Annotated in this window: 102 protein-coding genes (1 of these 102 running past the window's edge); 61 read left to right on the top strand and 41 right to left on the bottom strand. The window is 67.1% G+C overall.

Going from position 1 to position 113,204, the window contains the following annotated elements:
• The 4 genes from L0976_RS13560 to L0976_RS13545 form a co-directional block, all read left to right on the top strand.
• Window positions 1–365, top strand: partial view of an ABC transporter permease gene (locus L0976_RS13560; RefSeq protein ID WP_203315834.1) — the 3' portion only. 451 nt of this gene lie to the left of the window's left edge; the window shows 365 of its 816 coding nt (coding positions 452–816); the start codon falls outside the window, past its left edge; it ends in the stop codon at window positions 363–365.
• 2 nt (window positions 366–367) lie between these two features.
• Window positions 368–1,408, top strand: a complete 1,041-nt coding sequence (locus L0976_RS13555; RefSeq protein ID WP_370643659.1) for an extracellular solute-binding protein — start codon at window positions 368–370, stop codon at window positions 1,406–1,408.
• A gap of 77 nt (window positions 1,409–1,485) precedes the next feature.
• Window positions 1,486–2,667 carry a serine hydrolase gene (locus L0976_RS13550; RefSeq protein WP_234187877.1) on the top strand — a complete coding sequence of 394 codons (1,182 nt, stop codon included), beginning with the start codon at window positions 1,486–1,488 and terminating at the stop codon, window positions 2,665–2,667.
• Between the two features lie 16 nt (window positions 2,668–2,683).
• Entirely contained in the window at window positions 2,684–4,354 is a 1,671-nt protein-coding gene (locus tag L0976_RS13545; protein WP_234187875.1) for an amidohydrolase, read from the top strand.
• A gap of 35 nt (window positions 4,355–4,389) precedes the next feature.
• Here the strand turns inward: L0976_RS13545 and L0976_RS13540 are convergent, their stop codons facing one another.
• The 5 genes from L0976_RS13540 to L0976_RS13520 form a co-directional block, all read right to left on the bottom strand.
• Window positions 4,390–5,172 (bottom strand): carbon-nitrogen hydrolase family protein, encoded by a 783-nt coding sequence (locus L0976_RS13540; protein ID WP_234187873.1) that lies wholly within the window; start codon window positions 5,170–5,172, stop codon window positions 4,390–4,392.
• Between the two features lie 44 nt (window positions 5,173–5,216).
• Window positions 5,217–6,014, bottom strand: coding sequence for an ABC transporter permease (locus L0976_RS13535; RefSeq protein ID WP_234187871.1), 798 nt, complete (start codon window positions 6,012–6,014; stop codon window positions 5,217–5,219).
• A complete protein-coding gene (locus tag L0976_RS13530) occupies window positions 6,011–6,865 on the bottom strand; it encodes an ABC transporter permease (RefSeq protein ID WP_234187870.1) in 855 nt (284 codons plus the stop codon). The genes L0976_RS13535 and L0976_RS13530 overlap by 4 nt, the downstream gene beginning before the upstream one ends.
• Window positions 6,862–7,896 (bottom strand): ABC transporter ATP-binding protein, encoded by a 1,035-nt coding sequence (locus L0976_RS13525; RefSeq protein ID WP_203315827.1) that lies wholly within the window; start codon window positions 7,894–7,896, stop codon window positions 6,862–6,864. The genes L0976_RS13530 and L0976_RS13525 overlap by 4 nt, the downstream gene beginning before the upstream one ends.
• 88 nt (window positions 7,897–7,984) lie before the next feature.
• Complete coding sequence (locus L0976_RS13520; RefSeq protein WP_255695950.1) at window positions 7,985–9,073, bottom strand: PotD/PotF family extracellular solute-binding protein; 1,089 nt, start codon at window positions 9,071–9,073, stop codon at window positions 7,985–7,987.
• Window positions 9,074–9,379: 306 nt separating this feature from the next.
• Between L0976_RS13520 and L0976_RS13515 the strand changes: the two genes are divergently transcribed.
• From L0976_RS13515 to cueR, 5 genes are all read left to right on the top strand, one after another.
• A complete protein-coding gene (locus L0976_RS13515; RefSeq protein WP_234187867.1) occupies window positions 9,380–10,396 on the top strand; it encodes a LysR substrate-binding domain-containing protein in 1,017 nt (338 codons plus the stop codon).
• Window positions 10,397–10,411: 15 nt separating this feature from the next.
• Window positions 10,412–11,578, top strand: a complete 1,167-nt coding sequence (locus L0976_RS13510; RefSeq protein WP_234187865.1) for an aminotransferase — start codon at window positions 10,412–10,414, stop codon at window positions 11,576–11,578.
• A gap of 76 nt (window positions 11,579–11,654) precedes the next feature.
• On the top strand, window positions 11,655–11,867 hold the full coding sequence (locus L0976_RS13505; protein WP_234187863.1) for a heavy-metal-associated domain-containing protein: 213 nt from the start codon (window positions 11,655–11,657) through the stop codon (window positions 11,865–11,867).
• Between the two features lie 75 nt (window positions 11,868–11,942).
• Window positions 11,943–14,411, top strand: a complete 2,469-nt coding sequence (locus L0976_RS13500) for a heavy metal translocating P-type ATPase (protein WP_234187861.1) — start codon at window positions 11,943–11,945, stop codon at window positions 14,409–14,411.
• Entirely contained in the window at window positions 14,411–14,821 is a 411-nt protein-coding gene (cueR, locus tag L0976_RS13495) for a Cu(I)-responsive transcriptional regulator (protein WP_234188020.1), read from the top strand. Before L0976_RS13500 ends, cueR begins: the two co-directional genes overlap by 1 nt.
• Before the next feature lies 1 nt (window position 14,822).
• Here cueR and L0976_RS13490 read toward each other — a convergent pair whose 3' ends face one another.
• Together L0976_RS13490 and L0976_RS13485 are read right to left on the bottom strand one after the other, a co-directional pair.
• Entirely contained in the window at window positions 14,823–15,215 is a 393-nt protein-coding gene (locus L0976_RS13490; protein WP_234187859.1) for a nuclear transport factor 2 family protein, read from the bottom strand.
• Window positions 15,216–15,228: 13 nt separating this feature from the next.
• The gene (locus tag L0976_RS13485) at window positions 15,229–15,855 is read right to left on the bottom strand and encodes a TetR/AcrR family transcriptional regulator (RefSeq protein ID WP_234187857.1); all 627 of its coding nucleotides are present in this window, start codon (window positions 15,853–15,855) and stop codon (window positions 15,229–15,231) included.
• A gap of 128 nt (window positions 15,856–15,983) precedes the next feature.
• Between L0976_RS13485 and L0976_RS13480 the strand changes: the two genes are divergently transcribed.
• The 7 genes from L0976_RS13480 (at window position 15,984) to L0976_RS13445 (ending at window position 23,421) form a co-directional block, all read left to right on the top strand.
• Complete coding sequence (locus L0976_RS13480) at window positions 15,984–17,060, top strand: spermidine/putrescine ABC transporter substrate-binding protein (RefSeq protein WP_234187854.1); 1,077 nt, start codon at window positions 15,984–15,986, stop codon at window positions 17,058–17,060.
• A 293-nt stretch (window positions 17,061–17,353) separates the two neighbouring features.
• On the top strand, window positions 17,354–18,217 hold the full coding sequence (locus tag L0976_RS13475; protein ID WP_234187852.1) for an ABC transporter permease: 864 nt from the start codon (window positions 17,354–17,356) through the stop codon (window positions 18,215–18,217).
• Window positions 18,214–19,008 (top strand): ABC transporter permease, encoded by a 795-nt coding sequence (locus tag L0976_RS13470; protein WP_234187850.1) that lies wholly within the window; start codon window positions 18,214–18,216, stop codon window positions 19,006–19,008. Before L0976_RS13475 ends, L0976_RS13470 begins: the two co-directional genes overlap by 4 nt.
• Window positions 19,005–20,090 carry an ABC transporter ATP-binding protein gene (locus tag L0976_RS28785; RefSeq protein ID WP_370643658.1) on the top strand — a complete coding sequence of 362 codons (1,086 nt, stop codon included), beginning with the start codon at window positions 19,005–19,007 and terminating at the stop codon, window positions 20,088–20,090. Before L0976_RS13470 ends, L0976_RS28785 begins: the two co-directional genes overlap by 4 nt.
• Window positions 20,091–20,095: 5 nt before the next feature.
• On the top strand, window positions 20,096–20,824 hold the full coding sequence (locus tag L0976_RS13455; RefSeq protein WP_234187848.1) for an MBL fold metallo-hydrolase: 729 nt from the start codon (window positions 20,096–20,098) through the stop codon (window positions 20,822–20,824).
• A 12-nt stretch (window positions 20,825–20,836) separates the two neighbouring features.
• Window positions 20,837–22,270 (top strand): aldehyde dehydrogenase family protein, encoded by a 1,434-nt coding sequence (locus tag L0976_RS13450; RefSeq protein WP_234187847.1) that lies wholly within the window; start codon window positions 20,837–20,839, stop codon window positions 22,268–22,270.
• Between the two features lie 272 nt (window positions 22,271–22,542).
• A complete protein-coding gene (locus L0976_RS13445) occupies window positions 22,543–23,421 on the top strand; it encodes a DMT family transporter (RefSeq protein ID WP_234187845.1) in 879 nt (292 codons plus the stop codon).
• 6 nt (window positions 23,422–23,427) lie between these two features.
• Here the strand turns inward: L0976_RS13445 and L0976_RS13440 are convergent, their stop codons facing one another.
• Entirely contained in the window at window positions 23,428–25,200 is a 1,773-nt protein-coding gene (locus L0976_RS13440) for an IlvD/Edd family dehydratase (RefSeq protein ID WP_370643657.1), read from the bottom strand.
• Between the two features lie 177 nt (window positions 25,201–25,377).
• Here L0976_RS13440 and L0976_RS13435 point away from each other — a divergent pair, with 177 nt between their 5' ends.
• Window positions 25,378–26,286, top strand: a complete 909-nt coding sequence (locus tag L0976_RS13435) for a DMT family transporter (protein ID WP_234187841.1) — start codon at window positions 25,378–25,380, stop codon at window positions 26,284–26,286.
• Window positions 26,287–26,376: 90 nt separating this feature from the next.
• On the opposite strand, the gene L0976_RS13430 is transcribed toward L0976_RS13435, so the two are convergent.
• Entirely contained in the window at window positions 26,377–27,204 is an 828-nt protein-coding gene (locus L0976_RS13430; RefSeq protein ID WP_234187839.1) for a MerR family transcriptional regulator, read from the bottom strand.
• Window positions 27,205–27,406: 202 nt separating this feature from the next.
• Here L0976_RS13430 and L0976_RS13425 point away from each other — a divergent pair, with 202 nt between their 5' ends.
• Entirely contained in the window at window positions 27,407–28,684 is a 1,278-nt protein-coding gene (locus tag L0976_RS13425; RefSeq protein ID WP_203315810.1) for a 4-aminobutyrate--2-oxoglutarate transaminase, read from the top strand.
• 95 nt (window positions 28,685–28,779) lie between these two features.
• Window positions 28,780–30,261, top strand: coding sequence for an NAD-dependent succinate-semialdehyde dehydrogenase (locus L0976_RS13420; RefSeq protein WP_234187837.1), 1,482 nt, complete (start codon window positions 28,780–28,782; stop codon window positions 30,259–30,261).
• Between the two features lie 33 nt (window positions 30,262–30,294).
• Here L0976_RS13420 and L0976_RS13415 read toward each other — a convergent pair whose 3' ends face one another.
• From L0976_RS13415 to L0976_RS13400, 4 genes are read right to left on the bottom strand one after another with little or no spacing between them, the layout of a single operon-like run.
• Window positions 30,295–30,690: a type II toxin-antitoxin system VapC family toxin gene (locus L0976_RS13415; protein WP_234187836.1), complete on the bottom strand. Its 396-nt coding sequence runs from the start codon at window positions 30,688–30,690 to the stop codon at window positions 30,295–30,297.
• 3 nt (window positions 30,691–30,693) lie between these two features.
• On the bottom strand, window positions 30,694–30,933 hold the full coding sequence (locus L0976_RS13410; protein WP_234187834.1) for a type II toxin-antitoxin system VapB family antitoxin: 240 nt from the start codon (window positions 30,931–30,933) through the stop codon (window positions 30,694–30,696).
• 57 nt (window positions 30,934–30,990) lie between these two features.
• Window positions 30,991–31,635: a maleylacetoacetate isomerase gene (maiA, locus tag L0976_RS13405; protein ID WP_234187832.1), complete on the bottom strand. Its 645-nt coding sequence runs from the start codon at window positions 31,633–31,635 to the stop codon at window positions 30,991–30,993.
• Between the two features lie 4 nt (window positions 31,636–31,639).
• Entirely contained in the window at window positions 31,640–32,656 is a 1,017-nt protein-coding gene (locus tag L0976_RS13400; protein WP_234187830.1) for a fumarylacetoacetate hydrolase family protein, read from the bottom strand.
• A gap of 113 nt (window positions 32,657–32,769) precedes the next feature.
• Here L0976_RS13400 and L0976_RS13395 point away from each other — a divergent pair, with 113 nt between their 5' ends.
• On the top strand, window positions 32,770–33,330 hold the full coding sequence (locus L0976_RS13395; protein ID WP_234187829.1) for a DUF2585 domain-containing protein: 561 nt from the start codon (window positions 32,770–32,772) through the stop codon (window positions 33,328–33,330).
• A 2-nt stretch (window positions 33,331–33,332) separates the two neighbouring features.
• On the opposite strand, the gene hmgA is transcribed toward L0976_RS13395, so the two are convergent.
• Window positions 33,333–34,661, bottom strand: a complete 1,329-nt coding sequence (hmgA, locus tag L0976_RS13390; RefSeq protein ID WP_234187827.1) for a homogentisate 1,2-dioxygenase — start codon at window positions 34,659–34,661, stop codon at window positions 33,333–33,335.
• An 81-nt stretch (window positions 34,662–34,742) separates the two neighbouring features.
• On the opposite strand from hmgA, the gene L0976_RS13385 reads away from it, so the two are divergent.
• Window positions 34,743–35,201, top strand: coding sequence for a MarR family winged helix-turn-helix transcriptional regulator (locus tag L0976_RS13385; protein ID WP_234187825.1), 459 nt, complete (start codon window positions 34,743–34,745; stop codon window positions 35,199–35,201).
• Between the two features lie 241 nt (window positions 35,202–35,442).
• Here L0976_RS13385 and L0976_RS13380 read toward each other — a convergent pair whose 3' ends face one another.
• Both L0976_RS13380 and L0976_RS13375 read right to left on the bottom strand, forming a co-directional pair.
• Window positions 35,443–35,976 carry a DUF488 family protein gene (locus tag L0976_RS13380; protein WP_234187824.1) on the bottom strand — a complete coding sequence of 178 codons (534 nt, stop codon included), beginning with the start codon at window positions 35,974–35,976 and terminating at the stop codon, window positions 35,443–35,445.
• Window positions 35,973–36,437 (bottom strand): DUF1810 domain-containing protein, encoded by a 465-nt coding sequence (locus L0976_RS13375; protein ID WP_234187822.1) that lies wholly within the window; start codon window positions 36,435–36,437, stop codon window positions 35,973–35,975. Before L0976_RS13375 ends, L0976_RS13380 begins: the two co-directional genes overlap by 4 nt.
• Window positions 36,438–36,895: 458 nt before the next feature.
• On the opposite strand from L0976_RS13375, the gene L0976_RS13370 reads away from it, so the two are divergent.
• Entirely contained in the window at window positions 36,896–37,198 is a 303-nt protein-coding gene (locus L0976_RS13370; RefSeq protein WP_234187820.1) for a hypothetical protein, read from the top strand.
• 101 nt (window positions 37,199–37,299) lie between these two features.
• Here the strand turns inward: L0976_RS13370 and L0976_RS13365 are convergent, their stop codons facing one another.
• Together L0976_RS13365 and L0976_RS13360 are read right to left on the bottom strand one after the other, a co-directional pair.
• Window positions 37,300–37,491 (bottom strand): DUF3008 family protein, encoded by a 192-nt coding sequence (locus tag L0976_RS13365; protein WP_234187818.1) that lies wholly within the window; start codon window positions 37,489–37,491, stop codon window positions 37,300–37,302.
• 235 nt (window positions 37,492–37,726) lie between these two features.
• The gene (locus L0976_RS13360) at window positions 37,727–38,197 is read right to left on the bottom strand and encodes an Lrp/AsnC family transcriptional regulator (RefSeq protein WP_233290584.1); all 471 of its coding nucleotides are present in this window, start codon (window positions 38,195–38,197) and stop codon (window positions 37,727–37,729) included.
• A gap of 176 nt (window positions 38,198–38,373) precedes the next feature.
• Here L0976_RS13360 and L0976_RS13355 point away from each other — a divergent pair, with 176 nt between their 5' ends.
• From L0976_RS13355 to L0976_RS13325, 7 genes are all read left to right on the top strand, one after another.
• Window positions 38,374–38,583, top strand: a complete 210-nt coding sequence (locus L0976_RS13355; protein ID WP_234187816.1) for a hypothetical protein — start codon at window positions 38,374–38,376, stop codon at window positions 38,581–38,583.
• A 35-nt stretch (window positions 38,584–38,618) separates the two neighbouring features.
• Complete coding sequence (putA, locus tag L0976_RS13350; RefSeq protein ID WP_234187815.1) at window positions 38,619–42,281, top strand: trifunctional transcriptional regulator/proline dehydrogenase/L-glutamate gamma-semialdehyde dehydrogenase; 3,663 nt, start codon at window positions 38,619–38,621, stop codon at window positions 42,279–42,281.
• Between the two features lie 564 nt (window positions 42,282–42,845).
• Window positions 42,846–43,589, top strand: a complete 744-nt coding sequence (gene minC / locus L0976_RS13345; RefSeq protein ID WP_203315795.1) for a septum site-determining protein MinC — start codon at window positions 42,846–42,848, stop codon at window positions 43,587–43,589.
• Between the two features lie 25 nt (window positions 43,590–43,614).
• Window positions 43,615–44,430, top strand: coding sequence for a septum site-determining protein MinD (gene minD, locus L0976_RS13340; RefSeq protein WP_203315794.1), 816 nt, complete (start codon window positions 43,615–43,617; stop codon window positions 44,428–44,430).
• A complete protein-coding gene (gene minE / locus L0976_RS13335) occupies window positions 44,427–44,690 on the top strand; it encodes a cell division topological specificity factor MinE (RefSeq protein ID WP_203315793.1) in 264 nt (87 codons plus the stop codon). Before minD ends, minE begins: the two co-directional genes overlap by 4 nt.
• A 130-nt stretch (window positions 44,691–44,820) precedes the next feature.
• A complete protein-coding gene (locus L0976_RS13330; protein ID WP_234187813.1) occupies window positions 44,821–45,042 on the top strand; it encodes a hypothetical protein in 222 nt (73 codons plus the stop codon).
• A 258-nt stretch (window positions 45,043–45,300) separates the two neighbouring features.
• Window positions 45,301–47,469: a right-handed parallel beta-helix repeat-containing protein gene (locus L0976_RS13325; RefSeq protein WP_234187812.1), complete on the top strand. Its 2,169-nt coding sequence runs from the start codon at window positions 45,301–45,303 to the stop codon at window positions 47,467–47,469.
• A 44-nt stretch (window positions 47,470–47,513) separates the two neighbouring features.
• Here the strand turns inward: L0976_RS13325 and L0976_RS13320 are convergent, their stop codons facing one another.
• Complete coding sequence (locus tag L0976_RS13320; protein ID WP_234187810.1) at window positions 47,514–48,377, bottom strand: DMT family transporter; 864 nt, start codon at window positions 48,375–48,377, stop codon at window positions 47,514–47,516.
• 101 nt (window positions 48,378–48,478) lie between these two features.
• Between L0976_RS13320 and L0976_RS13315 the strand changes: the two genes are divergently transcribed.
• The 3 genes from L0976_RS13315 to ligD all read left to right on the top strand — a co-directional run bounded on the left by L0976_RS13315 (window position 48,479) and on the right by ligD (window position 53,358).
• Window positions 48,479–49,876: a PLP-dependent aminotransferase family protein gene (locus L0976_RS13315; RefSeq protein ID WP_233290583.1), complete on the top strand. Its 1,398-nt coding sequence runs from the start codon at window positions 48,479–48,481 to the stop codon at window positions 49,874–49,876.
• An 81-nt stretch (window positions 49,877–49,957) separates the two neighbouring features.
• A complete protein-coding gene (locus L0976_RS13310; RefSeq protein WP_234187808.1) occupies window positions 49,958–50,812 on the top strand; it encodes a Ku protein in 855 nt (284 codons plus the stop codon).
• A gap of 2 nt (window positions 50,813–50,814) precedes the next feature.
• Window positions 50,815–53,358: a DNA ligase D gene (ligD, locus tag L0976_RS13305; RefSeq protein ID WP_234187807.1), complete on the top strand. Its 2,544-nt coding sequence runs from the start codon at window positions 50,815–50,817 to the stop codon at window positions 53,356–53,358.
• Here ligD and L0976_RS13300 read toward each other — a convergent pair whose 3' ends face one another.
• Together L0976_RS13300 and L0976_RS13295 are read right to left on the bottom strand one after the other, a co-directional pair.
• Entirely contained in the window at window positions 53,359–54,156 is a 798-nt protein-coding gene (locus tag L0976_RS13300; RefSeq protein ID WP_234187806.1) for a Ku protein, read from the bottom strand.
• Window positions 54,156–54,377 (bottom strand): hypothetical protein, encoded by a 222-nt coding sequence (locus tag L0976_RS13295; protein WP_233290582.1) that lies wholly within the window; start codon window positions 54,375–54,377, stop codon window positions 54,156–54,158. The genes L0976_RS13300 and L0976_RS13295 overlap by 1 nt, the downstream gene beginning before the upstream one ends.
• A 117-nt stretch (window positions 54,378–54,494) precedes the next feature.
• Between L0976_RS13295 and L0976_RS13290 the strand changes: the two genes are divergently transcribed.
• From L0976_RS13290 to L0976_RS13280, 3 genes are read left to right on the top strand one after another with little or no spacing between them, the layout of a single operon-like run.
• Window positions 54,495–55,112 carry a flavodoxin family protein gene (locus L0976_RS13290; protein ID WP_234187804.1) on the top strand — a complete coding sequence of 206 codons (618 nt, stop codon included), beginning with the start codon at window positions 54,495–54,497 and terminating at the stop codon, window positions 55,110–55,112.
• A 2-nt stretch (window positions 55,113–55,114) separates the two neighbouring features.
• The gene (locus tag L0976_RS13285) at window positions 55,115–55,411 is read left to right on the top strand and encodes a DUF3175 domain-containing protein (protein ID WP_234187802.1); all 297 of its coding nucleotides are present in this window, start codon (window positions 55,115–55,117) and stop codon (window positions 55,409–55,411) included.
• 7 nt (window positions 55,412–55,418) lie between these two features.
• Entirely contained in the window at window positions 55,419–55,934 is a 516-nt protein-coding gene (locus tag L0976_RS13280) for a cupin (RefSeq protein WP_203315785.1), read from the top strand.
• A gap of 23 nt (window positions 55,935–55,957) precedes the next feature.
• Here the strand turns inward: L0976_RS13280 and L0976_RS13275 are convergent, their stop codons facing one another.
• The 3 genes from L0976_RS13275 to L0976_RS13265 form a co-directional block, all read right to left on the bottom strand.
• Window positions 55,958–57,076: an FUSC family protein gene (locus L0976_RS13275; RefSeq protein ID WP_234187801.1), complete on the bottom strand. Its 1,119-nt coding sequence runs from the start codon at window positions 57,074–57,076 to the stop codon at window positions 55,958–55,960.
• Complete coding sequence (locus tag L0976_RS13270) at window positions 57,073–57,546, bottom strand: MarR family winged helix-turn-helix transcriptional regulator (RefSeq protein ID WP_203315783.1); 474 nt, start codon at window positions 57,544–57,546, stop codon at window positions 57,073–57,075. Before L0976_RS13270 ends, L0976_RS13275 begins: the two co-directional genes overlap by 4 nt.
• A gap of 112 nt (window positions 57,547–57,658) precedes the next feature.
• Window positions 57,659–58,666 carry an iron ABC transporter substrate-binding protein gene (locus L0976_RS13265; protein WP_234188018.1) on the bottom strand — a complete coding sequence of 336 codons (1,008 nt, stop codon included), beginning with the start codon at window positions 58,664–58,666 and terminating at the stop codon, window positions 57,659–57,661.
• 374 nt (window positions 58,667–59,040) lie between these two features.
• Between L0976_RS13265 and L0976_RS13260 the strand changes: the two genes are divergently transcribed.
• On the top strand, window positions 59,041–60,522 hold the full coding sequence (locus tag L0976_RS13260; RefSeq protein WP_233290591.1) for an iron ABC transporter permease: 1,482 nt from the start codon (window positions 59,041–59,043) through the stop codon (window positions 60,520–60,522).
• A complete protein-coding gene (locus L0976_RS13255) occupies window positions 60,519–61,553 on the top strand; it encodes an ABC transporter ATP-binding protein (protein ID WP_203315780.1) in 1,035 nt (344 codons plus the stop codon). Before L0976_RS13260 ends, L0976_RS13255 begins: the two co-directional genes overlap by 4 nt.
• A gap of 132 nt (window positions 61,554–61,685) precedes the next feature.
• Here the strand turns inward: L0976_RS13255 and L0976_RS13250 are convergent, their stop codons facing one another.
• The 5 genes from L0976_RS13250 to L0976_RS13230 form a co-directional block, all read right to left on the bottom strand.
• Window positions 61,686–62,435, bottom strand: coding sequence for an SDR family NAD(P)-dependent oxidoreductase (locus L0976_RS13250; protein WP_234187800.1), 750 nt, complete (start codon window positions 62,433–62,435; stop codon window positions 61,686–61,688).
• A gap of 10 nt (window positions 62,436–62,445) precedes the next feature.
• Window positions 62,446–63,219: an SDR family NAD(P)-dependent oxidoreductase gene (locus L0976_RS13245; protein WP_234187797.1), complete on the bottom strand. Its 774-nt coding sequence runs from the start codon at window positions 63,217–63,219 to the stop codon at window positions 62,446–62,448.
• A 104-nt stretch (window positions 63,220–63,323) separates the two neighbouring features.
• The gene (locus L0976_RS13240; protein WP_234187795.1) at window positions 63,324–64,082 is read right to left on the bottom strand and encodes an ABC transporter ATP-binding protein; all 759 of its coding nucleotides are present in this window, start codon (window positions 64,080–64,082) and stop codon (window positions 63,324–63,326) included.
• Window positions 64,079–65,020, bottom strand: a complete 942-nt coding sequence (locus L0976_RS13235; RefSeq protein ID WP_203315776.1) for an iron chelate uptake ABC transporter family permease subunit — start codon at window positions 65,018–65,020, stop codon at window positions 64,079–64,081. The genes L0976_RS13240 and L0976_RS13235 overlap by 4 nt, the downstream gene beginning before the upstream one ends.
• Window positions 65,013–65,957 carry an ABC transporter permease gene (locus tag L0976_RS13230; RefSeq protein WP_233290581.1) on the bottom strand — a complete coding sequence of 315 codons (945 nt, stop codon included), beginning with the start codon at window positions 65,955–65,957 and terminating at the stop codon, window positions 65,013–65,015. The genes L0976_RS13235 and L0976_RS13230 overlap by 8 nt, the downstream gene beginning before the upstream one ends.
• Window positions 65,958–66,307: 350 nt before the next feature.
• Here L0976_RS13230 and kdpF point away from each other — a divergent pair, with 350 nt between their 5' ends.
• The 6 genes from kdpF to L0976_RS13200 are packed head-to-tail and all read left to right on the top strand — an operon-like array spanning window position 66,308 to window position 74,164.
• The gene (kdpF, locus tag L0976_RS13225) at window positions 66,308–66,427 is read left to right on the top strand and encodes a K(+)-transporting ATPase subunit F (protein ID WP_233290590.1); all 120 of its coding nucleotides are present in this window, start codon (window positions 66,308–66,310) and stop codon (window positions 66,425–66,427) included.
• 17 nt (window positions 66,428–66,444) lie between these two features.
• Entirely contained in the window at window positions 66,445–68,154 is a 1,710-nt protein-coding gene (gene kdpA, locus L0976_RS13220; protein WP_234187793.1) for a potassium-transporting ATPase subunit KdpA, read from the top strand.
• A 10-nt stretch (window positions 68,155–68,164) separates the two neighbouring features.
• The gene (gene kdpB / locus L0976_RS13215) at window positions 68,165–70,201 is read left to right on the top strand and encodes a potassium-transporting ATPase subunit KdpB (protein WP_234187792.1); all 2,037 of its coding nucleotides are present in this window, start codon (window positions 68,165–68,167) and stop codon (window positions 70,199–70,201) included.
• 2 nt (window positions 70,202–70,203) lie between these two features.
• Window positions 70,204–70,773, top strand: a complete 570-nt coding sequence (kdpC, locus tag L0976_RS13210) for a potassium-transporting ATPase subunit KdpC (protein WP_234187790.1) — start codon at window positions 70,204–70,206, stop codon at window positions 70,771–70,773.
• A gap of 8 nt (window positions 70,774–70,781) precedes the next feature.
• Window positions 70,782–73,472, top strand: a complete 2,691-nt coding sequence (locus L0976_RS13205) for a sensor histidine kinase KdpD (protein WP_234187788.1) — start codon at window positions 70,782–70,784, stop codon at window positions 73,470–73,472.
• Entirely contained in the window at window positions 73,469–74,164 is a 696-nt protein-coding gene (locus L0976_RS13200) for a response regulator (RefSeq protein ID WP_203315769.1), read from the top strand. Before L0976_RS13205 ends, L0976_RS13200 begins: the two co-directional genes overlap by 4 nt.
• 201 nt (window positions 74,165–74,365) lie before the next feature.
• Here the strand turns inward: L0976_RS13200 and L0976_RS13195 are convergent, their stop codons facing one another.
• The 5 genes from L0976_RS13195 to cyoA form a co-directional block, all read right to left on the bottom strand.
• Window positions 74,366–75,085, bottom strand: a complete 720-nt coding sequence (locus L0976_RS13195) for an SURF1 family protein (RefSeq protein ID WP_234187786.1) — start codon at window positions 75,083–75,085, stop codon at window positions 74,366–74,368.
• A 253-nt stretch (window positions 75,086–75,338) separates the two neighbouring features.
• Window positions 75,339–75,737, bottom strand: coding sequence for a cytochrome o ubiquinol oxidase subunit IV (cyoD, locus tag L0976_RS13190; protein WP_203315767.1), 399 nt, complete (start codon window positions 75,735–75,737; stop codon window positions 75,339–75,341).
• Window positions 75,734–76,357, bottom strand: a complete 624-nt coding sequence (gene cyoC / locus L0976_RS13185) for a cytochrome o ubiquinol oxidase subunit III (RefSeq protein ID WP_234187785.1) — start codon at window positions 76,355–76,357, stop codon at window positions 75,734–75,736. The genes cyoD and cyoC overlap by 4 nt, the downstream gene beginning before the upstream one ends.
• Before the next feature lie 4 nt (window positions 76,358–76,361).
• Window positions 76,362–78,365: a cytochrome o ubiquinol oxidase subunit I gene (cyoB, locus tag L0976_RS13180; RefSeq protein ID WP_234187783.1), complete on the bottom strand. Its 2,004-nt coding sequence runs from the start codon at window positions 78,363–78,365 to the stop codon at window positions 76,362–76,364.
• 83 nt (window positions 78,366–78,448) lie between these two features.
• The gene (cyoA, locus tag L0976_RS13175; RefSeq protein ID WP_370643656.1) at window positions 78,449–79,507 is read right to left on the bottom strand and encodes a ubiquinol oxidase subunit II; all 1,059 of its coding nucleotides are present in this window, start codon (window positions 79,505–79,507) and stop codon (window positions 78,449–78,451) included.
• A 312-nt stretch (window positions 79,508–79,819) separates the two neighbouring features.
• Here cyoA and L0976_RS13170 point away from each other — a divergent pair, with 312 nt between their 5' ends.
• The 16 genes from L0976_RS13170 (at window position 79,820) to L0976_RS13095 (ending at window position 103,799) form a co-directional block, all read left to right on the top strand.
• A complete protein-coding gene (locus L0976_RS13170; protein ID WP_234187779.1) occupies window positions 79,820–81,145 on the top strand; it encodes an MFS transporter in 1,326 nt (441 codons plus the stop codon).
• 124 nt (window positions 81,146–81,269) lie between these two features.
• Window positions 81,270–82,268, top strand: a complete 999-nt coding sequence (locus L0976_RS13165; RefSeq protein WP_234187777.1) for a LacI family DNA-binding transcriptional regulator — start codon at window positions 81,270–81,272, stop codon at window positions 82,266–82,268.
• A gap of 52 nt (window positions 82,269–82,320) precedes the next feature.
• Window positions 82,321–83,613 carry a sugar ABC transporter substrate-binding protein gene (locus L0976_RS13160; RefSeq protein ID WP_370643674.1) on the top strand — a complete coding sequence of 431 codons (1,293 nt, stop codon included), beginning with the start codon at window positions 82,321–82,323 and terminating at the stop codon, window positions 83,611–83,613.
• 68 nt (window positions 83,614–83,681) lie between these two features.
• On the top strand, window positions 83,682–84,608 hold the full coding sequence (locus L0976_RS13155; RefSeq protein ID WP_203315760.1) for a carbohydrate ABC transporter permease: 927 nt from the start codon (window positions 83,682–83,684) through the stop codon (window positions 84,606–84,608).
• The gene (locus tag L0976_RS13150) at window positions 84,601–85,494 is read left to right on the top strand and encodes a carbohydrate ABC transporter permease (protein ID WP_203315759.1); all 894 of its coding nucleotides are present in this window, start codon (window positions 84,601–84,603) and stop codon (window positions 85,492–85,494) included. The genes L0976_RS13155 and L0976_RS13150 overlap by 8 nt, the downstream gene beginning before the upstream one ends.
• 2 nt (window positions 85,495–85,496) lie before the next feature.
• Window positions 85,497–87,212 (top strand): glycoside hydrolase family 32 protein, encoded by a 1,716-nt coding sequence (locus L0976_RS13145; RefSeq protein ID WP_234187773.1) that lies wholly within the window; start codon window positions 85,497–85,499, stop codon window positions 87,210–87,212.
• 12 nt (window positions 87,213–87,224) lie between these two features.
• Window positions 87,225–88,271, top strand: a complete 1,047-nt coding sequence (locus L0976_RS13140) for an ABC transporter ATP-binding protein (protein ID WP_234187771.1) — start codon at window positions 87,225–87,227, stop codon at window positions 88,269–88,271.
• A gap of 142 nt (window positions 88,272–88,413) precedes the next feature.
• Window positions 88,414–89,031, top strand: a complete 618-nt coding sequence (locus L0976_RS13135; protein WP_233290580.1) for a helix-turn-helix domain-containing protein — start codon at window positions 88,414–88,416, stop codon at window positions 89,029–89,031.
• Between the two features lie 45 nt (window positions 89,032–89,076).
• Window positions 89,077–90,147, top strand: coding sequence for an extracellular solute-binding protein (locus L0976_RS13130; protein ID WP_203315755.1), 1,071 nt, complete (start codon window positions 89,077–89,079; stop codon window positions 90,145–90,147).
• 61 nt (window positions 90,148–90,208) lie between these two features.
• Complete coding sequence (locus tag L0976_RS13125; protein WP_370643654.1) at window positions 90,209–91,111, top strand: ABC transporter permease; 903 nt, start codon at window positions 90,209–90,211, stop codon at window positions 91,109–91,111.
• Window positions 91,112–91,114: 3 nt separating this feature from the next.
• Complete coding sequence (locus L0976_RS13120) at window positions 91,115–91,900, top strand: ABC transporter permease (RefSeq protein ID WP_234187770.1); 786 nt, start codon at window positions 91,115–91,117, stop codon at window positions 91,898–91,900.
• Window positions 91,901–91,902: 2 nt separating this feature from the next.
• Complete coding sequence (locus L0976_RS13115) at window positions 91,903–93,018, top strand: ABC transporter ATP-binding protein (RefSeq protein WP_203315752.1); 1,116 nt, start codon at window positions 91,903–91,905, stop codon at window positions 93,016–93,018.
• Window positions 93,019–93,033: 15 nt separating this feature from the next.
• The gene (locus L0976_RS13110; RefSeq protein WP_234187768.1) at window positions 93,034–94,419 is read left to right on the top strand and encodes an FAD-binding oxidoreductase; all 1,386 of its coding nucleotides are present in this window, start codon (window positions 93,034–93,036) and stop codon (window positions 94,417–94,419) included.
• A 20-nt stretch (window positions 94,420–94,439) separates the two neighbouring features.
• On the top strand, window positions 94,440–94,799 hold the full coding sequence (locus L0976_RS13105) for a cupin domain-containing protein (RefSeq protein WP_234187766.1): 360 nt from the start codon (window positions 94,440–94,442) through the stop codon (window positions 94,797–94,799).
• Window positions 94,800–94,819: 20 nt separating this feature from the next.
• The gene (locus tag L0976_RS13100) at window positions 94,820–96,775 is read left to right on the top strand and encodes an FAD-dependent oxidoreductase (protein ID WP_234187765.1); all 1,956 of its coding nucleotides are present in this window, start codon (window positions 94,820–94,822) and stop codon (window positions 96,773–96,775) included.
• 229 nt (window positions 96,776–97,004) lie between these two features.
• Window positions 97,005–103,799: an S-layer family protein gene (locus L0976_RS13095; protein WP_234187763.1), complete on the top strand. Its 6,795-nt coding sequence runs from the start codon at window positions 97,005–97,007 to the stop codon at window positions 103,797–103,799.
• Window positions 103,800–103,802: 3 nt separating this feature from the next.
• Here L0976_RS13095 and aguB read toward each other — a convergent pair whose 3' ends face one another.
• The gene (gene aguB / locus L0976_RS13090; RefSeq protein WP_234187761.1) at window positions 103,803–104,681 is read right to left on the bottom strand and encodes an N-carbamoylputrescine amidase; all 879 of its coding nucleotides are present in this window, start codon (window positions 104,679–104,681) and stop codon (window positions 103,803–103,805) included.
• A gap of 74 nt (window positions 104,682–104,755) precedes the next feature.
• Between aguB and L0976_RS13085 the strand changes: the two genes are divergently transcribed.
• Entirely contained in the window at window positions 104,756–105,517 is a 762-nt protein-coding gene (locus L0976_RS13085; RefSeq protein WP_234187759.1) for a response regulator transcription factor, read from the top strand.
• Window positions 105,518–105,730: 213 nt separating this feature from the next.
• Here L0976_RS13085 and L0976_RS28780 read toward each other — a convergent pair whose 3' ends face one another.
• From L0976_RS28780 to L0976_RS13060, 6 genes are read right to left on the bottom strand one after another with little or no spacing between them, the layout of a single operon-like run.
• Window positions 105,731–105,871, bottom strand: coding sequence for a hypothetical protein (locus L0976_RS28780; RefSeq protein WP_370643653.1), 141 nt, complete (start codon window positions 105,869–105,871; stop codon window positions 105,731–105,733).
• Entirely contained in the window at window positions 105,871–106,821 is a 951-nt protein-coding gene (locus L0976_RS13080; protein ID WP_370643652.1) for an extracellular solute-binding protein, read from the bottom strand. Before L0976_RS13080 ends, L0976_RS28780 begins: the two co-directional genes overlap by 1 nt.
• Window positions 106,822–106,833: 12 nt before the next feature.
• A complete protein-coding gene (gene aguA / locus L0976_RS13075; protein ID WP_234187757.1) occupies window positions 106,834–107,946 on the bottom strand; it encodes an agmatine deiminase in 1,113 nt (370 codons plus the stop codon).
• 54 nt (window positions 107,947–108,000) lie between these two features.
• A complete protein-coding gene (locus tag L0976_RS13070) occupies window positions 108,001–109,746 on the bottom strand; it encodes a biotin carboxylase N-terminal domain-containing protein (protein ID WP_234187755.1) in 1,746 nt (581 codons plus the stop codon).
• 9 nt (window positions 109,747–109,755) lie between these two features.
• On the bottom strand, window positions 109,756–111,345 hold the full coding sequence (locus L0976_RS13065) for a 5-oxoprolinase/urea amidolyase family protein (protein ID WP_234187753.1): 1,590 nt from the start codon (window positions 111,343–111,345) through the stop codon (window positions 109,756–109,758).
• A 7-nt stretch (window positions 111,346–111,352) separates the two neighbouring features.
• On the bottom strand, window positions 111,353–112,120 hold the full coding sequence (locus L0976_RS13060) for a LamB/YcsF family protein (RefSeq protein ID WP_234187751.1): 768 nt from the start codon (window positions 112,118–112,120) through the stop codon (window positions 111,353–111,355).
• A gap of 237 nt (window positions 112,121–112,357) precedes the next feature.
• Here L0976_RS13060 and L0976_RS13055 point away from each other — a divergent pair, with 237 nt between their 5' ends.
• Window positions 112,358–113,020 carry a GntR family transcriptional regulator gene (locus L0976_RS13055; RefSeq protein WP_234187749.1) on the top strand — a complete coding sequence of 221 codons (663 nt, stop codon included), beginning with the start codon at window positions 112,358–112,360 and terminating at the stop codon, window positions 113,018–113,020.
• Window positions 113,021–113,204 lie beyond the last annotated feature (184 nt).

The raw sequence follows: 113,204 nt of genomic DNA, 5'->3' as shown, positions 1-113,204 counted from the left end.
TCCCCTTCGCGTATCTGCCGATCCGCGCCCGCCTCGAAAGCATGGACCTGACGCTGGAGCGGGCGGCCGCCGACCTCTACGCCACGCCCTGGATGACGTTCCGCCATGTGACGCTGCCGCTGCTGCGCCCGGCTGTCATCGCCGGCTTCATGCTCGCCTTCGTCATTTCGCTCGATGACGTCGTCATCACGGAATTCGTGAAGTCCGGCGGGCAGGACACCCTGCCGACCTACATGCTCGGGCAGCTCCGGCGCGAGACCTCGCCCGAGATCAACGCCATCGCCACGGTCTTCCTTGCGCTTTCGACCGCGCTCGTCGTGATCTTCTTCTTCATCAACAGAAAACAGGCCACAGAGAGGAACTGAGAATGAAAACGAAATGGATGATAACGACGGCCACGACGGCGATCGCCGCGCTGGCATTCGCGAACGCCGCATCGGCCGCCGGCGAGCTCAACATCTTCAACTGGGGTGACTATACCAACCCCGAGCTCGTCAAGAAGTTCGAACAGAAGTTCGACGTCAAGGTGACCGTCACCGACTACGATTCCAACGACACCGCCCTCGCCAAGGTCCGCGCCGGCGGCCACGGCTTCGACATCGTCGTGCCCTCTGCCAACTACGTCCAGATCTGGGTCAAGGAAGGCCTCCTGCAGGAAGCCCGCCCCGACCAGATGGAGAATTTCAAGAATGTCGACGAGCGCTGGGTCGACGTTCCCTGGGATCCGGGCCGCCACTATACCGTTCCGTGGCAGTGGGGCCTGACGGGCATCGGCGTCAACAGCTCGGTCTACAAGGGCGACATCAACACCTCCGCCATCTTCCTCGATCCGCCGGAAGAACTCGTCGGCAAGATCAACGTCGCGCCGGAAATGAACGACGTCCTCTTCGCCACGATCAAGTATTTCGGCGGCGAATGGTGCACCATGGACAAGGAGGTGCTGCGCAAGGTCCGCGACAAGCTGGTCGAGGCGAAGTCGAAGTGGCTCGCCATGGACTACAGCGTGACGGAGAAGCTGCCGGCCGGCGACTATGCCGGGGTCTATTACTGGAACGGCGCCATCATGCGCTCGCGCCTGAAGAACCCCGACATCAAGTTCGGCTATCCGAAGGAAGGCTTCCCCTACTTCATGGACAGCGTCGCGATCCTGAAGGACGCCAAGAACACCGAGAATGCCAAGCTGTTCATGAACTTCATCATGGACCCGGAAAACGCCGCGCTGATCTCGGCCTTCGCCAAATATGCCAACGGCATCAAGGGCTCGGAAAAGTTCCTGCCGGCCGAAATGCAGTCGGCGCCCGAGCTGGTCGTTCCGGCGGAATTCCAGTCGGCGGGCGAATTCCTCGCGAGCTGCGAGCCGGAGGTGCAGCAGCTCTACACCAAGATCTGGACCGAACTGCAGAAGTAAGCGGCATGGCCGCGTAATACGAGGACAGCCCGACGCGGGAAGGCCATGCGCCTTCCCGCGCTTCGGCTGGATTTTTCATGATCAGGACCTTCAAGGACAGGCACGGCTTTGCCCGCGCCGACGTCACCCTCGCCAACTGGCGCACCGCCCCCTACAGCCGCTGGACCTTCCAGAACGTGCGCGACCTCGTGCCGACGGCGGTGATCGCCGCAGAAGCCCCGGCGGCGGAGGCGCCGCTTGCCAGCGACGCCTTCCTCGACGCGGCGATGGAGACCGGCCTTGCCGGCGCGCCGAACGCCCGCGCCTTCCTCGAATTCGCCCACACCGACGCCTTCGTGCTGATGCGGCGGGGCGAGATCGCGGCGGAATACTATGCCCCGCATGCCGATCCGAACGCGCCGCATCTCGTCTTCTCCATCTCCAAGTCGCTGACCGCTGTCATCTCCGGCATCCTGGAGGCGGAAGGCCTGGTCGATCCCGACCGGCCCGTTACCGGCTACCTCCCTGAGGCGAAGGGCAGCGTCTATGGCGACTGCACCTACCGCGACGTGCTGGACATGCGCGTCAGCCTCGATTTCGAGGAAGCCTATCTCGACCCCCACGGTGCTTTCGCGCGCTATCGCCGCGCCATGCTGTGGAACCCGCCGATGAAGGACGCCGAGCCCGAGACGCTCGCCTCCTTCCTCCTGACCCTGAAGAAGGCCGAGCGGCCGCATGGCGGGCCGTTCTATTACGCCTCGCCGAACGCCGACCTCATCGGCGTCGTCATCGAGCGCGTGACGGGTGCCCGCCTCGCGGACCTTGCCTCCGACCTCCTCTGGAAGCCGATGGGTGCCAGGAGCAATGCCGACATCACGGTGGACGCCATCGGCACGCCGCGCACCGCCGGCGGCGTTTCCGTGACCGCCCGCGACCTTGCCCGCCTTGGCGAGCTCCTGCGCAACCACGGTGTGCGCAATGGCCGGCAGATCGTTCCGGAAGGCTGGATCCGCGACATGCAGGAGAACGGCGACCGGGAGGCCTGGCAGCTGGGCCGCAATGTCGACCTGCCGAACGGGCGCTATCGCAGCCAGTGGTACCAGTCGGGCGAAGCCGACGGCGCGTTCTGCGCCATCGGCATCCACGGCCAGTGGCTCTATGTGGACCCAAGCACCGAGACCGTCATCGCCAAGCTCTCCTCCCAGCCCGAGCCGCTGGGCGACGAGGAGAACCAGGACATGTTCACCTTCTTCCGCGCGCTCTGCCGCCGGGCGATCTGAAAGCGGGGAAACGCACATGCAGACCGAAGCGAGCTTCATCATCCGCAACGCGCGGGTGCTGACGATGGACGAGGCGAACCCGCGCGCCAGCGCGGTCGCCATCGCCGGCAACCGCATCCTGGCGGTCGGTTCCGAGGCACAGATCGACGCCTATTCAGGCCCTGACACCCATGTCATCGACGCGAGGGGCGGCACTGTCCTGCCCGGCTTCAACGAGGCGCACATGCACATCTTCGGCGGCTCGGCCGAACTGCGCGAGCTCTCGCTGATGGGTCTCAAGGGCTTCAGTGCGCTGGAAACGGCCTTGCAGGACTATGCGGCGCAATATCCCGAACGCCGGCTGCTGATCGCCCAGCACGCCGACTACACGATCCTCTCCGACGACGAGCGTGTGACGCGCCATCACCTCGACCGCATCCTGCCGGATCGCGCAGTGCTGATCTTCGCGCCCGACCATCACACCGCCTGGGCCAACACGCTTGCGCTTGAGATGGGCGGCATCCTGGAAGGCCGCGATGTCGGCGTCGGCAACGAGATCGTCATGGGCGAGGACGGCCTTGCCACCGGGGAACTGCGCGAGAGCAACGCCATCCGCCCCGTCTCCGCGCTCGGCGAGACGGGCGGGCGCGAGATGCTCGGCGTCGGCACCGGCGGCGATCCGGACCATGTGACGGCGGAGGAGCGCGCCGGCGACATCGATATCCTCAAGGAGGGTCTCGCCTATGTCGCCTCGCTCGGCATCACCTCGCTGCAGAACATGGACGGCAGCCTCTACCAGCTCGAAATGCTGGACGAGATCGAGAAGACGACAGGCCTTCCCGTGCGCGTGCGCATGCCCTTCCACATGAAGAACTTCATGCCGCTCTCGGACCTTCAGACCAAGGCTGCCGCCTGGCGCGAACGCTTCGACACCGACCGCCTGCGCTCGGATTTCGTCAAGCTCTTCATGGACGGCGTGACGGAATCGGGCACCGCCGTCTTCGTCGACGACTACAGCCACCAGCCCGGCTGGAAGGGCGAGCCGCTGTTCTCGCAGGCCCATTTCGACGAGATCGCCATCGCCGCCGACCGTCTCGGCCTGCCGGTCGCCGTGCACGCCATCGGCGACGGCGCGGTGCGCATGGTGCTGAACGGCTACGAGGCGGCCATCAGGGCCAACGGCACGCGCGACAGCCGCAACCGCGTCGAGCATATCGAGGTCGTGCATCCCGACGACATCCCGCGCTTCAAGGCGCTCGGCACCATCGCCTCCATGCAGCCGACCCATCCGCCCGGCAGCGCCGGCCTGCCGCTGGAGCCCTACCTCTCCTATATCGGCGAAAGCCGCTGGCCCTACGCATTCGCCTGGCGCACGCTGGTGGATGCCGGCGCACCGATCGTCTTCGCCACCGACTGGCCGGTCTCCCCGCTCGATCCGATGCATTGCATCCAGTGCGCCATGACGCGCACCGTCTGGAAGGACGGCATGAAGGACGAACGGCTGTCGCTGCACGAAACGCTGGCCGCCTATACGCGGACCAGCGCCTGGGTCGAGTTCATGGAGGGCCGCAAGGGCGTGCTGAAACCCGGCTACCTCGCCGACATCGTCGTGCTGTCGGCGGATGTGGAAGCGGCCGACGTCGCGAACCTTGCGCAGATCCGCCCCGTGACCACGATCTGCGACGGCCGGATCACCTACCAGGCATGACGCCACCCGCCGCCGCGACGCGCGGCGGGGGGTGGTCAGGCCGGGCGGCCGAGATCGGCGAGATAGGTGTTTTCCGTCCGCGATTTCGCGTAGTCCTCCGGCCGGATTTCCGCGAAGAGCAGGGTCTCGCCCTCCGCGGGCGCCTCGGCGAGCAGCATGCCGTCGGGCGCCGCGATGCGCGAGAAGCCGGCATAGGTGAAACGGTCGTCGGCGCCGCAATGGTCGACATAGGCGACGAAGACCTGGTTCTCGAAGGCGCGGACCTGGATCATGTGGCTGGCGATGAAGGTGCCGGAAGACCCCTTCGGCAGCGCGGTCGGAACAACGACGAGATCGGCGCCGGCCAGTGCGAGGCGCCGGACGTTTTCCGGGAACTCGACATCGTAGCAGATCAGCATGCCGAGCCGGATGCCGCCCAGTTCCACCAGGACGGAGGCGGGAACGCCGGGCCGGAAGACATTCCGCTCGTAGTCGCCATAAAGATGGGACTTGCGATAGACCGCGTTCGTGCCGATGCCGTCGGTGAAGAGCGCGCTGTTGTATATCAGCGTGCCTTCCTGCTCGGCGAACCCCGCGACGACGGCGAGCTTGTTGTCCTTGGCGATGGCGCTGAGGCGCGCCGGCACGTCGCCGGTCGCGGGCGAGGCGAGCCTCGTCAGGGCATCCTCGCCGGCGCCGTAACCGGTGACGGCCAGTTCCGGAACGATCAGCAGCTTTGCGCCAGCCGATGCCGCATCGACGGCCGCGGCGGCGATGCGCTGGAGATTGGCCTCGCCGTCGCCGGCGATTGCATGCATCTGAAGGGCAGCGATCCGCATGTCTCTTCCTGTTCTCCCTTGCGGCTCCGCAGACCGGAGCGCTCTCAATCCCGCGACGACATGGCGCCGAGCAGCTTCGGCAGGTCGCCGAAGCGCGCGACGAGGCCGAAGATGACGGCGGCGATCGCCACGAAGAGGATCGTGACCGAGGCCATCGTCGGCGTATAGCCGTAACGCAGCGCGTTGAAGATCTTGATTGGCAGCGTCTCCATCGTGAAGCCGATCGTCATGTAGGCCACGATATATTCGTTGAGCGACAGGACGAAGGCGAAGGCATAGCCGGAGACGAGATAGGGCAGGATCAGCGGCAGGACCACCGTGCGGAAGATCGTGCGGTCGTCCGCCCCCATCGTCGCGGCCGCCTCCACCAGCGAGCGGTCGATGGAGGAGAAGCCGAGCGAGAGCGTCACCAGCGGCAGCGTCACGAAGAAGATGGCATGGCTGATCACGGCCGTCGCCGGCTGGCCGTAGAAGCCCGTCGTCGCCCAGAAGGTGAGGAGGCCAAGCGCGGTGATGACCGGCGGCAGCGTGAAGGGCGCGATGCCGAGCAGCTGGAAGATGTTCGCCCAGGGCGCATCGCGCCGCCAGAGGAACCAGGCGAGCGGCAGCGCGATCATCAGCGCCACGGCGGCGGAAAGCGCGGCGAGCGTGATGGAGGCGAAAAGGGCGTTGCGCCATTCGACATTGGCGAAGATCTCGCCGTACCAGCCGAGCGAAAAGCCCTGCGGCGGGAAGGCGAGCGTCTGCTTCTCGTTCACCGAGACGCCGGCGACGACGATGATCGGCAGCGCCAGAAACAGGCCGATCAGGCCGAAATAGAGCCGTTGCAGCAGCGTGTTCATGCGGCTTCCCCCTTGCGGCCGGCATAGACGGTTAGCGCGACGAGGCCGAGCGTGACGAGCACGAGGAAGACGGCCATGGCGGCGGCGAAGGGCATGTTCGACTGGTAGATCGCCTGGTCGGTGATGAGCACCGAGAGCGTCCAGTGCTGCGGCCGGCCGAGGATTTGCGGCAGCAGGTAGGAGCCGAGCGCGAAGATGAAGACCATGATCAAGGTCGCGACGATGGTGTTGCGCAGCGCCGGCACGACGACGGTGAAGAACGCCTTGACGGGCGAGGCGCCGAGCGTACGCGCGGCCTCCGTCAGCGTCGGGTCGAGCCGCACGAGGGCGGGATAGAGCACCAGCACCGTATAGGGCAGCGCCTGGTAGACCATGGCGGTCAGCACCGCGCCGAAGCTCGGGTTCAGCGCCACCGCCTCCTTCAGGATGCCGAGCGCGACGAGGATGTTGGTGATGCCGGCGGTGCGCGAGAAGAGCGTCGACCAGGCAAAGCCGATGATGACCTCCGACAGCGACAGCACCGAGAGCAGCGCCACCAGCCAGAGCACCTGCGCGCGCCGCCCGGCGCGCGAGAGGAGATAGGTGAAAGGTACGGCGAGAACGACGCAGCAGATGGCGACGGCGATCGCCAGGAACAGCGAGAAGCCGAGCACCTTGCCGAAGAACAGGCTGAGGAAGCGGGCGTAATTGTCGAAGACGAAATCGGCCGAATAGAAGCCGGCCGGATCGCGCTTGAAGAAGGAGACGGCGATCATCGTCGCGAAGGGCACGACGAAGAAGACGATCAGCATGCCCGCCGGAAAGACCAGCGGGCCGTAATCGGAAAGCTTCTGCGGGGCTTCGCGCCTCATGACTTCAGCACCACGCAGTCTGCGGGGTTCAGCTTGAGGCCGACCTCCTGCCCGACGGAAACGTCCGGCCGCGCATTCGGCATGGAAACGGCGACGATCTGCCTGCCGCCGGCCTCCACGAAGGTCTCGATCGTGCCGCCGAGATCGCGAATGAACGTGACCTTTCCGGTGATCGCGCCGTTTCCGGGCGCCGCGAGGTGTACGTCCTCCGGGCGCACCGAGAGGACGCCGGCCTTGAGGCCGGGCGGAATGGCAAGGCCGGTGACGGGGCTGCCGAGAACCGAGGCACCGGAGGCGTCCGCGGAAAAATCGATGAGGTTCGTCATCCCGATGAAGTCGGCGACGAAGGTATCGGCCGGGCGGCGGTAGATCTCGACCGGCGGGGCGGCCTGGCGGATCTCGCCGCCGTTCATCACGACCACGGTGTCGGCCATGGTCATCGCCTCGCGCTGGTCGTGGGTGACGACGATGGTGGTGATGCCGAGGCGCTGCTGGAGCTGGCGCAATTCCACCTGCATGGCCTCGCGCAGCTTGGCGTCGAGCGCCGAAAGCGGCTCGTCGAGCAGGAAGAGCTTCGGCGAGATGGCGAGCGCACGGGCAATGGCGACGCGCTGGCGCTGGCCGCCGGAGAGCTTCGCGACGGGGCGGTCGGCGTAGCCCATGAGATGGATCATCGAGAGCAGTTCGTCGACGCGCTTCTTCTGCTCCTCCTTGCCGATGCCACGGATGCGCAGCGAATAGGCGATGTTCTCGCCGACCGTCAGATGCGGGAAGAGCGCCAGCGACTGGAAGACCATGCCGAGGTCGCGCTTGTGCGTCGGGACATGGGTGATGTCCTTGTCGTCGAGCCGGATCTCGCCGCTCGTCGGCAGGTCGAGGCCGGCGACCATGCGCATCAGCGTGGTCTTGCCGCAGCCGGAGGGGCCGAGCAGGCAGACGAAGGTGCCGTGCGGCACCGTGAGCTGCACGTTCCTGACAGCCGTAAACGTGCCGAATTGCTTGGTGACGTTCTGGAGGGTCAGTCCGGACATTGGTTCTCCGCTCGGCGCGTTTCTGGCGCTCGGCCGCTGGCATATCCCATACCGGCGGCCGAGCGGGATTTCTATCGGAAGGCTCTTATCAGCCCGCGATCATTTCCGTCCACTTCTGGTTCAGCCAGTCGGCCTTCGAGGTGTAGAGATCGTAGCGCGGGATGATCGGCTCGATGTCGGAGGAGACGGCGGCGAACTCCTCGGCCGTCAGGTCGAGCAGGTCGCGCTTGACGGTCGGCGCGGTGCCGACCTTGCGCGACAGCAGCGCCTGGATCGACGGCTGGCTCATGTAGTTGATGAAGGTGTGCGCCTCCTCCACCTTGCTCGAAGCGCGCGACAGCGCCCAGCAGCCCGAATCCATGATGCCGCCTTCCTTCGGGAAGGTGGAGCGGACCGGCTGGCCGTCCTTGGCGGCAAGACCCGTCACGTCGTGGTAGTACTGGCCCATCGGGATTTCGCCGGACTTCAGCGACTGCTCGAACTGCGCCTCGTCGCGATACCAGAGGCGGACGTTCGGCTTCACCTCGGCGAGCTTCTCGAAGGCCTTGAGGAGACCTTCCTCGGTATCGAGCGCGTTCGTGCCGCCGAAATGGGTCTTGGCCGTCACTTCCAGCAGGAAGGAGTTGGAGACGAGCGCCAGCAGGCCGAGCTTGTCGGCGTTCGCCGGATCCCAGAGCGCGGCCCAGGATGTCGGCGGCTCGGGATAGACATTGGTGTTGGTGACGAGCGTGATGTACCAGGCGACGGCCCCGATGCCGGCGACGCGGCCGTCCGGATACTTGTTGACGAAATGGTCGATGAGGTTCGACGCGTTCGGGATCTTCGACACGTCGAGCGGCGCCCAGAGCTCCGTCGACTGGCCCTTGAGCATGGCGACCTGCGACATCATCGAGACGTCGGCCGGGGCCTGGCCGGCGCGGGCGGCCTGTTCGAGCTGGACGAGCCAGGCCTCGCCGGTCGGCTCGGCGACCGATTCCACGGCGATGCCCGTTTCCTTGGTGAAGTCCGCGAAGATGTTCTTGTCGAAGGAATCCTTGAAGTAGCCGCCGTAGACGCCGACCTTCAGCGACTTGTCCTGCGCGCGCATGACTGCCGGCATGGCGAGCAGCGAGGCGCCGGCAACGCCCGCACCCAGCACGGCGCGGCGGCTGACATTGGTCTTGAGGATGTCACGCATGGTCGTCTTTCTCCTTTGAGGCCGGCCGGTGGATCCGGCCGGGAGTGTTCCCGTTGTCGTCATTCTATGTCAGGCCGTCGGCGCCACGGAAGGGCCGAAAGCCGTCGGGGTCGGATTTTCGCGAAGAAACCTGCAGCGGGCCCGCGCGGTGCATCGCAGCGCATTGCTGACGGGCCGGAGCCTCCCGATCGTTCCCCAGGGCTTCGCCCTCGTTTTTCACAGTATCGTTATAAAACGCTTGGAAAAGCAATTGTCATTGTTATAGCGTTTGCCGTGAGAAAAACTCACGCCCCAGGTTTCCGTTTCATGGCTTCGCGCCTGCCCCCGCTCAATCCCCTTCGCGCCTTCGAGGCCACCGTCCGCCGGGGCTCCGTCTCCGCCGCGGCGCGTGAGTTGAACGTCACGCACGGGGCGATCAGCCACCAGATCCGTGCCCTGGAGCAGGCGCTCGGCACCGCGCTGTTCGAGCGCGGCGGCAAGCGGTTGAAGCTGACGCCGCAGGGCGCGCTGCTGCTGCCGGCCGTCACCAATGCCTTCGGCGAGATCGCGGCGGCGACCGCGCTGATGAAGCAGCCGGAAACCCGCGGCGAAATCACCGTCACCTGCGTTCCGGCGCTTCTGTCGCTCTGGCTGATCCCGCGCCTTGGCAGCTTCACCGAGCATTATCCCGGCGTGCGCGTCACGCTGATCGCCTCCAACGACCCGGAGAACCTGCGCTCGCTCGATACGGACGTCTGCGTCCTCTACGGCGACGGCAACTGGCCGGACTGCTGGACGAGGCTCTGGTCGCACCTCTCGCTCTTCCCGGTCGCCAGCCCCACGCTGCTCAACAGCCGGCCGCTGCGCTCGCTGCGCGACCTTGCGGACCACACGCTATTCCACGGCGACGACGGCAGCGAGTGGAACACCTGGCTTTCCGCCGCCGACGCGATCGGCATGGCGCCCGGCCGCCAGCATTTCATGAGCGATGCGCGCCTTTCCACCGAGGCCGCGCTACACGGACAGGGCATCGCTCTTGGCGACACGATCACCGCCAGCAACCTGATCGCACGCGGCGAACTGGTCGTGCCCTTCGACCTGACGGTGCCGGCCAACCACGCCTTCCACGTCGCCTGCCGGCACGCCGCGCGCCAGACACCCATCGTCAAGGTCTTCATCGACTGGCTCTTCGCCTCGCTAGAGGAGACCCTACCAGAACCGCAGGCTTCCGCCCGCATGCTGCTGCGCGGGCGCGGCGGCCGGGCGGCCGATGCCCACCGCCCCCTTTCGGCCCCGGCCTCGCGCCGGCCCGCTTCAAGCCAACCGCGCAAGACCCGCGCCTGACCGCCAGAGAAGACCATGCCCCGTTTCAACCCGCTCGTCGCAAACCTTTCCGCCCCGCCGATCCCCTCGGTCTTCGCCTGGGCCTCCGCCTATGATGGCCGCAGCGGACCGATGATCGACCTGTCGCAGGCCGTGCCCGGCTATCCGCCGCATCCCGAGATGCTGCGCCTGCTCGGCGAGAACGCCGCCTCGCGCACCTATACCGGCTACGGCCCCATCGAGGGCGAGGACAGCCTGCGCAAGGCCTATGCCGCGCATCTGTCCGAGACCTACGGCACGCCTCTTGCCGCCGGCAATGTCCATGTCACCGCCGGCTGCAACCAGGCCTTCATCTGCGCCGCCATGGCGGTTGCCGGGGCGGGCGACGCCGTGCTGATGACCGATCCCTACTACTTCAACCAGGAGACCACACTCGCCATGCTCGGCGTGAGGACGCGTTTTGCGCCCTGCGACCCGGCGAACGGCTTCCTGCCCGACGTCGAGACGCTTGCCGCCGCCATCACGCCGGATGTCAGGGCCATCGCACTCGTCTCGCCGAACAACCCGACGGGCGCGGTCTATCCGCCGGAGCTGATCGCGGCGATCTACGACCTCTGCGTGGCGCGCGGGATCTGGCTGGTCCTCGACGAGACCTATCGCGATTTCCTGCCCGTCGGCGCCGGCCGGGCGCACGACCTCTTCTCCCGCGAGGGCTGGGAGGAGACGCTGATCGGCCTCTACAGCTTCTCGAAATCCTTCTGCATTCCCGGCCATCGCCTCGGCGCGATCACCGCCGGCCCCACCGTGGTGGAGCAGGTCGCGAAGATCATGGACAATCTCCAGATCTGCCCGCCCCGCTCCGCCCAGGCCGCCGTCGCCACGGCCCTGCCGCTGCTGGCCGACTGGCGCGAGGAGAACCGCCGCGAGATCGCCCGGCGCGTCGAGGCGCTGCGGGCGACCATGGCGGGCGTTCCGGCCTGGCGCGTCGGCGCCGTCGGGGCGTATTTCGCCTTCATCGGCCATCCGTTCGAGGGCACGCCCTCCGCGCGCGTCGCGGAAAGGCTCGCCAAGGAGGCCGGCATCCTCTGCCTGCCGGGCAGCTATTTCGGCGAGCGGCAGGAGGGCTACCTGCGCTTCGCCTTCGCCAATGCGGATGTCGAGACCATTTCGCGAATAGAGGAGCGCCTCGCGAGTTTTCGTTGAGGCGGTTCGGTGAAATCGGCCTTGACCTTCCCACGGGGGAAGGGTTCAGCATGGCGCAAACATCAGGAGATTGCCCATGAGCGACGACAAGACCCTCGCCTTCACCGTTGAAGACATGACCTGCGGGCATTGCGCCAGGACGATCACCGGCGCGGTGCTGGCCGCCTACCCTGCCGCCAGGGTCGACGTCGATCTTGCTGCAAAGCGCGTCTCCGTCGAGAATGCCGGCGACCGCGCGGCCGTCGCTTCCGTCATCGCGGCCGAGGGCTATTCGCCGGTCGATGCCTGATGCGTCAAAAAGGCGCTTGACCTTGACATGATGGGAAGGTGCACGATCTATCCGACTTAGGATGAAAGGTGCACCATGCTCACCGAGACCGACCGGCAGACCATCAAGCTTTCCATTTCCGACATGACCTGCGCGTCCTGCGTGCGGCGGGTGGAGAAGGCCATCGAAAAGGTGCCGGGCGTTGCCGGCGCCGCCGTCAACCTCGCGACGGAAAAGGCGGATGTGACCTTCGCCGGCACGCCCGATGCCGCCGCCGTCGCCGAGGCCGTGCGCAAGGCCGGCTACGGCGTTGCGGAGGAGGTGCTGGAATTCCCCGTCGAGGGCATGACCTGCGCCTCCTGCATCGGCCGCGTCGAGAAGGCGCTGAAGGCCGTTCCCGGCGTGCTGGACGCCACCGCAAACCTTGCGCAGGAACGCGCCCGCGTGCGTTTCCTCAAGGGTGCGACCTCCTTCGAGCAGCTCGCCGCCGCCGTGGAAAAGACCGGCTACAAGGCCATCCGCGAGACGACCGCCGCGCCCGAAGAAGACCGGCGCGCGGCCGAGGCGAAGACCCTGCGGCGCGATCTCATCATCGCCGCCGTGCTCACCGCGCCGCTCTTCGTCATGGGGATGGGCGCGCACGCCTTTCCCTCATTCGGCCATTATATCCATGAAACGCTCGGCATGCAGACGAGCCGGGTGATCCAGTTCGTATTAGCGACGGTGGTGCTTGCCGGGCCGGGCCTGCGCTTCCTGCGCAAGGGCATTCCGAGCCTCCTGCGGCTGGCGCCGGACATGAATTCGCTCGTCGTGATCGGCACGCTCGCCGCCTGGAGCTTTTCCACCGTCGCAACCTTCGCGCCCGGCCTCCTGCCCGGCGGCACGGCCAATGTCTATTTCGAGGCGGCCGCCGTCATCGTGACGCTCATCCTTGCCGGGCGCTATCTGGAGGCGCGCGCCAAGGGGCGCACCGGCGAGGCGATCCGCCATCTCGCCGGCCTGCGCGCAAAATCCGCCCGCGTGCTGCGCGACGGCAAGGCCGAGGACGTGCCGCTGGAGAGCGTCGTGCCCGGCGACATCGTGCTGGTGCGGCCGGGCGAGAAGGTGCCGGTCGACGGCGAGGTGACGGACGGCAGCTCCTATGTCGACGAATCCATGATCACCGGCGAGCCGATGCCGGTCGCGCGCAAGGCTGGCGACATGGTGACGGGCGGCACGGTCAACACGACCGGCTCCCTCACCTTCCGCGCCACCCGCGTCGGCGCCGATACCGTGCTTTCGCAGATCATCCGCATGGTCGAGGACGCGCAGGCGGCGAAACTGCCGATCCAGGCGCTGGTCGACCGCGTGACGCAATGGTTCGTGCCAGCCGTCATCGCCGTCGCGCTCGTGACGTTCGGCCTCTGGCTGGCGCTCGGGCCGAGCCCGGTCCTCGCCCATGCGCTGGTCAACGCCGTCGCCGTGCTGATCATCGCCTGCCCCTGCGCCATGGGCCTTGCGACGCCCACCTCCATCATAACCGGCACCGGCCGGGCGGCCGAGCTCGGCGTGCTCTTCCGCCAGGGCACCGCGCTTCAGACGCTTGAGGGCACCGATATCGTCGCCGTCGACAAGACCGGCACCCTGACGCTCGGCCACCCGACGCTGACGGAGATCGTGCCGGCGGAAGGCTTTGCCCGCGCCGACGTCCTCGGACTGGTCGCCGCCGCCGAGGTGCATTCGGAACACCCGATCGCCAGTGCCATCCAGGAGGCGGCGGTGGCGGAAGGCATCGACCTTCCGGCCGCCGCCGGCTTCCTCACCACATCGGGACAGGGCATTTCCGCCGAGGTCTCCGGCCGAAGGGTGGAGGCCGGCTCGGTCGGCTTCATGCAGGCGCGCGGCCTCGACGTCGCGCCCTTCGCGGGCGATGCCGAACGGCTGGCCGCCGAGGGCGCCTCGCCGCTCTATGCCGCCATCGACGGGAAGCTCGCCGCCCTCTTCGCCGTTACCGACCCGGTGAAGCCGACGACGAAGGAGGCGGTCGCCAGCCTCAAGGCCCTCGGCATCGAAGTCGCCATGATCACCGGCGACAACCGCCGCACCGCCGAGGCCGTTGCGGCAAAGCTCGGCATCGACAGGGTGATGGCGGAGGTGCTGCCCGACGGCAAGGTGGCCGCGGTGCACGCGCTCTCGTCCGACGGCGCGAGGAAGGTCGCCTTCGTCGGCGACGGCATCAACGATGCGCCGGCGCTCGCCGCCGCCGATACCGGCATCGCCATCGGCACCGGCACGGACGTCGCCATCGAGAGCGCCGACGTCGTGCTGATGGCCGGCGACATGCGTGGGGTCGCGACCGGCATCGCCCTGTCGCGGGCAACCATGCGCAACATCCGCCAGAACCTCTTCTGGGCCTTCGGCTACAATGTCGCGCTCATTCCGCTCGCGGCCGGCCTCTTCTACCCGGCCTTCGGCATCCAGCTTTCCCCCGCGCTGGCAGCGGGCGCCATGGCGCTCTCCAGCGTCTTCGTGGTCACCAATGCGCTGCGCCTGAAGCGCTTCCGCCCCAAGGGACAAACGGCATGATGAATATCGGCGAAGCGGCGGAGGCGACGGGCGTCACCGCCAAGATGATCCGGCACTACGAGCAGATCGGCCTTATCCCCGAGGCCGGCCGCACCGGCTCCGGCTACCGCATCTACGGCCCGAAGGACCTCTCGACGCTCTCCTTCATCCGAAGAGCCCGCGACCTCGGCTTCTCCATCGCCCAGATCCGCGACCTCCTCACCCTGTGGCAGGACCGCGCCCGCGCCTCCGCCGACGTCAAGCGCATCGCCAACGAACATATCGACGAGATGAAGGCCAAGATGGCGCTGCTTCAGGAGATGGTGCACACGCTGGAACACCTCTCCGCCCATTGCCATGGCGACGACCGGCCGGACTGTCCGATCCTCGAACAGCTTGCCAGCGGGTCCGGCAAAGAGGGCTGCTGCTAGGTCAGGCCACGGCGGAAAGATGCTCGTGCACGGCAAGCCAGCGGCCGGCGGCATCGCGGGAAAAGACGATGGTCTCGCGCTCGTTGTTCGTCAGCCGCTCGCCGCCCATCGAAAGCTCGGTCTCGACGGCGTGGGTGAAGACAGCGACGTCGCCGAGGAGCTGGACGCGGCGGTCGGTCGAACGGCAGGCATGGATGCGGAAGCCGTCGCGTTCCTCCCACAGCGCCCATTCGGCCTCGTAGGCGGCGCGGCCGTTCAGCGGGCGGTCGAGATTGTAGAAGAGGAAGGTCGCCTGCGGGGCGAAGGCGGAAAAATAGGCGTCGCGGTCGTGCCGGGCGAAGGCGGCGACGAGGGCATCGGCGGCGGAGAGGACGGCGGCTTGCGTATCGGTCATGCTTTTCCCGGGGTCAGACGATCTTGACGGTGCTGATGAGCCTCGCGATGGGCGCATGCTGCGCCTCGACGCGCGCCTTCAGCTCTCCGAGCGGCATGGCGTCCACCTTGCAGAACTCGATGAACATCATGTTGAGATTGTTGAAGAAGACCTCGCCGATGGCCCTAGCATCGACGCCCGCATGCACGACGCCGCGCGCCTGCAACGTCTCGACGAGCCGCACCACCTGGGCGGAAAGCTGGCCGTCGAGATCGGTATAGCGGCGGGAGAGCGGGGTTTCGGGCTGCTGGATGGAGATCGCCATCGCCGCGCGCCACATCTCCTTGGAGAGATAGACGAGCGAATGGTCGTAGTATTGCGCGATCAGCGTGCGCAGCGCCTCGGCGACGTCAAGCGGCGGGTTGGCGACGATGCGCGCCCCGCCCTCCAGCACCTCGGTCACCTCCATCGCGACGGTGGCGACGAGGATGTCGCCCTTGTTCTGGTAGTAGTTGTAGAGCGTGCCGACGGAGACCTCGGCCATCTCGGCGATGGCCTCGATGCGGGCGCTGTCATAGCCCTCGCGGCGGAACAGCGTGGCGGCGGCATCGAGGATGCGGCGCGTCTTGTCCGCCTTCTGTTTCGCCCGCAATCCGGCCATCGGCCCCTCCACTGAATCTCTTCAAAAATGAGATTGACTTAAAAAATGAACTCGTTCAATCTTTTTCTCAAGGCGCCATGACGAGTGCCATCCGAAAGGCCACGCGCCTTCAGCCAGAGGGAAAGACGATGACGAAAACCGTTCCCGGCGGCCTTGCCCGCCGCATGCTTCTTGCCACCGCAGCCACCATTGCCTTTTCGCCCGCCGAGGCGATGGCGCAGGACGAACTGAACGCCCTCGTCTGGTGCGACCACACCGACCCGGCGCTGGTCGAGCCCTTCGAAAAAGCCAACAACGTCAAGGTGAACCTCAAGGAATACGAGGGCACGGGCGCGGCGATCTCGATCATCGAGCAGTCCCGTCCCGGCGACTGGGACGTGCTGGTTATCGACGCCGTCGACGTGCCGCGCGCCATCGACATGGATATCCTCGGCGAGATGCCGGCCGACAAGCTGCCGCTCGGCGACCTCTTCCCTGAAGTGCGCATGGACGAGACGACGACCCGCGACGGCAAGGTCTACGCCGTCACGGAAAAATTCGGCTACAACACGATCTCCTATGACAAGACCAAGGTCGACCCGGCCGACATGGAAGACCTCACGGTCATGTGGTCGGACAAGTACAAGGGCCATATCGCGCTCTATGACTATTACCTCCCGATGGTCGGCCTGACGGGCGTCGCCATCGGCAAGAAGACCGCCGACCTCACGCAGGACGACCTGCCGGCGATCAAGGAGAAGCTCTTCGAGATGAAGAAGGTCTCCCGCCAGGTGAGCGACGTCGTCGCCTCGCAGACGGCGCTGGCGACCGGCGAAGTGGACATCGTCGTCGGTGGCGGCGAGTGGCTGACGGCCGGGCTTTCGGCGGAAAAACCCAATCTCGACTGGACGATCCCCAAGCAGGGCGCGTTGCGCTGGGCGCAGTCGATCGGCGTCTTCAAGAATTCGGAGAAGCAGGATCTGGCGCTGAAATTCGTGCAGTATATCGTCAGCCCCGAGGGGCAGGCGCGGCTTGCGACGTCCTCCTGCTACTGGGCGATGCCGGCGAACGCCAAGGCCGGCGAGCACCTGACCGACCCGCAGAAGACGGCGCTGCGCTGGGACAGGCAGCCGGAATACCTGAAGAATTCGCAGCTCTACCCAGTGGCGGATGCCGACATGGATGCGGCGATGCAGGATATCTGGACGGAGATGCTGCAGCAGTAAGGTTTGTGGGGAAGCGTGGGTCCTCGGGTCAAGCCCGAGGATGACGGTGGGGAGGAGGAGGCTTCCACCCCATCGACGGCGTGTCGTGAGTTGCCGGTCGGCGGCGAATGCTGCCCCTCGCATCGTATGAAGCGTCTTGCGGCACCGAACAGTGGGAAGGATGCATTTCCGCCCCATCGAAAGGCGCGGCATGTGCCGCCGCTGCTTCAGTCCCCGCTCCTCCCCTCTTTCGTCATCCTCGGGCTCGACCCGAGAATCCACGCCCTGAGCGCCACCAACGAGGCCCCAAGACGATGACCGCCACAGCCCTCGAACGCGCGGAGCGCCGCAAGGCATGGGCCTTTGCCCTGCCGGGGCTACTCTGGACCGCCCTCTTCTTCCTCGTGCCCTTCGCCTATATGGCGGCGATCAGCTTCTGGACGCGGCAGGGGCGCGAGATCGTCGCGACCTGGACGCTGGACAACTATGTCGCCTTCTTCACCAAGGCGCATTTCTTCAAGGGGCTGGTGGTCTCGCTGGAGATCACGGCGACCGTCACCGTCATCTCCGTATTGCTCGCCTATCCCCTCGCCTGGATCATCGCCGAGCGGGTGCCGAAGAAATGGCAGCGCTTCGCCCTCGTCATGGCGATCCTGCCCTTCTGGACCTCCTATGTGGTGCGCTCCTATTCCTGGCTGCTGGTGCTGTCCAAGGGCGGCGTCGTCAACCAGGCGCTGCTCTCAATCGGCGTCATCTCCGAGCCGCTGGCGCTCTCTGCCAACCGCACCGGCACCGTCATCGGCTTCGTGCATTTCTTCGTCATGCTGCTGACGCTGACGATCTATGCCAACCTCATCCAGCTCTCGCCGAACTACCGGCGCGCGGCGGCAGATCTCGGGGCGAACGCCTTCCAGACCTTCTGGCATGTCGTGCTGCCGCTGACGCTGCCGGGCATCATGGTCGGCGCGTTCCTGACCTTCGTCCTGTGCATCGGCGACTACATCACCCCGCAGATCCTCGGCGGCAACAACGAGCTGGTGCTGCCGCAGGTCATCATGCTGCAACTCGGCCGGCGGGCGGACTTCCCGATGGCGGCGGCGCTCTCGCTGGTGCTGATGGCGGTGGTGACGCTCGCCTATATCGCCTGCGCGCGCTGGCTGAAGATGGAGAGGACATGACCATGCGGCAGCTTTCCACCGTCCTTGCCGCGCTCTATGCCGGCCTCATCTATCTCTTCATCTTCCTGCCCGTCGTCGTGCTGGTGCTGTTCTCCTTCCAGGACGGCACGCTGCCGGTGCCGCCGCTGAACGGGCTGACGCTGCGCTGGTACGAGGCGGTCTTTTCCGACGGCAAGCTGATGGCAGCGCTCGGCAATTCGCTGCTGGTGGCGGTCGTCTCCTCGGCCGTCGCGTGCCTCCTCGGCTTCCTCGCCGCCTATGCCTTCGCCCGCTACACACTGCCGGCCTCCGCCCTCCTGCGCGGCCTCATCGTCGCGCCGATGACGGTCAGCACGCTGATCATCGGCCTCGGCCTCCTTTCCATGCTGAACGTGACCGGCATGCGGCTTTCGCTCGTGACGGTCGGCATCGGCCATGTGGTGATCAACCTGCCGCTCTGCTTCGCCATCATCTATGCCTCGATGGGCGGGCATCAGGTGAACATCGAACGGGCGGCGCGCGATCTGGGGGCGAAGGACTGGCAGGTCATGCTGCTTGTCACCGCCCCCATGCTGCTGCCCTCGATCCTCGCCGCCTTCTTCCTCTCCGTCACTTTCAGCTGGGACGAGTTCATCGTCGCCTTCCTGCTGTCGCGCTTCGACGTGACGCTGCCGGTCGAGATCTGGAGCATGCTGCGCTCCGGCCTTGACCCCAGGACCAACGCCATCGGCAGCGTCGTCTTCCTCATCTCCGTCGTGTTCCTCATCCTCATGGAACTCACGGTCTTCAGAAAAACCGGGAAATCCTCATGACCGCCGACGTTTCCATCAAGAACGCCACCAAGGACTTCGGCGCGTTCCGGGCGCTGGACGACGTCTCGCTCGATATCGCCGCTGGCGAATTCATCGTGCTGCTCGGTCCATCGGGCTGCGGCAAGACGACCCTCCTCTCCATCCTCGGCGGTTTCATCGAGCCGACCTCGGGCACCATCGCCATCGGCGGGCGCGACATGACGCACGTCTCGCCGGCAAAACGGCCGACCACCACCATGTTCCAGGACTATGCGCTCTTTCCGCATATGTGCCTGCGTGACAATGTCGGCTTCGGCCTGCGCATGCGCGGCATGGTCAAGAAGGAGCGCTACGAGAAGGCCTTCTCCTATCTCGATCTCGTCGGCCTCAGGGCCTCCTCCGCCAAGAAGCCACATGAACTTTCGGGCGGCCAGCGCCAGCGCGTGGCCCTCGCCCGGGCGCTCGCGGTCGACCCCGACGTGCTGCTGCTCGACGAGCCGCTCGGCGCGCTGGACCTGAAGCTGCGCCGGCAAATGCAGGACGAATTGAAAGCGATCCAGAAGCGCGTCGGCACGACCTTCGTCCATGTCACCCACGACCAGGAGGAGGCGATGGCGATCGCCGACCGCATCGTCGTGATGAACAAGGGCCGGATCGAGGATATCGGCACGCCGGCCTCGATCTACATGCGGCCGCGCTCGCTGTTTTCGGCAGGCTTCATGGGCGAGGCCAATTTCCTGCCTGCGACGGTGCAACGCGTCGCCCCCGACGAGGCGGAGGTGGAGACCACGCTCGGCCGCGCCGTCCTTCCCGCCGCCGCCTTCGTCTCCGGTTCGCCGGTCGCCGGAGGCGCCGTCACGCTCTGCATCCGCCCGGAGCATTTCCGCTCCGCCAGCGCCGATTTGCCCACCGTCTCGCTCGGCCGGGGACGCATCACCGGCAGCGCCTTCTTCGGCACCCATCACCGTTGCCATATCGAGGCGAACGGAACGGTGCTCACCGCCCATCTGCCGCAGACCGAGACGCCGGACGTCGGCGCCGAGCTTGACCTTCGGCTGAAGGCGGATAGCATCGTGGTGCTTCAGGACGGAGCGGGAGTTTAGGGTCAATGCAGCGCATCCGCCCGGAGGATTGGTACAGCGTTCGTCGCCTCGACGACGACGTGACCGCTATTTCCGAGCCCTATATCCAGGAATTTTACCGCTGCAATATCTGGCACATCCGCGGGCGCGACCGAGACATGCTGGTCGATAGCGGCATGGGCGTCGTCTCGCTGCGTGAATGGGTGCCGCTCGTCACGGAGCGCGACTTGATCGCGGTGGCGAGCCACACGCATTTCGACCATATCGGCTGCCACCACGAATTCGAGTGCCGTGCGGTGCATTCCGCCGAGGCCGATCTTCTCTCCAACCCGACGCGGCAGAACACGCTGGCCGATCCTTACGTCACCGACGAGATATTCGACGCGCTGCCGCCCGAGCCCTATTGCTCGAAATGCTACGCGGTGAAGAAGGCCCCGGCGACGCGCATCCTCGAAGACAGCGACGTCATCGACCTCGGCGACCGGCAGTTCGAGGTCGTCCACACGCCGGGCCACTCCCCGGGGGGTATTGCGCTCTACGAGAAGGCGACCGAAATTCTCTTCTCGGGCGACATCGTCTACGATGGCCCGCTGATCGAGGACACCTATCATTCCGACCTGACACATTATATTGCCTCGATGGAACGGCTCCTGACCCTGCCCGTGCGGCTGGTGCATGGCGGCCATTTTCCAAGCTTCGGCGGGGAACGCTATCGCCAGCTCATCAGGGGCTGGCTCGACGAAAAACAGAAGTGACGGGAGAAAAGCATGCTCGACAAGCGCAAGTTCTACATCGACGGCCAGTGGGTCGATCCGTTGAAGGCCAACGACCTCCAGGTGATCAATCCGGCCACGGAAAAGCCGATCGCGGTCATCTCCATGGGCACCGCCGCCGATATCGACCGCGCCGTCGCCGCCGCCAGGAAGGCGTTTGCGACCTATAGCCAGACCAGCGTGGAGGAGCGCCTCGCCCTCCTCGAAAAGCTGCTGGCGATCTACAAGCGCCGCTATGACGAGATGGCCCGCACCATCACGCAGGAACTCGGCGCGCCGATCTCCATGAGCACCGAGCAGCAGGCGGATGTCGGCGTCGGCCACCTGCAGGGCTTCATCGACGCGCTGAAGCGCCTCAAGAGCCGCGAAGTGCTGCCGAACGGCGACGTCGTGCGCCGCGAGCCCATCGGCGTCTGCGGCCTCATCACGCCTTGGAACTGGCCGATCAACCAGATCGCGCTGAAAGTCGTGCCGGCGCTGGCGACGGGCTCGACCTGCGTGCTCAAGCCCTCCGAATTCACCCCGCTCAACGCCATGCTCTATGCCGAGATGGTGGACGAGGCCGGCTTCCCGGCGGGCACCTTCAACCTCGTCAACGGCGACGGCATCGAATGCGGCGCGGCGCTCTCCCGGCACAAGGACGTCGACATGATGTCGTTTACCGGCTCCACCCGCGCCGGCATCGCCGTCAGCAAGGATGCGGCCGACACGGTCAAGCGCGTGACGCTGGAGCTCGGCGGCAAGTCGCCGAACATCGTCTTCGCCGATGCGGACCTGGAAGACCGCGTCGCCGGCAGCGTCGCCGAATGCTTCAACAATTCCGGCCAGTCCTGCGACGCGCCGACCCGCATGCTGGTCGAGCGCTCCGTCTACGACAAGGTGGTCGAGATCGCCGAGCGCACCGGCAAGGAAGCCAAGGTCGGCAACCCGGAGGAGGAAGGCGGCCATATCGGCCCGCTCGTCTCGCACATCCAGTTCGGCCGCGTGCAGGCGCTGATCGAGGCGGGCGTTGCCGAAGGCGCACGGCTTCTCGTCGGCGGCCCGGGCAAGCCCGATGGTTTCGAGACCGGCTATTTCGTCAAGCCGACGATCTTCGCCGACGTCAACAACGACATGCGCATCGCCCGCGAGGAAGTGTTCGGCCCGGTCCTCTCGATCATCCCCTTCGACACCGAGGAGGAAGCGATCGCGATCGCCAACGACACCGCCTACGGCCTTGCCGCCTATGTGCAGACCGGCAATCCCGACCGCGCCGAGCGCGTCGCCGCCCGCCTTCGCGCCGGCATGGTGCATATCAACGGCGGCCCGCACCGCTACGGCAGCCCCTTCGGCGGCTTCAAGCAGTCCGGCAACGGCCGCGAGGGCGGCCTTTTCGGCCTTGAGGATTTCCTCGAAGTGAAGACCGTGCACCGGCCCGACGCGGCCTGAGCTGGGGTTGACGGTGGCGCTCGAAAGGGCGCTGTGGCCATCCGATGCCTTCTCTTTCGTCATGCTCGGGCCTGTCCCGAGCATCTGCGGCGTCTCGGTTCACGATGCGTCGGCAGATCCTCGGCTCAAGGCCGAGGATGACGGAGAGTGCGGGGACCGTCTTCAGCAAATCCCGCCCGATGGAAAGATTCCGCCTAAATCGGCGTCCTCCATCTGGTTCAAACCGGCAGGGTCTGATAGCTCGCTGGCACGCCCCCATTCGGACTGATGCCGTGTCCCCAATTGCCGCCTCCCGTCATGCCCGCCTTGCCCTCATCGCCCTTCTGGCGGGAGGCGTCGCCATCGGCGGATCGCCGATCTTCGTGCGTCTTTCCGAGGTGGGCCCGATGGCCACGGCCTTCTGGCGCGTCTCGCTCGCGCTGCTGCCCTTCTTCCTGATGTCGCGGATGGCACGGCAGGGCGACGAGACGCCGGCCGGCCTGCGCGACCATCTCCTGCTGCTGCTGCCGGGCGTGTTCCTGGCGCTCGACCTTGCCGCCTGGCACCTGTCGCTGCACATGACCTCCGTCGCCAATGCGACGCTGCTCGCCAACCTCGCGCCCGTCTTCGTCACACTCGGCTCCTGGCTGGTCTTCCGCACGCGCATCACCCCGATCTTCCTCAGCGGGCTCGCGCTGGCGCTTGCCGGCGTCATCGTCCTGAAGGGCGGGCCGACGGCCATAAGCGGCGGGCAGCTCGCGGGCGACGCCACGGCGATCGTCGCAGCCTTCTTCTATGCCTGCTACATGCTCTCGCTCGGGCATGTGCGCGCACGCTTCTCCACGCTGCGCATCATGGTCTGGACGACCCTCTCGGCTGCCGTCTGCATGCTGCCCGCCGCCTTCTTCCTGGAAGGCAGCATGCTGCCGGCAACGCTTTTCGGCTGGTCCATGCTCTTCGGCCTCGCCTTCATCAGCCATGTCGGCGGACAGGGCCTCGTGACCTATGCGCTCGCCTACCTGCCGACGGCCTTCTCCTCGCTGACGCTGCTGCTCCAGCCGGTCGTCGCCGCCATCCTCGCTTGGGTCCTGCTCGCCGAGCCGGTCGGCATGACCCAGGCTGTCGGCGGTGCGATCGTCCTGCTCGGCATCCTCGTCGCCCGCAGGGGATAACGCCCCTCAATGGTTGTGGCGGGGCGGCGTTCGCGCGATCCCGCGGAAATCGGCGGCCCCCTCGATGACCGCGCCGTCCGAAAGCTGGGTGACGGTCCGGCGGTAGATCCGCTGCCACGGCGTCGCATCCGCGGGCACCGGCGGAATGCCGTCCGCCTTGCGCCGCTCGATCTCCGCGTCCTCCACCAGCATGTCGCAGCGGCCCCCTTCGAGGTCGATGCGGATCACGTCGCCGGTCCGGAGCCAGGCGAGACCGCCTCCGGCGGCGCTTTCCGGCGAGGCGTTGAGGATCGAGGGGCTGTCGGCCGTGCCGGACTGCCGCCCGTCGCCGATGGTCGGCAGGCTGGTGATGCCGCGCTTGAGAAGGTGGTCCGGCGGCTGCATGTTGACGACCTCCGCCGAGCCCGGCCAGCCGAGCGGCCCCGCGCCACGGATGACGAGGATGGTGCGCTCGTTGATGCCGAGCGCGGGATCGTTGATGCGCCGGTGATAATCCTCCGAACCGTCGAAGACGACCGCCCTCCCCTCGAACACGCCTTCGTGGCCGGGCGTTCCGAGATAGCGCCGGCGGAACTCTTCCGAGATCACCGAGGTCTTCATGATCGCGAAGTCGAAGAGGTTGCCCCTGAGCACGAGGAAGCCCGCCCGCTCCTTCAGCGGTGCGTCATAGGGGCGGATGACCTCGCGGTCGACCGCCCCGCGGCCATCGAGGTTCTCCGCGACGGTGCGGCCCGTGACGGTGGGACAGGACCCGTCGAGCTTTCCGGCATCGAGCAGCTCGCGCATGATCGCCGGCACGCCGCCGGCCCTGTGGAAGCGCTCGCCGAGGAAGCGGCCGGCGGGCTGCACGTCGGCGAGCAACGGAATGTCGTAGCCGTGCACCTGCCAGTCCTCGGGCTTCAGCTCCACGCCGGCATGCCGCGCCATCGCCATCAGGTGCGGCTGCGCATTGGTGGACCCGCCGATGGCCGAGTTGACGCGGACGGCATTGAGGAAGGCCTCCCGCGTCAGGATATGCGAGGGGCGGACATCCTGCAGGACGAGCTCCACCGCGCGCCGGCCGGTGCGGTAGGCCATCTGGCCGCGCTCGCGATAGGCCGCCGGAATGGCGGCGCAACCCGTCAGCGACATGCCGAGCGCCTCGGCCAGGGCATTCATGGTCGAGGCCGTGCCCATCGTGTTGCAATGGCCGATGGAGGGCGCGGAATCCATCGCGGCCTCAAGGAACTCCTCCTCGTCGATGGCGCCCGCCGCCAGCTTGCGGCGCGAGCGCCAGATGACCGTGCCGGAGCCGGCCAGCTCGCCTTCGTGCCAGCCGTCGAGCATCGGCCCGCCGGACAGCACGATGGCGGGAATGTCGACCGTCGAGGCGGCCATCAGTGCGGACGGCGTGGTCTTGTCGCAGCCCGTCGTGAGCACGACGCCGTCGAGCGGATAGCCGTAGAGGATCTCGACGAGGCCGAGATAGGCAAGGTTCCGGTCGAGCGCGGCGGTCGGCCGCTTGCAGTTCTCGAAGATCGGATGGGTGGGGAATTCGATGGGAATGCCGCCCGCATCGCGGATGCCGTCACGCACGCGCCTTGCCAGGTCGATGTGATGGCGATTGCAGGGGGTGAGGTCGCTGCCGCTCTGCGCGATGCCGATCACCGGCTTTCCCGAGCGCAATTCCTCCGGCGTGATGCCGTAGTTCATGAAGCGCTCGAGATAGATCGCCGCCATGTCGACATGGTCGCGGTTGTCGAACCAGTCCTGCGAGCGCAGCCGGCGTTTGCCTGTCATGTCTTCCGTCATCGAATGAGCCTCGTGCAGATGTCCGGCGCAGTCTTCCACCGCAGCTCGGCCGGATCAACCGCGGGATTGCCCGGCGCGCCGCTTATGCAGCCATCAAAAATGCTGACTGGATCGGCTCGCCGGAATGTGTCACAGCCCTCCGGTCCAAAGACCCGGGTTTTCGCCATGACCGACATCGCCGCCTCCTCGCCTGCCGCGGGCTCCGCCCGTCTCGGCGTGCTCCTGATGCTGCTCGGCATGGTGATGTTCTCGCTGAACGACGTGCTCGGCAAATGGCTGGTGGCGACCTACTCCGTCGGCCAGCTCATGCTGATCCGCAGCCTAGCCGCGCTCGTCGTGCTCTCCCCCTTCTTCTGGCGGGTCGGCTGGCGGCGGCTGGTCGACGTCGACCGGCCGAGGCTGCATCTGCTTCGTGCGGCGCTGTTTGCCGTGGAGGCCTGCGGTTTCTACTTCGCCGTCGCCTACATGCCGCTTGCCGATGCCATGACCTACTGGCTCGCCGCCCCCATCTACGTTGCCGCGCTCTCGCCGCTGATGCTCGGCGAGAAAGTCGGCTGGCGACGCTGGACGGCCATCGTCATCGGCTTCGTCGGCGTCATCATCGCGCTCTCGCCCTCGAAGGACACGTTCACGCTGCCGGCGCTGATCGCGCTTGCCGGCAGCCTGGCCTTCGGCCTTGCCATGGTGCTCGGCCGGTCGCTGCGCGCGGCGCCCGACACGACGCTCGTCTTCTGGCAGATCGCCGGCGCGGCCGTCGTCGCCGGCATCTGGTGTCTTGCAGACCCCGCCGGCTGGGCGCCGCTCCGCCCCCTCGACTTCGGCCTGCTCAGCCTTCTCGGCATCGTCGCCATGGGCGCGCACATGCTGGTGAACCGCTCGCTGAAGCTGGCGGATGCGGCGACCGTCGTGCCGCTGCAATATACGATGCTGCTCTGGGCGGTGGTGTTCGGCTGGTTCTTCTTCGGCGACGTGCCGCGCTCGGCCATGCTGGTCGGCGCCGGCTTCATCGTCGCCTCCGGCCTCTTCATCTTCTTCCGCGAGCAGCAGTTGAAGCGGCGCGTACCGCCTGTCTGAAACGGCCGTGCCGCTGCAGGCCCTCGATCTTTAGCCATCGGGATCGGTGGTCGACACGGCGAAATGCCCGTAGAGGGCGGCGCGTCAAGATCAGAACGTCGGGGGCGTGTTGATCCAGATCAGGATCGTCTCCCCGTCGTGGCGGTTGCGCCAGGCATGGCGGCGGCAGCTTTCGAAATAGAGGCTGTCGCCGGGACCGAGATCATGGAACTCGTGGCCGTCGAGCACGATTTCCACCTGGCCGGAAAGCACATGCACGAATTCCTCGCCGTCATGCATGTAGGCGCCGTCGCTGGAGGCGCCGGGAGCGAGCACGAAACGGTGGCAGTCCATCATGTTGCGCCCGTCCGCCAGCACCTGCACGGTGACGCCGGGCGATGTCTCGGGCCAGAATTTCCATTCCCCCGCCCGGACGACGGCGCGGTTGTCCTCTTCCTCCTCGCCGGAAAGCTTGGAGACGGTCGTGCCGTAATAGTCGGCGAGATCGTGCAGCACGCGGAAGGTCACGCCCTGCGAGGTGCGCTCGAAGGTGGAGAGCACCGAGGTCGCGATGCCGATGTCGCCGGCGACCTGCTCCAGCGTCCTGCCTGCGGCGTGGCGCAGGCTGCGCAGCTTGCGGCCGATGCCCTGCGGCGCATCGCCCTCGGATGCATTACCGTCGGCGGGAGGCTCTTCGGCTTCCAGCGCCTCGCGGATAGCGGCCGGGTTGAGGCCCCGCTCCGTGCGATACCAGGCGATGCGCTTCAATCGCGCCACGTCGTCGGCGCTGTACTGGCGATGCCCCGTCTCCGAGCGGCCGGGCACGACGAGACCCTGCGCCTCCCAGAGCCTCAGCGTGGAGGCCGAAACGCCGGCAAGCCGCGCGGCCTCCGCCACCTTGTAATGCACCGGGTAATGCACCGGCTCGCCCGAACCCATCGCGCCAAATCCCTGATTCTGTATTATCCTTCGTATAGCATTTCCGGACGCGCCGGCCGGGTGGAAAATCCGTCGCATTGCACGCGTAAAATGCCGTTGCATTCTTGCAGAAAAAATGTAGGAATTCCACACAAGTCTTGCAGAAAAAATGTAAGTTAATGCAAGCCGACGAAACGAAGCCTCCAGATCCAGGAACAGCGCCATGACCGCCACGCCTCTGACAGACCGCAAGAACGCCGCCATTTCCCGCGGCGTCGGCATGACCACGCAGATCTACGCCGACCGTGCGGAGAATGCGGAAATCTGGGACAAGGAAGGCAACCGCTACATCGATTTTGCCGCCGGCATCGCCGTGGTCAACACCGGCCACCGCCATCCGCGTGTCATCGAGGCCGTCAAGAAGCAGCTCGACCGCTTCACGCATACCTGCCATCAGGTCGTTCCTTACGAGAACTATGTCGAGCTTGCCGAGCGCCTCAACGCCATCACCCCCGGCAACTTCGCCAAGAAGACGATCTTCGTCACGACCGGCGCGGAAGCCGTCGAGAACGCGGTGAAGATCGCCCGCGCCGCCACCGGCCGCCAGGCCGTCATCGCCTTTTCGGGCGGCTTCCACGGCCGTACCTTCATGGGCATGGCGCTGACCGGCAAGGTGGTGCCCTACAAGGTCGGCTTCGGCGCCATGCCGGGCGACGTCTTCCACGCGCCCTTCCCGATCGAGGCCCATGGCACGACGGTCGAGCAGTCGCTGAACGTGCTCAAGAAGCTCTTCGCCGCCGATGTCGACCCGAACCGCGTCGCCGCGATCATCGTCGAGCCGGTGCAGGGCGAAGGCGGCTTCTACCCGGTCCCGGTCGCCTTCATGAAGGCGCTGCGCGAGATCTGCGACCAGCACGGCATCCTTCTCATCGCCGACGAGGTGCAGACCGGCTTTGCCCGCACCGGCAAGATGTTCGCCATGGAGCACTACGGCATCGCGGCCGACCTGATGACCATGGCCAAGGGTCTCGGCGGTGGCTTCCCGATCGCGGCCGTCACCGGCCGCGCCGAGATCATGGACGCGCCCGGCCCCGGCGGCCTCGGCGGCACCTATGCCGGCAGCCCGATCGGCGTTGCGGCGGCCCATGCCGTACTCGACGTCATCAAGGACGAGGACCTGTGCAACCGCGCCGAGAACCTCGGTGCGCGCCTCAAGCAGCGCCTCGCCTCGCTGCAGGACAAGGTTCCCGAGATCGTCGACATCCGCGGCCCGGGCTTCATGAACGCCGTCGAGTTCAACGACGTCGCCACGAAGCAGCCGAGCGCCGACTTCGCCAACAAGGTGCGCCTGAAAGCTCTCGACAAGGGCCTGATCCTGCTCACCTGCGGCGTGCACGGCAACGTCATCCGCTTCCTCGCGCCGATCACCATCCAGGACGAGGTCTTCGCCGAAGCGCTCGACATCCTCGAAGCCTCCATGGTCGAGGCCCGCAGCGCCTGATCGGCGCCGCAAGCGAACGAACCACATCCTCCCAAGGCGACACCCGGGGCATGGCTCCGGGTGAACGGCCTTTCCTGTCCGAAAGGAATGCAATCATGGCCTTCCACGATGCTCTCACGAAGCACCTGAAGTCGACCGATTTCCTGCGCGATGCAGGCTATGTCAACGGCAACTGGATCGGCGGCAACGGCGCCGCGACCTTCGACGTCTTCAATCCCGCGACCGGCGAAAAGCTGGCGACGCTGCCCGAGATGGGCGCGAGCGAGACCGCCGCCGCCATCGACGCCGCCCACAAGGCGCAAGGCGCATGGGCCGCCCGCCCCGCCAAGGACCGCAGCATCCTGCTGCGCAAGTGGAACGACCTGATCGTCGCCAATGCCGACGAGCTGGCCGCCATCCTCACCGCCGAAATGGGTAAGCCCCTGCCGGAAGCGCGCGGCGAAATCCTCTACGCCGCCTCCTATGTCGAATGGTACGCGGAAGAGGCCAAGCGCATCAACGGCGAGACGATCCCCGCCCCTTCGGTGGACAAGCGCATGCTCGTCATCAGGCAGCCGGTCGGCGTCGTCGGCACGATCACGCCGTGGAATTTCCCGGCCGCGATGATCGCCCGCAAGGTCGCCCCGGCGCTCGCCGTCGGCTGCACGGTCGTCTCCAAGCCGGCCGAGCAGACGCCGCTCTCGGCCATCGCCCTTGCCGTGCTGGCGGAAAAGGCCGGCATTCCCGCCGGCGTCTTCAACGTCATCCTCGGGACCGACGGCCCGGCCATCGGCAAGGAGCTGTGCTTCAATCCGAAGGTGCGGAAGATCTCCTTCACCGGCTCGACGGAAGTCGGCCGCATCCTGATGCGCCAGTGCTCCGACCAGATCAAGAAGGTCAGCCTGGAGCTCGGCGGCAACGCGCCCTTCATCGTCTTCGACGACGCCAATCTCGACGCCGCCGTCGAGGGTGCCATGGCCTCGAAATACCGCAATGCCGGCCAGACCTGCGTGTGCGCCAATCGTCTCTACGTGCAGTCGGGGGTCTATGACGCCTTCGCCGAGAAGCTTGCGAAGAAGGTCGCCGAGCTCTCCGTCGGCAACGGCTTCGACAAGGGCACGACCATCGGCCCGCTGATCGAGGAGGCCGCCATCGCCAAGGTCGAGGCCCATATCGCCGACGCCGTCTCCAAGGGCGCGACGGTCCTTGCCGGCGGCAAGCGCATCGAGGGCAACGGCACCTTCTTCCAGCCGACGGTGCTGAAGGGCGTCGCGCGCGGCATGACAGTGGCGAGGGAAGAGACCTTCGGCCCCGTCGCCCCGCTCTTCCGCTTCGACACGGTCGAGGACGTGATCGAACAAGCCAACGACACCGAATTCGGCCTCGCAGCCTATTTCTTCGCCGGCGACCTCAAGAAGGTCTGGAAGGTGGCCGAAGCGCTCGAATACGGCATGGTCGGCGTCAATACCGGCCTCATCTCCTCCGAAGCCGCCCCCTTCGGCGGCATCAAGCAGTCCGGCCTCGGCCGCGAAGGCTCCGCCCACGGCGCGGACGACTATCTGGAGCTGAAATATATCTGCATGGGCGATGTGGCCTGACGACACGACCGCCCCGCTTCGGCGGGGCGGTTCCTATGCGGCTTCGATATCCGTCCTGGAGAAATCGTCGCCCTTGTAGAGCAGCGGCATGTTGAGGTGCCGGGCACAGGCATAGGCGAAGCAGTCGCCGAAGTTCAGGCCCGCCGGATGCCGGCCCTTGCCGAAACGCTGATAGGCGATGACGGCCAATTCGCCCGTACCGGGATCGACCGGCTCGACCTTGACCGAAAGCAGCTTCAGGAAATCCGTGACGAGGGCAAAGGCATCCGTCGGCGCGATCTGCCTCTGGCGCCCCACCGCAAGCGAGGTCTCCCAGATGGCCATCGGCGACGTAAAGCGCATTTCAGCCCGCTGGAGCCTCCCGAGGAGCGCGTCAGCCCCCTCTTCGGACGCCAGGATTGCTACGAACGCCGAGGCGTCGACGAACATCGATCAGTCCTCGTAAAGACTATCGATGAAAGCCTTGTCGGCGGGCGGGCCGACCTTGGGGTATTTCGCATCGAGATCGCGGACGAAGGCCTTGGCCCGGTCCGCCAATGTCGGCTCGCTTTCCGCCCGCTCCAGCTCACGCGCCAGCGCCTGCCGCACCGCCTCGGTCTTGCTGACCTTGCGGAGCGCGGACAGCCGCTCGGCAAGCCGGTCGACTTCCTGATCCTTGACATAGAGCGGCATGGTATATCCTTTCGTAGTCCGGGGTATATATAACATGCGGCACGCGGCTTTCAAAGCTCAAGCCGCCTTCACCGTCTCTGGATGCGCCGCCTTGAAGGCCGGAAGCACACGGCAGGCCTCGGCGATCCGCCGCACCTGCGTCAGGCCGGACAGGTCGGCGCCCCAGCGTTCGGCGTTGTAGACCTGCGGGACGAGGCAGAAGTCGGCCATGGTAGGGGTTTCGCCGTGGCAGAAGGCGCCGGTGGCGGGGTTGTCGAGTAGAGCCTCGACGGCGGCAAGGCCTTCGCCGATGAACTTCTTCATCCAGTCGGCCCGGACACCCTCTCCGCCGCCGGTGATCTCCATGACATGGCCCACGACGCCCGTATTGCAGACGGCGTGGATCTCCATGGCGATGGCGTAGGAGAGCGTGCGCACGCGCTGCCGGCCGAGCGGGTCGGCGGGGAGGAAACGCGCCTGTCGGCGCGTTTCGCAGAGATATTCGATGATGGCGAGGGACTGCGTCAGCGTCTCGCCGTCGATGACGAGCGCCGGCACGAGGCCCTGCGGGTTGCGGGCGCGGTGTTCCGGCGCGCGCTGCTCGCCGGTGAGGAGATCGACGGAAACCCGGCGATAGGCGAGGCCGAGGCTTTCGAGCGCGATGCGCACGCGGTAGCTGGCGGAGGAGCGCCAGTAATCGTAGAGGACGATCTCCTCGCTCATCGGGTCACTCCTTCTCGTAGCGCGTCACGGTCTGCTCGATGGCGCCGAAGATCGAATGGCCCGCCTTGTCCTTCATCTCGATGCGCACGGTGTCGCCGAACTTCATGAAGGGCGTCTTCGGCGCACCGGTGGCGATCGTCTCGATGGTGCGGACCTCGGCGATACAGGAGTAACCCGCGCCGCCCTCGGAGACCGGCTTGCCGGGGCCGCCGTCGAGCTTGTTGGAGACGGTGCCCGAGCCGATGATCGAGCCGGCGACGAGCGGGCGGGTCTTTGCCGCATGGGCGACGAGCTGGCCGAAATCGAAGGTCATGTCGACGCCGGCATCGGCCTTGCCGAAGGGCGTGCCGTTGAGCGAGACGAGGAGCGGCAGGTGCAGCTTGCCGCCCTCCCAGGCATCGCCCAGTTCGTCCGGCGTGACGGCAACGGGAGAGAAGGCGGAGGAGGGTTTCGACTGGAAGAAGCCGAACCCCTTGGCGAGTTCGCCTGGGATGAGGCCGCGCAGCGAGACGTCGTTGACGAGCATGACAAGGCGGATCGCATCGCGCGCCTCCTCCACGCTCGCACCCATCGGCACGTCGTCGACGACGACGGCGATCTCGCCCTCCATGTCGATGCCCCAGGCCTCGTCGGACGCGAGGATCGGGTCGCGCGGACCAAGGAAGCTGTCGGAGCCGCCCTGGTATATAAGCGGATCGGTCCAGAAGCTCTCCGGCATCTCGGCATTGCGGGCCTTGCGGACGAGTTCGACATGGTTGACATAGGCAGAACCGTCCGCCCATTGGTAGGCGCGCGGCAGCGGGGAGGCCGCGTCGTGCTCGTGGAAGCGGGTGGTCGGCTGCGAGCCGGTCTCCAGCCCTTCGGCGACCCGCTCCAGCCGCGGCGCGACATGCGCCCAGTCATCGAGTGCCGCCTGCAGGCTGCGGGCGATATGGCCCACTTCCGAGCAGCGCGTCAGGTCGCGCGAGACGACGACCAGTCGGCCGTCGCGGGTGGAATCCTTCAGTGTCGCAAGTTTCATGCGTGTCGCTCCCGATCTTGTTTCCGGCCGGCGGATCGTGTCATCTTCCGGCCGCCTGTCTCCACCCGCATGCGCCGCGTCCGCGCCGCATCGCCTCTCCAAGGAAATCCCGCTTGAACCGCACGGTCCGAAATTCCCTGCTGATCACCGCCGGCTTTATCGCCGTGACGGCCGCCATCCTTTATACGATGGGTCAGCCGCTCATCTGCAAGTGCGGATATGTGAAACTGTGGCATGGCGTGGTGGTTTCCTCCGAAAACTCCCAGCACCTCACCGACTGGTACACGCCGAGCCACATCATCCACGGCATCCTGTTCTTCGGCTTCTTCACGCTGATCCTGAAGAAGACGAGCATCAATGTGCGGCTTGCCCTGTCGCTCATCGTGGAATGCGCGTGGGAAATCCTCGAAAACACCGACATGGTCATCAACCGTTACCGCGAATCGACCATCTCGCTCGACTATTTCGGCGACAGCGTGGTCAATTCGAGCGCGGACATTCTCGCGATGGTCGTCGGCTTCTTCCTCGCCTCGCGCCTGCCCGTCTGGGCAAGCATCGCGATCATCGTCCTCTTCGAGGCGACGACGACCTACCTCATCCATGACGGACTGACGCTCAATATCCTGATGCTCGTCTGGCCGATGGAGGCGGTGAAGGCCTGGCAGGGCGGCTGAATTCACTTGATTCCCGGCGTGCCGTCGAACCGGCGCTCCAGCCCGTCCCAGCAGTCGAGATAGTTGTCCTGCAGCGTCTCCAGCTCGGCCGCGAATTTCGTGAGCTGCTGCGGAAACCGTGTCTCGAACATGAAAGCCATGGTGTGGTCGAGCTTGACGGGCTTCAGCTCGCCGTTGGAGGCCTTGTCGAAGCCGGTGGCATCGGGGCCGTGCGGCAGCATCATGTTGTGCAGGCTCATGCCGCCGGGCACGAAGCCCTCTTCCTTGGCATCGTACTGGCCGTGGATGAGGCCCATGAACTCGCTCATGATGTTGCGGTGATACCAGGGGGGGCGGAAGGTATGCTCGGCGACCAGCCAGCGCGGCGGGAAGATGACGAAGTCGATATTCGCCGTGCCGGCCTCCTCGGTCGGGGCCGTCAGCACCGTGAAAATCGACGGGTCGGGATGGTCGAAGAGGATCGCGCCGACCGGCGAATAGGTGCGAAGGTCGTATTTGAACGGCGCGTAATTGCCGTGCCAGGCAACGACGTCGAGCGGCGAATGGCCGATCTCGGTGACGTAGAACTTGCCGCACCATTTGACATGGACACGGCAGGGCGTCTCCTTGTCCTCGTAGGCGGCAACGGGGGTCTTGAAGTCGCGCGGATTGGCGAGGCAGTTCGCGCCGATCGGGCCGCGATCCGGCAGGGTGAATTTCGCGCCGTAGTTCTCGCAGACATAGCCGCGCCAGACGTCGCCCTCGCCGATGCGCGAGACCTTGAACATCATGCCGCGCGGGATAAGTGCGATTTCCAGCGGCTCGACATCCATGATGCCCATTTCAGTGAAGATGCGGATCGCGCCCAGCTGCGGCACGACCAGCAGCTCGCCGTCGGCATCGAAGAAATAGTCGTCCACCATGTCCGCGTTGAACGTATAGGCATGCGCGGCCATGCCGACCTGGGTCAGGACGTCACCCGCCGTCGTCATGGTGCGGATGCCTTCGAGGAAGTTCAACGCCTCCTTCGGCGCGGGCAGCGGGTTCCAGCGAAGCTGGCCGAGCGGCAGGGAATGGTCGTCCAGGCAGGGCGCGGTCTTCCAGTGCGGGTAGCTCGCATGGGAAAAGCGGCGGGTGTGGCGCACGCTCGGGCGGATGCGGTAGAGCCAGGAGCGCTCGTTGGTGCCGCGCGGGGCGGTGAAGGGCGAGCCCGAGAGCTGCTCGGCATAGAGCCCGTAATTGCACTTCTGCGGGCTGTTCTGGCCCTGCGGCAGGGCGCCGGGCAGGGACTCCGTCTCGAAATCGTTGCCGAAGCCCGGCATGTATTTCAGGCTGTTGGTGCTGCCAGCCATGGCTTGCCCTCCTCCGCAAGGCTCTTTATCAGATAGTTACAGATGTAACCGTCCATTATGTAACCATCAAGGCGGCCGGCCATGGACTTCAAGCTCGAAACCTTCCTGCCCTACCGGCTGAACCAGGCGGCCGAGCGGGTAAGCCAGCGCTTTGCCGCGCAGTATCGGACGCGCTACCGCATGACACGCCCGGAATGGCGGACGCTCGCAGCCCTCGGCGCCTACGGCCGCATGACGGCGACGGAGATCGGCGCCAATTCCAGCATGCACAAGACGAAGGTTTCCCGCGCCGTCCGGGCACTGGAGGAAAAGCGCTGGCTGAAGCGCAACGAGGACGCCGACGACCGCCGCTTCGAGCATCTGGACCTGACGCCGGCCGGCCGGCGCATCTTCACCGAGATGATCGAACTCGCGCACGCCTACGAGCGGGAAATGGCGCAACTCCTCGGCGCCGGCGCCCTTGAGCAACTGGAGGCCGGCCTTGCGGCGATCGAGGCGAAACTGCCGGGCGCGATGCCCTTGCGATCGTCCCGTGAGTGACGGGACCGGAACATCCGTCCACCGTAATAGCGCACCGCCAGAGACCCTGCCGGTGGCCCATCCGATCTGGACTCGCGATATGCAACGCGACGGCCGGCTCCCGCGAGCGATCTCCATGGTCCGGCATTCTTGCAGGAAAAGCACATTCCCCGGACTTCGCGGAAAGGGGTTCCTGCCCAACTCACACCGCGGGAACGGCAGGTCTCATCGAGCACGACATTATCCATCAGGCAGACGCGGCTCACCGGGGGGGATAGACCACCGTTCCGTCCGCTTGCGGCTCGGCGCCGGGAGTCAGGTGCGCCTCCTCGATCCGGCCTTCGCCCATGATGTGGAAGACGGTTTCGCCCTGCGCGATGAGGTAATCGGAAACGATGCGGCGGTGACAGCGCCACCAGACTGCCTCGGCGCACATCATCGCGCAACGCCACCGATGCCCCTCCGTGCGAAGATGTTCCAGGCCCGCATGGAAGGCATCGGACAGCGCATAGTCGGCGTAGTTATGGAAGCTCCTGTTTTGCCAAAGGCCATTGACCTGCGGCGGCAAGGCCGGCACGCGGCCTCGGAGCCCGCCAAGTGCCGCGACATGTTCATAGGCTATCTGCACCTCGGCCAGCGCGGTGGACAACGCGTCGTGGTTGAACTGCGGATTGGCGCGTGACATCGGCATCTTTCGAATATCGACGACCCGTTCGATGCGCGCGGAACGCAGAAGGGCGACAAACTCCGCGAGACTGCGGTTGGAATGGCCGATGGTGAAAAACGGCTGCGTCATCGCCGTCCCGCAGGATCGACGGCGCTGCCATCATGGATGAACTCCAGCGTATGCCGGTCGGGCTCGCCGGCAAAGAACCGCTCCAGCGCAAGCCGGAAGCGTCTCTCCCTGCCCTCTGCCGCCACTTCGAACAGGGTCATCGAGGAGCGGAATTTCAGGTCGTCGGGCGAGCCGAAGATGTCATGGACGGAACCGCCCTGCACGGCGAGCACCGCATCGACCGCCTCGGCCAGCCTTCCGGCAAGCACGGGATGTTCGAGATAGGCCCTGGCCTCGTCGAGCGAACCGATGCCATAGAATTTCGCGGTAGGAGATCGCCCCAGCGCGCGCAATTGCGGGAAAACGAACCACATCCAATGGCTTTCCTTGCGGCCCGCCCGCAGTTCCGCCAGGACCGTGGCGAAGACAGGGTCCTGTGCCGCAACGAAGCGGGAAAGCTCGAACCGGTCGTCCCCTGTCATCGCTTCGCCTCCTGATACCCGGCTACATCCTACCACAGTGAAGGTGGATCACAGGCAGGTGGCGTATCCGCCCAACGACCGAACGCATCGTGTTGTTTCGCCGCGCCGGTCGTTTGCCGCGGTTCTTCGGTAGCGGCGACATCGGCGCTCTTGAATTCCTGTCGTCCCCTCCCCATCTCTCGCTCACTGCCCGTTCTCGACGACTGCCTGCAGCGATGGTCCCCTGTCGCGCGTTCGTAGTTGTCCGGGCTCGAAGGGCGCTCCCCGAAAGGGTCGAGCGCCCTTCGTCATTTCAGGCCTTCGGCTTGGCGCTGGGCAAGGATCTGCTGCTGTTTTCCAGCCGTGAGCCTTCGTGAAAGGCCATGCCACTCGAAAGAGGAGAGGCTTGGCAAAGTTTGGGTTGACCCGTTTTGCCGGCGAGGTGACACTTCGCTCCACACTTGACGGGAGGAGAGACGATGGACGAACCTGAACGCTGGCGCCAGATGGCAAGCGCGCCGAAGGACGGTAGCCGAATCCTCGTCACGGTCCGCTCCTCCGAGCAGGGACCGGCGGAAGTCGACGTCGTCTACTGGTCGCATGGCGATCGGTTCGGCGGGGAAGGCTGGCGCGCCTCCGATTCCGCGCCCGGCTGCGTCATCGAATATGCCGAGCCGGAGCTGAAATGCTGGATGCCGATGCCTTCGGCCAATTTCGGCCGCGCCGCGCCCGCACCATGGCAGGGCGACGATGCCCAGCAACTCGACGGGTCGGGAATTTAGCCGTTTCCGTGTCGCAGGAGGGAAGCAATCTTCGCGACGGACAATGGCGGCCGGTCAAGCCGCCTTCGCGGGATTGAAGCACGCACCTGCGGGAAGGAGCGTCAGTCGGTTTTCGACTTGTGCTCCGGCTTGCCCTTGCGCCTGGTGGAAGCCATTTCCTCCAGCTCCTTTTCCGACATGGATTTCTCCATGCCCTTCGAGGCGCCCTTGAGCTCGCTCTTCTTCATGTCGCCGCGCTTGGCGGCAAGGGCCGCACCGGCGGCCTTCTGCTGCGCTTTCGATTTTGCCGGCATGACAGCCTCCTTTGTCGAATGGAGCGCAAACGCGGGCCGCCGTGCGATGTTCCCGGGGAGGCGCATGCGGAGGCTCGCCCCACGTCCGGCCTGCCGGCCTCCTTCTCCTTGGCTGCGGGGAGAACGGGATATGCCGCGCCGGCTTCCCCAACCAACAACCGCGCGTGGGGCAGGCCCCCTCTCCCTGCTTGCGGAGCGAGGGATAGGGTTGAGGGCAGGGCCACAGGCGATATGTTCACCCCCGCTCCTTCACCGTTTCCATCGCCACATTGGTCGAGGTATTGGCGACATAGGGCAGGTTCGAGATGCGCTCGCCGAGCACAAGCCGGTACTTCTTGATGTCGCGGGTGCGGATCTTCAGGAGATAATCGAAGCGGCCGGCGATCATGTGGCACTCCTCGACTTCCTTGATCTTCTTGACCGCCGCGTTGAAGCTGTTCAGCGCCTCTTCGTGGGTGTTGGTCAGCTTCACCTCCGCGAAGGCGATGTGGTCGAGGTTCATCTTCGAAGGGTTGAGGATCGCCTTGAAGCCCTGGATGAAGCCTTCGGCGATCAGCCGCTTGAAGCGGTTCTGGCAGGGCGTCTTGGACAGGCCCACCTTCTCGGCCAGCTCCGCGACGGGGATGCGGCCGTTTTCCGTGAGTTCCTCGAGGATTTTCCGGTCGAAAGCATCCAGCGACCCATCAGCGTGGGAAATATCGGGCAAATCACCCTCCAATCTGCGAAAAATAGATACAATCAGCCTAATCGAAGGCGATTTGAAGTCCATTTGTTTTTTAGCATCATGATATTGTCCGCACCAGTTTCCCGGATCGCCCAAGCGACATCCGGCCGCCCTCGACGCGGCCGGCGCAAGCGGCGAACCTTTACCGCGAACAGGGGATGATGGTGCACGACAAGAGCTTCGATGATAGCATGCGGCCGGACCTTCTCGGCCACTACAAGCCGCTCGGCATAAGGGCGCTGGTCGCGGCCTGCAGCATCAGGGCGGAGCGGTCCGCGCGCGGTGCGCCGGCCATCCGGCTCCATCGCGCCCCGGAGTTCCATGACGTCCCCGACCGGGACGAGCCTGCCGTCACCTTCATCCGCTGATTTCCTACAGAACCTCGCGTCCCACAGGTCCCGCCATGCAGAAACCCTTTGCCAATTTCGCGCCGCCGATCCGCCCGCAGAGCGAGCTTCGCCAGGCGATCACCGCCGCCTATCGCCGCCCCGAGACCGAGTGCCTGCCGCCGCTCGTCGCGGCCGCGCGCGTCACCGACACGCAGCGCTATGACATCCGCAGCACCGCCCGCACGCTGATCGAGGCGCTGCGCGCCAAGCACAAGGGTACCGGCGTCGAGGGCCTGGTGCAGGAATATTCGCTGTCGAGCCAGGAAGGCGTGGCGCTGATGTGCCTTGCCGAGGCGCTGCTGCGCATTCCCGACACCGACACGCGCGACGCGCTGATCCGCGACAAGATTGCCGAAGGCGACTGGACCTCCCATATCGGCGGCGGCAAGTCGATGTTCGTCAATGCCGCGACCTGGGGCCTCGTCGTCACCGGCAAGCTCACCTCCACCGTCAACGACCGCGGCCTTTCCGCCGCGCTCACGCGCCTCATCGCGCGGGCCGGCGAGCCGGTCATCCGCCGCGGCGTCGACATGGCGATGCGCATGATGGGCGAGCAGTTCGTCACCGGCGAGACCATCGAGGAGGCGCTGAAGCGCTCCAAGCCGCTGGAAGCGCGCGGCTTCCGCTATTCCTACGACATGCTGGGCGAGGCCGCCACGACCGCCGCCGACGCCGAGCGCTACTACCGCGACTACGAGGCCGCCATCCATGCCATCGGCAAGGCCTCGGCCGGCCGCGGCATCTACGAAGGCCCCGGCATCTCCATCAAGCTCTCGGCGCTGCATCCGCGCTATGTCCGCGCGCAGGCCGCCCGCGTCATGGGCGAACTGCTGCCGAAGGTGAAGGCGCTCGCCGCCATCGCCAAGAGCTACGATATCGGCCTCAATATCGACGCCGAGGAAGCCGACCGGCTGGAACTCTCGCTCGACCTCCTCGAAAGCCTCTGCTTCGACGAGGACCTCAAGGGCTGGAACGGCCTCGGCTTCGTGGTGCAGGCCTACGGCAAGCGCTGCCCCTTCGTGCTCGACTTCATCATCGACCTCGCCCGCCGCTCCGGCCGGCGCGTCATGGTGCGCCTCGTCAAGGGCGCCTACTGGGATGCCGAGATCAAGCGCGCGCAGCTCGACGGCCTCGAAGGCTTCCCGGTCTATACGCGCAAGATCTATACCGACGTCGCCTATGTCGCCTGCGCCCGCAAGCTGCTCGCCGCGCCGGATGCCGTCTTCCCGCAGTTCGCCACGCACAACGCGCAGAGTCTCGCGACGATCTACCAGCTCGCAGGCCCGGATTTCGCCGTCGGCAAATACGAGTTCCAGTGCCTGCACGGCATGGGCGAGCCGCTTTACGACGAGGTGGTCGGCAAGGACAAGCTGGACCGGCCGTGCCGCATCTACGCCCCCGTCGGCACGCATGAGACGCTGCTCGCCTATCTCGTCCGCCGCCTCCTCGAAAACGGCGCGAACTCCTCCTTCGTCAACCGCATCTCCGATCCCAAGGTCTCGGTGGAATCGCTGATCGCCGATCCGGTCGACATCGTCGCCGCCATGCCCGTCGTCGGCGCGCAACACGACCAGATCGCCCTGCCCGTCGACCTCTTCGGCAAGAGCCGCGCGAACTCCAGGGGCCTCGACCTTTCCAATGAGACGACGCTTGCCGAACTCGCCGGTGAGCTTGCCGGCAGCGCCGCCGGAGAATGGCACGCCGCCCCGCTTCTGGCGGACGGCTCCACGGCCGGCGAGACCAGCGACGTCCTCAACCCCGCCGATCACCGCGACGTCGTCGGCCGCGTCACCGAGATCAGGGCAGAAGACGCCGAGCGCATCGTCGGCATGGCGGCGGACAGCGTCGCCGTCTGGACCGCGACCGCCCCCACCGAGCGCGCCTCCTGCCTCGACCGCGCGGCGGACCTCATGGAAGCGCGCATCGAGCCGCTGATGGGCATCATCATGCGCGAGGCCGGTAAGTCAGCGGCCAATGCCATCGGCGAGGTGCGCGAGGCCGTCGATTTCCTGCGCTACTATGCCGAACAGGCGCGCCGCACGCTCGGGCCCTCGCACCTGCCGCTCGGCCCGATCGTCTGCATCAGCCCGTGGAACTTCCCGCTCGCCATCTTCACCGGCCAGGTCGCGGCCGCGCTCGTCGCCGGCAATGCCGTGCTGGCGAAGCCCGCCGAGGAGACGCCGATCATCGCGCATGAGAGCGTGAAGATCCTGCACGAAGCCGGCGTTCCGGCCGGCGCGCTGCAATTCGTGCCCGGCGCGGGCCGCGTCGGCGCGGCGCTTGTCGGCGCCTCCAAGACGGCCGGCGTCATGTTCACCGGCTCGACGGAAGTCGCCCGCCTCATCCAGGCCCAGCTTGCCGAGCGCCTTTCGGAAAGCGGCAAGCCGATCCCGCTGATCGCCGAGACCGGCGGCCAGAACGGCATGATCGTCGATTCCTCGGCGCTTGCCGAGCAGGTCGTCGGCGACGTCATCGCCTCGGCCTTCGACAGCGCCGGCCAGCGCTGCTCGGCGCTGCGCGTCCTGTGCCTGCAGGACGACGTCGCCGACCGGACCCTGACCATGCTGAAGGGCGCGCTGAAGGAACTGACGCTCGGCCGCACGGACAGCCTCAATGTCGATATCGGCCCGGTCATCACCGCGGAAGCCCGCGACGGCATCGTCAAGCATATCGAGCGCATGCGTGAGCTCGGCAACAAGGTCGAGCAGCTCCCGCTGCCGGCCGGCACGGAGAACGGCACCTTCGTGCCGCCGACGATCATCGAGCTGAAGACGCTTTCCGACCTCAAGCGCGAGGTCTTCGGCCCCGTGCTGCATGTCATCCGCTTCCGCCGCGCCGATCTCGACCGGCTGATCGACGACATCAACGCCTCTGGCTACGGCCTCACCTTCGGCCTGCACACGCGCCTCGACGAGACGATCGCCCATGTCGTCAGCCGCATCAAGGTCGGCAACATCTACGTCAACCGCAACATCATCGGCGCGGTCGTCGGCGTGCAGCCCTTCGGCGGACGCGGACTTTCCGGCACCGGCCCCAAGGCGGGCGGCCCGCTCTATATCGGCCGCCTCGTGCAGAAGGCCCCGATCCCGCCGCAGCAGGATTCGGTGCATACCGATCCGGCATTGCGCGACTTCATCACCTGGCTCGACCGCAAGGGCAAGGCCGCCGAAGGCGAGACGGCGCGCAGCTTCGCCAACCGCTCCGCGCTCGGCCTGGAGCGGGAGCTGTCCGGCCCGGTCGGCGAACGTAACCTCTACGCGCTGCATCCGCGCGGCCGCATCCTCCTCGTGCCGAAGACGGAAGCCGGCCTCCTGCGCCAGGTCGCGGCGGCGCTCGCGACGGGCAACCAGATCGCCATCGACAGCGTCGAACCCGTTAAGCCGGCTCTGACTGACCTCCCCGCCTCCGTCGCCGCCCGCCTGACGTGGACGGCCGACTGGGCGAAGGACGGCCCCTTCGCCGGCGCGCTCGTCGAGGGCGAGGCGGAGGACGTCGAAAGCGTCAACCGCAAGATCGCCGGCCTTCCCGGCCCGCTGGTGCTGGTTCAGGCGGCGACCAGCGCGGAACTTACGAGCGACCCGGAAGCCTATTGCCTCAACTGGCTGCTGGAGGAGGTCTCCACCTCCATCAACACGGCCGCCGCCGGCGGCAATGCCAGCCTGATGGCCATCGGCTGACAGGCAGTCGCGGCGGATTGCGCCGCGACTATCCTTCCCGCGGGCATGAGGCCCCTCATCCGGCCTGCCGGCCACCTTCTCCCCGCAGGCGGGGCGAAGGGGCTATGCCACGCTGGTTTCCTTCCCCATGCGCCTAAGCGATGCGTCCCTTCCGCCTTGCCGCAGGGCAATCGCATATGAATTCGACGCTGCCGCCCGCCCCTTCTCCCCTCGGGAGAAGCTGGCCCGAAGGGTGGATGGGGGCCGGGTGCCCTCCTTTGGCTTCCTCCTGCCTTCAACATCTCCCTCACCGGCCTGCGGGGAGAGAGCCAAGGTGAGGGGCAATCCCACATGCGACACCCTCACCTTTCCACCACCGAATCACCCCACATCACCCTCGCAAAATCCGCCTCCGCCACCCGCCCCGGGCGCGGCAAATAAGGCGCGTCTACCTCAGCGTTTCCTCCCGCAGCCGGATCGCCGCCATCCGCATCGACAAGGCATGCCTCGCGCCAGCCTCACCTGCAAATTAACCATTTGTTAACCATTTCACCGCTACACCGGAGCTACCGAAAATTAACCAAGATGACTGACGTGTTAACTCAACCCCGGCCGATCCGCCTCAAGGGGCGGTCCTTCCTTGCGCTTGCGCTGACCCCTGAGCTGCCCTTTGCGGACTGGCTGCGGCGGCTCGACGATCTCGCCGCCCGCTCGGCCGGCTTCTTCCTTCGCCGGCCGGTGGTGCTGGACGTCGAGGGGCTGGACATCGACCGCGCGGAGCTTCGCGAGCTCGTCGACCAGCTCAATGCGCGCAACGTGCGGGTCATGGGAATCGAGGGCGCCCGCTCCTCCCTGCTCGGTCCCGACATGCCGCCGGCCATGACCGACGGACGCCCGGCGGCCGACATCGAGGCGCCGGCGGACGAGCCGGCGGAGCCGATGGAAACGGCAAGGCCGGTGAAGGCTGCGGCGCCCGTCGCCGTCGCACAGGTCCCGTCGACCCCGTCGCTGGTCGTCTCGCGGCCCGTACGCTCGGGCCAGTCGATCTTCTTCCCGGAGGGGGACGTCACCATCATCGGCTCGGTCGCCTCGGGCGCCGAGATCGTCGCGGGCGGTTCCATCCACGTCTACGGCCCCCTGCGCGGCCGGGCGCTGGCGGGTTCGGCGGGCAATGCCGGAGCGCGCATCTTCTGCCGCAAGCTCGAGGCGGAGCTGATCGCGATCGACGGCTTCTACAAGACGGCTGACGACATGGATCCGGACCTGCGCGGCAAGCCCGCGCAGATCTGGCTCGAAGGCGAAACAATCAAGGCCGCGACACTCGGCTGACGAATCCAACGCACTGGAGACACATATGGGCAAGGTAATCGTTGTCACATCGGGCAAGGGCGGCGTCGGCAAGACGACGTCGTCGGCCGCATTGGGCGCCGCGCTGGCGCAGAACGGCGAGAAGGTCGTGGTCGTGGACTTCGACGTCGGCCTGCGCAATCTCGACCTCGTGATGGGCGCCGAGCGCCGCGTCGTCTACGACCTCGTCAACGTCATCCAGGGCGAGGCCAAGCTCACGCAGGCGCTGATCCGCGACAAGCGCGTCGAGACGCTCTACCTGCTGCCGGCCTCCCAGACCCGCGACAAGGACAACCTGACGCCCGAGGGCGTGGAGAAGGTCATCGCGGCCCTGAAGAACGCCTTCGACTGGGTGATCTGCGACAGCCCCGCCGGCATCGAGCGCGGCGCGACGCTGGCCATGCGCCATGCGGACATCGCCATCGTCGTCACGAACCCGGAAGTCTCCTCGGTCCGCGATTCGGACCGCATCATCGGCCTTCTCGATTCCAAGACGCTGAAGGCCGAGAACGGCGAGCGCATCGAAAAGCACCTGCTGCTCACCCGCTACGACGCCATGCGCGCCGAACGCGGCGACATGCTGAAGGTCGACGACGTTCTGGAGATTCTCTCGATCCCGTTGCTCGGCATCATCCCGGAAAGCATGGACGTGCTGCGCGCCTCGAATGTCGGCGCCCCCGTGACGCTGGCCGACGGCCGCAGCGCCCCGGCGCTCGCCTATTTCGAGGCGACACGCCGCCTCAAGGGCGAGACTCTGCCGGTCACCATTCCCGGGGACAAGCGCAGCTTCCTCGGCAAGATCTTCGGAAGGAAAGCGGCATGAACCCGTTCCGTTTCTTCTCCCGCGGCCAGTCGGCCCCCGCAGCGCGCGAGCGCCTGCAGGTGCTGCTCGCCCACGAACGCGCCGCCACCGGCGACTCGGACCTCGTCAACAAGCTGCGCGACGAAATCCTGAAGGCGATTTCCAAGCACATGCAGGTCGACGACGAGAAGGTCTCCATCAAGATGGAGCGCGGCGCGCAGGTCTCGACGCTCGCCGTCGACATCGAGATCCCGTTCGACCCGACGAAGAAGGCGGCCTGACGGCCGCCTTCCCCTCGCCGCGCGCCAGGCGGATGCCCGGCACCGATCCCGCACGTTTGAAGGACAAGCGCACCGCCACCGGCCCCTTGCGGCCGATACCCAGTTCAACTTCTGTCCCAAGGAGGATGCCATGACCCGATTAGCACTTCTGGAGAGGCTCAAAGCAGCCCAGCGGATGCCCAAGTACCAGGGGCGTGACATCACCACCATCAGCGCCATCCTTTCCAACCAGGCACTGGCGCGACATGTCGAAGTTTGCGAACAGGCCGCAGGGATCGCGGCGCCCCCCGACGAACCGCCCGGAAAGTCACGCCCGGACGACACGGGCCGGATTGCCCGCCCGATGTCCTGACTGCGCCATTTTGTCGCTATCAGAATGCCCCCCCGCCGAAGCCCCGGCGGGCGGTCGTCCGCTTGCGTTGTGGTTAACGGCTGCTTTCGCAGGCTTTTGCAGGCCCGGCAAAACCCACTTGAGAATCGTTAAAAAAACGCCCCTGCTTGCCGCCACGCCGGGCCCTGCCTGCCATTGAATCCTTAAAGTTGACTCTTACAGTCATGTATAATATCGCCAATCACATCCGCCCTGCGGATTGTTGAAGTGGAGATATTTATGAACATTGTTAAGGGGTTAGCCGGGCCGCTAGCAGCGGTGGCCGTGGGGGTCGCGCATGCCAACGCCACGGAGATCCGGGGCTTTACCGAATTTGAAGGTCGATGGCTGGGAGGAGAGGCGGCGGGCCAGCTCGGCGTCATGCTGCCGTTCCGCCTCGATGACAGCCAGTCGTTCTTTCTCGACCTCAGCGGGGCATTCGTCGAAGGCGGCATCCGGCAGGGATCGCTCGGCGCCGGCTATCGCTTCGGCGCGCAGAACCCTTGGACATTCGGCGTCTACGGCTATTACGATTATCTGAAGTCCGGTTACGGCAACGACTTCCATCAGCTTTCGCTCGGCGCGGAGGCCATCGGTCCTCTCTTCGAGACGCGGGCCAACATCTACCTGCCGCAGCACGGCAGCAGGGCGGCGGACGGCGCGGGCCGTGGCGTGGTCAGCGGCGGAACCCTCAAGTTCCGCGAGGGGCGCGAGGAGGCCCGCACGGGCGCCGATGCGGAAATCGGCGTCAAGGTCCCCGGCATCTCGGAAGACGGCAACGCGCAGCTCAAGCTCTATGCCGGAAGCTACTGGTACGAAGGCCGCAATGTCAGCGACATGTTCGGCGGCAGGCTCCGCGCGGAACTCACGGTCGCCAATGTCGCCGGCCTTCCCTCCGGGTCCACGCTCTCCTTCGGCGCAAGCGCCGCCTACGACAACGAGGACAAGATCACCGGCGGCATCATCGCGCGGCTTCGCATCCCGTTCGGCGTTCCCGCCGGCGGAACGGTCGATCCGTTTGATGCCGCCACGCAGTCCGTCCGCCGCAATGCGGCTATCCGGACCGAGGTCGCGGCGAGCGGCGCGCTGGAGGATGCCATCTTCGCCTTCAACGGGCGGGCCGCCGGCACGGTGCTGAACGTATCGGCCGCAAGCGGCGATGCGGCCGCCATCAACACCCTGCTCGCCGGCGCCGGAAACGGCGCGCTCGTGCTGGCAGACGGCGCTCTCGGCCTTGACGGCTCGCTCATGCTGGGCGAAGGCCAGGCGCTGCTCGGTGGTGGCGGGACGCTCGCCCTGCGCGGCGCCACCAGCGGCGGCCGCGGCACGTTCACGAACGCCGGGGCGGCGACGACGCTGACCGGCTACGATCCGGCGCAGGACGTCGTGACGATGGCCTCGAACAGCATGCTCTCTTCGCTCGCCATCACAGGCGGCCTTGCCGGCATCGGCAGCACGGATACGTCGGGCCTCACCATCGACCGTGTCGATGTTTCGGGAACCGCGCATGACGGCATCCGCCTGACGCGCGTCGACGGCGCCGTCGTCGAAAACAGCGCGATCCACGATCTCTACATCTGCACGAACAACACGACCTGCGAATTCTCCGTCATCGGTGATCCCAACCGGGCGCCCTACGCCGCCATCAGCGCGCATGGCACGAAGAACCTCACCGTCCGCGACACCGCGATCGACAACGTCACCTACGGCATCTTCGCCGGAAGCGCGATCGACGACAGCGACTGGCCGCCTGTCATCACCGACCTTGCCAGCAACATCGTCATCGACAACGTGACGATTTCCCGCTCGCGCCGCGAGGGCATCCTCCTCGTTGCCGCCGACGACGTGACGATGAACAGGGTGACGATCGACAACACGAAGCAGGATCGCGACATGGACCTCGTCGTGCTGCAGGGCACGTCGAATGTCCGGATCACCGACATGTCGCTGAAGGGCGGCATCAACGGCCTGATGCTCGTCACCGCCTCCACGCTGCCGGACGAATCGCAGACGACGAATGTCAGCGTGGACGGCCTGAAGATCGACGGCACGACCAATGCCGGCATCTTCTTCAACCCGGTCTCCGGCATCGACCTGAAGAACGTGACGATCACCAATGCCGGCACATACGGCATGTTCTTCTACGGCTCGAGCTGGTCTGGTCCCGTCAGCGACATCTCCTTCGAGAACGTTGCGATCGACAATGCCGGAACGGCGGGCCTCTATTTCATGGGGCCGTCGGAAGACCTTTCCGGCAGCGTCACGGTCAGGAACACGCCGCGCGATTGCAAGTCCGATCCGTCATGGAACGGCGGCCTCAGCGGTTCGATCGCCCAGCCCGGCGGCTCGGTCTTCATCGTGAACGGCAAGGAAATCGGCGCCGGCACCTTCGTCGCCCGTTGCGGCTGAAGCCGATAGCGCTGTCCCCGCGGCCGAGGCCGCGGGGATCCATGCTAGCGCGCGAACTTCCGCGCGCCGGCTACGCACAGCACGATGGCGAGCGTCGTGAAGACCATCAGCGGGCTGACCTTCTCGTGCAGCAGGCCGGCGGCGAGCACGAGGCCGAAGAAGGGCTGGAGAAGCTGGAGCTGGCCGACCGCCGCGATGCCGCCGAGCGCAAGGCCGCGATACCAGAAGATGAAGCCGATCAGCATGCTGAACACGGAGACATAGGCAAGCCCCGCCCAGGCATCGCCGGCAATGCCGGCCCAGCTTTCGGGAAGCGAGACGAGCGCGATCAGCGCCATTGCCGGCAGCGACAGCACGAGCGCCCAGGAGATGACCTGCCAGCCGCCCAGCCGGCGCGAGAGCTTGGCGCCCTCCGCATAGCCGAGGCCGCAGACGATGACGGCGGCGACCATCAGGAGATCGCCGACGAGCGAGACCTCGGCGCCGGAATTCAGCGCGAACCCCACCACTGTCGCGCTGCCGAGGACGGAAAAGAGCCAGAAGAGCGGCTTCGGCCGCTCCCCGCCGCGCAGCACGCCGAAGATCGCGGTCGAAAGCGGCAGGAGGCCGATGAAGACGATGGAATGGGCGGACGTGATGTATTGCAGCGCGATCGCCGTCAGCAGCGGGAAGCCGACGACGACGCCGAGCGCGATGACGGCGAGCGAGAAGAGATCGTCACGCGAGGGCTTCGGCTGGCGCAGCGCGAGCAACAGGGCCGCACCGAGAAGCGCGGCGATGACCGCCCGCGCCGATGTCAGGAACATCGGTGAGAAGCCCGATACCGCGATGCGCGTCGCCGGCAGCGAGCCGCTGAAGATGATGACCCCGAGCAGCCCGCTGCCCCAACCGTCCGTCGATGTTTTCATGATACCTCGCATTCCCCTTTCCGATACATCCGGGGGGCTGGCGGCGGCAGGAACAAAACCATACAATTGCGGCGAACTGTATTGGTATGGAGAGCCATACAATGACCGTGCACACCGCCGGCAGCCGGACCCTCGACGTCATGGCGGCCATCCGCGGCCGGATCGCCGGCCGCGCCCTTGCGCCGGGCGACCGGCTTCCCTCGATCCGGCGCTTCGCCGCCACGATGGACGTTTCGCCCTCGACGGTCGTCGAGGCCTATGACCGCCTCGCCGCGGAGGGGCTGATCCGGGCGCAGCGCGGCTCCGGCTTCTACGTCGCCAATGCCGCAAAGCCGCCCTTGAAGCTTTCGGCGGAAACGCCGAAGGCGCGGGCGGTCGATCCGTTCTGGGTGTCGCGCCAGGCGCTCGATGCGGACGAAGCCGTGCTCAAGCCCGGCTGCGGCTGGCTACCGGCGGACTGGATGCCGGACGAGGCGCTGCGCCGCGCCATCCGCAGCCTCGCCCGCAGCGACAGCGACGTCCTTGCCTATTACGGCAGCACGCGCGGTTCGCCCGCCCTTCGCCGCCTGCTGCTCGGCCGGCTGGCCGAGGACGGCATCGAGGCGGGGCCGGACAACCTCATGCTGACCAATACGGGCACGCAGGCGCTCGACCTGATCTGCCGCTTCCTGCTGCGGCCGGGCGATACGGTGCTGGTCGACGACCCCTGCTATTTCAATTTCCAGGCCCTCCTGAAGGCGCACCAGGTGACCATGGTCGGCGTGCCGTACAGCCCGTCCGGCCCCGACGTCGCCGCCTTCGAGGCCGTGCTCGGCGCGCAGCGTCCGCGGCTTTACATCACCAATTCGGCGATCCACAACCCGACCGGCGCGACGATCTCGCCGCAGGTGGCCCACCGGTTGCTGAACGCCGCCGCGGGCAGCGACATGACCATCGTCGAGGACGAGATCGTCGCCGATTTCGAACCGGAGCCCTCCACAAGGCTCGCCGCGCTCGACGGGCTTTGCCGCGTCATCCGCATCGGCAGCTATTCCAAGACGCTCTCCGCCTCGGCGCGCTGCGGCTATATCGCCGCCCGGCCGGACTGGATCGAGGGGCTGGTGGACCTGCAGATCGCCACCAATTTTGGGGGCCCGAACCCCATCTCCGCCGAGATCATCGCGCATATGCTGTCCGGCGGGGGCTACCGCAAGCACATGGAGGAGCTGCGCCGCCGGCTCGTCCGAACGCGGCGCGAGACGGTGGAGCGGCTGCACAGGCTCGGCATCGAGCCGTGGCTGCTGCCGCGCGGCGGCTTCAATCTCTGGTGCCGGCTGCCGGAGGGGCTCGATTCGGCGCTCGTCGCACAGGCCGCCGTTTCCGAAGGCGTAGTTCTCGCCCCCGGCAATGTCTTCAGCCTTTCGCAGGGCGCCGCCGGCTTCATGCGCTTCAACGTCGCCCACATGCTGGAGCCGCGGGTCTACGAGGTTCTTGCAAGAGCCATGAAGGCGACGCCCTGACGCGCGAACGGCGGATGCCTGGTTCGCCGGAACAAACCTGTCATGCCGGCATTCTTCCCGCATTCGAACGGGAGTGTGACGGTGGCGCCGAGAGCGAACTGGAAAGGTTTCCTGAAGGTGGGCGAACTGGTGTGCCCGGTCGCGCTCTATACCGCCGCCTCGACGAGCGAGCGCATCTCCTTCCACATGCTCAACCGCCGCACCGGCCACCGGCTGCACCGGGAATTCGTCGACAGCGAGACGGGCAAGGTGGTGGAGCGCGAGGACCAGGTGAAGGGCTACGAGGCCGGCGAGAACGACTATATCGTGCTCGATGCCGAGGAGGTCGCCTCGGCAGTGCCGGAGAGCGACAAGACGATGGACATTGCCGCCTTCATCGCCTGCGGCGAGATCGACGACCTCTATTTCGACAAGCCCTATTATCTTGCCCCGTCCGACCGCCACGGGCAGGAGGCCTTCACGCTGATCCGCGAGGGCATGAAGGCTCGGAACGTTGCGGCGCTGGCCGAGACGGTGCTGTTCCGCCGCGTCCGCACGCTCATCATCCGCCCGCATGGCGAGGGCCTCGTCGCGACCACGCTCAATTACGACTACGAGGTGCGCTCGGCCGACAAGGCCTTTGCCGACATTCCCGCCATCAAGCTCAAGGGCGAGATGCTGGAGCTTGCCGAGCACATCATCGGCACGAAGAGCGGAAGTTTCGATCCCAAGGCTTTCGACGACCGCTACGATGCCGCGCTCGCCGAGGTGGTCAAGGCGAAGATAGAGGGCCGCAAGATCAAGCCGGTCAGGCCGAAGGCCGAAGGCAAGGTCGTCGACCTCATGGAAGCGCTGCGCCAGAGCGCCGGCAAGGACGCCAAGCCAAAGAAGAGTGCCAGCGCGAAGAAGGCCGCACCCGCGCGCAAGCCCGCGGCTAGCCGGCGGAAGGCAGGGTGACGATGGCGACGCTGGACGTCTACCGCCAGAAACGCGACTTCAAGGCGACCTCCGAGCCGAAGGGCAGGAAGGGCCGCAAGTCCGGCCACAGCTTCGTCATCCAGAAGCACGACGCCACGCGGCTGCATTACGATTTCCGCCTCGAAATGGACGGCGTCCTGAAGAGCTGGGCGGTGACGCGCGGGCCGAGCCTGGTGCCGAGCGAGAAGCGTCTTGCCGTGCATGTGGAGGACCATCCGCTCGACTACGGCGACTTCGAGGGCACGATCCCCAAGGGCGAATATGGCGGCGGCACGGTGATCGTCTGGGATCGCGGCACCTGGAGCCCGATCGGCGACGCCCGCAAGGCCTATGCCAAGGGTCATCTCGAATTCGAGCTCGACGGGGAGAAGCTGCACGGCCGCTGGCATCTGGTGCGCATGCACGGCAGGCCCGGCGAAAAGCGTGAGAACTGGCTGCTGATCAAGGGCGACGACGAATTCGCCGTGCCGGAGGGCGAGGACGACCTTCTCGATGAGCGGCCGGAATCGGTGAAGACCGGGCGAACGATCGATGATGTCACCGGCGAAAGCCCCGGCTGGTCCTCCAGGACCGGGCGCATCCGCAAGTCGGGCAGCAAGGCCAAGGCGAAGGTAGCGGAGCCCGAGGCGACGACGGCGACCGCGCCGGATCCCGCAAGTCTCAAGGGCGCGCGCAAGGCGAAACTCCCCGACTTCCTGCCGCCGACGCTGGCGACCCTTGCCGCCGCCCCGCCGCCGGGCGAGCGCTGGCTGCACGAGATCAAGTTCGACGGTTACCGTCTCCAGGCGCGCATCGAGGCCGGCCGGGTCAAGCTCCTCACCCGCAGCGGGCTGGACTGGACGAAGAAGTTCGGCAAGGCCGTGGTTTCGGCCTTGCGGGACCTTCCGGTCGGCACGGCGCTGATCGACGGCGAGCTGGTTGTCGAAAGCGGCGCGGGCGCATCCGACTTCTCCGCCCTCCAGGCTGATCTCAGCGCCGGGCGCGACGACCGGTTCGTCTTCTATGTCTTCGACCTTCTCTACCTCGACGGCTACGATCTCACCCCCCTGCCGCTGGAGGCGCGCAAGGCGCTGCTCGAAAAGCTCGTGCCGGGCACGGACGGCGGCATCCTGCGCTACAGCCAGCATTTCGACGAGAACGGCGCGCTCGTGCTGCGCCACGCCTGCCGCCTCAGCCTGGAAGGCGTGGTTTCGAAACTGCGCGACGCGCCCTATCGGGCCGGACGCAGCAAGAGCTGGATCAAGTCAAAGTGCTCGGCCCGGCAGGAATTCGTCATCGGGGGCTACGTGCCCTCCACCGTCTCGCGCCAGGCGATCGGCTCGCTCGTGCTCGGTGTCTATCGCAACGGCAAGCTCGATCCCGTCGGCCGCGTCGGCACCGGCTTCAGCGCGTCCGTCGCCGCCGATCTCTTCCGCAAGCTGAACCGCATGCGCACGGACGAAAGCCCGTTCGGGCGCAGGCTGACGGCCGAGGAGGCCCGGCAGGCGCGCTACGTGCGGCCGGAACTGGTGGCGGAAGTGGAATTCCGGGCCTGGACGGCGGACGGGCACCTGCGCCATGCTTCCTTCCGGGGCCTGAGGGAAGACAAGCCCGCAACGGAGGTCGTCGCCGAAGCGCCAAGGTCGAAAGCAACTGCAACCCCCAAGGCCGAAAAGCCGCAGCGCCGCACCGTGCGCCTCACCCATCCAGACCGGGTCTACTGGCCCGACGAGGGCGTCACCAAGGAAGGACTGGCGGATTATTATACCGAGGTCTGGCGCTACATCGCGCCGCATATCGTCGGCCGGCCACTCGCGCTCCTGCGCGCGCCCGGCGGCATCGACGGCCAGACCTTCTTCCAGAAGCACGCCTGGAAGGGCATCAACGCCAATATCGTCGAGGTGCAGGACCCCGCCGAGAAGGACGACGAGCCCTATGTCGCGATCAACGATTTCGACGGGTTGATGGGACTGGTGCAATCGGGCACGCTGGAAATCCATCCCTGGGGCTCGACGCTTGCCGACTGGGAACGGCCGGACCGGATCATCATGGACCTCGACCCCGGCGACGGCGTCGACTGGCAGGCCGTCATCGACGCGGCGGAGGAGACCCGCAAGCGCCTCGAAGGCGCGGGGCTCAATGCCTTCGTCAAGACATCCGGCGGCAAGGGCCTGCATGTCTGCGCGCCGCTCAAGCCCTCCGCGCGCTGGCCGGCGGTCAAGGCCTTCTGCAAGGGGATCGCCGACGCGATGGCCAAGGACAGCCCCGACAAATATGTCTCGACCATCACCAAGTCGAAGCGGCGCGGCAAGATCCTCATCGACTACCTGCGCAACCAGCGCGGCATGACGGCGGTGGCGCCCTATTCCACCCGGGCGCGCCGCGGCGCGGCCGTGTCCATGCCGCTCGCCTGGAGCGAGCTCAATGCGGACATCGGCCCCGCCTATTTCACCGTGAAGAACACGCCGACGCGCCTTCAGGCGCTGGACGCCGACCCGTGGGCGGATTTCGCCGAGGCCGCCAAGCCGCTGAAGGCGAAGGGCTGACTACTTGCCCTTGCCTTCCGCCTTGATACTCTTGCGCAGGGCGTCCATGATATTGATGACATTGCCGGACGTGGGCGGCGGCGTCTTCGCCTTGGCGGGGCGCTTGCGGCCCTTCTTCTTCGCGGCGATGATGTCGAGCAGGCGATCCTGCACCGGATCGTCCGCCATCTTCGGGTCCCATGCCTTCGTGCGCTCGCGGATCAGCGTCTTGACCAGCGACAGGGCTCTGGATTCGGGCTTTGCCTCTTCGAGCCCGGCGAAATAATCGTCCTGCGCGCGCACCTCGTCGCCGTAGCGCAACGTCCACAGCACGATGCCCTTGCCGCGCGGCTCCAGCATCACCGCGCGCTCGCGGCGATAGAGCACGAGCCGGGAGATGCCGACCGTCCCGGTCGCGGCCATGGCTTCGCGGATGACGGAGAACGCCTCCTCGCCGACGGCGTCGTTGGGAACGAGGAAATGCGGGGAATCGTACCAGATCCATTCGATGGATTCGCGCGGCACGAAGGTCTCGATGTCGATGGTGCGCGTGCTTTCCAGCGCCACCGCCTCGATCTCCTCGTCTTCCAGGATCACGTAGTTGTCCTCGCCGCGCGGATAGCCCTTCACCTCGTCGTCCTCGTTGACTGCCTTCCCGGTCACGGCATCGACATAGCGGCTGACGACCGGATTGCCGGTCTTGCTGTTGAGCGTGCGGAAGCGGACCTTGTCCTCCTGCGAGATGGCCGGCGACATCGCCACCGGGCAGGTGACCAGCGAGAGCTTCAGATAGCCCTTCCAGAAGGCGCGCGGCGCCATCAGCCTTTCTCCTCGATCGGCAGATGCTTCGACATGGCGAAACGCTCGGCGAACGCGATGTCCTCCTGCGTGACGATGGGGATGGGGTCGGAAAGGATGGCGAGGAGCGCCTCGCGCGAAATGGAATCATCCTCCAGCACCTCGATCAGGGCGCCACGGGTCTGGCGCTCGGCACGCAGCAACGCCGCCAGCGCCAGTATCAGCCGATCCTTGTTGTCCATGGGACGAAACCTCCGGGGAACGCGTTCACACCTCTAATGCGGCATCTCGCAGGGAGTTCCCGGAACATTCGGCAGGCAAGGCGGTTCGGTTCGGGAACCGACAAGAAGGGGCGAACGATGACCCTGACCGCGCTGGCGCTCAACTGCACCCTCAAGACCGGAACCGCGAAGGATCCTTCCTCGACCGACCGCATGCTGAAGCTTCTCGCGGCGGAAATGGAACGGCACGGCGTGACGACGGAGTTCCTCCAGCTCGCCGACCACGACATCAAGCCGGGCGTCACGTCCGACGAGGGCGAAGGCGACGCATGGCCGGGCATCCGGCAGAAGATCCTCGATGCCGACATCCTCGTCATGGGCACGCCGATCTGGATGGGCCAGCCGTCGAGCGTCTGCAAGCGGGCGCTGGAGCGGATGGATGCCTTCCTGGAGGAGAAGGACGACAAGGGCCGCATGGTCTCCTACGGCCGGGTCGCCGCCGTTGCTGTCGTCGGCAACGAGGACGGCGCGCACCATGTCTCGGCGGAGCTCTTCCAGGCGCTGAACGACGTCGGCTTCACCATACCGGCCAATGCCGTGACCTACTGGGTCGGCGAGGCGATGGGGTCGGTCAATTTCGTCGACCTCGAAGAAATCCCCGAGGTGGTTCGATCGACGCTCGACCTCGTTGCGCGCAACACGGTGCATGTCGCGCGCCTCCTCAGCAACAAGGCCTATCCCGGCGAAGGAGAATGACGATGGCAAGGAAGAAGGAGAAGTGGTCGCAGGACGTGACCGAGAACAGCGATGCCATGGACCTGAAGGAAGGCGTCTTCAAGCAGGACAGCGCGAAGAAGATCGCCGATTCCCTCAAGAAGTCGGCCGAGAGCAGCCAACGGCGCAAATCGAGCCCTTTCCGATCGGCCATGTCCATGCTGACATTCTACATCAACCGGGCCGGCGACCAGCTCTCCGGCAAGCGCCGCCAGACGCTGGAAAAGGCCAAGGACGAATTGCGCAAGGATTTCGGCACGACGCCGAAACACGGCAAGTGAGGGCGTAATGAAACAGCCGGAAACCCTTTTCCTTCCCCCAAGCGAATGGGTGCCGAACCACCCCTTCCTGCCGGTCCTCGTCTACCGTGACGTGTTCGACGGCGGGGAGAAGGACCCGGCCCGCGCCTTCGAGCAACTTTTCCACGATGCGGGATGGCAGGGGCTCTGGCGCAACGGCGTCTTCTCCTACCAGCACTATCATGTCGGCGCGCACGAAGTGCTCGGCATTGCCGCCGGCAAGGCGGAACTCCTGATCGGCGGGCCGGGCGGCAAAAGCCTCGACGTGCGGTCCGGCGATTGCCTCGTGCTGCCCGCCGGCACGGGCCACATGCGGATTTCCGCCAGCGGGGATTTTCTCGTCGTCGGCGGCTATCCGCCCGGCCAGCATGCCGACATCGAAACGGCGGCGGCCACGCCAGGCGAGCTCCAGGTCATCGCAACCCTGCCCATTCCGAAGAGCGACCCGCTCTACGGCACCGGCGGCCCGCTCGTTTCCCTCTGGCGCGAAAGCCTCGGGGGCTAGCCACGCGCCGGGCGGGGACGGGGCTACGCCACGGGTGGCCCGGCATGGCGGCGGAGAAGGTACTGCCGGTCGTCGAGGGTCGAGCAAAGAACGGCAAGGACGATGCCGATGCCCGCGCCGAGCAGGGTATCGAGGACGCGCTCCGGGACCATCGCCATCCCGGCGGCGTGGGGCGCGGCAAGATAGCTCATGAGAAGCGCCATCGGCGTCACCAGGACCTGGCCGAGGCCGTAGTTCGAGCCGATGATCATCTCGGTCGCAAATTGCAGGACGGCCAGGAGCGCGATCACCGTCCAGACCGAGGGCGCCTGCTGCAGGATCAGCCAGACGAGGATGGCCCCGGCGACGGTTCCGAGCGTTCGCTGCAACGCCCGGTTCATGCTGATATGCAGATGCGTGCCCTGCATCACGGCCATCGCCCCGAGCACGGCCCAGGCGGGATGGGGCGCGCCGAGGGCGTGGGCAGCAAGGGCCGCGACGGCCGAACCGAAGGCGATGCGGAGGGCCGCGGCGATGCGATGGCTTGCCGGCCGCAAGGGCTCTGCGGGAAAGCCGCCCTCCCCGTCCGCCTTGTGGCGGAATCTCTCCGTGGCGCTGCAAACCAGCCAGGCGAGCAGGGCGACGGCCGCGGTCGCAAGGACACGTTCCATGACCTCCTCTCCCGGGACGGCATGTCCCATCGAGGCGCCCGCCGCGAAGGCGAAGATGAGCGCACCGGGCAGGCCGAACCGGCCGGTGGCGACGACGAAGAAGAACAGCCCGGACGCCATTGCCAGCAGGAGGAGCTGGACGATGTCGGACACCCCGGACCAGGCCGCAACGGACATGGCGAGGACGCCTGCGGTCTGCCACAGCGCGCATTGCAGCACGATCCGGCTCCGCCCGCCCCGCGGCGCAAAACGGCCGAACAGGGCCACCAGCGAACCCAGCGAGGCAAAGCCGATGAGATGCGGCCAGGGCGAGAGATGAACGAGCGGAAGAGCGATGAGTGCCGTCAGCGCCGCCTGCAATCCCGCCAGCGCGGAATTGCGCAGGGACGGCTGGCCCGACAGCGCCATGCTTTCGCGGAATTGCCGCGAGCGCAGAAGATGGCGGGTGGCGTCGATGCGGCGCGCCGGGATCGATACGTCCTCGACAGTCATCGGGATTTTTCCTCGCGGCGGCGCGCCTGCATGGCGGAAAGCCGCTCCTCGATCCTGTCGAAATGGCGAAGCATGGCGGCAAGGTCGGCGTCCGTGATGTCCGCCAGCATCTCTTCCTCGCCCTTCGCCAGCTCCCGGCGAATGGCGGCGACCCGCTGCTCGCCATCGGCGGTGAGGTAGATCAGCCTCGCGCGGCTGTCGCTCTCGTCGACGCGGCGTTCGGCGAGCCCCTGCCGGCAGAGGATGTCGAGCAGGCGCACCAGGCTGGAGCCATCGATGCCGACCAGCGCGGCCAGCTCCTTCTGGGTCACGCCGCCGCCGGTCTCCTGGAGATGGATCAGCGGCGCCCAGGTGGCGTCGGAGAGGCCCGCTTCGGCAAGACGCTCATCGAGCGCCTTCCGCCAGCGGCGGGCGAGCAAGGAGAAGCGGATCCCGAAACGGGCGCGCGGAGAGGAGGATATGGAGGTCATGGGCGGAGTAAACCACAGGATAATTTGATTTGCAATTCAAATTATATATACATGCTATTCCGCCGAACGGCCGCGGGGACGCTGCGCGGACTGCGCCGCGCAACGTCAGGCCTCAAAGCAGGCCGGCGGCCGTCATCAGTTCCACGACCTTCTTGTTGTCGAGCGTGGAGGCCTCCACCTTCGGCGCATCGAGGTCCTTCAGCGGAACGAGCTTGGGATTGGACTCGCCGGCAACAGCATATTCATAGGAATCGCCATCGCGCAGGATGGACTGGCCGCCCTTGCCCGCGATCCACTTCAGGAAGGCCTGCGCCTCCTTCTGGTGCTTGCCGGACTTCAGCACGCCGCCGCCCGAAATGCTGACGAATGCGCCCGGATCCTGGTTCCTGAAGTAATGCAGGGCGACGTTGCCGCTGTTTTCGCCCGTCTTGGCCTGGTCGCCGAACCAATAGTAATGATAGATCACCGCGCCTTCGATCTCGCCGGCATTGACCGCCTTCATGGCGATGCTGTTGCCCTTGTAGGGCGTCGCGTTTTCCTTCATCGCGCCGAGCCAGTTCGCCGTCGTCTCCTCGCCCTTCAACTGCAGCAGCGCGCCCATGATGGCCTGGAAGTCCGCGCCGGCCGGCGAGGCGCCCCAGCGGCCCTTCCAGGCGGGATCGGCGAGGTCGAGCAGCGACTTCGGCAGCTTGTCCTCGGTGAGCTTCGTCCTGTCATAGGCGAAGACCGTGGAGCGGGCGGCGATGCCGGTCCACATGCCGTCCGCCGGACGGTACTCCGCCGGCACCTGGTCGAGCGTCTCCTTCTCGACGGGGGCGAAACGGCCGGCCTCGTCGAGCAGCACCATCGCCGGGGAATTCTCCGTCAGGAAGACATCGGCGGGAGAAAGGTCGCCCTCCTCCAGGATCAGGTTGGCGAGCTGCATGTCGCTGCCCTTGCGCACCACGACCTTTATGCCCGTCTCCTTCGTGAAAGCCTCGATCCAGGCATTGCCGAGCGCTTCGTGCTGGGCGTTGTAGACCACCAGCTCCTCCGCCCCCTGCGCGCGGGCGACGGGCGCAAGGGACATGGACGCCGCGAGCGAGAGCGCCGCCAACACCATCGGGATCGACTTGGTCATGTTCTTCTCCTTCACGAGATGTGCCGTATCGCCCGTCGCTACCAGAATCGGCGGGGCCGAAAAACTATCCATTCATACTCCACTTATAGCACGCCGGTCCGGACGAGTCCCCTGCGCGGCGCGCGAATTTCGCCGCCGCAAGTCACCGAAAACGCGTGCGGCATCACAAACCATTGCGTTTTACTCAAGAAATCCTTAGGGCAGGGTCAGGCCGCCTGTCGTCACCGGGACGATAGGGGCCGCCTCCTTGTCATGGCATGAAGGCACGAGCCTTGTTGCAGGAAAATACAGCGCAAACCCTCGACGGGGCCTGGCCGGCGGCGCGCAGGCGGCGCACCGCCCGCATCCCCTATGCGCCCGTCGTGGCGCTGGCCATGCTGGTGGCGCTGTTCAGCCTCGTTCCGCTCGGCTTCATCGCCCTCGTGACCTACGACGTCGGCTGGGAAACGGTCAGGGCACTCGTCTTCCGCCCCCGCGTCGGGGAACTGGTCCTCAGCACGATCTATCTGGAGATCTTCACCATCCCGCTGTCGATCGCCGTCGCCGTCGGGCTCGCCTGGCTGACGGAACGCACCGACATCCCCTTTCCCCGCCTCTGGGCCTGGCTTGCGATAACGCCGCTGGCCGTGCCGGCCTTCGTCCACAGCTATGCGTGGATCAGCCTCGTGCCGAGCATGCGGGGGCTGGCAAGCGGCGTCTTCGTCGCCGTCCTCGCCTATTATCCGTTTCTCTATCTGCCGGTCGCCGCGGCCCTGCGCCGGCTGGACCCGGCCGTGGAGGACGCCGCCGCCTCGCTCGGCCATGCCCCCGCCGCGGTCTTCTTTCGCGTGGTCCTTCCGCAGCTTCGCATCGCCATCTGCGGCGGCTCGCTGCTGATCGCCCTGCATCTCCTGTCGGAATACGGCCTCTTCGCCATGATCCGCTTCGACACGCTGGCCACAGCCATCGTCGACCAGTTCCAGTCCTCCTACAACAGCCCCGCGGCCAACATGATCGGCGGCGTGCTGGTGACGGGCTGCCTGCTGCTGCTCGGCCTCGAGGTGCTCCTGCGCGGCAACGAGCGCTATGCCCGCGTCGGGTCCGGCGCGGCAAGGCCGACGGATCGGCGCAGGCTCGGCCGGCTCAGGCTGCCCGTCATGCTGCTGCCGGCCGGCCTTGCCGCCCTGACGCTCGGCGTGCCGCTCACCACGCTCTGCCGCTGGCTCTGGCTCGGCGGGCTCGACATCTGGACGGGCGGCGTGGCGCGTGCGGTCCTGCAGACCGTCGTCCTCGCGCTGGCCGGCGGCATCCTGGCGACCCTCGCCGCCATTCCCATGGCCTGGCTTTCGGTGCGCGCACCCGGCCGGCTCCAGAGGCTCCTCGAAGCCTGCCACTACTATATCGGCTCGCTGCCCGGCGTGGTGGTCGCGCTGGCGCTGGCATCGATCACGGTTCGCTTCCTGCTGCCGCTCTACCAGACCTTCGCCATGCTGCTGGCCGGCTACATCCTCCTCTTCCTGCCGCGCGCGATGGTCGGGCTGAGGGCCAGCATCGCACAGGCGCCCGTCGAGCTGGAGCGGGCGGCGATGGCGCTCGGGCGCACGCCCGGGCAGGCGGTGCGGCAGGTCACCCTCCGGCTCGCCGCGCCGGGCGCCGCGGCCGGCATCGCCCTCGTCGCGCTCGGCATCATCAACGAGCTGACGGCAACGCTCATGCTGGCGCCGATCGGCGTGGAGACCCTCGCCACGCGTTTCTGGTCGCTGACAAGCGAGATCGACTATGTCGCCGCCGCGCCCTACGCGGTCATGATGGTGGCGCTCTCCCTGCCGCTCACACTGCTGCTTCACGCTCAATCGAAGAGGACGACCGGCCAATGACGCTGCTCGATCTGGAAGACATCAGCCGGCGCTACGGGACGGTGCAGGCGCTGGACCGGGTCAACCTGTCGGTCATGGCCGGCGGCCGCACGGCGGTGGTCGGCCCTTCGGGATCGGGCAAGACGACGCTCCTGCGCATCATCGCCGGCTTCGAATTCCCCGATACCGGCCGCGTGCGCTTCGACGGCAAGCTGCTTGCCGACGGTCCGGCCGGCATTCCCGCGCACAAGCGCGGCATCGGGATCGTCTCGCAGGACGGCGCCCTGTTCCCGCATCTGAGCGTCGCCGACAACATCGCCTTCGGTTTCGAGCGCGGCGCGACGGACCGGACGCGGCGCATCGCCGAGCTCCTCGAAATGGTGGAGCTCGATGCCGCGATGGCGACACGCCGGCCGCACCAGCTCTCCGGCGGCCAGCAGCAGCGCGTGGCGCTCGCCCGCGCGCTGGGCCGCCGGCCGCGCCTGATGCTGCTCGACGAGCCTTTCTCCGCCCTCGACACGAGCCTGCGCGAGAACATGCGCAAGGCGGTGGCGCGCGTGCTCCATGCGGCCGGCATAACGGCGATCCTGGTGACCCACGACCAGTCCGAAGCCCTCTCCTTCGCCGACCAGGTGGCGGTGCTGCGCGCCGGCCGGCTCGTCCAGGCGGGCGCGCCGCAGACACTCTATCGCCAGCCGCGCGACCGCGAGACGGCCCTGTTCCTCGGCGACGCCGTGCTGCTGCCGGCCATCGTCCGCGACGGTTTCGCCGATTGCGCGCTCGGCCGCGTGGCCGTCGACGGCAACCACACGGGCAAGGCGGAGATCATGCTGCGGCCGGAGCAGATCCGCGTCGCCGTCGAGGACGTGACGCCGCTGAACGGCGGGCGCGTGGTGGATGTGCAGTTCGGCGGCGCCGTCTGCACCATATCCGTCGCGCTCGCCGACGCGGCGCTTCCGCCGATCACGCTGAAGACCTCCAGCGTCGCCCTGCCGGCGGCCGGCAATCTCGTGCGCCTCGACGTCACCGGCAAGGCGCATGTCTTCGCCTAGCCGCCAGCCGTCTGCCCGCAATCCGCATCATCCCGCTCACATCACGGCTTGGCAGCCGCCTGGTGCCTTCTGCCGGCCCCGGCCTTTCCGGCGGGATTCGGCGTCCCTCAGCGCTGACGGGCGAAGGCCCACCTAGTGCTTGGCCTCCTGAAGGATATTGCCCCCGTCCACGACGAGAACCGCGCCGTTGATGTAGCTCGCCTTCGGGGAAGCGAGGAAGGCGACCGCGGCCGCGACTTCGCCCGGCCGGCCGGCCCGCCCGCACGGCGTTGCTTTCGCCGCACGGCGCTCCTCCTCCGTGGAGGCGCCGGTGTCGATCCAGCCGGGAGCGACGGCGTTGACCGTCACGCCGCTCGGGCCGGCTTCGAGCGCCAGCGCATGGGTCATGCCGACCATGCCGGCCTTGGCGGCGGAATAGGCCGTCTCGCCGCGATTTGCGACATAGGGGCCGGTGACCGAGGCGACGTTGACCACGCGGCCATAGCCGTCCGCCAGCATGTCCGGCAGGTAGATGCGGGTCGCGAGGAAGGCCGTCTTGAGGCTGACCGAGATGCCGCGGTCCCAGTCCTCCTCCTCCAGCTCGACGAATTCCCGCTGGAGCGCCGGCTGGGCGAGGCTGCCCATGCCCGCATTGTTGACGAGCACCGCCGCCGGCCCCGTCTCCTGCCGCAACGCCGCGACCGCCGCCCTGGAGGTCAGGTCGCAGAGATGGCCGGTGGCGGAAAGACCCGCGGCCCGCAGTTCCTCGGCGCGGGCAAGGATACGCGCGCTGGTCGCCACGAGATGGACGTGGAAGCCCTCCTCCGCGAGGCTGCGTGCGCAGGCGAAGCCGATGCCGTCTTCGGCGCCCGCGCCGGTGATGATTGCCGTCTTGCGCTGCATGTCGGTCTCCTCAGTAGCCGGCGGTCACGCCGAAATCGATCGAGAGCGCCGCACCCGTGATGGGCGCCGCATCCTTCTCGCAGAGGAAGGCGACCATGCGCGCGATCTCTTCCGGCCGGATGAAGCGGGCGGCGGCCTGCTGGGGATAGTTCGACAGGAGCTTCGCCTTGTAGCCGTCCGGATCGCCGCCACCGTAGCGCTCGGCCTGGAACTCGATCATCGGCGTCGCGACATCGCCGGGGCAGACGGCGTTGACGCGGATCTGGCGCGGGGCCAGTTCAAGGGCCAGCGCCTTGGTCAGCAGCACGAGGCCGCCCTTGGAGGCGCAGTAGATGGACGCGCCGTTGTTGCCGACAAGGCCGGCATCGGACGCGATGTTGACGATGGAGGCACCGGCTCCGAGGTGCGGGATCGCCGCCTGGATGAGGAAGAACGCCCCCTTCAGGTTGACGTCCATGACGACGTCCCAGTCCGCCTCGGTCATCGACACGGCCTCGCCCTCGCGCCAGACGCCCGCGGAATTGACCACCACGTCGAGCCGCCCGCGCCAGGCCATGACAGCCTCGACCGCGGCCGCGCAGGCGGCGACCTTGCTGATGTCGAGCGGCACGGCGAGCGCCTCGCCGCCGCCGGCTTCGATCTGTTCCACGGCTGCCGTCAGGCGCCCGGATTCAAGGTCCGCGACGGCGACCGCAAAACCATCGGCGGAAAGCCGCGCGGCGATTGCCGCCCCCATGCCGCCGGCTCCGCCGGCGATCAGCGCTACGCGTTTGTTGTCTTCCATGCCTGCTCCTCGCTGAATTCGACTTGCGGGCAAGAAGACGGACCGCCGCGGCCGTAGTCAACAGCAGAGTTCGCATGGCCCCATGCGATCACCGCACGATTACTTCAGAGCTGATGCAGCACGAAGGGCTTGCCCTCGATCGCCTCGACCCGCATGCGGAAGCCGAAGACGGCCTCCAGCGTGTCCGGCGTCAGGATGTCGGCGGGCGCACCGTCGGCAACGATACGCCCTCCCCTCATCGCGACGATCCGGTCGGCATGGGCGCTCGCCTGGTTGATGTCGTGCAGCACGATGACGACCGTCTTGCCGTTCGCATCGGCGGCGGCGCGCAGCGAGCGCATCAGCTCGCGGGCATAGTACATGTCGAGATTGTTCAGCGGCTCGTCGAGCAACAGGTAGTCCGTCCCCTGCGCGAAGGCCATGGCGACGAGGGCGCGCTGGCGCTGGCCGCCCGAAAGCGTCTCGATGAAGCGGTCCGCAAGGTCGGTGAGGTCGAACCTCGCGAGCGCCGCGTCGATGACGGCGTGGTCGGCATCGGTCAGGCGGCCACGGCCATGCGGGAAGCGGCCGAAGCCGACCAGCTCGCGCACCCGGAGGCGGCTTGCCACCGTCGTGTCCTGCCGGAGGATGGCGACGACCTTCGCAAGCTGGCGGCCGGGCGTCGTGTGCACCGGCAGCCCGTCGATCTCGATTTCGCCGGCCTGCAGCGGCTGGAGGCGGGCGACGAGGGACAACAGCGAGGATTTCCCCGCGCCGTTCGGGCCGATCAGCGCCACGACGCCGCCCTTCGGGATGATCAGGCTGACATCGCAGAGGATCGGCGCCGTCCGGTGCCTGAAGGAGACGTTTTCTATCCGGATCATTTGCGGCTCCCGAGGAACAACAGGAGGAGGAAGACGAGCCCGCCGACGAATTCGATGACGACGCCGAGCGCCGTCGCGTTGCCGAGCGCGTGCTGGAAGAGCGTCTGCCCGCCGACGAGCACGACGATGCCGGCAAGCCCGGCCGCCGGCAGCAGCACGCCGTGCCGGCGGGTCCCGACGATGCGCTCGGCCAGCGCCGCCACGAGCAGGCCGAAGAAGGCGACGGGGCCGACGAGCGCGGTGGAGACGGCGACGAGCGCCGAGACGAGGAGGAGCAGGCCCGTGACCGTCCCCGCCCAGCCGATGCCGAGCCCCGTCGCCGTATCGGGCCCGAGCGAGACGACGTCGAGCACATGGCGCGACCGCCAGGCAACGACGGCGGCAACGGCCGTCACGATAGCGGCGAAGACGAGGAGATCCGTGCGCACGGCGTTGAAATTGGCAAAGCTCGCCGTCTGCGCCACGGCGAACTCGTTGGGATCGATAAGACGGGCGAGCAGGGCGTAGAGGCTGCGGAACAGGACGCCGAAGACGACGCCGGCAAGCAGCATCAGCCCCATGTCGAGCCGGCTTCTCAGCATGGGCAGAAGCAGCGCGGAGGCGAGCGCCATGAGCAACAGAACCTCGATGCCGAACTTCAACTGCGGATCCAGGGCGACATAGCCGATGCCGCCGAGCAGGAAGATCATCAGCATCTGGCCGAAGAGATAGAGCGCATCGAGGCCCATGACCGAGGGCGTCAGGATACGGTTGCCGGTGACGGTCTGGAAGATCACCGTGGAAAGGGCGATGGCGACGCCGACCTGGACGAGCGCCGCGAGCTTGAGGAGGCGAAGCTCCAGCACGAAGGCGATGTTGCCCCTGAGCCCGATCGCCAGGAACGCGGCGATGCAGAGCAGCGCTGCGGCGGCAAGGACGAGAAGGCGGCGCTCAGCCATGGGTGCCGCGCCGGAAGAGAAGCCAGAGGAAGATCGCGCCGCCGACCACGCCCATGACGGTTCCGACCGGGATCTCGTAGGGGTAGCGGATGAGACGCCCGGCGATGTCGCAGGCGAGCACCAGCCCCGCTCCGCCGGCCGCCACCCAGCCGAGCGTGCCGCGCACATTGTCGCCCATCAGCCGCGAGACGATGTTCGGCACCGCAAGGCCGACGAAGGGGATCATGCCGACGACGACCACCGAAAGGGCGGTGATGACCGAGACGATGACGAGGCCGATCTGCATCATCCGCGCATAGTCGATGCCGAGCCCGACGCTCGCCTCGCGTCCGAGCGCCATGATGGTGAGCCGATCGGCGACGAACCAGGCGACGGCCACCATCAGTGCCGAGATCCACAGCAGTTCGTAGCGCCCGCGCAACACACCGGAGAAGTCGCCGTTCGTCCAGACGGAGAGATATTGCAGGAGATCGGCCTGCCAGGCGGCATAGGTCGCCGCCGCGCCCACGACACCGCCATAGACGATGCCGAAGAGCGGCACGAGAAAAGGCTGGGCCGGCGGCAGGCGCTGCGCCGTCGCAAGGAAGACGGAGGTGCCGAGAAGGGCCGCGCCGCCCGCGACCAGCGTCTTCAGCGGCAGGGCCGCGGCGGGAAAGAACAGCGTGACGAGCAGGATGCCGAGCTCCGCGCTCTGCGCCGTGCCGGCCGTCGCCGGCTCGACGAAGCGGTTGCGCGAAAGCGTCTGCATGATGAGGCCGGCAATGGCGAGGCCCGCGCCGCACAGGATGGCGGCGAGCGTGCGCGGCAGGCGGCTGACGACGAGGAGCTGCAGCGCATCCGGGTCGGAAAGCACCCTGCCGAGCGGCAGCGGGCTGACGCCGACGGCAAGGCTGAGCATGAAGAGCGCCGCGAGCGCGAGGCCCGCAAGCACGGTCATCCGGAGAGAAGGTTGCGAAACGGCGGCAGTCATGGGGGAGGGTTCAGGCGGCCTGGGCCGGGCAGGTCCGGCGGTCTGCTGTGTCAGGCATGGCTTTCCCCTCGCATCCGGGTGGCACCGAAGCGCCCGTCAAAAACATTACGTCCTTACTCATGTTTCCTCGGCAAGGGAAGCCGCCCATTCTGTCGCAGCGCCGGCCCTTATCTTTTCCTTATGCCGCCCGCGCGCCTTCCCAATCGAAACCTGACCCCCGCCGGGCCTAGTCTTCTGCCAGCAAAACAGGAGAACGGACATGTCCGATGTCATCTTTCTTGCGCTTGGCTGCGGCGCGTTCATCGTCCTTGCCGCCTATGCCCGCGCGCTCGACCGGCTGTGAGGCGGCGATGATCGAACCCCTCTTCGGCCTTCTCGTCGCCGTCGCCCTCGGCGTCTATCTCGTCGTCACGCTGCTTCGGCCCGAACGCTTCTGAGCCTCCAGGAGAATCCCATGACCATGATCGGGTGGCTACAGATCGCCCTCTTCTTCCTTGCGGTGCTGATCACCATCAAGCCGCTCGGCCTCTACATGGCCCGCGTCTTCTCGGGCGAGCGCACCACGCTGTCGCCGGTTTTCGGGCGCCTCGAAACGGACCTCTACCGCCTGTCCGGCATTTCGCCGGACAGGGAACAGGGCTGGCTCGCCTATACGCTCTCCATGCTGGTCTTTTCGCTCGCCGGCTTTGTCGCGCTCTACGCGATCCTCCGGCTCCAGGCCTATCTGCCGCTCAACCCGCAGGGCTTTGCCGGCATGGCACCGGACCTTGCCTTCAACACGGCGGTCTCCTTCGTCACCAACACCAACTGGCAGAACTACGGCGGCGAAACCACGCTCAGCCATTTCAGCCAGATGGCGGGCCTGACGGTGCAGAACTTCCTCTCCGCCGCAACGGGCATGGCGCTGGCCGTGGCGCTGACGCGGGCGCTCGCGCGCTCCAGGGCCGCGACGCTGGGCAATTTCTGGGTGGATATGACGCGGGCGACGCTCTACGTGCTCCTGCCGCTGGCCCTCGTGGTGGCGCTCGTCTTCGTCGCCATGGGCCTCCCGCAGACGCTGGACGCCTCCGTGACGGCGACGACGCTGGAAGGCCCCGGCCAGACCATCGCGCTCGGCCCGGTCGCCAGCCAGGAGGCGATCAAGCAGCTCGGCACCAATGGCGGCGGCTTCTTCAACGCCAATGCCGCCCACCCGTTCGAGAACCCGACGGCCTTCTCGAACTATCTCAACATCTTCGCCATGCTGTCGATCTCGGCCGCGCTGGTCTACACGTTCGGCGAACTCGTCGGCAATCGCCGGCAGGGCTGGGCGCTCGTCAGCGCCATGGCGATCCTGCTGATCGCGGGCGTCGCGACCGTCTACTGGGCGGAAGCCGCCGGCAACCCGATCCTCACCGCGCTCGGCGTCGATGGCGCGAGCGGCAACATGGAGGGCAAGGAAGTGCGTTTCGGCCAGGCCATGACGGCGCTCTATGCCGCCGTCACCACCGGCCTTTCCGATGGCGGCGTCAACGCCATGCACGGCTCCTTCACCGGGCTCGGCGGCCTCGTGCCGATGTTCCTGATGCAGCTCGGCGAGGTGCTGCCGGGCGGGGTGGGGTCCGGCCTCTACGGCATGCTCGTCTTCGCGCTGCTCGCCGTCTTCGTGTCCGGCCTGATGGTCGGCCGCACGCCGGAATTCCTCGGCAAGAAGATCGAGGGCCGCGAGATGAAATATGCCATGCTCGCGGTGCTCGTCCTGCCGCTCGCCATCCTCGGATTCACCGCCGTTTCCGCCATGCTGCCCTTCGCCGTCGCGAGCATCGGCACGCCGGGGCCGCACGGCCTGTCGGAAATCCTCTATGCCTTCACCTCGACGGCCGGCAACAACGGCTCGGCCTTCGGCGGGCTTTCGGGCAATACGGTCTGGTACAACACGACCCTCGGCATCGCCATGCTGCTCGGCCGCTTCGCCTATGTCGTTCCGGTCATGGCGATCGCCGGCGCGCTGGCCGCCAAGGTCAAGGCACCGCCGTCGGCCGGCACCTTCCCCACGGACGGGCCGCTCTTCGTCGGCCTGCTGATCGGCATCATCCTCATCCTCGGCGGCCTGCAGTTCTTCCCTGCGCTCGCCCTCGGCCCCATCGTCGAGCACTTCGCGATGCTCGCCGGCCAGACCTTCTAAGGAGAACGCCATGTCCAGGGACCATCACGCCCAAAGCCTTCTCGACCCCGCAATCCTGCTGCCGGCCGCACGCGACGCCTTCGTCAAGCTCGATCCCCGCCGGCTCGTGCGCAACCCGGTGATCTTCGTCACCGAAGCGGTCGCCGCCGTCGTGACCGTGCTCTTCCTGCGCGACCTCTTCACGGGCGGCGCGGAGGCCGGCTTCTCCGGCCAGATCGCGGCCTGGCTCTGGTTCACCGTGCTCTTCGCGACCTTCGCGGAGGCCGTCGCGGAAGGGCGCGGCCGGGCGCAGGCCGACAGCCTCAAGCGCACGAAATCCGAACTGACCGCCCGGCGGCTCACGGCCTCCGGCACGGTGGAGACGATACCGGCCACCACTCTGGCCGTCGGCGATGTCGTGCTCGTGGCGGCCGGCGAACTGATCCCCGGCGACGGCGAGGTGATCGAGGGCGTCGCCTCGGTCAACGAGAGCGCCATCACCGGCGAATCCGCCCCCGTGATCCGCGAATCCGGCGGCGACCGCTCGGCCGTGACAGGCGGCACGCAGGTGCTCTCGGACGAGATCAGGGTGAAGATCACCATCGCGCCCGGCTCCTCCTTCGTCGATCGCATGATCGCGCTCATCGAGGGCGCGCAGCGGCAGAAGACGCCGAACGAGATCGCGCTTTCCATCCTGCTCTCCGGCCTCACGCTGATCTTCCTCTTCGTCTGCGTCGCCATCTGGGGCCTTGCCGGCTATTCCGGCACGGTACTGACGGTGACCGTGCTCGCCGCCCTCCTCGTCACGCTGATCCCCACCACCATCGGCGGCCTGCTCTCGGCCATCGGCATTGCCGGCATGGACCGCCTCGTGCGCTTCAACGTCATCGCCACCTCGGGCCGGGCGGTGGAGGCGGCCGGCGACGTCGATACGCTGCTGCTCGACAAGACCGGCACCGTCACCTTCGGCAACCGCATGGCAAGCGACTTCCTGCAGGCCCCCGGCGTTTCGCAGGCCGAGCTTGCGGAAGCCGCGCTCCTGGCCAGCCTTTCCGACGAAACGCCGGAGGGCCGTTCCATCGTGGCGCTCGCCACGGGCGAATTCGGCGCATCCATGCCGCAGGCCCGCTTCGACGCCGTGATCGCATTCACCGCCGAAACCCGCCTTTCCGGCGTCGACGTCGCCGGCCGCCGGCTGCGCAAGGGCGCGGTCGATGCCGTGCTGCGCTTCGCCGGCGTCGCGCAAGGCGCCGCGCCGGACGAATTCCACCGCGCCGTCGAGACGATCGCCCGCAGCGGCGGCACGCCGCTCGCCGTCGCGGACGGAGATCGCCTCCTCGGCGTCATCCACCTGAAGGACGTGGTGAAGCCCGGCATCAAGGAGCGCTTCGCGGCGCTGCGCGCCATGGGCATCCGCACCGTGATGGTGACGGGCGACAACCCGGTCACCGCCGCCGCCATCGCCTCGGAAGCCGGCGTCGACGATTTCCTCGCCCAGGCGACGCCCGAAGACAAGCTCGCCTATATCCGCCGCGAGCAGCAGGGCGGCCGGCTCATCGCCATGTGCGGCGACGGCACCAACGACGCCCCCGCCCTCGCTCAGGCAGATGTGGGCGTCGCCATGCAGACCGGTACCCAGGCGGCCCGCGAGGCGGCCAACATGGTCGACCTCGATTCCAGCCCCACCAAGCTCATCGAGATCGTCGAGATCGGCAAGCAGCTCCTCATGACGCGCGGATCGCTGACCACCTTCTCCATCGCCAATGACGTGGCGAAATATTTCGCGATCATCCCGGCGCTGTTCGTCGCGACCTATCCGGCGCTCGGCGCGCTCAACGTCATGGGCCTTGCCTCGCCGCAATCGGCCATCCTGTCGGCCGTCATCTTCAACGCGCTGATCATCGTCGCGCTCATTCCCCTGGCGCTGCGGGGCGTCGCCTACCGCCCGGCGGGCGCGGCCGCGCTCCTGCGCCGCAACCTCCTCGTCTACGGCCTCGGCGGCCTGATCCTGCCTTTTGCCGGCATCAAGGCTATCGACCTTGCCGTCAGCGCCCTACATCTGGTGTAATCATGCTGAACCAACTTCGCCCGGCCATCACCCTCGTCCTCGCCCTGACCGCGCTTCTCGGGCTTGCCTATCCGCTTGCCGTGACGGGTGTCGCGCAGGCCCTGATGCCACAAGCCGCCGATGGCTCGCTGATCGAGAGGAACGGAACCGTCGTCGGCTCCGCCCTGATCGGCCAGTCCTTCGCGACGGACGGATATTTCTGGCCGCGCCCTTCGGCGACCGGACCGGACGCCTACAACGCCGCCGCCTCGTCCGGTTCCAACCTCGGCACGACCGCCGCGAAGCTCAAGGCGCGCGTCGCGGCCGATGTCGAGCGGCTGAAGGCGGCGGGCATCGCCACGCCCGTACCCGCCGACGCGGTGACGACGTCGGGCTCCGGCCTCGACCCGCACATCTCCCCGGCCTTCGCGCGCGCGCAGGTCGCGCGGGTGGCAAAGGCCCGGGGACTGTCCGAGACGGATGTGGCGACCCTCGTCGAAAACCGTATAGAAGGCCGGCTTTTCGGATTCATCGGCGAGCCCCGGGTGAACGTGCTACAGCTCAACCTGGCGCTCGATGCGCGCGGCACATGAGAGGGAGAATGGCCGACATCGACCGCGACGACAGTCGCAGACCGGACCCCGATGCATTGCTTGCCCTTGCGGAGAAAGACCGCCGGGGCAAGTTGACCGTTTTCCTGGGCGCGGCCCCCGGCGTCGGCAAGACCTACGCCATGCTGACCCGCGCCGCGCGCCTGAAGGCGGAAGGCGTCGACATCGTCGCCGGCCTCGTGGAGACCCACGGCCGCAGCGAGACGGCCGCCCTCCTCGGCGGGCTGGAGGTGCTGCCGCGCCTTGCGGCCAGCCACCGCGGCAAGGCGCTGGAGGAATTCGACCTCGACGGCGCACTCGCCCGCCGCCCGCGCATCGTGCTCGTCGACGAGCTTGCCCACTCCAATCCAGAAGGCAGCCGGCATCCCAAGCGCTACCAGGACGTCGAGGAACTGATCGCCGCCGGCATCGACGTGTGGACGGCGCTCAACATCCAGCACCTGGAAAGCCTCGCCGATCTCGTGGCGCAGATCACCGGCGTCACCGTGCGCGAGCGCGTGCCCGATGTCGTGCTGAAGAAGGCCGACGAGGTCGTGCTGGTCGACCTGCCGCCGACGGAACTGATCGAGCGCCTCAAGGAGGGCAAGGTCTACCTGCCGGAAAGCGCGAGCCGCGCCGTCGACCGCTTCTTCCGCCTCGGCAACCTCACGGCGCTGCGCGAGCTCGCCCTCCGGCGCACGGCCGACCGGGTGGACGACCAGATGGTCGACTACCTCAGGCAGAACGCCATCGAAGGCCCCTGGGCGACGGGCGAGCGGCTGCTCGTCTGCGTCGGGCCGGACGCGCTTTCGGAAAAGGTCGTGCGCGTGGCAAGCCGGCTCGCCACCGGCCTCAACGCGCCGTGGCTGGTCGTCTCCATCGAGCGGGCGGACCGCGAGGTCGAGACGACGGAGCGGCTGCAGCGCATGGAGACGCTGTTCCGGCTCGCCGAGCAGCTTGGCGCCGAAACCCGGCGGGTGGTCGGCAACGATTTCGTCGAGGAGATCCTCAAACTCGCCCGCCGCGAGCACGCGACGCAGATCGTCATCGGCGCCGGGCGCCACCGCGGCTGGAGGCGGTTCCTCTCCCGTTCCCTTCCCGATACGCTTTCGCGCGAGGCGGCCGGCATCGGCGTGCATTTCGTGACGCCCGACAAGGCGGAGAAGCCGGAGGCCGCGACACGCTTTCCCCTGCCGGCACTCGCCTCCTATCGCCAGTCGGCCCTCATCGCCGCCGGCCTCACCGCCGCCATCGCGGCCGCGGGCAAGCTCGTCTATGTCTTTGCCGAGCTGCCCAACATCTCGCTGCTCTTCCTGCTCGCCGTTCTCGGCTCGGCGGTGCTCGGCGGCTATGTCTCGGCCTTCATCGCGGCGATCCTGTCGGCGCTCGCCTACAACTTCCTCTTCATCGACCCGCTGCACACCTTCACCATCACGGCGCCGCACGAGGTCTTCGCGCTCATCGTCTTCCTGTCCGTCGCCATCATCGCCGGGGGCTTCGCCTCGCGCATCAAGGAGCAGGCGGAGGTCGCCCGCGTGCGCGCCACGGCCCTGCAGTCGCTCTACGATTTCTCGCGCAAGCTCTCGACGACCGCCAAGGCCGACGATGCGATCTGGGTGGCGGTCTCGCACCTCCAGGCCAGCCTGAGGCGCAACATCGTGCTGCTGCTGCCGGACAAAGGCGACCTCAGGATCGCCGCCGTCTGGCCACCGGATACCGACCTCGACGTCACCGACTTCACCGCGGCGCGCTGGACGCGCGACAAGCAGGAGACCGCCGGCTCCGGCACCGGCACCCTGCCGAACAGCCGCTTCGAGTTCCGCCCGCTGATGGGGCCGCACGGGCTGGTCGGCGTGTGCGGCATCGAGCAGACCGAGGAGCGGCTCGACCTCAACGCCGAGCGCGCGCTCTCGGCCATCCTCGACCAGACCGCCATCGCCCTCGACCGCGCCCGCCTTTCGGAGGAAAGCGTGGAGCAGGCCGCAAGGCTGGAGGGCGAGCGCTATCGCGAGGCGCTGCTTTCCTCCATCTCGCACGACCTGCGCACCCCGCTCGCCACGATCATGGGCGCCGTCACCAGCCTGCGCCAGCTCGGCGACCGGATGACGCCCGAAAGCCGCGACGACCTGCTCCAGTCGATCGAGGAGGAAGGCAGCCGCATGAGCCGGTTCGTCTCCAACCTCCTCGACATGACGCGCATCGAATCCGGCACGCTGAAGCCGAAGGGCGATTGGCTCGACGTCTCCGACGTGGTGCAGGCCGCCGTCGAGCGCGCCCGAAAATACTTCCCCGGCAAGGTCATCGAAACCGGGATCGCGCCCGACCTGCCGCTCATCGAGGGCGACAGCGTGCTGCTCGGGCAGGTGCTCTTCAACCTGCTCGACAATGCGGTGAAGTATGGCGGCGAGGAACCGGTCAACGTCTACGCCCGGCGCGATGGCGGGGATGTGCTGATTTCCGTCACCGACCTCGGCAAGGGCATCGCGCCCGCGGAGCTCGACCGCGTCTTCGAGAAGTTCTACCGCCGCGGCAAGCCGGACGGCCGGGCGCCCGGAACCGGCCTCGGCCTTTCCATCGCCCGCGGCTTCGTGGAGGCGATGGGCGGCAGGATCCATGCGGAGAGCCCGGCGGTGAAGAAACGGGGCACGCGCATCGTCATCCGTTTCCCGGCGGGCGAGAAGAAGGCTGACAGGGCGAAATGACAAACGAGCGCATCCTTGTTGTCGACGACGAGCCGCAGATCCAGCGGTTCCTCAAGCCCGCCCTCAAGGCGGCGGGCTATGACGTGGTCGAGGCGGCCACGGGCGGGGAAGCGCTGAAGGCCGTGGCGACGACCGCCCCCGACCTCGTCATCCTCGACCTCGGCCTGCCGGACATGGACGGCAAGGAGGTGGTCACCAGCCTGCGCGGCTGGACGACCATCCCGATCATCATCCTCTCGGCCCGCGAGCGCGAAAGCGAGAAGATCGCCGCCCTCGACCTCGGCGCGGACGATTATATCGAAAAGCCCTTCGGCATCGGCGAGCTGACCGCCCGCATCCGCACCGCGCTGCGCCACCGCGCGCGCGCCGCCGCGCCGCCGGCAACGCTTGCCACCGACGGCCTCGTCATCGACACCGTGCGCCGGCTGGTCCTGCGCGAGGAGGAGCCGATCCGGCTGACGCCGAAGGAATACGATCTCCTCACCCTGCTCGCCCGCCATGCGGGTCGCGTCGTCACCCACAAGACGCTGCTCACCTCCGTCTGGGGGCCGGCCCACGGCGAGGACCTTCATTATCTGCGCGTCTTCATCGGCCAGCTTCGCCAGAAGATCGAGCGGGACCCGACGCGACCGTCCATCGTGCGCACCGAGCCCGGCGTCGGCTACCGGCTGGTGGTCGACCCGGAAACGTGACGGGCGAAGAAAGGGTGGCCGCCTGCGCATTTTTTTGCGCAACCGTACCGGATTCGCGGAATCAGACCTTCCCTCTGCGCCGGCAAACCCCTAGTGGGAGATCACTCGCGCAACCCGCGAGCTTCCCCGCGTCATTGGGAGCCAAACCGTGACGCTTGCTGCCCCGCTTCGTGCGGGGCTTCTTTTTTTCAAGCCCGGATTTTACGGCGCAGGCCGCCGCAAGACCCGCCAGGCCGCCGCCGCGCTCATGGCGGCGAGCGCGTACCAGGTCAATGCATAGACGAGATGGCTGTTGCGGAAGGCGACGACGGTGAGGCCGCCGATGGGCAGCCCGCCCGGATTGGGCGTCGCATCCGCATCGATGAAATAGGGTGCGACATCGGCAAGGCCCTTTGCCGCCGCGATGGCCGCGACGTCGCGGGAGAACCAGCGATCCGCCGCCGGATCGTTGGAGCGCAGGAACGCCCCGCCCGGCTCCGTCATGCGCAAAAGCCCCGTGACCGCGACCGGCCCGGCGGCGATCTCGCCCGCCAGCCGCGCCTCGGGCGTGCTCCTCTCCGCCGGCACGAAGCCGCGGTTGATCAGGATCGCCGAGCCGTCGGCAAGGACGAGCGGCGTCACCACCCAGAAGCCGGCGCCCCGCTCCGTCACGGCCTGCACCAGCACCGTCCTGTCGTGCCGGAAGAGGCCGGTGGCGGTGACGCGGCGGTATTCGTCCTTCTCCCTATCGACCGAGGGCCATTCCGACCGGACCGGCGCGGGAACCGGATCGGCATGGACGCGGCTTTCGACGCGGGCGATGAGATCGAGCTTCCAGAAGAGCCGCTGCACCTGCCAGGTGCCGAGCGCGAGGAAGACGGTGACGAGCAGGACCAGAAAGGCGGCGAGGACGAAGCGGGCGCGGGAAGATGGTTCGGACATCGGTGCTATCGCACCCCTCTCTGCCCTGCCGGGCGTCTCCGCCACAGGGAGGAGCCATCGCCCATGGGACTGGGCGTTGCCGTTCTTCCCTTCTCCCCCACGGGGAGAAGGTGGCCCGAAGGGTCGGATGAGGGGGTACTCCGAATGAAACCGTTGATTTTTTCTGCCTCCGGTATCCCCCTCATCCGCCTGCCGGCACCTTCTCCCCGTGGGGGAGAAGGGGATGGGGCAACGCCCACACCCACCGCCACCCTCACGGCATGTTCTTCATCATGTCGTGGGTCATCGGCATCATGTTGGCGTTGAGGTGGTGCATGACCCAGAGCGAGCCCGCCAGCGCGATGCCGACGATGATGAGCGTGAAGATCAGCGCCATCAGCGTCCAGCCGCCTTCCGAGCGCGGGTTCATGTGCAGGAAGTAGACCATGTGCACGAAGATCTGCACGACGCCGATGCCCATGACGAGGACGGCCGTCAGCAGCTTGCTTTCCAGCACGCCCGCCATGACCAGCCAGAAGGGAATGGCCGTCAGGACCACCGACAGGAGGAAGCCGATCATGTAGCCCTTGAAGGAGCCGTGGCCGGCCTCGTGCCCGTGGCTGTGCGCGTGGTGGGCTTCGGCCGCGCTTTCGTGGGTGGGGTGCGCGCTCATCCGAGGACTCCGAGAAGATAGACGAAGGAGAAGACGCCGATCCAGATGACGTCGAGGAAGTGCCAGAACATGGAAAGGCACATCAGCCGGCGGCGGTTCTCATGGGTGAGGCCGCGCCTCTTCACCTGCACCATCAGCGTGATGAGCCAGATCATGCCGAAGGTGACGTGCAGGCCGTGCGTGCCGACCAGCGTGAAGAAGGACGACAGGAAGGCCGAGCGCGTCGGCCCCGCGCCTTCGAGGATCAGGTGGTAGAACTCGTAGAGTTCCAGCCCGAGGAAGGCCGCGCCGAAGACGCCGGTGATGGCGAGCCAGACCAGGGTCTCCATCTTGGCATTGCGCTCCATCTGGAGCATCGCGAAGCCGTAGGTGATGGAGGAGAAGAGCAGCATCGCCGTGTTGATCGCGACGAGCGTCAGGTCGAAGAGGTCGGCCGGCGACGGGCCGGCGGCATAGTTGCGGCCGAGCACGCCATGCGTCGCGAACAGCACGGCGAAGATCAGGCAGTCGCTCATCAGGTAGAGCCAGAAGCCCAGCATGGTGCTGTTTTCCGGGTGGTGCTCTTCCGTCAGGTAGAAGGTCGGCTTTTCGCCGGTGTCGTGGACTTGGGTCGCGCTCATGGGCTCAGGTCCGTTCTTGCAGCAGTTTCGTGCGCGCGTCCTCGGTCGCCGTCACCGTTTCGGCGGGGATGAAGAAGTCGCGGTCGTAGTTGAAGGTATGGGCGATCGACACCGCGACGATCGCGATGAAGGAGAGCGCAGCCAGCCACCAGATGTACCAGATCAGCGCGAAGGCGAGCACCGTGCTGATGCCGGCGAGGATGATGCCCGTGCCGGTGTTCTTCGGCATGTGGATTGGCCTGAAGCCTTCCAGCGGGCGCACATAGCCGCGGCTCTTCATGTCGTACCAGCTGTCGTGGTCGTGCACGACGGGCGTGAAGGCGAAGTTGTAGTCCGGCGGCGGCGAGGAGGTCGACCATTCGAGCGTGCGGGCGTCCCACGGATCGCCGCTGTCACAGCGTAGCTGGTCGCGCCTCAAATAGCTGACGACGAGCTGGACGATGAAGGAGGCGATGCCGAGCGCGATCAGGAAGGCGCCGAAGGCGGCGATAACGAACCAGATCTGCAGCGAGGGATCCTCGAACTGGCTGACGCGGCGGGTGACGCCCATCAGGCCGAGCACGTAGAGCGGCATGAAGGCGAAGAAGAAGCCGATCTGCCAGAACCAGAAGCTCATCTTGCCCCAGAAGGGATCGAGCTTGTAGCCGAAGGCCTTGGGGAACCAGTAGACGACGCCCGCCATCAGCCCGAACAGCACGCCGCCGATGATGACATTGTGGAAATGGGCGATGAGGAACAGCGAATTGTGCAGCACGAAGTCGGCAGGCGGGATTGCCAGCATCACGCCCGTCATGCCGCCGATGACGAAGGTCACCATGAAACCGACCGTCCAGAGCATCGGCACCTCGTAGCGGATGCGCCCGCGATACATGGTGAAGAGCCAGTTGAACATCTTCGCCCCCGTCGGGATCGAGATGATCATGGTCGTGATGCCGAAGAAGGCGTTGACCGAGGCGCCCGAGCCCATCGTGAAGAAGTGGTGCAGCCACACGATGTAGGAGAGGATCATGATCACGCAGGTCGCATAGACCATCGAGGCATAGCCGAAGAGGCGCTTGCCGCAGAAGGTCGCCACCACCTCGGAGAAGATGCCGAAGGCCGGCAGGACGAGGATGTAGACCTCCGGGTGGCCCCAGATCCAGATGAGGTTGATATACATCATCGGGTTGCCGCCGAGGTCGTTCGTGAAGAAGTTCGTGCCGACATAGCGGTCGAGCGACAAGAGCGCGAGCGTGGCGGTGAGGATCGGGAAGGTCGCGACGATCAGGATGTTGGTGCAGAGCGAGGTCCAGGTGAAGACCGGCATCTTCATGAAGGTCATGCCCGGCGCGCGCATCTTCACGATGGTCGCGATGAGGTTGATGCCCGACAGCGTCGTGCCGACGCCCGCCACCTGAAGGCCCCAGATGTAATAGTCCACCCCGACGCCGGGACTGTAGTCCGCGCCAGACAGCGGCGGATAGGCGAGCCAGCCGGTGCGCGCGAACTCGCCGACGAAGAGCGACATCATGATGATGATCGCGCCCGCCGTCGTCATCCAGAAGGAGAAGTTGTTGAGGAAGGGGAAGGAGACGTCGCGCGCGCCGATCTGCAGCGGCACGACATAGTTCATGAAGCCGGTGACGAAGGGCATCGCCACGAAGAAGATCATGATCACGCCATGGGCGGTGAAGATCTGGTCGTAGTGGTGCGGGTTGAGGTAGCCCTCGCTGCCGTTGAAGGCGATGGCCTGCTGGATGCGCATCATGATGGCATCGGCAAAGCCGCGCAGCAGCATGACGATGGCGAGGATGATGTACATGATGCCGATCTTCTTGTGATCGACGCTGGTGAACCACTCGTGCCAGAGATAGCCCCAGAGCTTGAACTTCGTGATGAGCGCGAGGAGCGCGATGCCGCCCAGCGCGACCACCGCGAAGGTCACGACGAGGATGGGCTCGTGGTAGGGGATCGCTTCGAAGGAAAGCCGTCCAAAGAGGAAATGCGTGAGGCTGGTGTCACCGAACATGGGATCGTCCAATAGCGTTTCAGATGCGGCCCGGAAATCTTGGGGCCTCGCGTGTCCGCCGCCGATGGCGGGCACGATGGGATCTAGTGCGCCTGATGCGCGTCGTGGTCCGTCGCGGCCGGCTCCTCCTGCCGGTCCTCGACGCCCTCGGCCGGTTCTTCGCTGCGCGCGGGATTGCCGGTTTCCGGGAATGTGGCGGCGGGGGCCTCGTCCGCGGCATGGCGGTTGTCGTGCTGGAGCTTCGCCTTGTTCTCCTGGCTCTCCTTGCCCGCGCCGCCCATCATGTCGATGTGCATCATGTCCTTCATGCACATCTGGCCCTCGCGCACGCACATGTTGAGCACGGCGTCGTAGAGGCCGTTATCGACGGAGGCGTAGTAGCGCACCGGCTCCTTGACGCTCGGCTTTTCCAGCTTGAGATAGGCGTCGCGGTTGAGCGCCGTGCCGTTCTGCTTCACCTGCGCGACCCAGGCGTCGAAGCCGGCCTGGTCCACCCCGTGGAACTTGAAGCGCATGTGCGAGAAGCCGTCGCCACTGTAGTTCGAGGAAAGGCCCTCGTATTCGCCGGCCTTGTTAATGACGGCGTGCAGCTTGGTCTCCATGCCCGGCATCGTGTAGATCATGCCGGCGAGCGCGGGGACGTAGAAGGAGTTCATCACCGAGGAGGCGGTGAGCTTGAAGTTGATCGGCACGTCGACGGGCGCGGCCATCTCGTTGACCGTGGCGATGCCGTAGTCCGGATAGAAGAACAGCCACTTCCAGTCGAGCGCCACCACCTCGACGGTGATCGGCTTCGTCTCCTCGGAAACCGGCCGGGCGGCATCGATCCGGTCGAGCGGGCGGTAGGGATCGAGCTTGTGGGTGCTGACCCAGGTGATCGCCCCGAGCGCGATGATGATGGCGAGCGGGGCCGACCAGATGATGACCTCTAGGCCGGTGGAGTGGTGCCATTCGGGATCGTACTTTGCCGCCGTGTTGGACTGGCGGTAGCGCCAGGCGAAGAACAGCGTCAGAAAGATCACCGGGACGATGATCAGCAGCATCAGGATCGTCGAGATGACGATGAGGTCCCGCTGCTGCGTGGCGATATCGCCGGAGGGGGACATCACGACCATATTGCATCCCGAAAGGATGGCCAGCATGGGGGCTAGAATGATCGAGTGTCGGGCTAAACTGAATTGCTTCGGCATTTCGGCCTCAACTTGCGTTCTGTCTAGTCGGCAATAATCGGACGCGGTCGGGGTTGGAAATGAGGTCCATCGTCGCAGCGCAGCATTCTGTCGCAGCACGGTAATCAATCAGGGGCTTTCTGTCGATGCGCGTTTGTACTAGCGCAATAGAAATGCCTGTTGTCAATTTCCGCGCCATAAGACGCATTGCCCGCCGGTCCTTGATCTTGGGCGCCGATTGATCAACATTCTAGTGACATGACCCTGATCCGCACGGAGGCGTTCATGAGTTCGGCCATCAATCCCACCTCGTCCGGCATGGAGCGGGATGCCCGCCGCATGCACCAGGACGACAAGCCGCTCTCGCCGGGCAGCGTCGCCATCGGCGTGGTGATCGGCCGCACGTCGGAATTCTTCGACTTCTTCGTCTACGGCCTCGGCTCCATCCTCGTCTTCCCGAAGCTCATCTTCCCCTTCGCGCCCAATGCGGTGGCGGCGACGCTGATGGCCTTCGCGCTGTTTCCGCTGGCCTTCCTCGCCCGCCCGGTCGGCTCCTTCGTCTTCATGTGGATCGACCGCAACTACGGGCGCGGCACGAAGCTCACGATCGCCCTGGTGATCCTCGGCGGCTCGACGGCCTCCATCGCCTTCCTGCCGGGATACGATACGCTCGGCTACTGGGCGGTGGCCCTCCTCGCGCTCTTCCGGCTCGGCCAGGGCTTCGCGCTCGGCGGCGCCTGGGATGGCCTTGCCTCGCTGCTCAACCTCAGCGCCCCCGCCAACCAACGCGGCTGGTACGCGATGATCCCGCAGCTCGGCGCGCCCATCGGCTTTGCGCTGGCCAGCGTCCTCTTCGGCTACTTCGTCAGCAATCTCTCGGAGGCGGACTTCCTCGCCTGGGGCTGGCGCTATCCCTTCTTCGTCGCCTTCGCGATCAACGTGGTTGCGCTCTTCGCGCGCCTGCGCATCGTCGCCAGCAAGGAGTTCGGCGCGGCCATGGAGGCGCAGGAGCTGCAGGCGCGGCCGATCTTCGAGATGCTGAGCAAGCATGCCATCGACGTGGTGCTCGGCGCCTTCGTGCCGCTCGCCAGCTTCGCGATGTTCCACCTCGTGACGATCTTCCCCTTGAGCTGGGTCACGCTCACGGGCGGCCAGTCGGCGGCGGAATTCCTGTGGGTCCAGGTCGCCGGCGCCGCGGTCGGCGCCATCGGCATCGTGCTCTCCGGCCTGATCGCCGACAGGATCGGCCGTCGCAACCAGCTCATGGTCGCCGCGATCCTGATCGCCATCTTCTCCTTCTCCGCGCCGTTCCTGCTCGATGCCGGCGGCAAGGGACAGGATGCCTACATCCTCATCGGCTTCTTCATCCTCGGCCTCTCCTTCGGCCAGTCCTCCGGCGCCGTCTCCTCGCGCTTCACGCAGTACTACCGCTATACCGGCGCGGCGCTCACCTCGGACCTCGCCTGGCTGATCGGGGCCGCCTTCGCGCCGCTCGTGGCGCTGGGCCTTGCCTCCAGCTTCGGCATCATCTTCATCGGCGGCTACCTGATCTCCGGCGCGATCTGCACCATCGCCGCCCTCAGCCTCACCCGCGTCCTCGACCAGCACTAGGCGCCCATCCCTGCCGGTCGCCGACAAGCGACCGGCTCCCCTACGCTTCCGCCGAAAGCCCTTGACAGACAAAAGTCCCGGGGTTATTGGGTAATCGATAACCCATGGGAGAGGTGGCAAGATCGTGGCGGTATCGCTCTCTGACATAGCGGAACGTGCGGGCGTCTCGGTGAAGACGGTCTCAGGCGCGTTACACGGCGGCTCCGCCCGCATGTCGGACGACACGCGGCAGAAGATCAAGGCCATCGCCGACGAACTCGGCTACGTGACCAACCTTGCCGCGCGCGGCGTGCGCCAGGGCTGGCTGCCGCTGGTCGGCGTCATCTCCGACGGCCTCATCACCTCGCCCTTCGCGACCGAAATCGTGCGCGGACTGGACGGGGCCGCGCGCAGCGCCGGCATGGCCGTCTTCGCCATCAACCACGGCGGCGGGCGGGAGATCGACGCCGTTCTCGGCGAAGTGCAGCAGTTCCGGCCGCGCGCCGTCGCCTATGCGGCGATGTTCCACAAGAACGTCGCCCTGCCGGACAAGCTCGCCGGCGCCCTCGGCGTCATGATCAATTGCCGGGAGGCCACGGGACGCGTGACCTCGCTGGTGCCGGACGAAGAGGGCGGCGCGCGCGAGATCGTGCGCCATCTGCTCGCGGCCGGGCGCCGCCGCATCGCCTTCATCAACCTGCCCGGCATTCTCGCCGGCACGCTTCGCGAGAAAGGCTTCCACGCCGCGCTCGCCGAAGCCGGCGTCGCACCGCTCGGCGTGTTCCCCGCCGTGCGCCGCAGCGTCTACAGCGACCGGGCGCCCAGCCTGGTGCCGGTCCACATGGACGCGCTGCTCAAGTCCGGCGAACGGCCGGACGCCATCCTGTGCGGCAACGACCGCGTGGCGATGGAAGTCTATGCGGCGCTTGCCCGCGCCGGCCTTCGCATACCGCACGACATCGCGGTGGCGAGCTTCGACAACCAGGTCGAGCTCGCCTCGCGGCTGGACCCGCCATTGACCACCATGGCCCTGCCGCACCGCGCCATGGGCCGCCTCGCCATGGAAATCCTCCTGGCGGAGCAGCCTGAACCGCCGCATCTGCGGAAACTGCCGTTCCATCTGGTCGAACGGGCATCCGTCTGAAATTCCGGGTTACGATCGCATTCAACAGGAGGAGACCATCATGACTGCGCATTTGGGTAATCGTTTACTTTCCATCCTTTTCGCCTCCGCCGCCCTCGCGGCGACGGCCGGCCTCGCCGAGGCGAAGACCGTCATCCACGTCATGCATCAGGGCGATCCGGGCTGGGTGAAGGCCTATGGCGACGTCGCCAAGCGCTTCGAGGCGGCCAATCCCGACATCGACATCGAGCTGATCTACGCACCGCACGATGCCTATAACGAGAAGTTCAGCGCCGCCGTCATGGCAAAGCAACTGCCTGATGTCATGGAGCTCGATGCGCCGTTCCTGGCGAACTACGTCTGGTCCGGCTACCTGCAGGCGGTCAAGCCGCTGCTCGACCAGGACCTGCTCGACGACATGACGGATTCGAACATCTCCCAGGGCACCTACCCGATCGACAAGGAGCTTTACGCGATCGGCCTCACCGACTCCTCGGTCGTGCTCTACGGAAACAGGAAATATCTGGAGGCCATCGGGGCGCGCATTCCGAAGTCCGTCGACGATGCCTGGACCCGCGAGGAATTCGAAGGCTATCTCGAAAAGCTCTCCAAGCTCGAGGGCGTGAAGTGGCCGATCGACACGTTCCGCGGCTACGGCATCAAGACGGAGTGGATCACCTATGCCTATGGCCCGCTTCTGGAAAGCGCCGGCTGCGATCTCATCGACCGCACGACCTGGACGGCCGGCGGCACGCTCGACGGCGAGGCCTGCGTCAAGGCGCTGACCATGATGCAGACCTGGGTCAAGAACGGCTGGGTCGTGCCGACCTCGTCCGGCACCAACCAGTTCTATGCCGAGGGCCAGCCGGCCGCGCTCGCCATGGGCGGCCACTGGTTCTATGCGGAAGCCGCCGCGGCGATGAAGGACGACATCGTCGTCATGCCGCTGCCGAAGATCGGCGAGAAGGGCGTCAGCCCGAACGGCACCTGGATCTGGGGCATCTCCGCGACTTCGGAAAATCCGGAGGCAGCCGGCAAGTTCCTGAGCTTCATGCTGAAGGACAAGGACTATCGCGACTACGCCAGGTCCCAGTCGGCCTATCCGGGCCTGAAGAGCTTCGCCGCCGAATCCCCGCTCTATGCGGAAGGCGGCCCGCTCGCCATTGCCTTCGAACAGGCCTCCAAGACGGCCGTCGCCCGTCCGCCGCACCCGGCCTATCCGACGATCACCTCGGCCTTCATGCAGGCGGTCGACAAGATCTTCAACGGCGGCGATCCGCAGGAAGCCCTCACGTCCGCGGCCAGGAAGATCGACGAGGACATCGAGGACAACGCCGGCTACCCGCCCTTCGACGCGCAGCAGTAAGGCGCTTGCGCGGGGCCGGCCCTGCGGCCGGCCCCGCCCCCGGGAGGATGACCGATGAGGAGGAGACCATGACCTTGCAACAGACGACCATGCCGCGCCCGCGCGCCGGCCGGCGCGACCGGCAGCGCTTCTGGCAGGAGGTCGCGATGATCGCGCCCGCCGTGCTTCTGCTGGCGACCTTCCTGATCACGCCGTTCCTCCTGTCCTTCTGGACGGCGATGACCAACCAGCCCCTCGTGCCGCGCCCGACGCCGGTGCGCTTCGTCGGCCTGCTGAATTTCCAGCGCGTCTTCAGCGATCCGCTGTTCTGGACATCGCTGTGGAACGTCACGCGGTTCACCATCTGGGTGCTGCCCGTCCAGTGCGGCCTCGCCTTCCTGACCGCGTTGCTGCTGCATCAGAAGCTGCCCATGCGCAACCTTCTGCGCGGCATGTTCTTCCTGCCGGCGATCACCTCCATGGTGGTGGTCTGCGTGATCTGGGGCACGCTGTTCCAGTATCCGAGCGGCCCGCTCAACCAGATCGTCGGCTTCCTCTCCGGCGGCACGATCCAGCCGATCGACTGGCTCGGCGATCCGGACTGGGCGATGTTCTCCATCGTACTGCTTTCCGCCTGGCAGGCCTACGGCTTCCAGATGATCATCTACCTCGCCGGGCTCCAGGGCATTCCGGAAGAGCTCTACGATGCGGCCCGCATCGACGGTGCGAGCGCGCTGCGCCGCTTCTGGCACGTCACCATGCCGGGCCTGCGGCCCACCCATGTCTTCGTTCTGGTCATCACGACGATCCAGGCCTTCAAGCTCTATACGCAGGTCGCGATCCTCACCCAGGGCGGCCCGCGGGAAAGCACGGAAACCGTGGTGCATTACATGGTGCGCGCCGGCTTCGAGGAGCAGAAGCTCGGCTACGCTTCAGCCGTCTCCGTCATCCTCTTCGTCATCGTTCTTCTGATCGCGCTGCTCCAGCGTAAACTCCTGAGGCGCTTCGATGTCTGATCTCGTACTGACCCAGGCCGCCCCGCTGGCAAAATCGAGGGGCAACGGCAAGACGGGCCTGCGCATCGTGCAGACCGCCTGCATCTTCGTCATCGCACTGGTGATGATCTCGCCGCTCTTCATGCTGCTGATCGCCAGCCTCAAGGACGACCGCTTCCGCATCCTTGCCGACATGGGCAGCTTCCGGGCCTTCTGGGTGAGCGAGCCGACGCTCTCCAACTACCGGGAGATCGCCAATTTCTCCGGGGAGCTCGCCTATGGGCGCTATCTCTTCAACTCGCTGGTGATCCTCGTCGCCACCGTCGTTTCGGGCCTCATCGTCAACTCCATGGCAGGCTTCGTCCTGGCCTGGGGGTCGCTGCGCGGCAAGGCGATCCTGCTCGCCCTCGTCGTCGCGCTCTACGTCATCCCGCAGGAAAGCATCATCATGCCGCTCGTCGTGATGATGTCGCGGGCGGGGCTGACCGATACCTTCGCCGTGCAGATCCTGCCCTGGGCGGCAAGCCCGCTCTATGTCTTCCTCTTCTACCAGTTCTTCGCGCAACTGCCGAAGGAACTCTACGAGGCGGCGGAAATGGACGGGGCCTCGGCCTTCCGCATCTACCGGTCGATCTACATGCCGCTCAGCCTGCCGGCACTCGCCACGGTCTCGATCCTCATGGGCATCGAGAGCTGGAACCAGTATCTCTGGCCGACGCTCGTCACCCAGACCGACTATGCAAGGCCGATCGCCGTCGCCATCGCCACCTTCTTCGGGCAGGACAGCATCTACTGGGACCGCGCCATGGCGGCCTCCGTCCTGATGATGATCCCCGTCCTCATCCTCTACCTCGCCTTCCAGCGCTGGTTCGTAAGTTCGTTCGTCGGCTCCGCCGTGAAAGGTTGACTATGACACTACAGGCAAAATCCGTGGCGCCCGTGCCCGAAACCATCCGGGCCGATCTTCCGGCAGGCACCGTGCTGCATCTCTGGCTGAAGGCCCGGGCGGCGGGCGAGCCCGCAAGGCTGCTGATCGCCGTCGACGGCAGCGAGATCGGCGAACCCGCCATCAGCCGGACGGAGGAGTTCGAGTTCCTCGCCGTCACGCTCGCGGCCGGCGGCCACACCACCCTATCCTACGACGACGCCACGACGACGCTCTCCGTCGCCTATGCCTTCCATCCGGCAAGCGTTCTCGAAGAGGGCATTCGCGTCCTGCACAGCGATCCCCGCACCGCGGCGCCCGACGTGCCGTCAAGCTACCACTTCCGCCCGCCCTTCGGCTGGATGAACGATCCGAACGGCTTCGGCCGTTTCACCGGCCGCGTCCATCTTTTCTACCAGCATTATCCGCACAGCCCGCGCTGGAACACGATGCACTGGGGCCATGCCGTCTCGAAGGACTTCATCCGCTGGACGCATCTGCCGATGTTCCTCTTTCCGGCCGATCACCTTTCGGCAAGCGACGACGGCCGCGGCGGCGCCTTCTCCGGCTCGGCCATTCCCGTTGCCGGACCGGAAGGCGAGGAGATCCGCGTCTTCTATACCGAGCACGTCCGCGACCGGCAGCCGGAGGAGCAGATCCAGCTTTCCGCCGTCAGCCGCGACGGCATCGCCGCCGGTCCTTCGGAAATCGTGCTTCCGCTGCGCCCCGAAGGCCTTGATCTCACCACGGACTTCCGCGACCCCTACGTCTTCAGGGGGCCGGACGGCCTCTGGAAGATGCTGCTCGGCAGCCGCGACAGGACGGGCGGCGTGGTGCTGCTCTACGAAACCGCCGCCGCCGATGGTGCGGATGGCTGGACCTTCATCGGCATCATCCACCGCGAGGACGGCTTCGGCATGACGGCGGCGGAATGCCCGTGCATGGTGCCGGTCGGCGGCAGGGCGGGCGATCCGCAAACCCGCTGGGCGCTGATCTTCGGCCTGCTGACGAGCCGCGACCCGGCGACCGGCCGCCGCAACCTCACCTCCGTCACCGTCGGCCGCTTCGACGGCCGCACGTTCACGGCGGATTTCGAGCAGGAGCTGGACTTCGGCTCCGACGCCTATGCCTTCCAGGCCTTCGTCGATGACGGAGAGCCGGTCGGCATCGCATGGCTCGCCAACTGGACGGACTTCACCCGCAAGGACGATTTCCCGACGGCCATGACCCTGCCGCGCCGGGTGCTGCTGGAAGGCGACACCGTGCTGACGCCGCCCGCCACGGCCGCCGAAAGCCTGCGCCACACGCTCATCGACAGCGCGGCGCTCGCCGCCGGCAACACCGTGGCGCTCGGCAACGGCGCCGTCGAGATCGTGCTCGACCTCTGCCAGGCGGGCGCCGCCTTCGACCTTGCCTTCGACCATCCGGACGTCAGGCTCGGCGTGCGGGTCGACGGCGACGGACTGGCCATCGTCTTCGACGCCGGCACCGGCAAGACGCCGCCGCGCTATCTCGCACCCGGCGCGCGTCCGTCCAGCCTGCGCGTCTTCCTCGACGCCGGTTCCATCGAGGTTTTCGCAGACAACGGCCGCTGGACGGGCACCAAGCGCATCCCGGGCTTTTCCAGCGCGCGCTCGGCGACACTGACGGCACCGGCCGGGGCCGTCGCTGCCGCCTGCATCTGGCAGCTCAAGCTTTGAGGAGGACATGACATGGCATCAGTGGCGATCGATCAGGTACGCAAGCAATACGGCGCGGCATCCGTCATCCACGACGTTTCCGTGGACATAGAGGACGGCGAGTTCGTGACGCTCGTCGGGCCGTCCGGCTGCGGCAAGTCCACGCTCCTGCGCATGCTGGCGGGGCTGGAGGACATCAGCGGCGGCGAAATCCGCATCGACGGGCGCACCGTCAACGAGGCGGCGCCGAAGGAGCGCGACATCGCCATGGTGTTCCAGAGCTACGCGCTCTACCCGCACATGACGGTCAGGGAGAACATGGGCTTCGCCCTCAAGCTCCAGGGCCGCGACAAGGCCACCATCGGCAGGCTGGTCGACGAGGCGGCGGGCATCCTCGCCCTCGAACCGCTGCTCGACCGCCTCCCCAAGCAGCTCTCCGGCGGCCAGCGCCAGCGCGTCGCGATGGGCCGGGCGATCGTGCGCCATCCGAAGGTGTTCCTCTTCGACGAGCCGCTTTCCAACCTCGACGCCAAGCTGCGCGTGACCATGCGCAGCGAGATCAAGGAACTGCACCAGCGGCTCGGCACCACCATCGTCTACGTCACGCACGACCAGATCGAGGCGATGACCATGGCCGACAAGATCGTCGTCATGCGCGCCGGCCGGATCGAGCAGATCGGCAAGCCGCTCGACCTCTACGACCGCCCGGACAACACCTTCGTCGCCACCTTCATCGGCTCCCCGTCGATGAACCTGTTCGAAGGTACGGCCGCCGACGGCGGGTTTCGCATCGAGGGCGGCGTCTCGCTTCCCCTTCCGGCAGACACCGGCCGGGGCGAAGCACGCACCTACGGCATCCGCCCGGAAGACCTCGACCTTGCCAATACGGGCATTCCGGCGACGGTGCTGACGGTCGAGCCGACCGGTGCGGAAACCCATCTTTCGGTACGCGTCGGCACGCAGACCGCGGTCGTCGTGCTGCACCGCCGGGTGGACCTCAGACCCGACCAGGCGGTCCATCTCGCGCCGAAGCACGAGAAGATTCATCTCTTCTCCGCCGAGGGCATCAGGCTCAATTGAGCCCGAGGCGCCTCCCGCCGAACCGCGTCCGTCTCCCGGGCGCGGTTCGGTCTTTTGCGGCGGAAACAAAAACGCATCGCCGCCAATTTCGGTGTTGCTAATCCGCCCGTCACTTAATATGTTGTTAAGTGAGGAGCGCACCATGGATGATTTCGTCGCCGTGTCAGGCAAACAGGGGGCCGTCGGGGAGAAGGTGAAGTCCTTCCGCACCGCGCGCCGCATGTCGCTCCGGGCGCTCGGCGACGCCACCGGCACCACGGCAAGCTTCCTGAGCCAGCTCGAGCGCGGTCTCAGCGGCGTCAATATCAGCACGTTGATGCGCATCGCCGAGGCACTCGGCATCAGCCTCACGGACCTTTTCGAGGACACCCCGCCGCCTGTCGGCCGCGTCATGCGCAAGGCGGAGCGCCCTGCCCTTCCGCCGGCCGAAGGCTACCGGAAAATGCTCCTGTCACGGCGCCCGATCCGCGACATGGAAGTCTATATCGGCGAGTTCGACCCCGGCGGCTCGACGGGTGAGAAGCCCTACAGCCACGGGGATTCGCACGAGCTCTTCTTCGTCATCCGGGGCAAGGTGGAACTCACCCTCGGCGACGAGCGCCATGTGCTGTCGGCCGGCGACAGCATCGAATATCCAAGCTCGGTTCCGCACAAGACCGAAAACATCGGCACGGAACCGGCCGAAGTCGTCTGGATGATCGCACCGCCGACAAGCATGGCGGCCGATCTCGACCAATACCTGCCACGGCCGGGCTCGTAGCTGCGGCAGGAACAACTGAGGCGAGCGCTACTGGGAGTATCAACGATGATGAAAATTGCGAGGGCTTTTGCCCTGACGATGACGTGCGCCCTGGCGTTGCCGGCGCTCGCACAGGAAAAGCCGGTCGCCGGCGAGGTGAAGGAAGGCTCGCTCAAGGGCAAGACGCTGACCTTCGTCTCCTACGGCGGCATCTACCAGGACGGCCAGGTGGCCGCGCTCCAGGAATTCGTCGAAAAATCCGGCGTGACCCTGCTCAACGACGGCCCGACGGAAATCGCCAAGCTGAAGGCGCAGGTCGATGCCGGCAACGTCACCTGGGATGTGGTCGACACCGCCGACCTGCCGCCCTACGTCCATTGCGGCACGCTGTTCCAGAAGCTCGACCTGTCCAGGCTCGACGTCTCGAAGATCCCGCCGGGCCAGGTCGGCGAATGCTCCGTTCCGGCGATGAACTACGGCGTCGTCCTCATGTACAAGAACGAGACCTACAAGGACAATCCGCCGAAGAACTGGGTGGACTTCTTCGACACCGAGAAGTTCCCCGGCACCCGCGCCATCGACGGCAGCGGCGACCCGACGGGCGGCCTGATCGAGCAGGCGTTCAGGGCGACCGGCGGCGATCCGAAGGCGATGACGCCGGACGACATCGAGAAGGGCATCCAGAAGCTGCGCGATCTCGGCCCCGACACGATCTACTGGAAGACGGGCGCCGAATCCCAGCAGCTCGCAGAATCCGGCGAGGCCGACATGATCATGATGTGGACCGGCCGCGCGATGACCGCCGTGAAGAACGGCGCCCAGTACACGCCCGTCTGGCAGGACTGGCTGGTCGTCATGGACCAGATGACCATTCCGGTCGGCGTCAAGGACACCGATGCCGCCTATGCGCTGCTCAACGCCTATCTCGGCAAGCGCTCGCAGGAGATCCTGACCGAGAAGACCTCCTATACGCCCATCAACATGGACGCCAAGCCGGACGTGGACGACAACACCGCAGCCTTCCTCACCTCGACGCCCGAGCGCATCGCCCAGGGCTACCAGCAGAACATTCCGTTCTGGGTGAAGAACTTCGACCTCGCCGCCGAGAAGTGGAACGCCCTCCTCTCCGGCAACTGAGCCTTCGATCGCCCGCGGGCCCGGCTTCGGCCGGGCCTGCCCTGAACCACGGGAGATGCCCTTGACCGCCACGCCCGACCAGGGCCCGCCGACCGGTCCCGTCGCCGGATCCGAACAGCCCGCCCTTCTTTCACGCCTTCGTCCCCGCGGCGCGGCGTGGCTTGCGGCGCCCGCCGTGCTGGTGCTGCTGGCCGTGCTCGCCTATCCGCTCGCGATCGTCGTGTGGCGCAGCGTCACCGATCCGGCGCCCGGCCTCGACAACTACGTCTGGTTCTTCCAGTCGGCGGTGAACAGGACGGTGCTGCAAAGGACCTTCGTGGTCGCGGCCTGGGTGACGCTCGTGTCCCTCGTCTGCGCCTATCCCTATGCCTATGCCATGACCATCGTCGGCAGGAACGTCCGGCTCGCGCTCATCCTGTGCGTGCTCGTGCCGTTCTGGCTGAGCGGCGTCGTGCGCACGCTCGCCTGGGTCATCCTGCTGCAGGATTCCGGCGTCATCAATTCCTTCCTGCGCGGCATCGGCCTGCCGCCGGTCAAGCTCATCCGCACGCTACCCGGCGTCGTCATCGGCATGACGCAGGTGCTGCTGCCGTTCATGATCCTGCCGATCTATTCCGTCATGCGGGGCATCGACACGCGCCTCCTGCAGGCCGCGCGCAGCCTCGGCGCAAAGCCGTGGCGCGCCTTCCTGCAGATTTACGTGCCGCTGTCGCTGCCCGGCGTCTATGCCGGCGCGATCATCGTCTTCATCCTGTCGCTCGGCTTCTACATCACGCCGGCCCTGCTCGGCGGCCCGCGCAGCATCCTCTTGTCCTCGCTGGTGCAGAACCAGGTGCTGAGCCTGCTCAACTGGGGACGCGGCGGCGCCATGGGCGTGGTGCTCCTCGTCGCGACCTTCCTGCTGCTGGCCATCGCCGCCCCGCTGATGCGCCAGAAGCATACGTCGACGCGCAGGGAGGCCTGAGCGATGCCCTCCTTCCCGCGCGTTCTTCTCGGCCTCTTCTGCCTGCTCGTCGCCATTCTCCTGCTCGCCCCGACACTGGTCGTCATCCCGATGTCGTTCAACGGCAACAAGTCGCTGGCCTTCCCGCCCACCGGCTTCTCCTGGCAATGGTACGAGAACTTCTTCACCAACCCGGACTGGACGACGAGCTTCGCCAACTCGCTGATCATCGCGCTCATCGTCGCGGTCGTGGCGACGGTGGTCGGCACGCTCGCCGCCTTCGGCGTCACCCGGGCCGCCGCGCGCGCAGGCGGTCTGCTGCGTGCCCTCCTGATCACGCCCATGGTCGTGCCGGGCGTGGTGCTGGCGATCGGCATCTATGCCGTCTACCTCGATACGCACCTCGTCGGCACCGTCGCCGGCTTCGTGCTGGCCCACACCATGCTCGCCATCCCCTTCGTGCTGATCGCCGTGCAGGCAAGTCTCGAAGTCTTCGACCGCCGGCTGGAGACCGCGGCGTCCAGCCTGGGCGCCGGCCGGCTGACGGTGTTCCGCACGGTGACGCTGCCGCTGATCCTGCCGGGCCTTCTCTCCGGCGCGCTCTTCGCCTTCATCACCTCGTTCGACGAGATCATCGTCGCGCTGTTCATCACCAGCCCCTACCTCAAGACCCTGCCGGTGCAGATCTACACGTCGATCACGCGCGACGCCGATCCGACCGTCGCCGCCGTCGGCACGCTCCTGTTCATGGCGACGTCGCTCATCATCATTGCCGGCCTGCTCTTCGGCATGCGCCGCGGAAGGACATGACCATGCACGCACCCCAACGATCCGCCGGCGCCGCCATCGAGATCCGCAAGGCCTCCAAGCGCTACGGTGCCTTCACGGCGCTGAAGGAGATCGACCTCCACATCCGCCCCGGCGAGTTCATGACGCTGCTCGGCCCCTCCGGCTCCGGCAAGACCACCACGCTGAACCTCATCGCCGGCTTCACCGACATCAGCGACGGAACGCTCGAGATCGGCGGAAAGAGCGTCACCGGCCTTCCCTCGCACAAGCGCAATATCGGCGTCGTCTTCCAGCACTATGCCCTCTTCCCGCACATGACGGTGGGCCGGAACGTCGCCTATCCGCTGACGCTGCGCGGCATCAGGGGCGAGGATCGCGAACAGCGGGTGAAGCGGGCGCTCGACATGGTGAAGATGGCCGACTTCGCCCATCGCTACCCGAGCGAACTGTCCGGCGGCCAGCAGCAGCGCGTGGCGCTCGCCCGCGCGCTCGTCTTCGATCCGCCGCTGCTGCTGATGGACGAGCCGCTCGGCGCGCTCGACAAGAAGCTGCGCGAATGGCTCCAGCTCGAGATCAAGCGCATCCACCGCGAACTCGGCACCACCTTCGTCTACGTCACCCACGATCAGGAGGAGGCGCTGGTGCTTTCCGACCGCATCGCCGTCTTCAACGGCGGGCGCATCGAGCAGATCGGCACGGGCCGCGAGCTCTACGACAACCCTGCGACGCTCTTCGTCGGCCGCTTCATCGGCGAATCGACGGTCCTGCGCGGCGCCGCCGAAATCTCCGGCAACGACACGGTCATGACGATCGGCGATGAGAGGGTCGTCGCCCATGGCCGCCTTGCGGGAGACGCCCGTCCCGTCATCCTGCTGCGACCCGAGCGCGTGGCGCTGAAGCGACCCGGCACGGACGCCGCTCCCGGTGAGAACCGTCTTTCCGGTACGGTCACGGAGGCCATCTATCTCGGCTCCGGCTCGAAATACGAGGTGAAGCTGAAGGACGGCACGGTCGCCGTGGTGCGCAGCCCGCTCGGCGCCGCCGATTTCGCCATCGGCGATGCGGTGGACATCGTCTTCACGCAAGCCGATCTCATCCTTCTTCCCGACGATGCCAGCGCCGACGTGACGCTGACCTGATCCGAAAGCACTCCCATGGACGTCAAGACCAACGGCAATATTTCCTTCTGGTACGCCGACATCGGCGGCCTGCCGCAGCAGCGCGCCTCTCTTCCCGGTGACCGGGAGGCCGATGTCTGCATCATCGGCGCGGGCTTCACGGGCCTGTGGACCGCCTATTACCTGAAAAAGGCCGATCCCTCGCTGAATGTCGTCGTCGTCGAGCGCGAATTCGCCGGCTTCGGCGCCTCCGGCCGCAACGGCGGCTGGCTTTCGGGCGGCTTCGGCTGGTCGCGCGAAAAATACCTCAAGACCTCCACCCGCGGCGCGGTCATCGACATGCAGCGCGCCATGGCCGGCACGGTGGACGAGGTGATCCGCGTCGCCGAGGCCGAGGGCATCGACGCCGACATCCTGCGCGCCGACAACATCACCGTCGCCACCAACCGGCCGCAGCTCGACCGCGCCCGCGAGGAATACCAGTTCTATCTCGACTGGGAGATGCCGGCCGCCCGGATCGAGATGCTGTCGGCGGAGGCGGCCGAAAGGCGCATCCGCATCGCCGACATTCAAGGCGCCTTCGTCATCCGCGACATGGCGCGCGTGCAGCCGGCCAAGCTGGTGCGCGGGCTTGCCCGGGTGGTCGAGGGCCTCGGCGTGCCGATCTTCGAGGGAACGTCGGTCACACGCTTCGAGAAGGGCCGCGTGACGACCGATCGCGGCATCGTGCGCGCGCCGGTCGTCATCCGCGCCACGGAGGGTTTCACCGCCGGCTTTCCCGGCGAGGAGCGCACCTGGCTGCCGCTCAACAGCGCCCAGATCGTCACCGAACCGGTCCCGGACGCCCTCTGGAAGGAGATCGGCTGGGAAGGCCACGAGCTTCTGGGCGATGCCGCCCATGCCTATTGCTACGCCCAGCGCACCCGCGAGGGCCGCATCACCATGGGCGGTCGCGGCATGCCCTATCGGTTCGGCTCGAAGACCGACGTCAACGGCCGGACGCAGCAGGCGACCATCGATGCCCTTCACGCCATCCTGACCCGCCTGCTGCCGCAGACGAAGCCGCTGAAGATCGACCATGCCTGGTGCGGCGTGCTCGGCGTGCCGCGCGACTGGTGCACGACGGCCGGGTTCGACCGCTCCACCGGCATCGGCTGGGCCGGCGGCTATGTCGGCCTCGGCGTCTCCAGCTCGAACCTTGCCGGCCGGACGCTGGCGGACCTCGTGCTGGACCGCCAGACGGAGCTGACCGGCCTTCCCTGGGTCAACCGCACGGTGCGCAAGTGGGAGCCGGAGCCCTTCCGCTGGCTCGGCGTGCACTCCATGTACCAGCTCTACCGCATTGCCGACGAGCGCGAATCCGCCGGCCTGCCGCAGACATCGAAGCTCGCGGCCATCGCAGACACCATCACCGGCCACTGAGCCGCCCAAAGGACATATCCATGATCAGTTTCGAGAATTTCGGCGACCTTCTCGGCCTCGACATCGGCGCCTTCGCGCCGAAGCCGACCTCCATCGAAGGCGACCAGCAGGAGGCCGCGATCGTGCTCTGGTCGAGCCCGAACGGCCGGATGGAGACCGGCATCTGGGAATGCACGCCCGGCCGCTTCACCGCCGATCGCAGCGACAATGCCGAGATCTGCCACCTGCTTTCCGGCCGCGTGACCCTTCACAACGGCGACGGGTCCGCGCGGGAGATCGGCGCGGGCGAAATGTTCGTGCTGCCGCTCGGTTGGCGCGGCGAATGGACGATCCACGAGCAGACCCGCAAGATCTACACGATGGTTGCCGGCGGCGTGTGACCGGAACGAAGGGAGCCTCGATGACCGACGCCTTTGCGAGCCTGTTCACGCCCTTGAAGATCCGCGGCGTCGAGCTGAAGAACCGGATCATGTCGAGCGGCCACGACACGACGTTGCCGACGGACGGGCTCGTCAACGAGGCGCTCCTCGCCTACCACGCCGCCCGCGTGAAGGGTGGTGTCGGGCTGATCGTCAGCCAGGTGGCGGGCGTGCACGAGACGGCGCGCTACACCTCGCACATGCTGATGGCGACGGACGACGACTGCATCGAGGGCTACCGGCGCCTTGCGGACCTCTGCCACGCCGGGGGCTGCGCGCTCTTCTCGCAGCTCTTCCATCCCGGCCGCGAGATCATGGAGGGCGGCGACGGCCTGCTGACGGTCGCCTATGCGCCGTCCGTCTCGCCGAACGAGCGCTTCCGCGTCATGCCGCGGGCGCTCGACAGGGACATGATCGACGAGATCGTCGCCGGCTATGCGGCCGCGGCCCGACGCATGCATGCGGCCGGCGTCGACGGCGCGGAATTCGTGGCGAGCCACGGCTACCTGCCGGCGCAGTTCTTCAACCCGCGCGTCAACCGTCGCACGGACGACTACGGCGGCGCGCTGGAAAACCGGCTGCGTTTCGCGACGGAAGCGCTCACGGCGATGCGGGCGGCGACGTCGGAGGATTTCGTCATCGGCATGCGCATCAGCAGCGGCGAGCGCGACGAGCAGGGCCTTGCCGATGACGAGGCGCTGGAGATCTGTCGCCGGCTGGAGCCGATGCTCGACTATGTCAGCATCACCACGGGCACCTCCGCCTCGCTCGGCGGCGCCGTGCATATCGTGCCGCCCATGGCCTATCGCGCCGCCTATCTTGCGGGTGATGCGGCGCGGTTCCGCAAGGACCTTTCCATCCCCGTCTTCGTCACCGGGCGCATCAACCAGCCGCAGGAGGCCGAGGCGGTCATCGCGAGCGGGGCGGCGGATGTCTGCGGCATGACGCGGGCGATGATCTGCGACCCGGACATGCCGGGCAAGGCGCACGAAGGCCGCACGGACGACATCCGCGCCTGCATCGCCTGCAACCAGGCCTGCATCGGCCATTTCCACCGCGGCGTGCCGATTTCCTGCATCCAGCATCCGGAAACCGGCCGCGAGACGCGGTTCGGCACGCTGGCGCCGGCCATCCGGCCGAAATCCGTCATGGTCGTCGGCGGCGGGACGGCGGGCCTCAAGGCCGCGGCCGTCGCCGCCGCGCGCGGCCACAGGGTGACGCTCTACGAGGCGGCCGGCCAGCTCGGCGGCCAGGCGCTGCTGGCGCAGCAGCTTCCCCGCCGCGCGGAGTTCGGCGGCATCGTCACCAACCTTTCCCGCGAGGTCGAGCTCGCCAATGTGCGCGTGCAGCGCGGCGTGCGCGTCGACCGCGCGCTCGTCGAGGCGGAGCGGCCGGACGCCGTGATCCTTGCCACCGGGGCGCGGCCCTACCGGCCGGAGATCCCGATCGACGACAGCATCCAGGTGGTCGATGCCTGGCAGGTGCTGCGCAAGGAGGTCAGGACCGGCGGCCGGGTCGTCGTCGCCGACTGGCGCTGCGACTGGATCGGCCCCGGCATCGCCGAGCTCCTGACGAACGAGGGCTGCAGCGTCGACCTCGCCGTCAACGGAACGCATCCCGGCGAACTGCTGCCGCTCTATGTTCGCGACAACATCGCGGCCGAGCTGCACCGCATCGGCGTGCGCGTCACCCCCTATGCCCGCCTTTACGGCGGCGACGGCGGCACGGTCTACATGCAGCACACGGCGAGCGAGCAGCCCATCCTCTTCCAAGATGTTGAGACGCTGGTGCTCTGTCTCGGGCACGAGCCGGTGGATCCGTTGAGCGACATGCTCCGCGGCCTCGTGCCGGAGGTGCATGTCATCGGCGACAGCCTGGCGCCGCGCACCGCGGAAGAGGCCGTCTATGAGGGACTGAAGGTGGCCGCTTCGCTCTGAGAGGCGAGGCGGGAACAATTCTTCCATTTTCTGCAACGGCGGGCGGAATGATCCGCAAGGCGCGGCATCCGGTTCTCGCAACCGTGCGCCGCCGCTTCGGGCATTTCCCGGAGAAGGCGCGACGGACGACGACACACCTACAGGTTCAGGCAAGTTCATCCCTGTATCGAGCAAGCTGCCAGATCATGATTTGTGTGTTCGTTCGCTTGCTTTTTCCAGGACTTTGCTCATGACGTCGATCGTTTCCTCGCTCAGCATCAGCCAGATCCGGCAGCTTTCCGATGCGACGATCCGGGACTGGTCGACGGACGACGTCGCCTCCCTCTCCACCGGCCAGATCGGCGCCTTTTCATCCAGGCAGATCGCCGCCCTGGAGGTCGAGGATATCGAGATCCTCAGCTCCGGGCAGATCGGCGCCATCGCGCAGAACGCGATCGTCGGCCTGTCGCTGGACCAGATCGGTGCCCTCAACAAATATACCGACGGCCAGATCGAGAGCCTGACCACCGCCCAGATCGCCGCGCTGACCACCGGCCAGATCGGCACGTTCTCGTCCGACCAGGCCGAGGCGCTGACGGCCTCGCAGGTGCAGGCGCTGAGCTCCGCCCAGCTCGCCGCGCTCGATCCGGAAGACCTCGAAACCTTCTCGACCCAGGACATGGCGGCGATCAGCTACAAGGCGGTGCAGGGATTGAGCACCGCGGCCATCGCGGTGCTGTCGGCCGAACAGATCGGTGCACTGGCCCCGCTCAGCCTCGCCGGCCTCACCGCCTCGCAGTCCGGCGCCCTCACGCCCGATCAGATCGAGGCGATGACGACGGCGCAGGTCGCGCTGCTGAAGCCCGCACAGATCGCCGCGCTCAGCACCGAGGCCGTCAAGGCCTTCTCCGAAGCGCAGATCGCCGCGCTCAGCACGAGCGCCATCACGGGTCTTGCCCCAGCGCAGATCGCCGCGCTCGAACCGGAGCAGATCGAGGCCCTGTCGCCCGCGCATGTCAGGGTGCTCTCCGCCCAGCAGCTCGCGGCCATCAGCCCCGAGGGCCTCGTCACCTTCTCGACCGGGGATATCGCGGCGATTTCCGGCAAGGCTCTGCCCGGGCTCGGCACAGCTGCCATCGCCGAGCTGTCGACGGACCAGGTCGCCGCGCTCAGCGTGAAGACCATCCAGGGCATGACACCCGCCCAGATCGCCGCGTTCACGCCGGAACAGACGGCCGCGCTGACGACGGCGCAGATCGCCGCCATGACCGCCGCACAGATCGGGGCCTTCAGTACCGACGACCTCGCGGAACTGCCCGCCGGCAAGGTCGCCGCCCTGTCTCCCAACACCGTCAGGGGACTGGGCGTCGGCGTCATCGCCGCCCTCACGCCCGAGCAGGTCGCCGCGCTCACGCCCGCCCAGATCGCCGTCCTCGACGCCAAGCAGGTCGCCGCCCTTTCCGTGGAGAGCATCGAAGCCCTCTCCGCCGGCCAGATCGCGGCCCTGAGCAGCGCCGGGGTGAAGGGGCTTACGCCCGTCCAGATCAAGAGCATGAGCCTCGAGCAGATCGAGGCCTTCACGCCCGCGCAGGTGCGGGTGTTCACCGCCCAGCAGGCCGCGGCCCTCGACGGCGAGGCCATCGCGACCTTCTCGCCGTCAGACATTGCGGCCCTCTCCGCAAGCGCCATTGCAGGCCTCACCTCCGACGCCATTTCAGGCCTCACGCCGATACAGATCGCCGCGCTCGGCCCGGCCGCGATTGCAGGTCTCAAGACGGAACAGCTCGCTCTCCTCGACGATACCCAGGTCGAGGCCTTCACGCCGGCCCAGGTCAAGGTCCTGTCCGCCGTGCAGCTCCGCGCGCTCGCGCCCGATACCCTCAAGACCTTTTCCAGCGCCGACATCGCCGCGATCCAGAACAGCGCGCTTCCGGGACTGACCACACAGGCGCTCGCCGCCCTCACCACCGGCCAGATCGCAGCCCTGACAACCGGCCAGATCACCGCCCTCAAGCCCGCGCAGGTCGCAGCGCTCGACGTGGAACAGGTCGAGGCCCTTACGCCCGCGCAGGTGAAGGCGATGACCGCTGCGCAGCTCGCCGTCCTTTCTGCGGACGCCTTCGCGACCTTCTCGACGGCAGACATCGCCGCGCTCACCGCCAAGGCCGTTCCCGGTCTCGCCAGCGCGGTCATTACCGGGCTTTCGGACGAGCAGATCGGCGCCCTTGGCGCCACCGCGCTCGGCGGTTTCACGACCACCCAGATCCGCGCGCTGAGCGCCCACCAGGTCGAGTCGCTGTCGCCGGCGCAGCTCGTCTCGCTGAATGCCGCGCAGATCGCCGCGATGAACAGCGAGGCGCTCGCGCAGCTCTCGCCTGCCCACATGGCCGCGATCAACAGCAGGGCCATCACGGGCCTTCCCACATCCGCCATCGCCGCCTTCTCGCCCGAACAGATCGCCGCCCTCAGCCCCGCCGTCATCGCGGCCCTTTCCAACACCCAGGTCGGCTTGCTCAGCACGGAGCAGGTCGAAGCGCTGACGCCGGACCAGATCCGCGGGATGAGCGCGCGGCAGATCACGGCGATCAGCGCCGAGGGCATTGCGACCTTCTCCACGGCGGACATGGCGGCGATCAGCGCGAAGGCCATGCCCGGCCTCGGCAGCGCCGTCTTCGCCGGACTGTCGTCCGCCCAGGTCGCCGCCTTGTCGACCACGCAGATCGCGGGTCTGTCGGCAGCGCAGGTCGCCGGCATGACGCCGGCCTTCCTCGCCTCGCTGACGACCGCGCATATTTCCGCCCTCTCCTCGGGCGCGGTCGGCAGCCTGACGCCCGACCAGATCGAGGCCCTGACCACCGCCCAGGTCGAGGCGCTGTCGCCGACGCAGGTCAAGTCCCTGACCTCGGCCCAGCTTGCCGCCCTCGGCGCGGCCGACCTTGCGACCTTCTCGACGCAGGACATCGCCGCGATCACCGGCAAGGCCGTCGCAGGACTCAGCGCCGAGGCGATCGCCGGGCTCTCCCTCGCCCAGATAAGCGCCCTCGGCCGCGCGACGCTGTCCGGCATGACCTCCGCGCAGATCGAAGCGCTCTCGACCGCCCAGATCGCCGCGTTCTCCACCACGCAGATCAACGCCCTCACCTCCGCGCAGGTCGCCGCGCTCGAGCCGCAGGACGTGCGCGTGCTCTCGGCCGCGCAGATCGCGGCGCTCTCCAGGGGCGCGGTCTCCGGTATCGCACCGGATATCTTCGCCTCGCTTTCCGCCACCCAGATCGCGGCCCTCAGCACGAGCGCCTTCGCCAGCCTCGCCACCGGCCAGATCGAGGCGTTGAGCTCGGTTCAGGTGAGCCAGCTTTCCGCCGTCCATCTCAAGGCGCTGACAGCGGCGCAGGCCGGGGCGCTCGACCACGACATCAAGGCCCTTTCCACCGAGCAGATGGGCTATCTCACTTCCTCGGCGATCGGCGGGCTGCGCCCGGACCAGATCGGTGCGCTCGCCCCCAGCCAGCTCGCCGCCCTGACGACGGCCCAGATCGGGGTGCTTTCCTCCGGCCAGATCGCGGCCCTGAACCCCGCCGACGTCGCCGCGCTCACCAACGCCCAGATCGCCGCGCTCAGCGCGTCCGGCGTTTCCGGCCTCACATCGAGCCAGATCGCCGCCCTCGACACCGACCAGATCGCAGCGCTCGGCACAAAGCAGATGGCTGCGCTCACCGCCTCGCAGATCCCCGCCTTCAGCACCGTCCAGATCGCATCCCTGACGACGGCGCAGATCGCCGCGCTGAACGCGGGCAGCATTTCCGGCTTCACCTCGCAGCAGCTTTCCGTGCTCAGCACCAGCCAGGCGGAAGCCCTGACGAGCGCGCAGGTCGGCGCGCTCAATTCCGAGCAGATCGCGAAATTCGGCACCGCTGAAATCGCCACCTTCTCCACGAAGGACATCGCGATGATCAGCTCAAGCGCCATCCGCGGCCTGTCGCCGGCGACGATCGCCTCGCTGTCGACCGCGCAGGTCGCCGCCCTCAGCGCCTCCGCCATCGCGGCGATGACCACGCAGCAGATCGAGGCGCTGAGCACGGCCCAGGCCGAGGCCCTTACCCGGACACAGATCGGCGCGTTGAGCTCGACGCAGCTTGCCGCGTTCGGACCGGACGACATCGCGACCTTCTCCGTGCAGGAAATGGCTGCCATCACCGCGGGCGCGCTGCCCGGCCTTTCGACCGATGCCCTTGCCGCCCTTTCGACGTCGCAGGTCGCCGGTCTCAGCGCGGGCAGCATCGGCGGGCTCACGACGAAGCAGATCGCCGCCCTCAGCATCGCGCAGGTCGAAGCCCTCACCACCAGCCAGATCGGCGCGCTCAGCGCCACGCAGCTCGCCGCCTTCCCGGCCGACGGCATCGCCACCTTCGCGACGCGCGAAATCGCCGCCATCGGCTCGGACGCCATTGCCGGCCTCTCGACCGCGGCCATCGCAGGCCTCTCAACGGCGCAGGTCGCCGCCCTCGGCACCGCGGCCATCGGCGGGATGGGCAGCCGCCAGATCGCCGCCCTCACCAGCGCTCAGCTCGACGCGCTGACGACGGCCCAGGTCAGCGCGCTCAACGCCCGCCAGATCGGCAATCTCGGACCGGACTATATCGCCACGCTCTCGCCCGCGCAGATCGCGGCCCTCGCCACCGCTGCGGTCTCCGGCCTCACGCCCGAGCAGATCGCCGCGTTCACCACGGCACAGGCCGAAGCGCTCACCCCGACGCAGGTCGCCGCGCTCAGCTCGCGCCAGATCGCCGCGCTCGACATGGCCAAGCTCGACACCTTCTCCGTCGCCGACATGGCGGCGATCAGCTCGGGCGCCATGGCGGGGCTTTCGACGGGCATGCTCGCCTCGCTGACGACGAGCCAGATCGCCGCCCTCGGCCCGGCCGGGCTGTCCGGCATGACGGGCGACCAGATCGCCGCGCTCTCGACAGCCCAGGTCGAGGCGCTGACGACGGCGCAGGTCGCCGCCCTCGGCTCCAAGCAGGTCGCCGCACTCGGCACGGACGACATTGCGACGCTCTCGCCCACGCAGATCGCCGCCCTTGGCTCCGCAGGCGTGGCCGGGCTGACCTCGGCACAGATCGGAGCCCTTTCGCAGGCCCAGGCCGAGGCGCTGACGAGCACGCAGATCGCCGCCCTCACCGCGACGCAGATCGCCGCCTTCAGCGCAACGAACCTCGAAACCTTCACGCCCGGCGAGATCGCCGCGATCACCTCCCGTGCCGTCGCGGGCCTGCCGACGGCGGCGATCGCCGCCCTCACGCCGGCCCAGGTCGCCGCCATCAATGCAGCCGGCCTGACGAGCGTGCAGATAGGCGCCTTCGGCAACAGCCAGCTGGAAGCCCTCACCAGCCTCCAGATGGCAGCGCTCGGCTCAGCGCAGGTGCCTGCCCTCGGCACCGCCGGCATCGCCGCACTGTCGCCGGACCAGATCGCCGCGCTCAGCACCGCCGGCATCGCCGCGCTCAGCACCCAGCAGATCGCCGCGCTCTCGACCGCCCACGCCGAAGCGCTGACCAACACCCAGGTCGGCGCGCTGACCTCGCAGCAGATCGCCGCGTTCGGCGCCGACGACCTTGCCCTGTTCTCGACCGCCGACATCGCCGCCATCGGCTCGCGGGCCATCCTCGGCCTGTCGACGGGCATGATCGCGTCGCTGACGACCGCGCAGATCGCCGCCCTCAGCACGGCCGGTGTCTCCGGCCTGACGAGCGACCAGATCGTCGCGCTGAATGCCGAGCAGGTCGAGGCGCTCACCGCCACGCAGATAGGTGCCCTCACCTCGCGCCAGATCGCCGCCTTCGACGCGAGCGACATCGCCCTGTTCACCACAGGGGAGATCGCGGCGATCGGCTCGGCGGCCATCGCCGGCCTTTCCACATCCATCCTTGCCGGCTTCACGCCGGAACAGATCGAGGCCCTCAGCCCCGCCGGGATCGGCGGCATGACGACGGGCCAGATCGGTGCGCTCAGCCCGAGCCAGACGGCAGCGCTTTCCACGGCCCAGATCCATGCACTCGCCTCCAGGCAGGTGGCCGCGCTCACCGTCGGGGACATTGCCGCGCTGACGCCCGGCCAGATCGCGGCCCTCAGCGCGGACGGCATCGCCGGCCTCACCGGCACGCAGGCCGCCGGCCTCACCTTCGAGCAGGCCGAGGCCCTGTCGGCCAGCCAGATCGCGGCGCTGACATCCGCGGCGCTCGGCGGCCTTTCGAGCGAAGCGCTCGACACGTTCTCGACGTCCAAGCTCGCGGCAATCAGCTCTGGCGCCATCAAGGGCCTGTCGCCCGGCTATCTGGCCAGCCTGTCGGAGGCCGAGATCGCCGCCTTGAGCACGGGTGCCATTTCCGGCCTCGGCAGCGCCCAGGTCGCGGCGCTCTCGACCGGGCAGATCGACGCTCTCTCGATGGCGCAGATCGCCGCGCTGGGCACGCCCGGCACCGCCGGCCTGACACCGGGCCAGATGCAGGCGATCTCGACCGAGGAGCTTGCGGCCATGAGCCCCGGCGCGATCAAGGGTCTTTCGCCGGCCGTCATCGGCGCGCTCTCGTCGAACAGCATCGCGGCCCTGACGACGGGCCAGATCGCCGCGCTTACCTACAGCCAGGTGAACGCCATGAGCACGTCGCAGGTGGCAACGCTTTCGACCGCGCAGGTCGGCGCGATGACGGCGACGCAGGCGGCAGGCCTCGGCGCCGACGACCTCGGCACCTTCTCGGTCGAGCACATCCTCGCCCTCAGCACGAGCGCGATCGCCGGGCTGAGCACGGCGGCACTCGCCGGCCTGACCAACGAGCAGGCGAACGCCTTCACGCCCGGCCAGCTCGCCGCGATGACACAGGCACAGGTCGACGCGCTGCCCCGCGGTCCCGGCGCATCGAGCTTCTCCGCATCGGGAACCGAGACAACGTCGACCTCAAGCACGGAAAGCCCGGCGCAGACGCCTCAGTCCGCCTCCGATCCGCAGAACGAGATCGCGGCGATCATCTCGTCCTATCTCGAGATCTGAGCGTCAGGCCGGCAGGCGGCCGTCGAGCGTCGCAAGGCGGCCGTAGAGGTCCGGGCGGCGGTCGCGGAAGACGCCCCAGGAGCGGCGCTGGTGGGCGATGGCGTCGAGGTCGAAGGTGGCGGTCAGCACCGTCTCCGTCGTCCGGTCGGCCTCGGCCACCTTGGCGCCGGTGGGATCGGCGATGAAGGACGAGCCGTAGAAGGTGATGCTCGTGCCGCTGCGCCCCTCTTCCGTGCCGATGCGGTTGGAGGCGACGAGCGGCATGAGGTTTGCCCCGGCATGGCCCTGCATCACCCGCTGCCAGTGCGCGCTGGAATCGAGGCTCGCATCGTGCGGCTCGGAGCCGATGGCGGTCGGATAGAGCAGGATTTCCGCGCCCTGCAACGCCATGGAGCGCGCGGCCTCCGGGAACCACTGGTCCCAGCAGATGCCGACGCCGATGCGGCCCGCGCGCGTGTCCCACACCTTGAAGCCGGTATCGCCGGGGGAGAAATAGAACTTCTCCATATAGCCCGGCCCGTCCGGCAGGTGGCTCTTGCGGTAGTTGCCGAGCACCCGGCCGTCCGCGTCGATCACCGCGACGCTGTTGAAGCAGGACTGGCCGGCGCGTTCGAAATAGCTGAGCGGCAGCACGACGCCGAGCTCGGCGGCGAGCTTGGAAAAATGTGCGATCAGCGGATTGCCCTCGAAGGGATGGGCAAGCGCGAAGAATTCGTGGATCTGGTCCTGGCAGAAATAGGGTGCGGCGAAGAGTTCCTGGATCAGCACCAGGTCCGCTCCCTTCTCCTTCGCCTGCCGGACGAGCCCTTCGGCCCGCTCGATATTGGCCTTCTCGTCCCAGATGCAGGCCATCTGCGTGGCGGCCACCGTGACATTGCGCATTCTCTGTGCTCCCTGTTCTGAACCTCAGGGACCGTCCGGCTTGAATTCCCGGCCGCCCCGTCTATCCTGTCCCCATGCGACCCGACCTCACCTTCGAGCAGCTCCGGCACTGGAGCAGCGGCATCACCGCTGCGGTCAGCGCCACCTTGCCCGAGGAGATCTCGGCCCATTTCACGGCCGGCGCGCGCCATCTCGTCGCCTCCGACCAAGTCTATATCGGTCTCTACCTGCGCGACAGCGCCTCGATCACTATCTACGAGCGCGATCCCGACCACTGGAACCGCAACTACGATACCCGCAAGTACCGGCAGGACCCGTTCTTCCGCCTCTTCGCCGGCACGCGGCAGGATTTCCTGCTGCCGCTCTCCGCGCTCGACAAGGGCGATTTCCACACCAGCGCCTATTACCGCGACTTCTACGAGCCCTCCGGCAGCTTCGACGAGATCACCGGCGTCTTCAACTTCGACCGCAACGCCGCCGGCTTCGTCACGTATCTCCGCCGCCGCGGCGCCCGCCCCTTCGGCACCGAGGACCTCGCGGTCGCCGAGGCGACGGCCGACGCAACCCGCCTCGTGCTCGAACGGCTCTGGCGGCAATGGCGCCCGCCCGGCGAAAACCGCCTGTCGCTTGCCGGCCTCAGCCCGCGCGAGCGCCAGATCGCCCTCCTCCTCATCGACGGCGGCTGCGCCAAGACGATCTCGCGCGACCTTGCCATCGCCCCCGGCACCGTGCGCAACCACATCAAGACCGTCTACCGAAAGCTCGGCCTTCACTCCCAGGTCGAGCTGATGGCCGCCGTGCGCGAGGCCGGGACGGCCCCTCATCCGGCTGCTTGAATGCGCCGTTGCCTTTCTTCCCTTCTCCCCTCGGGGAGAAGGTGGCCCGAAGGGTCGGATGAGGGGGCGCGGCACCGAAAGACTTATCTTTTTGCCTTCGGCATCCCCCTCATCCGCCTGCCGGCACCTTCTCCCCGCAGGGGAGAAGGGGAATGAGGCAACGGTTTCCTTCCATATGCGACGGCCCTTCCGTAAAATGAGATACGGGCAAACCTATTGCCCGGAGACGATGCGCGTCCACATGCGGTTCTGCAGGCGCAGCAGCTTCGCATCGCTCGATTCCACCACGAAGAGCTTGGCCTTCACGTCATCCGGCGGGAAGACGCCGGGGTCCTTCGCCACCGCCTGGTCCATCAGCGGCAGCGATTCCGGGATCGGGTTGGCATAGGAGACGTAGCTGGAATTGGCCGCCGGATGTCCGGGTGCATGTTGAAGTCGATCCAGGCGAGCGCGTTTTCCGGATGCGGCGCATCCTTCGGCACGGCCATGGTGTCGAAGTTGATCAGCGTGCCCTCCTTGGGGATGGAATAGGCGATCTCCAGCTTCTTCTCGCTTTCGGCCGCCCGGGCCTTGGCCTGCAGGATATCGCCCGACCAGCCGAGCATGACGCAGATGTCGCCATTGGCGAGGTCGTTGATATAGCGCGAGGAATGGAAATAGCGGATGTGCGGGCGCACCTTCAGCAGCAGGTCCTCGACCTTGGCGATATCGTCCGGGCTGGTCGAATGCGGGTCGATGCCGAGATAGTTCATCGCCATGGGGATGATCTCGGCCGGCGCGTCGATCATCGCCACGCCGCAATCGGCGAATTTTTCCGCGACGGCGGGGTCGAAGACCATGGCGAGCGAATCGACCGGCGCGTCACCCATGCGCTGCTTGACCGCCTCGATATTGTAGCCGACGCCGTCGGTGACGGCCATGTAGGGCACGGCATAGGCATTGTCCGGGTCCGCGCCCCTGATCAGCGACAGCGCCTGCGGATCGAGCCTGCCGATATTGGAAAGCTTCGCCTTGTCGAGCGGCTGGAAGGCGCCGGCCTTCACCTGGTTCTTGAGGAAGGGATAGGCGGAAGGATAGACGACGTCGTAGCCCGAGCCGCCCGTCAGCATCTTGGTTTCCAGCACCTCGTTGCCGTCATAGACGTCGTAGACGACGCGGATGCCGGTCTCCTTCTCGAATTTCTCCGCCGTGTCGGGCGCGATATAGTCCGACCAGTTGTAGACGTTGACGACCTTTTCCTCCTGCGCCCACGCGCCGCCCGAAGCGGCGAGAAGGGCGAGGATCGAGACGAGCGTTCTGCGCATGGCTTTTCTCCGTCAGGCTTTCGTCTGGCCGGCATAGACCGGCAGGGTGATGCAGGCGACATTGCCGCCGCCGAGCAGGATTTCGCGGGAATTGTCGATGCCGACGATGCGATGATCAGGGAAGAGCTCGGCGAGCTTGGCTTTCGCGGCACGGTCCAGTTTTTCGTCGTCGAACTGCGGCACGACGACGACGGAATTGCCGGGATAGTAGTTGATATAGGTGGCGGCGATGCGGTTGCCGGCCGGGCGCGCCCAGGTGCTGTCGACCTGGTCGACACCCGCCGCCTCCTCCGCCGTCATCTCGATGGGGCGGGGATGGTGGATGCGGTGCAGTTCGAGCGAACGGCCGCGCGCATCGCGGGCCGAGCGCAGTACCTCCTCCACCTCGCGCACGATCTCGTATTGCGGATCGTCGCGGTCCTCGGTCCAGCTCAGCGCCACCACGCCCGGCCGCACGAAGCAGCAGACGTCGTCGATATGGCCGTCCGTCTCGTCGAAGCAGAAGCCGCGCGGCAGCCAGATGACGTGCTCCAGCCCGAGATAGTCGCAGAGCTGCTGCTCCACCGCCGCCTTGCCGAGATGGCCGTTGCGGTTGCGGTTGAGGAGGCACTGTTCCGTGGTGATCAGCGTGCCCTCGCCGTCGCATTGCAGGCCGCCGCCCTCGGCGATCAGCGGCGAGCGGTAGCGGGCCATGCCCTCGGTCTCCAGCACCTTGCGGGCGACGAGATCGTCGAGGTTCCAGGGCGAATAGAGGCCGCCGTCATTGCCGCCATAGGCGTTGAAGGTCCAGTCGACGCCGCGGACCTCGCCATGGTCGTTGACGACGAAGTTCGGGCCGCTGTCGCGCAGCCAGGAATCGTCCGTCGTCATTTCGATGAGCCGCACGCTTTCCGGCAGCATGGCGCGGGCGTTGAGCCACTGGCGGGAAGAGACGGCGATGGTGACCGGCTCGCTCTCGGCGATCGCCGCCGCCACCCTGGCGAAGAGCTTCTGGGCGGGCTTTGCGCCGAGCCGCCAGGTGTCCGGCCGCTCCGGCCAGATCAACCAGCAGCCGGCCTTCGGCTCGAATTCCCCCGGTGCGCGAAAGCCGTCGGCCTTCGGCGTGCTTGCAAGCGTGCGTACCATGGTTCCCCCGTCGCGAAATGTCGGGGGGATTAAGGCAAACGCGGCCCTTTCGGGTCAATGTCCCATTTGGGATACCTCGAAGACCGCCAGCACGTCGCCGGCCTGGAGATAATCGCCGTCCCTGGCGCGCAGGCGCAGGCGGCCGGCCTTGGGGGCAAGGACCTGCGTCTCCATCTTCATCGCCTCCATCACCGCGACCAGATCGCCTTCGGCGACCGTCGCGCCATCGGCGACCTTGAAGGCCTGCAACGTGCCGGAGACCGGGGCGGCGATGCCGTCTTCCGCCGGCTTGCTACCGGCCGCGCCGGTCGCGGCAACGCCCTGCCCCGCCGCGCCGAGGCCGGCGAGAAGCAGGCTCGGCAGCGCCAGCGAGACGCGCCTGCCGTCGATTTCGAGATGGGTGCGGACCAGCGACGGATCGGCGACGGGCTCCGGCCGCATCGCGGCCTCCGGCATGGCGGCGAAGTCGGTCTCGATCCAGCGGGTATGGACCTTGAAGCCGTCCGTCCCGATGAAGTCCTCGGTGTCGATGGCCGCGCGGTGGAAGGGCAGCACGGTCGCGACGCCTTCGATGCGGAATTCACGGAGCGCCCGGCGGGCGCGGCGCAGCGCTTCCTCGCGCGTCGCACCTGTCACGATGAGCTTGGCCATCAGCGAATCGAAGACGCCGGGGATCGTCGAGCCGGTGACGACGCCGCTGTCGAGGCGGACGCCCGGACCGGACGGCGGATCGAAGGCGGTGATCGCGCCCGGCGTCGGCAGGAAGCCGCGACCGGGGTCCTCGGCATTGATGCGGAACTCAATGGAATGGCCGCGCGGCTCCGGCGTCTCGGTGACGGCGAGCGGCTTGCCCTCGGCGATGCGGAACTGCTCGATGACGAGGTCGATGCCCGTCGTCTCCTCGGTGACCGGGTGCTCGACCTGGAGGCGCGTGTTCACCTCCAGGAACGAGATGGTGCCGTCGGCGCCGAGCAGGAATTCCACCGTGCCGGCACCGGAATAGCCGGCAGCGGCACAGATCGCCCTGGCGGCGGCATGGATGCGCGCGCGCTGTTCCGGCGTCAGGAAGGGCGCGGGCGCCTCCTCGATGAGCTTCTGGTTGCGGCGCTGCGCTGAGCAGTCGCGGGTGCCTAAAACCAGCACATTGCCGTGCCTGTCGGCGATCACCTGCGCCTCGATATGGCGCGGCCGGTCGAGGAAGCGTTCGAGGAAACATTCGCCGCGGCCGAAGGCGGCGGTCGCCTCGCGCACGGCGGATTCGTAGAGGTCGGCGACCTCCTCCATCTTCCAGGCCACCTTGATGCCGCGCCCGCCGCCGCCATGCGCCGCCTTGATGGCGACCGGCAGGCCATGCTTTTCGGCAAAGGCGATGACCTCGGCCGCCGACGAGACGGGGCCGTCGCTGCCCGCGACGAGCGGCGCGCCGACGCTGGTGGCGATGCGCCGCGCCTCGACCTTGTCGCCCAGCGCCTCGATCACCTGCGGATCGGGGCCGATCCAGATGAGGCCTGCATCCTGCACGGCCTTGGCGAATTCCGCCCGCTCGGAGAGGAAGCCATAGCCGGGATGCACGGCATCCGCGCCGGAGCGCCTGGCGATGGCGATCAGCTTGTCGATGTCGAGATAGGTCTCGGCCGGGCGCACGCCATCGAGGCCGTAGGCCTCGTCGGCAAGGCGCACGAAGAGCGCGTCGGCATCCGGGTCGGCATAGACGGCGACCGACTGGAGGCCGTGGTCGCGGCAGGCGCGCAGGATGCGCACGGCGATCTCGCCGCGATTGGCGATCAGCACTTTCTTCATGGCACTCTCCTATCGGGTCGCGGCGATTTCGGCGAAGGGGCCGATCGGGCGGAAACGGATCTTGGCGTTGATGGGAATCTGGCCGGCAAGGTCCAGATGGTATTCGGCGACCGCGCCGATGACGGGATAGCCGCCGGTCAGCGGATGGTCGGCGAGGAAGAGCACCGGCTGGCCGCTGTGCGGCACCTGGATCGCCCCCGTCGCCGTGCCCTCGCTCGGCAACTCGGCGCTGTCCCTGCGCTCCAGCGGCACCTCGCCGGCAAGGCGGATGCCGACGCGGCTCGATTGCGGCGTGACCTGCCAGAGCTGGCCCGTCAGCGTCTCGATGCCCTTTTGCGTGAACCAGTCCGTGCGGGGCCCGAGCACCACATCGAGCGTCACGACATCGCCCGCCGACGGCAGGTCGAAGGCCGGGGCCTCGTCGAGGGAAACGCTCGCAAGCCCCTCCCCGCCCCTGAGCGCCAGCACGGTCCCGGCCGTCACCGGCTCGGGGCCGACGACGGCGAGCGTATCGGTCGCCGCGCTGCCGAGCGTCGGCGCGACATCGAAGCCGCCGCGCACGGCGAGATAGGCGCGCATGCCCTTCTTCGGCTGGCCGATGGTCACGACGTCGCCGGGCTCCAGCGAGACCGGCTCGTAGGTCGAAAAATCCCGGCTGCGGCCGGCGGCATCGCGGACCGTCACCGCCGAGGTGGCGCCGGCAAGGCCGATCACCGTTCGGGCATTGCACGCGAAGGAGAAGCCGCCGAGGGTGAGTTCGAGGACCGGCGTGTTGGCCGGGTTGCCGACGATGCGGTTCGCCGCATTGAAGGCGGCGCGGTCGAGCGCGCCGGAGGCGGAAACGCCCTGCCCCGTCTGGCCGAAGCGGCCGAGGTCCTGGAAGACGGCCGGCATCGGCGCGGCGAGCACCTTGAACTGCGGCGCTTGCGGCGCGACGGCGCGTTCCTTGCGGGGCGCGGCTTGCGGGATGCTGACGGTCCTGCCCGGCTGCTCCATGTCGAAGAAGCGGACGCGGTAGCCCGGCTGGAACAGCGCGCCGGGATCGCGGTCGATGTCCCACATCCTGACGGGCGTCGTGCCGATGATCTGCCAGCCGCCGGGGCTTGCCTGCGGGTAGACGCCGCTGAAGGCGCCGGCAAGCGCGACGGAGCCGGCCGGGATGCGGGTGCGCGGGCTCTTGCGGCGCGGCACATGCAGCGCCGGATCGCCGCCCACGAGATAGCCGAAGCCCGGCGCGAAGCCGCAGAAGGCAACGGTGAATTCGCTCTCCGTGTGGCGGCGGACGACTTCCTCCACGCTGAGGCCCGTCAGTTCCGCGACGTCGGCGAGGTCCTCGCCGTCATAGCGCACCGGGATTTCCACCAGATGCTCGGAGGGCGCGATCTTCGCCGAGAGGTCGCGGGTGGCGATCCGCGCGGCAAGCTCGGCCGCCGTCACCTTTTCCGGGCGGAAGCGGATCATCAGCGTGCGCGCCGCCGGCACCATCTCCTCGATGCCGTCGACCGGGTCCGCCTGCAGCGAGGCGAAGAGCGCAAGCGTCTCGTCGAGATCGGCGAGCTCGACGAGGATGGTGGTCAGGCTGACGGGTAGGAAGCGCATCGCGCCCTCACGCCACGCCGGCGAAGGAGCGGATGGTAATGCCCTCCGCTTCGAAGCGGCGGCGGATTTCCTGCGCGATGGCGACGGCGCCCGGGCTGTCGCCATGCACGCAGATCGACTGCGCCTCGACGCGGATCGTGCTGCCGTCGATGGCCTCCAGCGTACCCTCGCGGGCAAGCTGCACCATGCGGTCGGCTATCGTCTTTTCGTCGTGCAGCACGGCGCCGGCCTCGCGGCGCGAGACCAGCTCGCCCTTCGGCGTATAGGCGCGGTCGGCGAAGGCTTCCGCAACGACGGCAAGGCCGGACCGGCGGGCGAGATCGAGGATCGGCGCATTGGCAAGGCCCATCAGGATGAGCGAGGAATCCACGGCCTTGATGCCGTCGATCACCGCCTGCCCCTGCTTCGCATCATAGGCGATGCGGTTGTAGAGCGCGCCGTGCGGCTTGACGTAGCGCACGGTGGTGCCGGCCGCGGCGGCGACGCCCTTGATCGCGCCGATCTGGTAGATCACGTCGGCGATCAGCTCTTCGGGCGTGGCATCGAGATCGCGGCGGCCGAAGCCGACGCGGTCCGGGTAGGAGACATGGGCACCGACGACAACGCCGTTCTTCGCCGCCGCCCGCACCGTCCTGTAGATGCCCGCCGGGTCGCCCGCGTGGAAGCCGCAGGCGATGTTGGCGGAGGAGACGACGGCGAGCATCGCCGCATCGTCGCCCATGCGCCAGGCACCGTAGCTTTCGCCGAGATCGCTGTTGAGATCGATAGCAGCCATGATCGTGTTTCCTTTCGCTGGTCGCGCCCGCGGTTGCGTCCGGACGAGCATGCTCCGTCGTACAAGAATGTCAATATTGTTCAACAATAATTCCATATCGTTCCGTGTATCGGCCTTTTTATCCATCTGATAGCAAAGGACTGGCGGCGATTTTCGTCCCTGCCCTCCCCCATTCGTGCTAAGGCCACCCGTAGAGAACAGGGCATGTCCGGCCATGAGCCGGAGCGAGGGAACGCAATGACCGAGGATGGAGAGGGCCTGCCGCTTGCAGACCGCCTGGCGCGGCGCATTCGCGCGCTGCTGATCTCGGGCGAGCTTTCGCCCGGCCAGCGCCTCTCGGAAGCCGCCTTCAGTGACAGGTTCGACGTATCCCGCAACTCGCTGCGCGAGGCTTTCCGCCTGCTCACCAAGGATGGGCTGCTCCACCACGAGGCCAATCGCGGTGTCTTCGTCACCGTGCCCAGCATGGCCTCGATCATCGATATCTATCGCGTACGGCGCATGCTGGAATGCGGCGCGCTCCGGCAGGCCTGGCAGCGGCATCCGGCGATCAAGGCGATGCGCGAAGCCGTCGGCGCGGCGAAACGCGAGCGCGACAAGCGCGACTGGATCGGCGTCGCCAACGCCAACATGCGGTTCCATGCGGCCGTCATCGACCTTTCCGACAGCGTGCGGCTCAACGAGTTCTACGAGCGCATCGCGGCGGAGCTGCGCCTCTGCTTCGGGCTGCTCAAGGACCCCGAGCACCTGCACGCGCCCTTCGTCGACATGAACGACGCCATCGTGACGCTTCTCGAGGAGAACCGGCCGCACGAGGCGGCGGCGCAGATGGAGACCTATCTGAACCTTGCCGAGCGCACCATGCTGAAGGCGCTGGAACGGGCCTCCGAGCACGCGTGAGCGGCGGCGGCCCTCCCTTACATCCCACGGCTATCGCCTATGGAATGCGGCGGCGCCCCATCACCTTTGTAACTTCCCTTGGCCCGCGTTTGGCGCTGTAGTGCGTGTCGCGGTGGCGGATGAGAGACCGCATGACCTTTGGGCTTGCAAGCCCGTGGGAGAGCTCGGGTCATCATCCGCCGTT

The sequence above is a fragment of the Shinella sp. NM-101 genome (genome assembly GCF_021401195.1).
GTDB lineage: Bacteria > Pseudomonadota > Alphaproteobacteria > Rhizobiales > Rhizobiaceae > Shinella.
The sequence above is the reverse complement of the archived record's forward strand: the minus strand, read 5'-3'. Positions and strand labels throughout refer to the sequence as shown.

What these genes read in the sequence shown, in the direction of transcription:
- L0976_RS13070 (WP_234187755.1), bottom strand. Translation starts at nt 109,746, where the DNA reads ATGAAGAAAGTGCTGATCGCCAATCGCGGCGAGATCGCCGTGCGCATC.
- L0976_RS13485 (WP_234187857.1), bottom strand. Translation starts at nt 15,855, where the DNA reads ATGGCCGGATTGCGGGCGAAACAGAAGGCGGACAAGACGCGCCGCATC.
- L0976_RS13400 (WP_234187830.1), bottom strand. Translation starts at nt 32,656, where the DNA reads ATGAAACTTGCGACACTGAAGGATTCCACCCGCGACGGCCGACTGGTC.
- kdpC (WP_234187790.1), top strand. Translation starts at nt 70,204, where the DNA reads ATGCTGAACCAACTTCGCCCGGCCATCACCCTCGTCCTCGCCCTGACC.
- L0976_RS13155 (WP_203315760.1), top strand. Translation starts at nt 83,682, where the DNA reads ATGACCTTGCAACAGACGACCATGCCGCGCCCGCGCGCCGGCCGGCGC.
- L0976_RS13295 (WP_233290582.1), bottom strand. Translation starts at nt 54,377, where the DNA reads ATGGACAACAAGGATCGGCTGATACTGGCGCTGGCGGCGTTGCTGCGT.
- L0976_RS13255 (WP_203315780.1), top strand. Translation starts at nt 60,519, where the DNA reads ATGACGCTGCTCGATCTGGAAGACATCAGCCGGCGCTACGGGACGGTG.
- L0976_RS13535 (WP_234187871.1), bottom strand. Translation starts at nt 6,014, where the DNA reads ATGAACACGCTGCTGCAACGGCTCTATTTCGGCCTGATCGGCCTGTTT.
- ligD (WP_234187807.1), top strand. Translation starts at nt 50,815, where the DNA reads ATGGCGACGCTGGACGTCTACCGCCAGAAACGCGACTTCAAGGCGACC.
- L0976_RS13430 (WP_234187839.1), bottom strand. Translation starts at nt 27,204, where the DNA reads ATGGGTTCGGGCGAGCCGGTGCATTACCCGGTGCATTACAAGGTGGCG.
- L0976_RS13375 (WP_234187822.1), bottom strand. Translation starts at nt 36,437, where the DNA reads ATGACAGGGGACGACCGGTTCGAGCTTTCCCGCTTCGTTGCGGCACAG.
- aguA (WP_234187757.1), bottom strand. Translation starts at nt 107,946, where the DNA reads ATGGTACGCACGCTTGCAAGCACGCCGAAGGCCGACGGCTTTCGCGCA.
- L0976_RS13245 (WP_234187797.1), bottom strand. Translation starts at nt 63,219, where the DNA reads ATGGAAGACAACAAACGCGTAGCGCTGATCGCCGGCGGAGCCGGCGGC.
- L0976_RS13170 (WP_234187779.1), top strand. Translation starts at nt 79,820, where the DNA reads ATGAGTTCGGCCATCAATCCCACCTCGTCCGGCATGGAGCGGGATGCC.
- hmgA (WP_234187827.1), bottom strand. Translation starts at nt 34,661, where the DNA reads ATGGCTGGCAGCACCAACAGCCTGAAATACATGCCGGGCTTCGGCAAC.
- L0976_RS13285 (WP_234187802.1), top strand. Translation starts at nt 55,115, where the DNA reads ATGGCAAGGAAGAAGGAGAAGTGGTCGCAGGACGTGACCGAGAACAGC.
- L0976_RS13120 (WP_234187770.1), top strand. Translation starts at nt 91,115, where the DNA reads ATGCCCTCCTTCCCGCGCGTTCTTCTCGGCCTCTTCTGCCTGCTCGTC.
- L0976_RS28780 (WP_370643653.1), bottom strand. Translation starts at nt 105,871, where the DNA reads ATGGACCAGGCGGTGGCGAAGGACCCCGGCGTCTTCCCGCCGGATGAC.
- L0976_RS13140 (WP_234187771.1), top strand. Translation starts at nt 87,225, where the DNA reads ATGGCATCAGTGGCGATCGATCAGGTACGCAAGCAATACGGCGCGGCA.
- L0976_RS13370 (WP_234187820.1), top strand. Translation starts at nt 36,896, where the DNA reads ATGGACGAACCTGAACGCTGGCGCCAGATGGCAAGCGCGCCGAAGGAC.
- L0976_RS13085 (WP_234187759.1), top strand. Translation starts at nt 104,756, where the DNA reads ATGCGACCCGACCTCACCTTCGAGCAGCTCCGGCACTGGAGCAGCGGC.
- L0976_RS28785 (WP_370643658.1), top strand. Translation starts at nt 19,005, where the DNA reads ATGACCGCCGACGTTTCCATCAAGAACGCCACCAAGGACTTCGGCGCG.
- L0976_RS13420 (WP_234187837.1), top strand. Translation starts at nt 28,780, where the DNA reads ATGGCCTTCCACGATGCTCTCACGAAGCACCTGAAGTCGACCGATTTC.
- L0976_RS13300 (WP_234187806.1), bottom strand. Translation starts at nt 54,156, where the DNA reads ATGGCGCCGCGCGCCTTCTGGAAGGGCTATCTGAAGCTCTCGCTGGTC.
- L0976_RS13530 (WP_234187870.1), bottom strand. Translation starts at nt 6,865, where the DNA reads ATGAGGCGCGAAGCCCCGCAGAAGCTTTCCGATTACGGCCCGCTGGTC.
- L0976_RS13150 (WP_203315759.1), top strand. Translation starts at nt 84,601, where the DNA reads ATGTCTGATCTCGTACTGACCCAGGCCGCCCCGCTGGCAAAATCGAGG.
- L0976_RS13235 (WP_203315776.1), bottom strand. Translation starts at nt 65,020, where the DNA reads ATGGCTGAGCGCCGCCTTCTCGTCCTTGCCGCCGCAGCGCTGCTCTGC.
- L0976_RS13455 (WP_234187848.1), top strand. Translation starts at nt 20,096, where the DNA reads ATGCAGCGCATCCGCCCGGAGGATTGGTACAGCGTTCGTCGCCTCGAC.
- L0976_RS13470 (WP_234187850.1), top strand. Translation starts at nt 18,214, where the DNA reads ATGACCATGCGGCAGCTTTCCACCGTCCTTGCCGCGCTCTATGCCGGC.
- L0976_RS13135 (WP_233290580.1), top strand. Translation starts at nt 88,414, where the DNA reads ATGGATGATTTCGTCGCCGTGTCAGGCAAACAGGGGGCCGTCGGGGAG.
- L0976_RS13330 (WP_234187813.1), top strand. Translation starts at nt 44,821, where the DNA reads ATGACCCGATTAGCACTTCTGGAGAGGCTCAAAGCAGCCCAGCGGATG.
- L0976_RS13080 (WP_370643652.1), bottom strand. Translation starts at nt 106,821, where the DNA reads ATGCGCAGAACGCTCGTCTCGATCCTCGCCCTTCTCGCCGCTTCGGGC.
- L0976_RS13410 (WP_234187834.1), bottom strand. Translation starts at nt 30,933, where the DNA reads ATGCCGCTCTATGTCAAGGATCAGGAAGTCGACCGGCTTGCCGAGCGG.
- kdpA (WP_234187793.1), top strand. Translation starts at nt 66,445, where the DNA reads ATGACCATGATCGGGTGGCTACAGATCGCCCTCTTCTTCCTTGCGGTG.
- L0976_RS13200 (WP_203315769.1), top strand. Translation starts at nt 73,469, where the DNA reads ATGACAAACGAGCGCATCCTTGTTGTCGACGACGAGCCGCAGATCCAG.
- L0976_RS13095 (WP_234187763.1), top strand. Translation starts at nt 97,005, where the DNA reads ATGACGTCGATCGTTTCCTCGCTCAGCATCAGCCAGATCCGGCAGCTT.
- L0976_RS13490 (WP_234187859.1), bottom strand. Translation starts at nt 15,215, where the DNA reads ATGACCGATACGCAAGCCGCCGTCCTCTCCGCCGCCGATGCCCTCGTC.
- L0976_RS13385 (WP_234187825.1), top strand. Translation starts at nt 34,743, where the DNA reads ATGGACTTCAAGCTCGAAACCTTCCTGCCCTACCGGCTGAACCAGGCG.
- L0976_RS13240 (WP_234187795.1), bottom strand. Translation starts at nt 64,082, where the DNA reads ATGATCCGGATAGAAAACGTCTCCTTCAGGCACCGGACGGCGCCGATC.
- L0976_RS13250 (WP_234187800.1), bottom strand. Translation starts at nt 62,435, where the DNA reads ATGCAGCGCAAGACGGCAATCATCACCGGCGCGGGCGCCGAAGACGGC.
- L0976_RS13515 (WP_234187867.1), top strand. Translation starts at nt 9,380, where the DNA reads ATGGCTTCGCGCCTGCCCCCGCTCAATCCCCTTCGCGCCTTCGAGGCC.
- L0976_RS13425 (WP_203315810.1), top strand. Translation starts at nt 27,407, where the DNA reads ATGACCGCCACGCCTCTGACAGACCGCAAGAACGCCGCCATTTCCCGC.
- L0976_RS13355 (WP_234187816.1), top strand. Translation starts at nt 38,374, where the DNA reads ATGATGGTGCACGACAAGAGCTTCGATGATAGCATGCGGCCGGACCTT.
- cyoB (WP_234187783.1), bottom strand. Translation starts at nt 78,365, where the DNA reads ATGTTCGGTGACACCAGCCTCACGCATTTCCTCTTTGGACGGCTTTCC.
- L0976_RS13280 (WP_203315785.1), top strand. Translation starts at nt 55,419, where the DNA reads ATGAAACAGCCGGAAACCCTTTTCCTTCCCCCAAGCGAATGGGTGCCG.
- L0976_RS13480 (WP_234187854.1), top strand. Translation starts at nt 15,984, where the DNA reads ATGACGAAAACCGTTCCCGGCGGCCTTGCCCGCCGCATGCTTCTTGCC.
- L0976_RS13555 (WP_370643659.1), top strand. Translation starts at nt 368, where the DNA reads ATGAAAACGAAATGGATGATAACGACGGCCACGACGGCGATCGCCGCG.
- L0976_RS13315 (WP_233290583.1), top strand. Translation starts at nt 48,479, where the DNA reads ATGACCGTGCACACCGCCGGCAGCCGGACCCTCGACGTCATGGCGGCC.
- kdpF (WP_233290590.1), top strand. Translation starts at nt 66,308, where the DNA reads ATGCCCGCGCGCTCGACCGGCTGTGAGGCGGCGATGATCGAACCCCTC.
- L0976_RS13525 (WP_203315827.1), bottom strand. Translation starts at nt 7,896, where the DNA reads ATGTCCGGACTGACCCTCCAGAACGTCACCAAGCAATTCGGCACGTTT.
- L0976_RS13195 (WP_234187786.1), bottom strand. Translation starts at nt 75,085, where the DNA reads ATGTCCGAACCATCTTCCCGCGCCCGCTTCGTCCTCGCCGCCTTTCTG.
- L0976_RS13510 (WP_234187865.1), top strand. Translation starts at nt 10,412, where the DNA reads ATGCCCCGTTTCAACCCGCTCGTCGCAAACCTTTCCGCCCCGCCGATC.
- L0976_RS13450 (WP_234187847.1), top strand. Translation starts at nt 20,837, where the DNA reads ATGCTCGACAAGCGCAAGTTCTACATCGACGGCCAGTGGGTCGATCCG.
- L0976_RS13260 (WP_233290591.1), top strand. Translation starts at nt 59,041, where the DNA reads ATGCTGGTGGCGCTGTTCAGCCTCGTTCCGCTCGGCTTCATCGCCCTC.
- maiA (WP_234187832.1), bottom strand. Translation starts at nt 31,635, where the DNA reads ATGAGCGAGGAGATCGTCCTCTACGATTACTGGCGCTCCTCCGCCAGC.
- L0976_RS13275 (WP_234187801.1), bottom strand. Translation starts at nt 57,076, where the DNA reads ATGACTGTCGAGGACGTATCGATCCCGGCGCGCCGCATCGACGCCACC.
- L0976_RS13110 (WP_234187768.1), top strand. Translation starts at nt 93,034, where the DNA reads ATGGACGTCAAGACCAACGGCAATATTTCCTTCTGGTACGCCGACATC.
- L0976_RS13475 (WP_234187852.1), top strand. Translation starts at nt 17,354, where the DNA reads ATGACCGCCACAGCCCTCGAACGCGCGGAGCGCCGCAAGGCATGGGCC.
- L0976_RS13055 (WP_234187749.1), top strand. Translation starts at nt 112,358, where the DNA reads ATGACCGAGGATGGAGAGGGCCTGCCGCTTGCAGACCGCCTGGCGCGG.
- L0976_RS13065 (WP_234187753.1), bottom strand. Translation starts at nt 111,345, where the DNA reads ATGCGCTTCCTACCCGTCAGCCTGACCACCATCCTCGTCGAGCTCGCC.
- L0976_RS13230 (WP_233290581.1), bottom strand. Translation starts at nt 65,957, where the DNA reads ATGACCGTGCTTGCGGGCCTCGCGCTCGCGGCGCTCTTCATGCTCAGC.
- L0976_RS13520 (WP_255695950.1), bottom strand. Translation starts at nt 9,073, where the DNA reads ATGCGTGACATCCTCAAGACCAATGTCAGCCGCCGCGCCGTGCTGGGT.
- L0976_RS13365 (WP_234187818.1), bottom strand. Translation starts at nt 37,491, where the DNA reads ATGCCGGCAAAATCGAAAGCGCAGCAGAAGGCCGCCGGTGCGGCCCTT.
- L0976_RS13290 (WP_234187804.1), top strand. Translation starts at nt 54,495, where the DNA reads ATGACCCTGACCGCGCTGGCGCTCAACTGCACCCTCAAGACCGGAACC.
- L0976_RS13145 (WP_234187773.1), top strand. Translation starts at nt 85,497, where the DNA reads ATGACACTACAGGCAAAATCCGTGGCGCCCGTGCCCGAAACCATCCGG.
- L0976_RS13320 (WP_234187810.1), bottom strand. Translation starts at nt 48,377, where the DNA reads ATGAAAACATCGACGGACGGTTGGGGCAGCGGGCTGCTCGGGGTCATC.
- L0976_RS13500 (WP_234187861.1), top strand. Translation starts at nt 11,943, where the DNA reads ATGCTCACCGAGACCGACCGGCAGACCATCAAGCTTTCCATTTCCGAC.
- aguB (WP_234187761.1), bottom strand. Translation starts at nt 104,681, where the DNA reads ATGCGCAATGTCACGGTGGCCGCCACGCAGATGGCCTGCATCTGGGAC.
- L0976_RS13205 (WP_234187788.1), top strand. Translation starts at nt 70,782, where the DNA reads ATGGCCGACATCGACCGCGACGACAGTCGCAGACCGGACCCCGATGCA.
- L0976_RS13380 (WP_234187824.1), bottom strand. Translation starts at nt 35,976, where the DNA reads ATGACGCAGCCGTTTTTCACCATCGGCCATTCCAACCGCAGTCTCGCG.
- L0976_RS13115 (WP_203315752.1), top strand. Translation starts at nt 91,903, where the DNA reads ATGCACGCACCCCAACGATCCGCCGGCGCCGCCATCGAGATCCGCAAG.
- L0976_RS13440 (WP_370643657.1), bottom strand. Translation starts at nt 25,200, where the DNA reads ATGACAGGCAAACGCCGGCTGCGCTCGCAGGACTGGTTCGACAACCGC.
- minE (WP_203315793.1), top strand. Translation starts at nt 44,427, where the DNA reads ATGAACCCGTTCCGTTTCTTCTCCCGCGGCCAGTCGGCCCCCGCAGCG.
- L0976_RS13540 (WP_234187873.1), bottom strand. Translation starts at nt 5,172, where the DNA reads ATGCGGATCGCTGCCCTTCAGATGCATGCAATCGCCGGCGACGGCGAG.
- cyoD (WP_203315767.1), bottom strand. Translation starts at nt 75,737, where the DNA reads ATGAGCGCGCACCCCACCCACGAAAGCGCGGCCGAAGCCCACCACGCG.
- L0976_RS13545 (WP_234187875.1), top strand. Translation starts at nt 2,684, where the DNA reads ATGCAGACCGAAGCGAGCTTCATCATCCGCAACGCGCGGGTGCTGACG.
- L0976_RS13435 (WP_234187841.1), top strand. Translation starts at nt 25,378, where the DNA reads ATGACCGACATCGCCGCCTCCTCGCCTGCCGCGGGCTCCGCCCGTCTC.
- L0976_RS13100 (WP_234187765.1), top strand. Translation starts at nt 94,820, where the DNA reads ATGACCGACGCCTTTGCGAGCCTGTTCACGCCCTTGAAGATCCGCGGC.
- L0976_RS13265 (WP_234188018.1), bottom strand. Translation starts at nt 58,666, where the DNA reads ATGACCAAGTCGATCCCGATGGTGTTGGCGGCGCTCTCGCTCGCGGCG.
- cyoA (WP_370643656.1), bottom strand. Translation starts at nt 79,507, where the DNA reads ATGCTGGCCATCCTTTCGGGATGCAATATGGTCGTGATGTCCCCCTCC.
- L0976_RS13325 (WP_234187812.1), top strand. Translation starts at nt 45,301, where the DNA reads ATGAACATTGTTAAGGGGTTAGCCGGGCCGCTAGCAGCGGTGGCCGTG.
- minC (WP_203315795.1), top strand. Translation starts at nt 42,846, where the DNA reads ATGACTGACGTGTTAACTCAACCCCGGCCGATCCGCCTCAAGGGGCGG.
- L0976_RS13270 (WP_203315783.1), bottom strand. Translation starts at nt 57,546, where the DNA reads ATGACCTCCATATCCTCCTCTCCGCGCGCCCGTTTCGGGATCCGCTTC.
- putA (WP_234187815.1), top strand. Translation starts at nt 38,619, where the DNA reads ATGCAGAAACCCTTTGCCAATTTCGCGCCGCCGATCCGCCCGCAGAGC.
- L0976_RS13130 (WP_203315755.1), top strand. Translation starts at nt 89,077, where the DNA reads ATGATGAAAATTGCGAGGGCTTTTGCCCTGACGATGACGTGCGCCCTG.
- L0976_RS13105 (WP_234187766.1), top strand. Translation starts at nt 94,440, where the DNA reads ATGATCAGTTTCGAGAATTTCGGCGACCTTCTCGGCCTCGACATCGGC.
- L0976_RS13505 (WP_234187863.1), top strand. Translation starts at nt 11,655, where the DNA reads ATGAGCGACGACAAGACCCTCGCCTTCACCGTTGAAGACATGACCTGC.
- cyoC (WP_234187785.1), bottom strand. Translation starts at nt 76,357, where the DNA reads ATGAGCGCGACCCAAGTCCACGACACCGGCGAAAAGCCGACCTTCTAC.
- kdpB (WP_234187792.1), top strand. Translation starts at nt 68,165, where the DNA reads ATGTCCAGGGACCATCACGCCCAAAGCCTTCTCGACCCCGCAATCCTG.
- L0976_RS13550 (WP_234187877.1), top strand. Translation starts at nt 1,486, where the DNA reads ATGATCAGGACCTTCAAGGACAGGCACGGCTTTGCCCGCGCCGACGTC.
- cueR (WP_234188020.1), top strand. Translation starts at nt 14,411, where the DNA reads ATGAATATCGGCGAAGCGGCGGAGGCGACGGGCGTCACCGCCAAGATG.
- L0976_RS13060 (WP_234187751.1), bottom strand. Translation starts at nt 112,120, where the DNA reads ATGGCTGCTATCGATCTCAACAGCGATCTCGGCGAAAGCTACGGTGCC.
- L0976_RS13415 (WP_234187836.1), bottom strand. Translation starts at nt 30,690, where the DNA reads ATGTTCGTCGACGCCTCGGCGTTCGTAGCAATCCTGGCGTCCGAAGAG.
- minD (WP_203315794.1), top strand. Translation starts at nt 43,615, where the DNA reads ATGGGCAAGGTAATCGTTGTCACATCGGGCAAGGGCGGCGTCGGCAAG.